This window comes from Halorussus limi, assembly GCF_023238205.1.
GTDB classification, from domain to species: Archaea; Halobacteriota; Halobacteria; order Halobacteriales; family Haladaptataceae; genus Halorussus; species Halorussus limi.
Genome location: NZ_CP096659.1, coordinates 551,141 through 660,789, shown reverse-complemented (window position 1 = coordinate 660,789; position 109,649 = coordinate 551,141). Strand labels below are relative to the sequence as shown.

General features: G+C 68.0%; 116 protein-coding genes (2 of these 116 running past the window's edge). 62 read left to right on the top strand and 54 right to left on the bottom strand.

What is annotated here, in order from left to right:
* Both M0R89_RS03480 and M0R89_RS03475 read right to left on the bottom strand, forming a co-directional pair.
* Positions 1-443, bottom strand: the 5' portion of a protein-coding gene (locus M0R89_RS03480; protein ID WP_248651180.1) for a hypothetical protein. The gene continues 82 nt to the left of window position 1, outside the view; 443 of the gene's 525 nt are visible here — the first part of the coding sequence; it begins with the start codon at positions 441-443; the stop codon falls past the left edge of the window.
* A 4-nt stretch (positions 444-447) separates the two neighbouring features.
* Positions 448-828, bottom strand: a complete 381-nt coding sequence (locus M0R89_RS03475; protein ID WP_248651179.1) for a DUF7971 family protein — start codon at positions 826-828, stop codon at positions 448-450.
* Positions 829-1,075: 247 nt separating this feature from the next.
* On the opposite strand from M0R89_RS03475, the gene M0R89_RS03470 reads away from it, so the two are divergent.
* Together M0R89_RS03470 and M0R89_RS03465 are read left to right on the top strand one after the other, a co-directional pair.
* On the top strand, positions 1,076-1,540 hold the full coding sequence (locus M0R89_RS03470) for a MoaD/ThiS family protein (protein ID WP_248651178.1): 465 nt from the start codon (positions 1,076-1,078) through the stop codon (positions 1,538-1,540).
* Position 1,541: 1 nt separating this feature from the next.
* Positions 1,542-2,753 carry a hypothetical protein gene (locus M0R89_RS03465; protein ID WP_248651177.1) on the top strand — a complete coding sequence of 404 codons (1,212 nt, stop codon included), beginning with the start codon at positions 1,542-1,544 and terminating at the stop codon, positions 2,751-2,753.
* Between the two features lie 17 nt (positions 2,754-2,770).
* Here the strand turns inward: M0R89_RS03465 and M0R89_RS03460 are convergent, their stop codons facing one another.
* The 4 genes from M0R89_RS03460 to tgtA all read right to left on the bottom strand — a co-directional run bounded on the left by M0R89_RS03460 (position 2,771) and on the right by tgtA (position 7,894).
* Complete coding sequence (locus M0R89_RS03460; protein ID WP_248651176.1) at positions 2,771-3,604, bottom strand: GNAT family N-acetyltransferase; 834 nt, start codon at positions 3,602-3,604, stop codon at positions 2,771-2,773.
* 181 nt (positions 3,605-3,785) lie between these two features.
* Positions 3,786-5,537: an archaeosine synthase subunit alpha gene (arcS, locus tag M0R89_RS03455; protein ID WP_248651175.1), complete on the bottom strand. Its 1,752-nt coding sequence runs from the start codon at positions 5,535-5,537 to the stop codon at positions 3,786-3,788.
* Between the two features lie 45 nt (positions 5,538-5,582).
* The gene (locus M0R89_RS03450) at positions 5,583-6,278 is read right to left on the bottom strand and encodes a helix-turn-helix domain-containing protein (RefSeq protein WP_248651174.1); all 696 of its coding nucleotides are present in this window, start codon (positions 6,276-6,278) and stop codon (positions 5,583-5,585) included.
* Positions 6,279-6,418: 140 nt separating this feature from the next.
* A complete protein-coding gene (gene tgtA, locus M0R89_RS03445) occupies positions 6,419-7,894 on the bottom strand; it encodes a tRNA guanosine(15) transglycosylase TgtA (protein WP_248651173.1) in 1,476 nt (491 codons plus the stop codon).
* A gap of 151 nt (positions 7,895-8,045) precedes the next feature.
* Between tgtA and M0R89_RS03440 the strand changes: the two genes are divergently transcribed.
* Entirely contained in the window at positions 8,046-8,960 is a 915-nt protein-coding gene (locus M0R89_RS03440) for a CPBP family intramembrane glutamic endopeptidase (RefSeq protein WP_248651172.1), read from the top strand.
* 16 nt (positions 8,961-8,976) lie between these two features.
* Here M0R89_RS03440 and M0R89_RS03435 read toward each other — a convergent pair whose 3' ends face one another.
* Positions 8,977-9,585 (bottom strand): NUDIX hydrolase, encoded by a 609-nt coding sequence (locus M0R89_RS03435; RefSeq protein ID WP_248651171.1) that lies wholly within the window; start codon positions 9,583-9,585, stop codon positions 8,977-8,979.
* A gap of 264 nt (positions 9,586-9,849) precedes the next feature.
* On the opposite strand from M0R89_RS03435, the gene M0R89_RS03430 reads away from it, so the two are divergent.
* The 12 genes from M0R89_RS03430 to M0R89_RS03375 all read left to right on the top strand — a co-directional run bounded on the left by M0R89_RS03430 (position 9,850) and on the right by M0R89_RS03375 (position 20,068).
* Positions 9,850-11,181, top strand: coding sequence for an extracellular solute-binding protein (locus M0R89_RS03430; protein ID WP_248651170.1), 1,332 nt, complete (start codon positions 9,850-9,852; stop codon positions 11,179-11,181).
* Between the two features lie 31 nt (positions 11,182-11,212).
* Positions 11,213-12,136, top strand: a complete 924-nt coding sequence (locus M0R89_RS03425; protein ID WP_248651169.1) for a carbohydrate ABC transporter permease — start codon at positions 11,213-11,215, stop codon at positions 12,134-12,136.
* Complete coding sequence (locus M0R89_RS03420) at positions 12,133-13,053, top strand: carbohydrate ABC transporter permease (protein ID WP_248651168.1); 921 nt, start codon at positions 12,133-12,135, stop codon at positions 13,051-13,053. The genes M0R89_RS03425 and M0R89_RS03420 overlap by 4 nt, the downstream gene beginning before the upstream one ends.
* Positions 13,054-13,086: 33 nt before the next feature.
* Positions 13,087-14,229 carry an ABC transporter ATP-binding protein gene (locus M0R89_RS03415; protein ID WP_248651167.1) on the top strand — a complete coding sequence of 381 codons (1,143 nt, stop codon included), beginning with the start codon at positions 13,087-13,089 and terminating at the stop codon, positions 14,227-14,229.
* Positions 14,226-14,411: a hypothetical protein gene (locus M0R89_RS03410; RefSeq protein ID WP_248651166.1), complete on the top strand. Its 186-nt coding sequence runs from the start codon at positions 14,226-14,228 to the stop codon at positions 14,409-14,411. Before M0R89_RS03415 ends, M0R89_RS03410 begins: the two co-directional genes overlap by 4 nt.
* 68 nt (positions 14,412-14,479) lie before the next feature.
* Positions 14,480-15,247: an HTH-type transcriptional regulator GlpR gene (glpR, locus tag M0R89_RS03405; RefSeq protein ID WP_248651165.1), complete on the top strand. Its 768-nt coding sequence runs from the start codon at positions 14,480-14,482 to the stop codon at positions 15,245-15,247.
* Complete coding sequence (gene pfkB / locus M0R89_RS03400) at positions 15,244-16,152, top strand: 1-phosphofructokinase (RefSeq protein ID WP_248651164.1); 909 nt, start codon at positions 15,244-15,246, stop codon at positions 16,150-16,152. Before glpR ends, pfkB begins: the two co-directional genes overlap by 4 nt.
* A gap of 74 nt (positions 16,153-16,226) precedes the next feature.
* Positions 16,227-17,327: a PTS fructose transporter subunit IIC gene (locus M0R89_RS03395; protein WP_248651163.1), complete on the top strand. Its 1,101-nt coding sequence runs from the start codon at positions 16,227-16,229 to the stop codon at positions 17,325-17,327.
* A gap of 5 nt (positions 17,328-17,332) precedes the next feature.
* Positions 17,333-17,788, top strand: coding sequence for a PTS sugar transporter subunit IIA (locus M0R89_RS03390; RefSeq protein WP_248651162.1), 456 nt, complete (start codon positions 17,333-17,335; stop codon positions 17,786-17,788).
* Positions 17,785-18,048: an HPr family phosphocarrier protein gene (locus M0R89_RS03385; protein ID WP_248651161.1), complete on the top strand. Its 264-nt coding sequence runs from the start codon at positions 17,785-17,787 to the stop codon at positions 18,046-18,048. Before M0R89_RS03390 ends, M0R89_RS03385 begins: the two co-directional genes overlap by 4 nt.
* Complete coding sequence (locus M0R89_RS03380) at positions 18,045-19,676, top strand: putative PEP-binding protein (protein WP_248651160.1); 1,632 nt, start codon at positions 18,045-18,047, stop codon at positions 19,674-19,676. The genes M0R89_RS03385 and M0R89_RS03380 overlap by 4 nt, the downstream gene beginning before the upstream one ends.
* Complete coding sequence (locus M0R89_RS03375; protein ID WP_248651159.1) at positions 19,673-20,068, top strand: PTS fructose transporter subunit IIB; 396 nt, start codon at positions 19,673-19,675, stop codon at positions 20,066-20,068. Before M0R89_RS03380 ends, M0R89_RS03375 begins: the two co-directional genes overlap by 4 nt.
* Before the next feature lie 850 nt (positions 20,069-20,918).
* Here M0R89_RS03375 and M0R89_RS03370 read toward each other — a convergent pair.
* Complete coding sequence (locus M0R89_RS03370; RefSeq protein ID WP_248651158.1) at positions 20,919-21,326, bottom strand: SPW repeat protein; 408 nt, start codon at positions 21,324-21,326, stop codon at positions 20,919-20,921.
* Positions 21,327-21,444: 118 nt separating this feature from the next.
* Between M0R89_RS03370 and M0R89_RS03365 the strand changes: the two genes are divergently transcribed.
* Positions 21,445-22,008, top strand: a complete 564-nt coding sequence (locus M0R89_RS03365) for a DUF7553 family protein (protein WP_248651157.1) — start codon at positions 21,445-21,447, stop codon at positions 22,006-22,008.
* On the opposite strand, the gene M0R89_RS03360 is transcribed toward M0R89_RS03365, so the two are convergent.
* Positions 21,978-22,964 carry a hypothetical protein gene (locus M0R89_RS03360; protein WP_248651156.1) on the bottom strand — a complete coding sequence of 329 codons (987 nt, stop codon included), beginning with the start codon at positions 22,962-22,964 and terminating at the stop codon, positions 21,978-21,980. The two genes, M0R89_RS03365 and M0R89_RS03360, sit on opposite strands and share 31 nt — an antisense overlap.
* Before the next feature lie 97 nt (positions 22,965-23,061).
* On the opposite strand from M0R89_RS03360, the gene M0R89_RS03355 reads away from it, so the two are divergent.
* On the top strand, positions 23,062-23,868 hold the full coding sequence (locus tag M0R89_RS03355; RefSeq protein WP_248651155.1) for a DUF63 family protein: 807 nt from the start codon (positions 23,062-23,064) through the stop codon (positions 23,866-23,868).
* Between the two features lie 193 nt (positions 23,869-24,061).
* Positions 24,062-24,970, top strand: a complete 909-nt coding sequence (locus tag M0R89_RS03350) for an ATP-dependent ribose-1-phosphate kinase (protein WP_248651154.1) — start codon at positions 24,062-24,064, stop codon at positions 24,968-24,970.
* On the opposite strand, the gene M0R89_RS03345 is transcribed toward M0R89_RS03350, so the two are convergent.
* Positions 24,967-25,500, bottom strand: a complete 534-nt coding sequence (locus M0R89_RS03345; RefSeq protein ID WP_248651153.1) for a DUF7509 family protein — start codon at positions 25,498-25,500, stop codon at positions 24,967-24,969. The two genes, M0R89_RS03350 and M0R89_RS03345, sit on opposite strands and share 4 nt — an antisense overlap.
* A 166-nt stretch (positions 25,501-25,666) precedes the next feature.
* Between M0R89_RS03345 and M0R89_RS03340 the strand changes: the two genes are divergently transcribed.
* The 4 genes from M0R89_RS03340 (at position 25,667) to M0R89_RS03325 (ending at position 30,410) form a co-directional block, all read left to right on the top strand.
* Entirely contained in the window at positions 25,667-26,038 is a 372-nt protein-coding gene (locus M0R89_RS03340; protein WP_248651152.1) for an ArsR/SmtB family transcription factor, read from the top strand.
* A gap of 68 nt (positions 26,039-26,106) precedes the next feature.
* A complete protein-coding gene (locus M0R89_RS03335) occupies positions 26,107-26,838 on the top strand; it encodes a guanosine phosphorylase (RefSeq protein WP_248651151.1) in 732 nt (243 codons plus the stop codon).
* Positions 26,839-26,917: 79 nt separating this feature from the next.
* Complete coding sequence (locus M0R89_RS03330; RefSeq protein WP_248651150.1) at positions 26,918-28,423, top strand: HPP family protein; 1,506 nt, start codon at positions 26,918-26,920, stop codon at positions 28,421-28,423.
* Positions 28,424-28,559: 136 nt separating this feature from the next.
* Positions 28,560-30,410 (top strand): alkaline phosphatase PhoX, encoded by a 1,851-nt coding sequence (locus M0R89_RS03325; RefSeq protein ID WP_248651149.1) that lies wholly within the window; start codon positions 28,560-28,562, stop codon positions 30,408-30,410.
* 164 nt (positions 30,411-30,574) lie between these two features.
* On the opposite strand, the gene M0R89_RS03320 is transcribed toward M0R89_RS03325, so the two are convergent.
* The 3 genes from M0R89_RS03320 to M0R89_RS03310 form a co-directional block, all read right to left on the bottom strand.
* Positions 30,575-31,615, bottom strand: a complete 1,041-nt coding sequence (locus tag M0R89_RS03320) for an FAD-binding oxidoreductase (protein WP_248651148.1) — start codon at positions 31,613-31,615, stop codon at positions 30,575-30,577.
* Between the two features lie 97 nt (positions 31,616-31,712).
* Positions 31,713-33,086 (bottom strand): TIGR00341 family protein, encoded by a 1,374-nt coding sequence (locus tag M0R89_RS03315; RefSeq protein ID WP_248651147.1) that lies wholly within the window; start codon positions 33,084-33,086, stop codon positions 31,713-31,715.
* A gap of 115 nt (positions 33,087-33,201) precedes the next feature.
* A complete protein-coding gene (locus tag M0R89_RS03310) occupies positions 33,202-34,368 on the bottom strand; it encodes an NAD-binding protein (protein ID WP_248651146.1) in 1,167 nt (388 codons plus the stop codon).
* A 125-nt stretch (positions 34,369-34,493) separates the two neighbouring features.
* Between M0R89_RS03310 and M0R89_RS03305 the strand changes: the two genes are divergently transcribed.
* The 4 genes from M0R89_RS03305 to M0R89_RS03290 all read left to right on the top strand — a co-directional run bounded on the left by M0R89_RS03305 (position 34,494) and on the right by M0R89_RS03290 (position 38,805).
* A complete protein-coding gene (locus M0R89_RS03305) occupies positions 34,494-35,750 on the top strand; it encodes a potassium channel family protein (protein WP_248651145.1) in 1,257 nt (418 codons plus the stop codon).
* Complete coding sequence (locus tag M0R89_RS03300; protein WP_248651144.1) at positions 35,747-36,961, top strand: TrkA C-terminal domain-containing protein; 1,215 nt, start codon at positions 35,747-35,749, stop codon at positions 36,959-36,961. Before M0R89_RS03305 ends, M0R89_RS03300 begins: the two co-directional genes overlap by 4 nt.
* Before the next feature lie 221 nt (positions 36,962-37,182).
* On the top strand, positions 37,183-37,458 hold the full coding sequence (locus tag M0R89_RS03295) for a ubiquitin-like small modifier protein 1 (protein WP_248652311.1): 276 nt from the start codon (positions 37,183-37,185) through the stop codon (positions 37,456-37,458).
* A gap of 150 nt (positions 37,459-37,608) precedes the next feature.
* Positions 37,609-38,805: a DUF7972 family membrane protein gene (locus tag M0R89_RS03290; protein WP_248651143.1), complete on the top strand. Its 1,197-nt coding sequence runs from the start codon at positions 37,609-37,611 to the stop codon at positions 38,803-38,805.
* 9 nt (positions 38,806-38,814) lie between these two features.
* Here the strand turns inward: M0R89_RS03290 and M0R89_RS03285 are convergent, their stop codons facing one another.
* Positions 38,815-39,741: a GNAT family N-acetyltransferase gene (locus tag M0R89_RS03285; RefSeq protein ID WP_248651142.1), complete on the bottom strand. Its 927-nt coding sequence runs from the start codon at positions 39,739-39,741 to the stop codon at positions 38,815-38,817.
* A 1-nt stretch (position 39,742) separates the two neighbouring features.
* Positions 39,743-40,990: a Glu-tRNA(Gln) amidotransferase subunit GatD gene (gene gatD, locus M0R89_RS03280; protein ID WP_248651141.1), complete on the bottom strand. Its 1,248-nt coding sequence runs from the start codon at positions 40,988-40,990 to the stop codon at positions 39,743-39,745.
* A 213-nt stretch (positions 40,991-41,203) separates the two neighbouring features.
* Here gatD and M0R89_RS03275 point away from each other — a divergent pair, with 213 nt between their 5' ends.
* Positions 41,204-41,695: a DUF8526 domain-containing protein gene (locus M0R89_RS03275; protein WP_248651140.1), complete on the top strand. Its 492-nt coding sequence runs from the start codon at positions 41,204-41,206 to the stop codon at positions 41,693-41,695.
* A gap of 108 nt (positions 41,696-41,803) precedes the next feature.
* On the opposite strand, the gene M0R89_RS03270 is transcribed toward M0R89_RS03275, so the two are convergent.
* The 3 genes from M0R89_RS03270 to M0R89_RS03260 form a co-directional block, all read right to left on the bottom strand.
* On the bottom strand, positions 41,804-42,598 hold the full coding sequence (locus M0R89_RS03270; protein ID WP_248651139.1) for an ArsR/SmtB family transcription factor: 795 nt from the start codon (positions 42,596-42,598) through the stop codon (positions 41,804-41,806).
* Positions 42,599-42,714: 116 nt separating this feature from the next.
* Complete coding sequence (locus tag M0R89_RS03265) at positions 42,715-43,785, bottom strand: DUF7096 domain-containing protein (RefSeq protein ID WP_248651138.1); 1,071 nt, start codon at positions 43,783-43,785, stop codon at positions 42,715-42,717.
* Positions 43,786-43,900: 115 nt separating this feature from the next.
* On the bottom strand, positions 43,901-44,548 hold the full coding sequence (locus M0R89_RS03260) for a DUF1405 domain-containing protein (protein WP_248651137.1): 648 nt from the start codon (positions 44,546-44,548) through the stop codon (positions 43,901-43,903).
* A 220-nt stretch (positions 44,549-44,768) separates the two neighbouring features.
* On the opposite strand from M0R89_RS03260, the gene M0R89_RS03255 reads away from it, so the two are divergent.
* Both M0R89_RS03255 and M0R89_RS03250 read left to right on the top strand, forming a co-directional pair.
* Positions 44,769-45,125, top strand: coding sequence for a DUF5802 family protein (locus M0R89_RS03255; protein ID WP_248651136.1), 357 nt, complete (start codon positions 44,769-44,771; stop codon positions 45,123-45,125).
* A gap of 56 nt (positions 45,126-45,181) precedes the next feature.
* Positions 45,182-45,457 carry a hypothetical protein gene (locus M0R89_RS03250; protein WP_248651135.1) on the top strand — a complete coding sequence of 92 codons (276 nt, stop codon included), beginning with the start codon at positions 45,182-45,184 and terminating at the stop codon, positions 45,455-45,457.
* A gap of 28 nt (positions 45,458-45,485) precedes the next feature.
* Here M0R89_RS03250 and carB read toward each other — a convergent pair whose 3' ends face one another.
* Entirely contained in the window at positions 45,486-48,770 is a 3,285-nt protein-coding gene (carB, locus tag M0R89_RS03245; RefSeq protein ID WP_248651134.1) for a carbamoyl-phosphate synthase large subunit, read from the bottom strand.
* A gap of 396 nt (positions 48,771-49,166) precedes the next feature.
* On the opposite strand from carB, the gene M0R89_RS03240 reads away from it, so the two are divergent.
* Positions 49,167-49,754, top strand: a complete 588-nt coding sequence (locus tag M0R89_RS03240) for an NUDIX hydrolase (RefSeq protein WP_248651133.1) — start codon at positions 49,167-49,169, stop codon at positions 49,752-49,754.
* Between the two features lie 85 nt (positions 49,755-49,839).
* A complete protein-coding gene (locus M0R89_RS03235; protein ID WP_248651132.1) occupies positions 49,840-50,220 on the top strand; it encodes an Ig-like domain-containing protein in 381 nt (126 codons plus the stop codon).
* Positions 50,221-50,254: 34 nt separating this feature from the next.
* Here M0R89_RS03235 and M0R89_RS03230 read toward each other — a convergent pair whose 3' ends face one another.
* The 5 genes from M0R89_RS03230 to M0R89_RS03210 form a co-directional block, all read right to left on the bottom strand.
* The gene (locus M0R89_RS03230) at positions 50,255-50,893 is read right to left on the bottom strand and encodes a MogA/MoaB family molybdenum cofactor biosynthesis protein (RefSeq protein WP_248651131.1); all 639 of its coding nucleotides are present in this window, start codon (positions 50,891-50,893) and stop codon (positions 50,255-50,257) included.
* A gap of 201 nt (positions 50,894-51,094) precedes the next feature.
* On the bottom strand, positions 51,095-51,418 hold the full coding sequence (locus tag M0R89_RS03225) for a DUF7977 family protein (protein ID WP_248651130.1): 324 nt from the start codon (positions 51,416-51,418) through the stop codon (positions 51,095-51,097).
* Positions 51,415-52,461: a zinc-binding dehydrogenase gene (locus tag M0R89_RS03220; RefSeq protein WP_248651129.1), complete on the bottom strand. Its 1,047-nt coding sequence runs from the start codon at positions 52,459-52,461 to the stop codon at positions 51,415-51,417. Before M0R89_RS03220 ends, M0R89_RS03225 begins: the two co-directional genes overlap by 4 nt.
* Positions 52,462-52,519: 58 nt before the next feature.
* On the bottom strand, positions 52,520-52,972 hold the full coding sequence (locus tag M0R89_RS03215) for a desampylase (RefSeq protein ID WP_248651128.1): 453 nt from the start codon (positions 52,970-52,972) through the stop codon (positions 52,520-52,522).
* 90 nt (positions 52,973-53,062) lie between these two features.
* Positions 53,063-54,103 carry a DUF7972 family membrane protein gene (locus M0R89_RS03210; RefSeq protein ID WP_248652310.1) on the bottom strand — a complete coding sequence of 347 codons (1,041 nt, stop codon included), beginning with the start codon at positions 54,101-54,103 and terminating at the stop codon, positions 53,063-53,065.
* A gap of 140 nt (positions 54,104-54,243) precedes the next feature.
* On the opposite strand from M0R89_RS03210, the gene M0R89_RS03205 reads away from it, so the two are divergent.
* Positions 54,244-55,650 (top strand): hypothetical protein, encoded by a 1,407-nt coding sequence (locus M0R89_RS03205; protein ID WP_248651127.1) that lies wholly within the window; start codon positions 54,244-54,246, stop codon positions 55,648-55,650.
* On the opposite strand, the gene M0R89_RS03200 is transcribed toward M0R89_RS03205, so the two are convergent.
* The gene (locus M0R89_RS03200) at positions 55,647-56,471 is read right to left on the bottom strand and encodes a PspA/IM30 family protein (protein ID WP_248651126.1); all 825 of its coding nucleotides are present in this window, start codon (positions 56,469-56,471) and stop codon (positions 55,647-55,649) included. The genes M0R89_RS03205 and M0R89_RS03200 overlap by 4 nt on opposite strands.
* Before the next feature lie 182 nt (positions 56,472-56,653).
* Here M0R89_RS03200 and M0R89_RS03195 point away from each other — a divergent pair, with 182 nt between their 5' ends.
* Positions 56,654-57,268 (top strand): alpha/beta hydrolase, encoded by a 615-nt coding sequence (locus M0R89_RS03195; protein ID WP_248651125.1) that lies wholly within the window; start codon positions 56,654-56,656, stop codon positions 57,266-57,268.
* A 116-nt stretch (positions 57,269-57,384) separates the two neighbouring features.
* Here the strand turns inward: M0R89_RS03195 and M0R89_RS03190 are convergent, their stop codons facing one another.
* On the bottom strand, positions 57,385-58,500 hold the full coding sequence (locus M0R89_RS03190; protein ID WP_248651124.1) for a S1C family serine protease: 1,116 nt from the start codon (positions 58,498-58,500) through the stop codon (positions 57,385-57,387).
* Positions 58,501-58,753: 253 nt separating this feature from the next.
* On the opposite strand from M0R89_RS03190, the gene pyrG reads away from it, so the two are divergent.
* The 3 genes from pyrG to M0R89_RS03175 are packed head-to-tail and all read left to right on the top strand — an operon-like array spanning position 58,754 to position 61,681.
* Positions 58,754-60,442 carry a CTP synthase gene (gene pyrG, locus M0R89_RS03185; protein WP_248651123.1) on the top strand — a complete coding sequence of 563 codons (1,689 nt, stop codon included), beginning with the start codon at positions 58,754-58,756 and terminating at the stop codon, positions 60,440-60,442.
* The gene (gene guaA, locus M0R89_RS03180; protein WP_248651122.1) at positions 60,442-61,359 is read left to right on the top strand and encodes a glutamine-hydrolyzing GMP synthase; all 918 of its coding nucleotides are present in this window, start codon (positions 60,442-60,444) and stop codon (positions 61,357-61,359) included. Before pyrG ends, guaA begins: the two co-directional genes overlap by 1 nt.
* 1 nt (position 61,360) lies before the next feature.
* A complete protein-coding gene (locus M0R89_RS03175; protein ID WP_248651121.1) occupies positions 61,361-61,681 on the top strand; it encodes a DUF7126 family protein in 321 nt (106 codons plus the stop codon).
* 10 nt (positions 61,682-61,691) lie between these two features.
* On the opposite strand, the gene M0R89_RS03170 is transcribed toward M0R89_RS03175, so the two are convergent.
* Genes M0R89_RS03170 through M0R89_RS03160 form a run of 3 tightly spaced genes read right to left on the bottom strand, consistent with a single transcriptional unit; the run spans position 61,692 to position 64,276 of the window.
* Positions 61,692-62,315, bottom strand: coding sequence for a class I SAM-dependent methyltransferase (locus M0R89_RS03170; RefSeq protein ID WP_248651120.1), 624 nt, complete (start codon positions 62,313-62,315; stop codon positions 61,692-61,694).
* Positions 62,312-63,532 carry a sensor histidine kinase gene (locus M0R89_RS23535; protein WP_248651119.1) on the bottom strand — a complete coding sequence of 407 codons (1,221 nt, stop codon included), beginning with the start codon at positions 63,530-63,532 and terminating at the stop codon, positions 62,312-62,314. Before M0R89_RS23535 ends, M0R89_RS03170 begins: the two co-directional genes overlap by 4 nt.
* 48 nt (positions 63,533-63,580) lie before the next feature.
* Positions 63,581-64,276, bottom strand: a complete 696-nt coding sequence (locus M0R89_RS03160; RefSeq protein ID WP_248651118.1) for an MBL fold metallo-hydrolase — start codon at positions 64,274-64,276, stop codon at positions 63,581-63,583.
* Between the two features lie 136 nt (positions 64,277-64,412).
* On the opposite strand from M0R89_RS03160, the gene M0R89_RS03155 reads away from it, so the two are divergent.
* The 3 genes from M0R89_RS03155 (at position 64,413) to M0R89_RS03145 (ending at position 66,442) form a co-directional block, all read left to right on the top strand.
* Complete coding sequence (locus M0R89_RS03155) at positions 64,413-64,631, top strand: DUF8142 family protein (protein WP_248651117.1); 219 nt, start codon at positions 64,413-64,415, stop codon at positions 64,629-64,631.
* 575 nt (positions 64,632-65,206) lie between these two features.
* Positions 65,207-65,524, top strand: coding sequence for a cupin domain-containing protein (locus M0R89_RS03150; protein WP_248651116.1), 318 nt, complete (start codon positions 65,207-65,209; stop codon positions 65,522-65,524).
* Positions 65,525-65,983: 459 nt separating this feature from the next.
* Positions 65,984-66,442 (top strand): phosphate-starvation-inducible PsiE family protein, encoded by a 459-nt coding sequence (locus tag M0R89_RS03145; RefSeq protein ID WP_248651115.1) that lies wholly within the window; start codon positions 65,984-65,986, stop codon positions 66,440-66,442.
* Between the two features lie 112 nt (positions 66,443-66,554).
* On the opposite strand, the gene M0R89_RS03140 is transcribed toward M0R89_RS03145, so the two are convergent.
* Both M0R89_RS03140 and ppc read right to left on the bottom strand, forming a co-directional pair.
* Positions 66,555-67,187, bottom strand: coding sequence for a hypothetical protein (locus M0R89_RS03140; RefSeq protein WP_248651114.1), 633 nt, complete (start codon positions 67,185-67,187; stop codon positions 66,555-66,557).
* Positions 67,188-67,305: 118 nt separating this feature from the next.
* A complete protein-coding gene (gene ppc, locus M0R89_RS03135; RefSeq protein WP_248651113.1) occupies positions 67,306-69,999 on the bottom strand; it encodes a phosphoenolpyruvate carboxylase in 2,694 nt (897 codons plus the stop codon).
* Positions 70,000-70,236: 237 nt separating this feature from the next.
* Here ppc and M0R89_RS03130 point away from each other — a divergent pair, with 237 nt between their 5' ends.
* Positions 70,237-70,620 carry a DCC1-like thiol-disulfide oxidoreductase family protein gene (locus M0R89_RS03130; RefSeq protein ID WP_248651112.1) on the top strand — a complete coding sequence of 128 codons (384 nt, stop codon included), beginning with the start codon at positions 70,237-70,239 and terminating at the stop codon, positions 70,618-70,620.
* A gap of 19 nt (positions 70,621-70,639) precedes the next feature.
* Here M0R89_RS03130 and M0R89_RS03125 read toward each other — a convergent pair whose 3' ends face one another.
* The 4 genes from M0R89_RS03125 to M0R89_RS03110 all read right to left on the bottom strand — a co-directional run bounded on the left by M0R89_RS03125 (position 70,640) and on the right by M0R89_RS03110 (position 73,223).
* Positions 70,640-70,969 (bottom strand): transcription factor S, encoded by a 330-nt coding sequence (locus M0R89_RS03125; protein ID WP_248651111.1) that lies wholly within the window; start codon positions 70,967-70,969, stop codon positions 70,640-70,642.
* A 94-nt stretch (positions 70,970-71,063) separates the two neighbouring features.
* Positions 71,064-71,579 (bottom strand): DedA family protein, encoded by a 516-nt coding sequence (locus tag M0R89_RS03120; RefSeq protein ID WP_248651110.1) that lies wholly within the window; start codon positions 71,577-71,579, stop codon positions 71,064-71,066.
* A gap of 37 nt (positions 71,580-71,616) precedes the next feature.
* On the bottom strand, positions 71,617-72,321 hold the full coding sequence (locus tag M0R89_RS03115) for a DUF8135 domain-containing protein (protein ID WP_248651109.1): 705 nt from the start codon (positions 72,319-72,321) through the stop codon (positions 71,617-71,619).
* The gene (locus tag M0R89_RS03110) at positions 72,318-73,223 is read right to left on the bottom strand and encodes a hypothetical protein (protein ID WP_248651108.1); all 906 of its coding nucleotides are present in this window, start codon (positions 73,221-73,223) and stop codon (positions 72,318-72,320) included. Before M0R89_RS03110 ends, M0R89_RS03115 begins: the two co-directional genes overlap by 4 nt.
* A 192-nt stretch (positions 73,224-73,415) precedes the next feature.
* Here M0R89_RS03110 and M0R89_RS03105 point away from each other — a divergent pair, with 192 nt between their 5' ends.
* Positions 73,416-74,123, top strand: a complete 708-nt coding sequence (locus tag M0R89_RS03105) for an HAD family hydrolase (RefSeq protein ID WP_248651107.1) — start codon at positions 73,416-73,418, stop codon at positions 74,121-74,123.
* Here the strand turns inward: M0R89_RS03105 and M0R89_RS03100 are convergent, their stop codons facing one another.
* The 6 genes from M0R89_RS03100 to M0R89_RS03075 all read right to left on the bottom strand — a co-directional run bounded on the left by M0R89_RS03100 (position 74,124) and on the right by M0R89_RS03075 (position 79,836).
* Complete coding sequence (locus M0R89_RS03100) at positions 74,124-74,474, bottom strand: hypothetical protein (RefSeq protein WP_248651106.1); 351 nt, start codon at positions 74,472-74,474, stop codon at positions 74,124-74,126.
* A 43-nt stretch (positions 74,475-74,517) separates the two neighbouring features.
* The gene (locus M0R89_RS03095) at positions 74,518-74,838 is read right to left on the bottom strand and encodes a hypothetical protein (protein WP_248651105.1); all 321 of its coding nucleotides are present in this window, start codon (positions 74,836-74,838) and stop codon (positions 74,518-74,520) included.
* Position 74,839: 1 nt separating this feature from the next.
* A complete protein-coding gene (locus M0R89_RS03090) occupies positions 74,840-76,480 on the bottom strand; it encodes a GTPBP1 family GTP-binding protein (protein ID WP_248651104.1) in 1,641 nt (546 codons plus the stop codon).
* A gap of 124 nt (positions 76,481-76,604) precedes the next feature.
* Positions 76,605-77,624: a restriction endonuclease gene (locus M0R89_RS03085; RefSeq protein WP_248651103.1), complete on the bottom strand. Its 1,020-nt coding sequence runs from the start codon at positions 77,622-77,624 to the stop codon at positions 76,605-76,607.
* A gap of 65 nt (positions 77,625-77,689) precedes the next feature.
* On the bottom strand, positions 77,690-79,147 hold the full coding sequence (locus M0R89_RS03080) for a BGTF surface domain-containing protein (protein WP_248651102.1): 1,458 nt from the start codon (positions 79,145-79,147) through the stop codon (positions 77,690-77,692).
* 134 nt (positions 79,148-79,281) lie between these two features.
* Positions 79,282-79,836 (bottom strand): J domain-containing protein, encoded by a 555-nt coding sequence (locus tag M0R89_RS03075; RefSeq protein ID WP_248651101.1) that lies wholly within the window; start codon positions 79,834-79,836, stop codon positions 79,282-79,284.
* Positions 79,837-80,057: 221 nt separating this feature from the next.
* On the opposite strand from M0R89_RS03075, the gene M0R89_RS03070 reads away from it, so the two are divergent.
* From M0R89_RS03070 to M0R89_RS03055, 4 genes are all read left to right on the top strand, one after another.
* Entirely contained in the window at positions 80,058-81,818 is a 1,761-nt protein-coding gene (locus M0R89_RS03070; protein ID WP_248651100.1) for a thioredoxin domain-containing protein, read from the top strand.
* A 161-nt stretch (positions 81,819-81,979) separates the two neighbouring features.
* On the top strand, positions 81,980-82,399 hold the full coding sequence (locus tag M0R89_RS03065; protein WP_497007464.1) for a DUF2178 domain-containing protein: 420 nt from the start codon (positions 81,980-81,982) through the stop codon (positions 82,397-82,399).
* Positions 82,396-82,608, top strand: coding sequence for a helix-turn-helix transcriptional regulator (locus M0R89_RS03060; RefSeq protein ID WP_248651098.1), 213 nt, complete (start codon positions 82,396-82,398; stop codon positions 82,606-82,608). The genes M0R89_RS03065 and M0R89_RS03060 overlap by 4 nt, the downstream gene beginning before the upstream one ends.
* A gap of 109 nt (positions 82,609-82,717) precedes the next feature.
* Positions 82,718-83,530 carry a TrmB family transcriptional regulator gene (locus M0R89_RS03055; RefSeq protein WP_248651097.1) on the top strand — a complete coding sequence of 271 codons (813 nt, stop codon included), beginning with the start codon at positions 82,718-82,720 and terminating at the stop codon, positions 83,528-83,530.
* Between the two features lie 88 nt (positions 83,531-83,618).
* Here the strand turns inward: M0R89_RS03055 and M0R89_RS03050 are convergent, their stop codons facing one another.
* Positions 83,619-85,982, bottom strand: coding sequence for an amino acid permease (locus M0R89_RS03050; RefSeq protein ID WP_248651096.1), 2,364 nt, complete (start codon positions 85,980-85,982; stop codon positions 83,619-83,621).
* 434 nt (positions 85,983-86,416) lie between these two features.
* On the opposite strand from M0R89_RS03050, the gene M0R89_RS03045 reads away from it, so the two are divergent.
* From M0R89_RS03045 to M0R89_RS03030, 4 genes are all read left to right on the top strand, one after another.
* A complete protein-coding gene (locus tag M0R89_RS03045; RefSeq protein WP_248651095.1) occupies positions 86,417-87,124 on the top strand; it encodes a hypothetical protein in 708 nt (235 codons plus the stop codon).
* Positions 87,125-87,211: 87 nt separating this feature from the next.
* Positions 87,212-87,994 (top strand): hypothetical protein, encoded by a 783-nt coding sequence (locus tag M0R89_RS03040; RefSeq protein WP_248651094.1) that lies wholly within the window; start codon positions 87,212-87,214, stop codon positions 87,992-87,994.
* A 258-nt stretch (positions 87,995-88,252) separates the two neighbouring features.
* Positions 88,253-89,596, top strand: a complete 1,344-nt coding sequence (trkA, locus tag M0R89_RS03035; RefSeq protein WP_248651093.1) for a Trk system potassium transporter TrkA — start codon at positions 88,253-88,255, stop codon at positions 89,594-89,596.
* A gap of 99 nt (positions 89,597-89,695) precedes the next feature.
* Positions 89,696-91,225: a TrkH family potassium uptake protein gene (locus M0R89_RS03030; protein WP_248651092.1), complete on the top strand. Its 1,530-nt coding sequence runs from the start codon at positions 89,696-89,698 to the stop codon at positions 91,223-91,225.
* A gap of 88 nt (positions 91,226-91,313) precedes the next feature.
* On the opposite strand, the gene M0R89_RS03025 is transcribed toward M0R89_RS03030, so the two are convergent.
* Both M0R89_RS03025 and M0R89_RS03020 read right to left on the bottom strand, forming a co-directional pair.
* Entirely contained in the window at positions 91,314-91,970 is a 657-nt protein-coding gene (locus tag M0R89_RS03025; RefSeq protein ID WP_248651091.1) for a helix-turn-helix domain-containing protein, read from the bottom strand.
* A gap of 137 nt (positions 91,971-92,107) precedes the next feature.
* On the bottom strand, positions 92,108-92,758 hold the full coding sequence (locus tag M0R89_RS03020; protein ID WP_248651090.1) for a helix-turn-helix domain-containing protein: 651 nt from the start codon (positions 92,756-92,758) through the stop codon (positions 92,108-92,110).
* Between the two features lie 94 nt (positions 92,759-92,852).
* Between M0R89_RS03020 and M0R89_RS03015 the strand changes: the two genes are divergently transcribed.
* Complete coding sequence (locus M0R89_RS03015) at positions 92,853-93,083, top strand: Lrp/AsnC ligand binding domain-containing protein (protein ID WP_248651089.1); 231 nt, start codon at positions 92,853-92,855, stop codon at positions 93,081-93,083.
* A gap of 30 nt (positions 93,084-93,113) precedes the next feature.
* Here M0R89_RS03015 and M0R89_RS03010 read toward each other — a convergent pair whose 3' ends face one another.
* Together M0R89_RS03010 and M0R89_RS03005 are read right to left on the bottom strand one after the other, a co-directional pair.
* The gene (locus tag M0R89_RS03010; protein ID WP_248651088.1) at positions 93,114-93,515 is read right to left on the bottom strand and encodes a hypothetical protein; all 402 of its coding nucleotides are present in this window, start codon (positions 93,513-93,515) and stop codon (positions 93,114-93,116) included.
* A 45-nt stretch (positions 93,516-93,560) separates the two neighbouring features.
* Positions 93,561-94,028, bottom strand: a complete 468-nt coding sequence (locus M0R89_RS03005) for a DUF7975 family protein (RefSeq protein ID WP_248651087.1) — start codon at positions 94,026-94,028, stop codon at positions 93,561-93,563.
* 216 nt (positions 94,029-94,244) lie between these two features.
* Between M0R89_RS03005 and M0R89_RS03000 the strand changes: the two genes are divergently transcribed.
* Together M0R89_RS03000 and M0R89_RS02995 are read left to right on the top strand one after the other, a co-directional pair.
* The gene (locus tag M0R89_RS03000) at positions 94,245-95,648 is read left to right on the top strand and encodes an NAD(P)/FAD-dependent oxidoreductase (RefSeq protein WP_248651086.1); all 1,404 of its coding nucleotides are present in this window, start codon (positions 94,245-94,247) and stop codon (positions 95,646-95,648) included.
* Between the two features lie 181 nt (positions 95,649-95,829).
* The gene (locus M0R89_RS02995) at positions 95,830-96,594 is read left to right on the top strand and encodes a hypothetical protein (protein WP_248651085.1); all 765 of its coding nucleotides are present in this window, start codon (positions 95,830-95,832) and stop codon (positions 96,592-96,594) included.
* Positions 96,595-96,696: 102 nt separating this feature from the next.
* On the opposite strand, the gene M0R89_RS02990 is transcribed toward M0R89_RS02995, so the two are convergent.
* The gene (locus M0R89_RS02990; RefSeq protein ID WP_248651084.1) at positions 96,697-97,290 is read right to left on the bottom strand and encodes a DUF6149 family protein; all 594 of its coding nucleotides are present in this window, start codon (positions 97,288-97,290) and stop codon (positions 96,697-96,699) included.
* Positions 97,291-97,395: 105 nt separating this feature from the next.
* On the opposite strand from M0R89_RS02990, the gene M0R89_RS02985 reads away from it, so the two are divergent.
* Positions 97,396-98,637, top strand: a complete 1,242-nt coding sequence (locus tag M0R89_RS02985) for an NAD(P)/FAD-dependent oxidoreductase (protein WP_248651083.1) — start codon at positions 97,396-97,398, stop codon at positions 98,635-98,637.
* 43 nt (positions 98,638-98,680) lie between these two features.
* Here the strand turns inward: M0R89_RS02985 and M0R89_RS02980 are convergent, their stop codons facing one another.
* Positions 98,681-98,965, bottom strand: a complete 285-nt coding sequence (locus tag M0R89_RS02980) for a hypothetical protein (protein WP_248651082.1) — start codon at positions 98,963-98,965, stop codon at positions 98,681-98,683.
* A gap of 106 nt (positions 98,966-99,071) precedes the next feature.
* On the opposite strand from M0R89_RS02980, the gene M0R89_RS02975 reads away from it, so the two are divergent.
* From M0R89_RS02975 to M0R89_RS02960, 4 genes are all read left to right on the top strand, one after another.
* Positions 99,072-99,308 (top strand): DUF7120 family protein, encoded by a 237-nt coding sequence (locus M0R89_RS02975; protein ID WP_248651081.1) that lies wholly within the window; start codon positions 99,072-99,074, stop codon positions 99,306-99,308.
* Positions 99,309-99,488: 180 nt separating this feature from the next.
* Entirely contained in the window at positions 99,489-99,731 is a 243-nt protein-coding gene (locus M0R89_RS02970) for a DUF7979 domain-containing protein (RefSeq protein WP_248651080.1), read from the top strand.
* A 126-nt stretch (positions 99,732-99,857) separates the two neighbouring features.
* Positions 99,858-100,271, top strand: coding sequence for a DUF7124 domain-containing protein (locus tag M0R89_RS02965; protein ID WP_248651079.1), 414 nt, complete (start codon positions 99,858-99,860; stop codon positions 100,269-100,271).
* A 120-nt stretch (positions 100,272-100,391) separates the two neighbouring features.
* A complete protein-coding gene (locus tag M0R89_RS02960; protein WP_248651078.1) occupies positions 100,392-100,925 on the top strand; it encodes a DUF5815 family protein in 534 nt (177 codons plus the stop codon).
* Between the two features lie 18 nt (positions 100,926-100,943).
* Here the strand turns inward: M0R89_RS02960 and M0R89_RS02955 are convergent, their stop codons facing one another.
* Positions 100,944-101,291, bottom strand: coding sequence for a hypothetical protein (locus M0R89_RS02955; RefSeq protein WP_248651077.1), 348 nt, complete (start codon positions 101,289-101,291; stop codon positions 100,944-100,946).
* A gap of 141 nt (positions 101,292-101,432) precedes the next feature.
* Between M0R89_RS02955 and M0R89_RS02950 the strand changes: the two genes are divergently transcribed.
* Positions 101,433-101,654: a hypothetical protein gene (locus M0R89_RS02950; RefSeq protein ID WP_248651076.1), complete on the top strand. Its 222-nt coding sequence runs from the start codon at positions 101,433-101,435 to the stop codon at positions 101,652-101,654.
* Between the two features lie 29 nt (positions 101,655-101,683).
* On the opposite strand, the gene M0R89_RS02945 is transcribed toward M0R89_RS02950, so the two are convergent.
* Entirely contained in the window at positions 101,684-102,697 is a 1,014-nt protein-coding gene (locus M0R89_RS02945) for a diacylglycerol/lipid kinase family protein (RefSeq protein WP_248651075.1), read from the bottom strand.
* 55 nt (positions 102,698-102,752) lie between these two features.
* On the opposite strand from M0R89_RS02945, the gene M0R89_RS02940 reads away from it, so the two are divergent.
* Positions 102,753-103,475, top strand: a complete 723-nt coding sequence (locus M0R89_RS02940) for a CehA/McbA family metallohydrolase (RefSeq protein ID WP_248651074.1) — start codon at positions 102,753-102,755, stop codon at positions 103,473-103,475.
* Between the two features lie 129 nt (positions 103,476-103,604).
* Here the strand turns inward: M0R89_RS02940 and M0R89_RS02935 are convergent, their stop codons facing one another.
* Positions 103,605-104,018, bottom strand: a complete 414-nt coding sequence (locus M0R89_RS02935; RefSeq protein WP_248651073.1) for an Lrp/AsnC family transcriptional regulator — start codon at positions 104,016-104,018, stop codon at positions 103,605-103,607.
* Between the two features lie 102 nt (positions 104,019-104,120).
* Here M0R89_RS02935 and carA point away from each other — a divergent pair, with 102 nt between their 5' ends.
* Complete coding sequence (carA, locus tag M0R89_RS02930; RefSeq protein ID WP_248651072.1) at positions 104,121-105,191, top strand: glutamine-hydrolyzing carbamoyl-phosphate synthase small subunit; 1,071 nt, start codon at positions 104,121-104,123, stop codon at positions 105,189-105,191.
* Between the two features lie 78 nt (positions 105,192-105,269).
* Positions 105,270-105,533 carry a hypothetical protein gene (locus M0R89_RS02925; RefSeq protein ID WP_248651071.1) on the top strand — a complete coding sequence of 88 codons (264 nt, stop codon included), beginning with the start codon at positions 105,270-105,272 and terminating at the stop codon, positions 105,531-105,533.
* A 25-nt stretch (positions 105,534-105,558) separates the two neighbouring features.
* On the opposite strand, the gene M0R89_RS02920 is transcribed toward M0R89_RS02925, so the two are convergent.
* The gene (locus M0R89_RS02920) at positions 105,559-106,569 is read right to left on the bottom strand and encodes a metallophosphoesterase family protein (protein ID WP_248651070.1); all 1,011 of its coding nucleotides are present in this window, start codon (positions 106,567-106,569) and stop codon (positions 105,559-105,561) included.
* A gap of 304 nt (positions 106,570-106,873) precedes the next feature.
* Between M0R89_RS02920 and M0R89_RS02915 the strand changes: the two genes are divergently transcribed.
* Positions 106,874-107,782 carry a Vms1/Ankzf1 family peptidyl-tRNA hydrolase gene (locus M0R89_RS02915; protein WP_248651069.1) on the top strand — a complete coding sequence of 303 codons (909 nt, stop codon included), beginning with the start codon at positions 106,874-106,876 and terminating at the stop codon, positions 107,780-107,782.
* A gap of 116 nt (positions 107,783-107,898) precedes the next feature.
* On the opposite strand, the gene M0R89_RS02910 is transcribed toward M0R89_RS02915, so the two are convergent.
* Positions 107,899-109,329 carry a dihydrolipoyl dehydrogenase family protein gene (locus M0R89_RS02910; protein ID WP_248651068.1) on the bottom strand — a complete coding sequence of 477 codons (1,431 nt, stop codon included), beginning with the start codon at positions 109,327-109,329 and terminating at the stop codon, positions 107,899-107,901.
* A gap of 213 nt (positions 109,330-109,542) precedes the next feature.
* Positions 109,543-109,649: the 3' end of a preprotein translocase subunit SecY gene (gene secY / locus M0R89_RS02905; RefSeq protein WP_248651067.1), read on the bottom strand. Its footprint extends 1,366 nt past the window's final position; 107 of the gene's 1,473 nt are visible here — the last part of the coding sequence; the start codon falls outside the window, past its right edge; its stop codon occupies positions 109,543-109,545.

Here is a 109,649-nt window from a genome sequence, read left to right as displayed (position 1 = left end):
CCGACCGAGCCGGCGAGCGTGCCGAGGGCCGCCCCGGCCGCCGTGGTCCCGACCAGCGCGAGCGGAACCGAGACGTCTCCGAGGACCGCCGCCACCGCGTCGGGTGCGAGCAGGAGCGCGGTGGCGTCCGCGCCGAGCGTCGCGGCGGCCACCGCCGCGGCGCCGTGGCGCGCGCCGGAGTCCCGGCCCGCTCCGCCGAGATACCCCGCGACGGACGCGCCGAGCGGAACCGCCAGTAGCGTCGCCGCCGCGAACGCGGTCACGACGGCGTCGGGGACGCCCACGGCGAACGCGAACGCGGGGGCGACCTGCGGAGCGAGCGCGAGGACCGCACCGGCCGCGACCGCGCCGCCGTCGAGCCAGCGGTCGCTGTGTTGGCGGGCTTTCGCCCGTCGGACGCGAGCGAGCGCGTCGGCGTCGTCGTCGGTCATGGCGTCGTTCACCGTTCTATCGTCCCGGCCGGATGCCGTCGCTCACGAGGCGCGCGTGGCGCTCGCGGTCGATGCGCTCGCCGAGGTCCTCGTGATCGTAGAGCTGTCGCATCAGCGACCCCATCAGGTCGCGCCACGCCATCGCGTAGATGGGCGACTGACCCCACGCCCGGAGTTCGGCCACGAAGTCGTCGTACTGCTCCCACCGGTCCTCGAAGCGTTCGAGCGCGTCCACGACCGCGCCGGCGGCGGCCTCGTCGTCCTCCTCGGCGACGACCCGGTTGAGCCGCTTCTCCCACCCTTCGACCGCTCGATGCATGTCGCGGGCGGCGTCCTCGCCGTCGGCGGGGAGCGACTCGGTGATGGCGTCGGGAACTGTCAGCGAAATCTCGTCCATGTCCGGGCTTTTGCCTTCGCGGCTGAAATAGCTACGGTCGGTGAGAGGTCTTGTCGGGCGTGGTTCGGTGGTCGGCGCACTCGGTGTCGGTCGTGCAGCGGGCGCGGTACACGCGTCGCAGGGAACTATGAATCTATGTTTCCGGTGCCTAAATACGGCTTAGAGACAGCTATAGATTCTTCACCCGCCGAGTCGAACGAACATGTTCGTACCGAGTTATTCCGCGCCAGAGCGCGTAGTCTCGCCCATGCAGAGCGACGCACGGACCGCCGAGACGACCGGCGAGGGGAACGAACCCGCGGAGCAGACCACCGACGAACGCGAGACTACCGCCGCGACTCCCGACGAACGCGAGACCACGGTCGAGGTCCGATGTACCGGCCACGTCAGAACCGCTATCGGGGAGTCGAGACTGGAGTACACCTTCGAGGGGGCCACGCTCCGGGCGTTCCTCGACGCCTTCTTCGCCGAGTACGACGTGAAGGACCTGCTCCTCGCCGAGACGGAGGACGAGGCGACCACCCGCGGGTGGGCCGACCCGCCCGAGGACCTGCCCGGCACGTGGCGCAAGAACCCCGAGGGCGAGCAGACTCGGACCTACGCCCGCGTGCTGGTCGACGGCCAGTTCAACGAACACCTCGCCGGACTCGACACTCGCCTGCGAGACGGCGACCGAGTCGGCCTGCTCTACCCGTTCATCTTCTGTTGCTGACATGGGTGCGGGCGTCGTCACGCGGTGGTCGCGGCGGTTCGTCGCCGCGAGCGCCGTCTTCCTCGTCGCGTGGCAGGTCGGTGCGCTCGCCGACGGTCTCGGGGCCGCGAGCGCCGTCGCCGTCCCGCGCCGGACCCGGGTCGTCCTCGCCGTCTACGGGTTCGTCCTCCACGCCGTCTTCGGGAAGGCCTACTCGCTGGTCCCGTCGTACTTCGACCGGTCGCTCGCGCCCGTTCGCGCGCCAGCGGTCCACTTCCCGCTGACCGTCCTCGGCGCGATGGGTCTCGCGGCCGCGCCCCTCGCCGGCGTCCCGGAACTCGCCGGCACGCTCGGCGCACTCTCGTGGAGCGCGGGCGTGACGGTCTTCGTCGCCGCGCTCGCGTGGACCGTTCGCGACAACCCGACCGGCCGCGAGACCGGCACCGGCGGCGCCAACGCCCACCGCCGCGGGGTCGACCGCCTCGCCAACGCCTTCGTTCCGGTCGTCCTCGCGTACCTCGCCGTCGGAAGCTACGCCACGCTCGCGAGCTATCTCGGACTCCCCGGCTTCGAGACGCTGGCCGCGGCCCGGACCGCCCACCTGCTCGCGGCGGGCGTCGCGGCGCTCCTGATATTCGCGGTCGGGTTTCGGCTCTTCCCCCGCTTTCTGGTCGCCTCGCCGCCCCGACCGCTGGTCGGCGTCGTCCTCGCCGCGGGCGCGGTCGGTCCCGCGGTCCTCGCCGCGGGTCTCTACCGGGAACCGCTCTTTCGCGCCGGGGCCGCCCTCGAAGCGCTCGCCGTGGTCGGGTTCGCGCTGGCCTACGCGCTCCTGTTCGCGCGCTCGGAGCGCCGCCGGGTCGGCTTCTACGCCGTCCTCTCGGGGGCCGCGGCGGGCGTCTGCGGCGTCTCGCTCGGTCTCGGCTTCGCGTTCGCTAGTCTCGCGGCCTCTCCGGCGCTGACAGCGGTCCACCTCCGACTCAACGTCCTCGGCTTTCTGGGGCTCACCGTCGTCGGCGCGACCTACCAGTTCTACCCGCCGACGGTCGGGCGCTTTCCGGGCGCCTCGGACCGGTCGGCGCTCGCGTCGGTCGCGCTCCTCGCGGTCGGCCTGCTGGCGGAACTGGGCGGCGCGCTCGCGGACTCACCGCCCGCCGTTCTCGCGGGTCGGACGAGCGCGCTCGCCGGAGCGCTCGTCTTCGCGGGTCTCGTCCTCGGCGTCTTCGCCGAGCGGTAGCCCGCCGCCCGGTCGCGCTACTCGGCGTCGAGTCGCTTCGCCATCTGGACCTCGTCCACGAGTTTGCCCTCGACCTCGTAGTGGTCGTCGCGGGTCGCCTCGCGCTCCCAGCCGTGTTCGTCGAGCATGTCGAGGGCCGCCTCGTTGGTCGCCGGGAGGCTCTGATACACCTTGATGCAGTCCTGCTCGGCGGCCCACGCGATGCCGCGTTCGAGGAGCGTCCCGCCGATGCCCCGCTCGCGGTACTCGGGCGTGACCCCGACCGTGAGTTCGGCGGTGTGGCTCCGGGCCGGAAGTTCGAACCCCTGAACGTGGACCCAGCCGACGATTTCGCCGTTCTCGGACCGTCCGCCGGCGTCCTCCGACCCGCCCTCGGGTCGCGTCTCGGCCACGAAGAACATCCGCGACTCGCGCTCGTTGAGTCGAATCAGCGCGCCGTCCCGCTCTATGGCGTCGGCGACGCTCTCGTCCACGACGATGGCTCCCTCGTCGGCCACCGCTCGGATTCGGTCGGCGATCGCCTCGCGGTCGTCCTCGTCGGCGGGCCGAATCACGTACTCGAACTCGTCGGTCTCGTGGGTCTCTGACTCCACGTCGGGCGAGACGTAGAGTCGACCGTCTCGCTCGGTCAGCGGACCCGAGTCGAGCAGGTCGTCGATGTACTCGTTCGACTCCGCGACCGAGAGTCGGGCCGCCGACTCGGTCCCCGACCGCGGCGGCTTGGCCCCGTCGGTCTCCTCGACTCGGACCTCGTCGCGGACCTCCTCGCGGGTGGCCGACCCGTGGCGTTCGACGTACCGGTAGATGCGACTCGCCACGTCGGTCTCGAACTCCAGTTGCGGTGTCGCCATATCGGTCTCCGGTACGCCGCCGACCACCATGATTATTGAGTCGGTAAGCGGGCGTATGTAGCGGATACGCGCGAGAATTTATCCGCAAGCGAGTGAAAATCGTACCGAACTGTCGGTGTACGAACCGTCTCTCTGGGCGTTCGAAACGCCGTCCGGGCGACCGGTCTCGGACAGGTCTCGCCTACTTCTCCTCGACGTGCCGGACGGTGGTGGCGATACCGCGCGTGCTCTCGGCCATCTCCGGGCCGGACATCTCGGCGCGGCCGATTGCGAACGCCTTCGGTCCCTCGATTACTACCTCGTCGCCGACGCGCACGTCGTCGTCGGCGTCCACGACGCCCGGCGCGAGGACGCTCCCGTGGGGCGCGAAACTGTCGATTTCGACGCGCTTGGTCGGGGCGTCCGACTCGACCCACCGGCGAGCGCCCGCGAGGGTAAACGACAGGACGCCGTACTGGGGCACCATCGCGGCCAACTGCTCGCCCTCGGAGTCGTGGACCCGGAGCTTCGGATAGCGGGCCTCGGTCCGAATCTCGTCGAACAGGGCGTCGCCCGCGCCCGCCCCGAACTGGTAGTCGGCGATGGCCCGGACCGTGTTGTGCTGGCGCTCGCGCTTGCCGTACTTGAGTTCGCCGTCGAGCGTCCGCATCAGGTTGCCCAGCGATTCGGTCGTCGTGGGGTGGTCGGAGACGGTGTACTCGAAGTCCATGCCGAGTTCCGCCTCGACTCGCTCGCACACGTCCCGATACCCTTCCGGCGGGACGTGGGCGATGACGCGGGGGTAGTCGTTTCGCTCCAAGTAGCGCCGCAGGACTTCGGCGACGAACTGCTTCTCGTCCTCGGACCACCGGCCCGTCACCACCGAGTCGTAGTGCTGGGCGGGGTAGGTCAGTTCGAGTTCCTGCGGGACGACGCCGATGGGCGAGGTCATCGACACCGTGTGGCCCCGGAACTGGATGGCGTCGTGGAACTGGCCGTGGCTCTGGGACTCGCTGTAGGGCTTGGCGGCCGAGCAGGGCACCAGCACCAGCGGGTTGTCGAACCGACTCTCGTAGCGGGTCGTCACCCGGTCGGCGAACCGCTTGATTTCGACGCGCTGGAGGGTGTCCTCAGTCGCCGCCGAGAGTTCGGTGTCCCGGATGAGCGGCGTGCGCTGTTCGAGGTACGACCACTGCTGGTCGAACTCCCGGAACGCCGCGGTCAGCCACTGGTCGTGGCGGGCCTGTCCCTCGATGTAGTCGCGGAGTCGGCCCGCCCGGATGCGCTCGCGGACGATTCCGAGTTCGGCCCGGAGGGCGTTCTCGTTGTGGGCGGCGCAGTCCTCGCGCGTGAACTCCGAGACCGGTTTCTGACAGGCCGGGCAGGCGCAGGGGAGTTCCGAGAGGTCCTCGAGGAAGTGGCGTCCCTCGCTGGTCAGGTACTCGCCCTGCGTGCCCGCGACCACCGCGCGGTCGGCGTCCACCAAATCAACGCCAGCGTAGACCAGCGTGGCGACGTTCGCCGGCGTGGCGACGCCGGGCAGGTAGAGCGCGCTGTCGGCCGGGACGGACTCGCGGGTCTCGACGATAGCCTCTCTGAACCCGGCACCGTGGCCGACGAACCCCTGCGCGCCCGAGACGACGTAGGCGTCCGCGCCGTAGTCGTCGGCGGTCTCCGGCGCGACCACTGCGGCGCTCGGGTAGTCCACGTCGGGGTACTCGACCGCGAACGAGTCCATAACCTCCTCGTCGGTTCCGCTCGGGAACCCGCGGTGGGGCAGAATCGTGAGTTCGTCGTCGCTCCCCTCCGGAACCTCCCGGTCGGCGGTCCAGAGGCTTCCGGCGTCCGCGAGAAAGTCGTCCGCGATGGCGGGCGTCGTCACGGGGTCCGCGAGGCGCAACTCGGCGATTCGCGCCGGGCCGTCGCGCTCGTGGACCTCGAAGTAGTCGGTCATACCTCCGGTTCGGGGGCCGAGGGGCAACTATCTTGCGAGACGGACCTACTCCCCGTCGGGGTCGTTCTCACCGGTCTCATCGCCGTGGACCGCGTCCACGGTCAGCGCGTTGGCGACGAGGTTGCCGTGGCCGCGGCGAAGTCGCTCCGAGAGCGCCTGATGGGAGATGTCGAGTCGCTCGGCGAGGTCGCGCGCGGAGGCCCCGCGGGGCACCTCGTAGTAGCCGGTTTCGAGCGCGGTCGTGACCGCCTCGTACTGTTCGGCCGTCAGGCCGTGCCGGCCGCCACCGTCGTCCCGGCCTTCGAGTTCGTGTATCTGCTCGACGTCGGCCCGGAGTTCGCGCTCCCGACAGAACTCGTGGGTCTGGGAGACCGCCGCCCTGTCCGAGAACAGGATGCGGAGGTGCCACCGGTCGTCGCGGCCGCGGGCCTTCAGCACCGCGGCCCCGTGTTCGGTCATCGAGTGGAGCAGGACCTCGACCGACTCGACCCACTCCATCTGGTAGAACCGGCCGTCCGGCAGGTCGGTGAGTCGCCGCTCGTTCTCGACCGACGGGTCGTCGGCGAGCGCGTCCTCGAACGCGTCCAAGTCCTCGCCCGCGGCCCACACGAACGGCATCACCCGCCCCTCGTCGTGAGCGACGACGCGCTCGGCCTCGACCGCCACGTCGGGGACGCGCGGGAGCGTCTCCCGGAGCGCGAACTCCTCGGCCGGAATCGCCAGTTGCGCGATGGTGCTCATGCGATGGCGTACCACGAACGCACGGATAGTGCTTGTAGCCGATTGCTTGCCAGTGACGGGACCGCGTGGCGATTCGGTCCGCTCGCGCCGAAGACGCTATTCACCCGACGTGAAGTGTACGGGAAAATGGAGTCCGATGTTCACTCCGCGAGGTCCGCCACGTCCACGCCCTCGGGCACCAGCGCCAGCGCGCTCTCGGGCCAGTCGTGGTGGGCCAGCGTGAACTCCGTCTCGGGGTTCGACGCCGCGAGGCGGGCGACGCCCTCGGCGGCCGACCGGTAGCCCTCGGCGTCCATGCGCTCGGGAACCTCCGCGGTCAGCGGGTAGGTCTCCGAGAGGTGACGGGGGAACGGCCCGAACGGGGCGACGACCCGCCACGACTCGTCGTAGCGGTCGCTCGGCCCGCCCTCCGTGAGCAGGACCCGGTCGCCGGCGTCGAGACTCAGCCGTTCCAGTCGGTCCTGATGGCGGACGACCTCGGGCCGCCGGGCGCTCTCGCCCGAGAGGTAGAAGAAGGCTCCTTTCGACACCGAGTCCTCGCGCTCCAGTTGCTCGGCGTGGGAGACCAGCGCCCGGTAGCCGTCGAGCATCGCGGGGTGGGCGCGGGCGCGGGTCTCGACCAGTTCGAGCAGGTTCCCCGACCGCAGGGCCTGCTTGACGGTCCGAATCTCGCGGAACGTGACGTGGAGGTTGTGTTCGGCCAGCAGTTCCTCGCGCTCGCGGTCGTCGAGGCGCCGCAGTTCCGCCGGGGTGTGGTCGGCGCAGACCGGACACGAGCAGGGGAAGTAGTCGAGGTCGTCGAGTTGTTCGGTGCCCCGGACCGTCAGGTAGCGGTCGTCGCGGGCGTAGAGAGCGTACGCCGCCGAGTCGAACAGGTCGCACCCCATCGCGACCGCCAGCGCGAACATCATCGGGTGGCCCGCGCCGAAGAGGTGGACCGGCGCGTCCGCGCCGAGGCCGCGCTTCGCTCCGGCGACCACGTCCACCATCTCGGCGTATCGGTAGTCGTTCATCAGGGGGACCACGGCACCGACCGGGAACACGTCCAAGTCGGAGGCCTCGGCGTGGCGACCCGCCGCCTCCCGCAGGTCGGGGTAGGTCGAACCCTGCACGGGCGCGTTGACGAGCATCTCGCCGACCTCGACCCCTTCGGCGACTTCGAGGCGCTCTTGGGTGGTCGCCAACTCGTCTTCGGCCTGCTCGCGGGGCACGTCCGGCGGCGTCGGGATGTCCACTGGCGTCCCGATGTCGCTCCCCACCTCGTGCTGGAATTGAAGGATTTCGGGCGTTGTCACGTCGATTTCGCCGTACTCGGCCAACTGGAACGACCCCGAGTCGGTCATGATGGCCCCGTCGAAGTCGAGCACGTCGTGGAGGCCCCGGTCCAGCGCCGCCTCGCGGTAGTCGTCGCTCCCGTAGAAGATGTAGGAGTTCGTGATGAGAATCTCCGCGCCGAACTCGGATTCGAGTCGGGAGGGCTCGACGGTCCGAACGTGGGGGTTGATGACGGGCAGGAGCGCCGGCGTCTCGACGGTGACGCCCGCGCGGGGGACGTCCAGTTCCCCGATGCGACCGAGTCCGTCTTGGTCGCGTATCTCGAAGTGGTCTCTGGTCATTGCGGTGGGATAGCCGGACAGCGGGGGTAAGGATTGCGTTCTCCTCCGGTTTCGGAGCGACCGGTTTTTCCACGGACGTTCCACTTCCGCTCGGACGCTTCGCCGACACAGGTCGAACAACGTATATGAGTCATGAATGATACGTACCGGTATGCCGAGTCGAACGCTCACCTTCCGCGGGGGAGCGCGGACGGCTATCGGGTTCGTCGTCGCGTTCGCGCTAGTCCTGACGGGAGCGATGCCGGTAAAGCGGGCCGTGTCCGACGCGTCGGGTCCGGTCACGCTTGCGTTCCGGGTCTCCGTGTTCGTCGTACTGGCGGGAATCGCTCTGGTCGCACTCCGGCGGGAGGACGTCGAAATCGCCGACCTCGGACTGTCGTCGCGCCACCTCCCTCCGGCAGTCGTCGCCTTCGGCGGCGTGTGGGTGGCGCTGAACCTCCTCGGCGTCGGAGCGGCCGCGGTTACCGGTAACCCGTGGGGTCTCGGCCTCCTCCGGGAGACCACGCCCGTTCTCGTCGCGGGTCTTCCGGCACCGCGAGTGACGACGCTGCTCTTTTTCTTCCTCGCCGTCGGGATGGTCGAGGAGTTCGCGATGCGGGGATACTTCCAGACGAAAGTCGTCGCGCTACTCGGCGACGACACCCGGACTCGCGTCGCACTCGGAATCCTGACCGCGAGCCTCGTGTTCGGCCTCGGACACGTTCCGAGCGCGCTGGTTGCCGGCGCGTCCGTGCGAGGAACTCTCTCGGCCGTGGCGCTGAGCGCGGCCTCGGGAGTCGCGTTCGGGGTGCTCTACGAGACCACGCGGAACCTCTACTTCGTGGGTTTCCTGCACGGACTCGGCGACACGTGGCCGCTCGTCGTCGATTGGATGGATTGGTCGGGGAGCGCGCTCGGCGCGTTTCTGTTCGGTATCGCGGTCGTCTACTTCGGAGCGGCGTTGGTCTATCGCTACTGGGCGCTCGACACCGACCTGACGCCGGCGATTCGGCGCCGGGAGTCGAGTCGTTCCGCCGCCACCGGGAGTGCGGTCCCGAGGGAGACTCCGAAGTCGGAGTCCGAGTAACGCCCCGAAACAGCCGCTACTCCTCCGCGGTTCCGAACGCCTCGTAGTACAGCAACCCGAGCGTGGTCCGACCGTCCCGCGTTTCGCGCTCGGCGATATGTTCGCGCAACTCCTCGACGGTCGTGGTATCGACCCGAATCGACTCGTTGTGGTCGAGTTCCTGTTCGGCGGTCGGCGTACACCCGCGGGCCACGAAGAAGTGGAGCAGCGCGTTGGCGATGCCGTTCGCGGGTTCGACGCTGGTCAGGAACTCCACGCGGTCGGCCTCGTGGCCGGTCTCTTCCCGGAGTTCCCGGCGGGCCGCGGCCGCGCGGTCCTCGTCTTCCGGTTCCATCCCGCCGACCGGGAGGCTTCGGTTCACTCGCCGGACGGCCTGTCGCCACTCCTCGATGACGACCACGTCGCCGTCGGGCGTGAACGGGAGGACGACGACGCTCGGGGACTCGTCGAGGTAGTCGAACTCTGTCTCGGTGCCGTCGGGGAGGCGGACCGCCTCGTTTCGCACGTCGAACCCGGGACAGGAGTACGCCACCGCCGAGTCGAGCGTCTCCCACGCGAGGGGGTCTGCCGGGTCGTCGTCGGTCGGTGGAGCGTCGTCGTCGGTCGATGGAGCGTCGTCGGACATGCGCGGGCGTTCGCTGGCGGAGCGGAAAAACCCGACCGTTCGCGCACGATGCGCCGGTCGTCCTCGGGGCGCGACCGTTTGGTCTTGCTCTCGTCCGATGTTCGTTTCTGTTTGTTTCTCCCGAGCACCGTCGACTCTCCCGGACTCTCCGCGGATTCGTCCGCGTATCCGGTCAACTCCGAACCCTTGGGTGATTGATACTGACTGAAGATGACTGCTTTTGCGGAAATTTTAAGTTACCACTGGGTATGTTTATGAATGTCCATGGAAGACAACCGTTCACGGACGAGACGACGCTTCATCACCGCCGCCGGTGCGACCGGCGTCGCCGCGCTCGCGGGCTGTAGCGGCAACAACGACTCGAACGCGACGACGACCGACGGCTCCGGCGGCACGACCGTCGGCACCACCATGTCCGGTGGCGAGATGGCCGACAAAATCGTGTTCTACAATTCCGGCGGACTGAGTTCCGACCCCGGGACCAAGAAGAACATCCAGCGGTTCCAGGACGAGACCGGCATCAAGGTCGAAGTCAACGAGGTCCCGTGGAGCAACCTCAAGACGAGCCTCACGACCAACTGGCGCAACCAGAGCAGCCAGATAGACGCGTTCAACGGGCCGACGTGGTGGCTCGCCGACTTCGTGAACGCGGGCTGGATCGAACCGCTCGGCCTCCCGGACGCTCACATGAACAAGTTCCCCGAGAGCCTCCGGAGCCTCGTCACCTTCGACGGCAAGACGTACATGGCTCCCCAACTCGGCAAGTGGGGCACCTACCTCTACGACAAGAAAGTGCTGTCTCAGGCGGGCTACGACGCGCCGCCGGACACGTGGGACGACGTCCTGAAGATGGGTTCGGACCTCGGCTCGGGCAACCGGTCGGCGTTCGGGTTCACGTGGGCGAACAAGGACGTGTTCATGTTCAAGCAGTTCCTCTATCAGGCGGGGAGCCAGCTGTTCGACGACAGCAACAAGCCGACGTTCGTCGAGACCGGCAAGAAGGTGTTCAACGACTTCCTCCTCCCGCTGCGCGAGCAGGGTCTCATCCCCGACGGGACCTCCAGCATGGGCGAGGGCGGCGTCGGCGACACGTTCATCGCCGGGAACCTCGCCACCGTCGAGTCGTGGACGCCGCTCGGTTCCCGCGTGCTGGGGTCCGAGGGCTGGGACGAGAGCCGCCTCGGGAGCGCCAAGCCCCCGAAGGGTCCGTCCTCGCGCGCCACGTTCCAAGACGCGAACGGCGTCGCGGTGTCGGCGTTCTCGAAGCGCAAGAAGGCCGCCAAGAAGTTCGCGAAGTTCATGTCCACGACCGAGTCGTCCAAGACGGACATGCTCGTCGAGGGCAACCCGTCGGTGGTTCCCGAGGTGTACGAGTCCTCCGAAGTGAAGGAGAAGTACCCCGCCGACCTCGTCGAGGACATGAAGTTCAACCTCGAAAACGCCAAGAGCGAGACCTACCTCGCTCAGCCGCAGGTTGACAACTTCCTCTCGAACCAGATCACCCCGGCGCTGCTCGGCGACAAGGACCCCGAGAAGGCGCTCAAGACGGCACGCGACAACATCGTCGGACTCTACCAGGACATCGGCGTCCTGTGAACGCGTCCACCCGTTTTCCTCATACGACACGATGACTGAATCACAACACTCCCTACGACGACGGCTGGACAAGCTGTTCGTCCCGCTCACGGTCGGGCCGACGCTACTGTGGATAGCCGGCATCATCGTCTATCCGACGGCGAAGCTCCTGTGGTCGAGTCTGTTCTTCACGAACCCCATCACGGGCGCCAAGGAGTTCGTCGGACTCCGGAACTTCCGACGGCTCCTGCTGGGCGACGGCGGGTCGCTTCTGAACCCCAACTTCGTTTCGTTCACGTGGCATACCATCGTCTACGTGGGGTTCAGCGTCTCCATCTCGTTCCTGCTCGGACTGGGCGTCGCGCTCCTGTTGAACAAGGACCTGAAGGGTCGCGGCTGGCTTCGCACGGCGGTCATCGTGCCGTGGATTCTGCCGTACGTGATGAGCGGGCTGATGTGGCGCTGGATGTTTCAGGCCCAGTACGGAGCCATCAACGGCGTCCTGATGCAGACCGGTCTCATCGGCAACAAGATTGCGTTCCTGTCGGACGGGACGCTGGCGATGATGGCGCTGATAATCGCGGACGTCTGGGTGTTCACCCCGTTCATCATCATCATCCTGCTCGCCGGCCTCCAGAACGTGCCCGAGCAGTTGTACGACGCCGCGGAGGTCGACGGCGCGAGCCGATGGTCGCGCTTTTGGAACGTCACGTATCCGTTCCTCAAACCCTCCATCCTCGTCGCGCTCACCATCCGCATCATCTTCGACATCCGCGCCCTCGACCTCGTCTGGGTCATGACTCAGGGCGGACCGGGCACGGAGACCGAAGTCTGGGCGTCGTGGCTCTACCGCACGGCACAGGTGTTCAACAAGCCCGGTGAAGGCGCGGCGCTCGGCGTCGTGATGCTGGCGGTCACGTTCGGCATCGTGGCCGTGCTGTACAAGATATTCGGCGAAACCCCCTACGAATCATGAGTACCGAAACGTCTCGATTCGGCCGATTGACGGACAGTCTCGGCCTCGACACGGACAACGAGTGGCCGAGCGTGGTGCGCGAGCGACTGGTGTCGTACGGTCTGCTCGGGTTGTACGTCTTCGTGGTGTGGTTCCCCATCTACTACATCCTCATCACGAGCTTCAAACCCACCTCGGACGTTCTCTCGCTCCCGATAACGTTCTTCCCGCACGACGCGACGATTCAGAACTACGTGGACATCTTCAACAACCGACCGTTCGAGATGTACACGCTCAACAGCCTGATAGTGGCCAGCACCACCACGGTCATCGTGGTGACGCTCGGGACGCTGTCGGGCTACACGTTCTCGCGCTACGACTTCATGGGCAACAAGGCGCTGCTGCTTAGCATCATCGCGGCGCGCATGATTCCGCCCATCGCGCTCATCGTCCCGTTCTTCCAGATAATGTCTCAGCCGCCGCTCATCGGCGGCATCACGGGAAGCCTCTACGACACCAGAATCGCGCTCATCCTGACGTACACGTTCTTCAACCTGCCGTTCGCGGTGTGGATAATGAAGAACTACTTCGACGGCGTGCCCGAGAGCTTAGACGAACAGGCCAAGGTCGACGGCTGTTCGACGTGGGAGGGGTTCGTGAAAATCATCCTCCCCGTCGCCAAGCCGGGCATCGCCGCGACGGCGATTCTGGCGTTCATCTTCTCGTGGAACGAGTTCGTCTTCGCGCTCGTCCTCACCTCGTCCGAACAGGCCCAGACGCTCCCCATCGCGGTGAGCCTGTTCGTCGCCGACGACTTCGTGGACTGGGCGCACCTCGCGGCCGGCGGGATGATAGCGGCCCTGCCGGGCATCCTGTTCGGCCTGTTCTTCCAGCGGTACATCGTCAGCGGACTGACTCAAGGAGCTGTCAAAGAATGATTTCGGAACACATGGCGGACGACGGTGGTATCGATGGCTGAAGTAACGCTCGAGGAACTGGTCAAGGAGTTCGACGACGTGGTCGCGGTCGACGGCGTCTCGCTCGACATCCCGGACGAGAGTTTCACGGTCCTCGTCGGACCGTCGGGATGCGGGAAGACGACGACGCTCCGACTCGTCGCGGGCCTCGAACGCGCCACCGACGGGACCATCGAAATCGGTGGCGAAGTCGTCAACGACAAGCGGGCCTACGAGCGGGACATCGCGATGGTGTTCCAGAACTACGCGCTCTACCCGCACAAGTCGGTCGAGGAGAACATGCGGTTCGGCCTCGAACAGCAGGGCACCGACGAGGAGATAATCGAAGAGCGGGTGGCCGACGCGGCGCAACTCCTCCAGATAGAGGAGTTGCTCGACCGTCGCCCCTCGGAACTCTCGGGCGGTCAGCAACAGCGGGTGGCGCTCGGCCGAGCAATCGTCCGGGACCCCGACGTGTTCCTGATGGACGAACCGCTCTCCAATCTGGACGCCAAGTTGCGCGTCCAGATGCGGGCGGAACTCAACAAACTCCACGACGAACTCGACACCACCACGGTGTACGTCACCCACGACCAAGTCGAGGCGATGACGCTCGGCGACCAGATCGCGGTGATGGACGCCGGCGAGATTCAGCAGGTCGGACCGCCAACGTTCGTCTACGAGAACCCCCGGAACATGTTCGTCGCCGACTTCCTCGGCAGTCCCTCGATGAACTTCCTCGAAGGCGACCTGCGCCGGGACGACGGCGAGTTCCTGCTCGACATCGGTCCCGTCGAACACGAGGTGCCCGCCGGGTACCACGACGCCCTCGAGGGCTACGACGGGGAACGCGTCGTCCTCGGCGTCCGGCCGGAGGACGTGACGCTCCGGCCCGACGGCATCCCCGTGACGGTCAACGTCGTGGAACCGCAGGGCGAGAAGACCGTCCTCGAACTCGCGCTGGGCGACGAGACCATCAAGGCCTCGGTCGACCCCGGCGTCGCCGTCGAGTCGGACGACCGCGTGAGCGTCGAGTTCGACCGGGAGTCGGTCCACTACTTCGACGCGGCGACCGGCGAGTGCCTGAACTTCACGTCCGAGGACGAACCGGCGGTCGACTCCGATTCGACCGCAATCGCGGGCGGAAGCGAAGCGTGACCCTCGGGAACGTGAGCGCGGCCCTCGAAAACGTGAGCGCGACCACCGCGGTGCTGTCGGCGCTCGGCGGGGTCCTGACCGCCATCGCCGCGGCGAACTACGCGCTGGGCGTCTACGGCGGCGCGACCGTCGCCGGAATCGGCGGCGTCGTCTCGTTCGCGTTCGTCCTGCTGGTCGAGTGACCGACGCGACCGAGCGAAAACAAAAAGGGTCCCGAACACCTCCACGCGGATAGCGAACACGCCCACGCATGCTTCCAGCCGAACGCAAACGAGAGATACGCGACACCGTGACCGAGCGAGACGGCTGTTCCGTCTCCGAACTCGCCGAGATGCTCGACGTGTCGAAGGCGACCATCCGGCGGGACCTCCGCGACCTCGAAGACGAGGGTCTCGTCGAGCGGTCGCACGGTGGCGCGCTCCCGGTCAGGACCGTCGCCAGCGAGCAGTCCTACAGTCAGCGCGGCGTCCAGAATCTGGACGCCAAGCGCGCCATCGCCTCGCGCGCGCGCCGGGAGTTCCACGACGACCAAGTGGTCTTTTTCGACTCGGGGACGACGACGATGGAGGTCGCCAAGCAGGCGCCCGGCGACGTGGGATTCATCGCGGCGACGAACTCGCCCATGCTCGCGCTGGAGTTCGCCGACAACGGCCGCGACGTGAAACTGACCGGCGGGACGCTCCGCCAGCAGACCCGGGCGCTCGTGGGACCGACCGGCGAGTCGTTTCTGGAGCGGACGAACTTCGACCAGGTGTTCCTCGGGACGAACGCCGTCGACCCCGACGCCGGTCTCACGACGCCCAACGAGGCCGAGGCCCGGATGAAGCAGTTGATGTGCGAGAAGTCCCAGCGCGTCGTGCTGGTGGCCGACGAGACGAAGTTCGGGCGCAAGAGCTTCGTCCAGTTCGCCGACATCGAGACGGTCGACTTAGTCATCACCGACGCCGAACTCGACGGGGAGATGCGCGAGGCGTTCGACGCGGCGTCGGTGGACGTGGTCGACGGGGTACGCGAATGATACTGACGGTCACGCTGAACCCCGCCGTCGACCACACCATCAAACTCGACGGCCCGCTGGAAGCCGACGAGGTGAACCGGACGACCCTCGACCAGTACGACGCCGGGGGAAAGGGCATCAACGTCTCGAAGTACCTCGACGCCTTGGACGTCGAGACCGTGACGAGCGGCCTCCTCGGCGGACTCTTCGGCGAGTTCGTGGAGCGCCAACTCTCCCGGACGAAGGTGCCCCACGACTTCGTGGAGATGTCGGGGTGTACCCGACTCAACACGACGATACTCTCCGAAGACGGCGAGTACAAGATAAACCAGTCGGGCCACCCCGTGAAGCGCCGGAGCGAGCGGGCCGTCCTCGAGAAGATAGCGGACTACGACCCCGAGGTGGTGGTCGTCGCGGGGAGCCTCCCGCCCGGACTCGGTCCCGCGACCATCGACCGAATCGCGGACGCGGGCGAGTGGGACACCGTCGTGGACGTCGGAGGCGGACTGCTCGACCGCCTCGAAGTCCCTTACGCGTGCTGTAAGCCCAATCGCACCGAACTCGCGACCGCGACGGGGATGCCGACCGAGACTGTCGAGGACTGCCTCGCGGCGGCCCGCCAACTCCGGGCGGACGGCTTCCGGCGCGTGGTGGCCTCGCTCGGTCCCGACGGCGCGATTCTGGTGACCGAGGACGACGAGTTGTACGTGGAGGCCCCCGACTCCGACGTGGTCGACACGGCGGGCGCGGGCGACGCGCTCCTCGCGGGCGTGCTGAAGGCGACCGAGGACGGACTGTCGCCGGGCCAGACGCTCCGGTACGGCGTCGAGGTGGCCTCCCGCGTGGTGGAAGCGCCGGGGACCACCGTGCCGTCGCTGTCGTCGGTGGCCGAGGAGGCCCGCTCGAACCCGCTCCGGTCGCTCTGACCGCGTACGACCGAACGGAAACGAGCGAATTCAAAAACGCTTTCAACGTTCACTCGAATGTGAGGGACAGTAGCATGGACGAGGGACCGGTCGGGAAGCGGGGGACGCTTCGGTCCGTCAGGGCCGACCTGATGACGGGCGTCACCTACATGATTCCGTTCGTCACGATAGCCGGCGTCTTTCAGGCCGTCGGCTACACTCTCGGTCAGTCGACGACCATCGGGGGCGACCTCGGGACGCTCCCGTGGTACGCCGTGACCGTCGGGTCGATAGCGCTCAACGCGATGGTCCCCGTCCTCGGCGGGTTCGTCGCGTACGCCGTGGCCGACCGGCCGGGCCTCGCGCCCGGGTTCGCGCTCACGGCCATGATTCAGGACCCCCGCCTCGTCCAGACGACCGGGACGCTGTTGGGCGTGAACACCGGCGACGCGCAGGCGGGGTATCTCGGTGCGCTGGTCGTCGGTCTTCTCGCCGGGGTGGTGACGCGGCAGGCCGCGGAGTGGGACGCGCCGGCGGCGATACGGCCGCTACTTCCGGTCCTCGTCGTCCCGGTCGGCGTCACCGCGCTCCTCGCGCCGGTCGTGCTGACATTCGGCATTCCGCTCGCGCTGACGATGAACCACGTGGAGTTGCTCCTCCGCGGGGCGTCGCTGCCCGTACTCGTCCTCGTCGGCGGCACCCTCGGCGCGATGATGGCGCTCGACCTCGGCGGCCCCGTCAACAAGGTCGCGTACGTCTTCGCGGTCGGTCTCCTCCCGGAACTCCTCTTCCGACCGATGGCCGCGGTCATGGTCGCGGGAATGGTCCCGCCGCTGGGTCTCGCGGCCTCTCACCTCCTCGCGCCGAGTCGGTACTCCGACGTGGACGCCGGCCAGACGAGGGCGGCGACCATCGCGGGACTGTCGTTCGTCACCGAGGGCGCGCTCGCCTACACCACCGGGACCGCCGGTCGGTCCTCGCCCTCGTGCGTCGCCGGCGGCGCGGTCGGCGGGGCCGCGTCGATGGCGCTCGGCGTCACCATGCCGGCGCCCCACGGCGGTCTCCTCGTCGTCCCGCTGGCGAACGACCCGCTGGCATTCCTCGGGTGCATCGCGCTCGGCGCGGCGACCACCGCCGCGACCGAGACGGTTCGACGACCCAAGATTGATACACCGCGGACTCCGCAGGGCGAGTAACCGACATGCCATCCGAGGATTTCGTCGCTCCCGCGCTCGTCACGCTCGACGAACCGCCCGCCGAGCGCCGGGCCTGCATCGACTTCTTACTCGACCTCGCGGTCGACGCCGGACGAGTGACCGACCGGTCGGCGGCGCGCGACGCGCTGTTGGAGCGAGAAGCGTCGACGCCGACGGGACTCGGAAACGGCGTCGCCGTCCCGCACGCGCGGACCGACGCGGTCACCGCCCCGACCGTCGCGTTCGCGCGGTCGGACCGCGGCGTGGACTTCGATGCGCCCGACGGCGACCCCGCGACGCTGCTGTTCTGTCTGCTCGCGCCCGAAGACGCCGACGAGGACCACCTCGAAGTGCTGAGTCGACTCTCGCGGTCGCTCGCCGACCCGGCGTTCCGGACGCGACTCGCCGAGGCCGACTCGGAACGGACCGTCGTGGACGCGATTCGGGAGGCGGTCGCGTGACCGAGCGCCGCGTCACGGTCGCGCGCGAGACCGGACTCCACGCCAGACCGGCGCGGGCGGTCGCCGACGCCGCCGCCGACTTCGACGCCGACGTCGCGGTCGAGTACGACGGCGAGACCGCGCGTGCCGCCAGTCCGCTGGAACTCACTGCCCTCGGGGTCGAGTCCGGCGAATCGGTGGTCGTGCGGGCGCGGGGCGACGACGCCGACCCCGCGGTCGAGGCGGTCGTCGACGTACTGGTCGGGGAGGCCGACCCGTGACCGACCTCGACGGCGTCGGCGTCGGGACGGGCGCGGCGACCGGACCCGCGGTGTGGCTGGCGGGACCCGACGAGACGCCGGACGCCGGCCCGACCGACCGCTCGCCCGACGCGGAGCGCGACCGCTTCGAGAGCGCGCGCGCTCGGACCGTCGAGGAACTCCGCGAGGAGCGCGACCGGGCGGCCGAGGCGGTGGGGAAAGCCGCCGAGGACGTGCTGGCGACCCACGAGACGTTCCTCTTCGACCCGGCGTTCGAGGAGCGCGTCGAGGACGCCCTCGCGGACGGCGACCCGGCCGAGCGGGCGGTCGCGCGCGCGCTCGAAGACTGGATAGAGGCCTTCGAGGAGACCGGCGGCAAGACCGCCGCCCGCGCCGACGACCTGCGCGACCTCCGGGGGCGACTCCTCCGGGCGCTCCGCGGCGAACCCCGGCGCTCGGGCGAGGACCTGCCGGCGGACGCCGTGGTGCTGGCCGAGCGACTCGACCCCGGACGAGCGGTCCGCCTTGCGGCCGCCGGGGTCGCCGGCGTCGCGACCGTCGCGGGGAGTCGGACCGGCCACGCCGCGATAATCCTCCGGTCGCGCGGCGTCCCGGCCGTGGTCGGCGTCGGCGACGCGCTGAAGGCGGTCGAGCGGGGCGCTCGCGTCGGCGTGAACGCCGCCGCCGGCCGCGTCACGCTCGACCCGCGGCCCGACGACGCGAGCGCGACCGAGGCGGCCGCTCCGGACGCGGTCCGCGCGGCGTCGGGGACGCCGCTCGCGGTGACGGCGAACGTCGGGTCGGCGCGGGAGGCGGCGACCGCTCGGGAGCGCGGGGCCGACGGCGTCGGCCTGTTCCGGAGCGAGTTCCTCGCGCTCCGGTCGGACGGCGTCCCCGACGAGGACGCCCAGACCGAGGCGTACGCCGCGGCGCTCGACCGATTTCCCGACGGCGAGGTCGCGATACGCACGTTCGACTTCGGGGGCGACAAGCCGCTCCCCGGAGCGGACGGGACCGCTCCTCGCGGCGTCGCGGGGTCGCTCGCGGCCCCGGACCGCCACCGCGAGCAACTCCGGGCGCTCTGCCGGGCCGCGGCCCGCGGCGCGGGCGACCTCACCGTGGTCCTCCCGCACGTGACCCGGGTCGAGGAGGTGACGGCGGTGCGCGACCACCTCGACGCAGCGACCGACGAACTCAAGGCCGCCGGCGTTCCCCACGAGCGACCCGCGCTGGGTGCGATGGTCGAGACCCCCGCCGCCGTCGAACTCGCCCCCGAACTCGCGTCGCGGGTCGCCTCGCTCTCGCTCGGCACGAACGACCTCTCGCGACACGTCCTCGGGACGACGCGCGACGCCGACCCGTCGGTCGCGCAACCGGCCGTGGTCCGCGCCATCGACCGGGCGGTCACCGCGGCGGCCGACGCGGGAGTCCCCGTGCGGTGCTGCGGCGAAGCGGCGGCGGACCCCGAGTTCGCCGCGCTGTTGGTCGGACTCGGCGTGACCGAGTTGAGCGTCGCGCCCGACGCGGTGCCCGCGCTGAAGCGGCGACTCGACGGCGTCGACCTGCCCGCGGCCGCGACCCTCGCCGAGCGCGCGACCGCGGCGAGTACGAAGAGTGAAGTGGATTCGCTGCTCAACGAGGGCCCATGAGACTCGTCGCCGTCACCGCGTGCCCGACCGGCATCGCCCACAGTCAGATGGGCGCGGAGTCGCTGACTCGGGCCGCGACCGACGCGGGACACGACCTCGAAGTCGAGGTCCACGGCGCGATGGGCACCGAGAACGAAATCGGGGAAGACGACCTCGCGCGGGCCGACGCCGCCATCGTCGCGGCCGACGTGCGAGTCGACACCGACCGCTTCGCCGACCTCCCCACCGTCGTCGCCCCGGTCGGAACCGCGGTGTCCGACCCGGAGGGTCTGGTCGAGCGGGCCGTCGGTCTGGGGCGGGCCGGAAAGCCCGAGACCGTTCGCGTCGGCGACGACGCGGCGGACGGCGAGAGTCGAGGGCTCCTCGACGGACTCCGCCGACTACTGGATTAGGCCGGCGCGAGCGCGGACGAAGTTGCTAGTTTCTCCGTTTTATCGATTTGCGATTGCGCGATAGCGACTCGAATCCACCGGTGGACTCCAAACCGCTGATGGACTCCGTGACTCCGAACGGCGACCCTACTGTGTCGAGACGGTACGTTCCGCTCGCCGACGCAGCGTCGCACCGAGACGAGGATTCTATATAGCTTGTATGAGTTTAATTCTTCCTGATGAGTCCGTCCGGAGTCGCATCGCTCTCATTCGGGGGTTCGCAACCACGGGATGCCGTTCGACCGACCGCCGCAGTGGAGTGGCTTTACGGGTAGGTCGACGCTTCCAGTTCTCGCGCGCCGGTGTCTTCCGGTCGCCGGACGCTCGAACTCGGCGACGGCGTCCGACGGCCGTCGCGGCGACCGCAGGTCGGACTGCCGTCTCGACCCGGACCATTTCAAAGCCGAACTTCGGGGAGGCGCTACGGAAAACACCGAATTGTTCCAGTTGTCGCCCGCGACGGTTCTCCACCGTCCTCCGGACTCCGCGTCGTCCGGGGTAACCGTAGTCGATGTTCGTCGTTAGCCGGGCGTACGTGAGGTGGAAACTGTTCGATTCGTCTCGCCGACTTCCCGGCCGGTTTTGTTTCGTTTTTACAGCGATGTCCGGACCTGCTCGGAAACGATGGCCCGACGGTCGAACGGAAAATGGCGCGACGACCGCCGACACCCGTTCCAGCGACGATAGTAGGGACCGTATAAATCTCATATTGCGATATGATTTCCGGGACCTAACTGCTGTAGCTACCGCTGTGAGCGGTGCTTCCGGCCAAAACGGTGTCTGACTGACGTTCCGCAAAAACGTCGAACGATTACCGGGTCTCGGGCTCGGCAGTACGGGTCCGTCGCTCGGTCCCGCGGGACTGATACGCGTTGTAGCCCGCGAGGATGGCGACCAGCGCGCCGCTGACCACGTCGCTCCAGAACGCGCCCTCGAAGACCGTCTCGAAGATGAACGGTGCGATGACCATCCAGAGGCCGAGCAACGCGACCAGCGATGCCCCGCCGGTGTTGATACCTTCCCTGTCGTCGGCCTTGACGGCGTTGTAGCCCGCGATGATACCGATTGCGGCACCGACGATGATGTCGTTCCAGAAGTTGGCCGCCGGCGGTGCGTACAGAAACGCCGAGACGACTATCCACGCGCCGATGATGGCCGTCGCCGCCGAGATGTAGCCGCTCGCGTTGCTGTCGCCGTTCGTAGTTGTGCTTTCGCTCATGATTTCTCCCCGAATCTAGTTGGGCGTAGAACAGGATAAGCCGAACGGCTGAGCGGTGCCCGGTCGTCGGCCGGAGAACACTTCCCGGTCGCGCCCGCAGTTCCGGGGAGGGGAGACCGTGGCTTCGATACCGCCGATTATCGACATCAGAGACGACTTGCGGCGCGCACAAGACGAGGCCGACGCCGACGTGAGCGACGACTTCGAGACGGTGCGCGACCGCCTCGACGCCTTCGGCGAACGCGACCGGGCCGACCGGGAAGGCGTCGTGGACGAGATAGACAACCAACTGCTCCGGGTCGAGGAACTGCTGGACGACGAGGAGGCGACTCGCGCGGTCCGGTCCGCTCGGAACCGACTCCACATCTACCGGGAGTCGCTCGACCAGACCGACCCGAACCTCGCGGTCGTGGACTCGGGCGTCCGCCAGCACGAGGAACCCGAGGCCGACGGCGTCCTCCCGGTCGGCGAGGTGACGCTGACGGCCACGGTGGCCAACAGCGGCGACGACGCCGAGGTAGTCCCCGTCGTCGGGTTCTACGACGGGGACGGCGAGGAACTGGAGTCGGTCCGCGGTCCGGCGTTCGACTTGGAAGCGGGCACCGAGGGACAGATCGAACTGGAGGTCGACGTACCGAGCGACGCGACCCACTATGCGGTGTCGGTCGTGCGAGCGTCCTGAACGTACCGAACGTCTCGGCTCGCGCTCCCGTCGGCCCAGCTGAAGTAGTACGTCATGTCCGGGCCGTCGTCGCCGGCGTACTCGTCCGCCTCGTCGGCCATGATGGACGCGTCGGTGAACTCCCACTCCCTCGATTCTCCTGCGGGGACGAGAATCGAGATTCGTTGGACGGGCGTGTGGGCGACGGCCGGCCCGGCGCGGTTCAGTGCGGCGACGAACCGTCCCGGCACGTCGCTCTCGTTCTCCGCGGTGGCCCTAATCGTCGGCGAGTCAGAGACGGAGACCTTCTCGGGAATCTCCACCGAGACCGAGAACGACGGGTCGGGCGCGGCGAGTCGCCGCCGGACGCGCGAGTCGGGACGCCACTCTCCGCCCGGCCACGTCAGAGCGGCGTCGGCCGCGTCGGTCGAGGCAGTCGCGTCGGTCCCGTTAGCCGTATCAGTCGCACCGGTTCCGGTAGTCCCGTCGGCCGCGCCGGCCGACGCCGGGAGTTCGAACAAGAGCAGTCCCCGGCCGGAAGCCGCGTCGTAGGCCTCGGTCTGTCCGCTTCGGACTCGCCACGCCCGGAGCGGCCAGTCCATCGAGACCGGCGCGTACTCGCTGCCGGCGAACCGGAACGAGAACTCCTCGCGGGCCGGCGGCGCGCCGTCCTCGGTCGTCGCGTCGAGGAAGAGGTACTGCCCGTCGGTCGGATGGGCGGCGATAGAGTCGGGCGAGTTCATCGTCACGAGCGCGGGTTGGAGCGCGTCGAGCGCGACCGAGACGCTGGCCGTCGCCGTGGTCTCGTCGGTCGTCTCGCTCGTGGTCCGTGCGGTTCCGTTGGTCGTTTCGGTCGTCGCATCGGTCGTCCGGTTCTCGTCGGCGTCGGTCGTCGGTTCCCCGGACGACCCGGAGAGACACCCCGCGAGACCGGCGAGCGCGGTCCCGGAGCAGGCGAGGAGGGCGCGTCGTCGCATGTGCGGCGGTTTACCCGATTCCGATAAGTGTCTTCTGTCGAATCAGGCGGTAGCGCGTATCGCAAGCCTTTCGGCCTCCCACTCCGCCGTATCGGGCATGGTGCTTCCAGAGGGGTTCGCGCTCCCGCCGCTCCCGTACCTCGTCGGTCTGCTCGCGGCGGTGGCGCTGGTCGGCGGGGCGCTCGCCCGGTCGGACCCGCACGTCTCCGACCGCATCGTCCTCGCGCTCGCGCCGTGGGTCGTCGTCGGGTCGAGCCTCCACGCGCTGTTCGTCCTCGAGTGGGTGCCCGAAGCGGTCGCGCCGCTGCTGGGCACGCCCTCAGTCTACCTCTCTACCTTCGTCGTCGCCGGACTGGTCTGGCTCGCCGGGATTCACGCGACCGCGGACCCCGAGCGTCCGGTGGTCGCGGTCGGGGTGCTGGCCGCGAGCGGGGTCGTCGCCTACGCGCTCGCTCGGGGTGCCGAGAACGGACTCCGCCTGTTCTGGCCGCTGGTCGGCCTCCTGCTGGCGCTCCTGTTCGCCGGGGCGCTCTGGGCCGCGACAAGATGGTCGCGTCCGGGCGTGACCGCGGCGACCGGCGCGACCGGCGCGCTGGCGCTGTTCGGCCACTCGCTCGACGCGGTCTCGACCGCGGTGGGCGTAGACCTGCTCGGGTTCGGCGAGCGGACTCCGGTCTCGCGGGCGGTCCTCGACGTGGCGGCATCGCTCCCGACCGCCGAGACGTTCGGCGTCGGGTGGCTGTTCGTCCTCGTGAAACTCGTCATCGCGGAGGCCGTGGTAATTCTGTTCGCGGACTTCGTCCGCGAGGACCCCCGCGAGGGATTCCTGCTCCTCGGCGCGGTCGGTGCGGTCGGTCTCGGTCCGGGCGCGCACAACCTGATTCTGTTCGTGGTGACTGGGTGAGCGCGGGGTCCCGGAAGTCCCGCGACATCGACGCAGCGTCGCGAATTCGCGTGTCGTTGCGGAGTCGCGCCGACGAAGTCGCGCCGACGGTCGTTCTCAATCGCTCCGACCTATAGAACCCACCAGCGTTTTGACGGGCGGGTGCATACCGTGGCGGTATGTCGTTCGCAAATCGCCGCTACAGTCGCCAGCCATGGTCGAGGTAGTCACCGCCGGCCACGTCAACTGGGACGTGACGCTGCGGGTCGACGCCCTCCCGAACCCCGACGGCGAGGCCCGCATCGACTCTCAGCGTCGGTCGGGCGGCGGGAGCGCCGCCAACGTCGCTGTCGCGCTGGCTGGCATGGAGTTCGACGCCGGACTCGTCGGGAGCGTCGGCGACGACGAGACCGGCGAGTTCGTCCGCCGGGGGTTGCGGAACGCCGGGGTGGACTGCTCGCACCTGCTGGAGGTCGAGGCCCGCGAGACGACCACGAAGTATCTCATCGTGGACGACGACGGCGAGGTGATGGTGCTGGGCAACGAGGGCGCCAACGAGGCCGTCACGCCCGGCGACGTGGACCCCGAGTTCGTCTCTGACGCGGACCACCTCCACCTCACGAGCCAGCGACCCGACACCGCCGCGGCGCTCGCCCGGACCGCGACCGACGCCGGGGTCAGCGTGAGTTTCGACCCGGGGAGACGCCTCGCCGAACGGGATTTCGCCGAGGCGCTGGCCTACTCCGACGTCGTCTTCCTCAACGACCGCGAGGCACGGGCGCTGCTCGACAGCGACCTCGAACACCCCTCCTCGGAACTCCACGGCCGCGTGGTCGTCATCAAGCACGGCGAAGACGGCGCGCAGGTCGACACCCCGGCCGCCTCGTTCGACCATCCGGGGTTCGACGCCGAAGTCGTGGACACCACGGGCGCGGGCGACGCCTTCGCCGCCGGATTCCTCGCGGTGCTGTTGCGCGAGGGCGGCGTCCTCGGTCCGAACGCGGACTACGAGCGCGCGCTGGAGTTCGCCAACGCGTGCGGGGCCTTGGCGGCGATGGAGGAGGGCGCGCGGACCGCGCCGTCGTTCGAGGAAGTCGAGGCGTTTCTGGACGAGCGGTTTTAGGAATCGGCGTTTTCTCCGGGAGGAAACGGAAGTTCTCCGGTGTCTTCCTTGCGCACTACGTCGGCGATGAACCGCTTCGTCTCTTCGAGTAAGTCGTCTTCGTCGTCGAACGTTCGCAAGTCTACGTTCCACCGGTCGCCGACGGCAGCGATCATCGCGCTCCGAACTCCGTCTTCGTGAACGAGGAGGATGCGCTCGCGCTGGCGATCGGTCATGTCTTCGAGAACTGCGCCGACTTCGATACCGACGCCGAGATTTTTGCCGCGGTGAGGGACGACGAACAGGACGACGTTGCTGGCACGAGCGAATTCGAGGGTCTGGGTCCCGGCGTCCATCTCGTCCAGCGGGATGTCCGGGTCGGTTGCGAGGAAGGCGTTGAATCCCTCCCGCCGCAGGTCGTCGCGCACGCCTTCGAGGAAGGCGAACATCTCCTTGTTTTCACCGATGTGGGACTTGTACGGTCCCATTACGTAGACGAGAAAACGTCTATAGGAGGTCGGTTCGAGGGTGTTCAGGAGGCGGTCTCGCATTCGTATCGTCTCTAAAAGCTGCGAGAATATAAAGCCCGCCGTATTCAGTGAGTATTGACTCAGCAAGCACTAAGTATGCACCTCCTTTACTAGCATATGAAGCGCATAGTTAGTGCATACCCGACGCATCAGGTTGTCACTCCGCACCCACATATCTAGCACGACCATGGCCAAAGCAGAACGCTACGACCCTCCGAAGCTCCCCGAGGAGAGCATCCTCGAACTCGAAGACTACCTCGCCATGCAGCGAGCGGTCAGCGAGGAGACTCGTTATCGCATCGTCGCGCAACTCCTTCGGGAGGGCGAGACGAGTGCGAAGGAACTCGCCGACGCGCTCGACGTGCCTTCGAACAAACTCCACTACCACCTCGACAAGCTCGTGGAGGTCGGCGTCGTGGCCAACCGGGTCGAGAAAGAGCGCGGAGCCGACGGTCTCTACTCCTACTACGTCGCCACCTCGCTCGGCGAAGCAGTGATGGAACACGGCATCGGCGAACTCATCCGGACCGAGTGGGACGCTCGCGACCGATACGCCTGAGACGCTATCGTCCCCGTCCCGCCGACGAACCCGCACGCTTTTTCTCCCTCTCGGCAGAAGCCACGCGCATGGCGAAACAGCCCCATCTCCTCGTCGAAGAGGGCGACCTGAACGACATCGCGCTCATCCCCGGCGACCCCGGCCGGGTGGACCGCATCGCGAACCTGTGTGACGATTCAGAAGTCGTCGCCGAGAACCGCGAGTACAAGGTCGTCAACGCGACCTACGAGGGCACCGACCTCACCATCTGCTCGACCGGCATCGGCTGTCCCTCCGCCGCGATAGCGGTCGAGGAACTCCACGAGGTCGGCGTCGAGACCGTGATTCGGGTCGGCACGACCGGCGCGCTGCAGGAGGGCATCGAAATCGGGGACATGATAGTCGCCACGGGCGCGGCGAAGAACGAGGGCACGAGCAAGCGATACGAGTCGGTCGAGTACCCCGCGGTGCCCGACTACGGCGTCCTCTCGGCGCTGGTCGATTCGGCCGAGGCGAACGACGAGGACGTTCACGTCGGTCCCATCGCCAGCGACGACGCCTTCTACGCCGAGACCGACGAGTACGTCGAGGAGTGGGAGGCGGCCAACATCCTCTCGGTCGAGATGGAGGCCGCGGCGGTCTTCTCGCTGACCCGCCGGCGCGGCATGCGTGCGGGAGCCATCTGCACCGTGGACGGCAACCTCGTGGAGGGAACCCAGAAGGGCGAGACCGAGGACGACGAACTCCCAGAGAAGGCCAAGAACAACGTCGAGCGCGCGATTCGAATCACGCTCGACGCGGTCGTGGACCTCGCCGAGTAGGACGCGCCCGCTCCGTACTCGCCCTCGGTCGGGGTCCGAGCGAACAGATATTTGAGGCCCCGCGGCCGACGTGTCGGTAATGTTGGACGGTCTGCGCGCGCGATATCTCGACGCGCTCCGGCGCGTTCGTCGGTTCGAGCGCCGGGAAGTCCGGGAGTTCCGCCGGTGGATAGAACACACCGCGAATCTGATTCACCTCTCGGTCCTGCTTTTGATTCCGCTGCTCATCGCGCTCGTGACCGCCGTCTCGAACTCGGTGGACGTCCTGCCGTTCGTCCTCTTCCCGCCGCTGGCGTCGGGGACCTACACGCTGTTCGCCGACCCGGAGGGGACCTACGCCTCGCCGACGAAGTTCGTCGGCGGACTCACGACCGGCGCGCTCTGCGGAACCGTGGCCGTCTGGGTCGGCGTCCACACGATGCTCCGGGACCCGCTCGGCACGGGCGGGTTGTTCGTCTCGCCGTTCGAGGCCGCGCTGGCCATCTTCCTCACCGGCGGGGTGACGTGGGCGCTGGACTTCGAGGAACCGTCGGCGTTCTCGACGGCCCTGCTGGCGCTCATCGCGCCGGCGTTCGGCGCGCCGGAGTCCGTCGAGTCGTTCTTCATCGAGTACGTCGGGTCGGTGTTCGTCGCCAGCACCATCGTCGCCGCGGCGTTCCACGTCTGGCGCAGGCAGTTCTACGAGCGCCGGTCGCGCTACCTCTATCAGTCCACGAAGGGCGACGACCACGTCCTCGTTCCGATGGGGTCGGAGGGTGACCGACCGACCGCGATGTTCGCGGCGCGACTCGCCGCCGCCCACGACGCCGGGAAGGTGGTCTTGCTCGACGTGGTGGACGAGACGGCCGTCGAGGCGGCCGAGCGCACGATGAGCGTCCCGACCGGCGAGGCCGACACGCGACTGGTAGACCCCGAACTGGCCGCGACCGAGGACGTGGAGACCGAGGAGGTGCAGGTCGCCGACGAGTCGGCCCAGCGCCTCGAAGCCGAGGCCAGACGTATCGAGACCAAGGTCGGGGTCCCCTGCGAGGTGGTCGTAGTCGGCGAGGGACCCGACCGCTCGCGGACCGTCCTGAAGACCGCGCGCGAGGCCAACTGCGACCTCGTGGTCGCGCCCTACGAGGAGGAGAACGGCGGCCTCTCGTCGTTCGTCCGGGGCCTGTTCCGGAGCAACTTGGACGCCATCGCGTTCCGCCCGACCGACGAGTCGCGCGAGCGCTGGAAGCGCGTGCTGGTGCCGGTCCGGCGCGCGGGCGACACCGCCCACGCCATGATAGAGTTCGCCCGCCGGGTCGCGGGCAGGTCGGGCCGGGTCAGCGTCTGCACCTGCATCGACCGCGAGAACGAGCGCCGGGCGGCCGAGACGACGCTGGCGAACCTCGTCGAGGCGTTCGAGGGGTCGTTCGAGACCCGGGTCTCGCGGTCGTCCATCGAGTCGTTTCTGGGGGCCAACGACGCCTACTACGACCTGACCATCATGGGCGCGAGCACCGACCGGTCGGCGGCCTCCCGGTTCGTCTCGCCGCCGACGTTCGAGCGCATCCACGACCTCGACTGCGACGTGGCCATCGTCCACCGGGGATGAACGCGAAGCCTACCTGACAATGAATTTACCCATAATCTTCTCATCGTGTCTCAAAGCTGTCCTGCGTTCGTTGTTACGTGAGAACGCCGACACTCATCCGAAAGCCTAATCCCGCCGACCGTGGTGCGCGTTACTCATGCGCACGGGTTACGACCGACGCGACGCGGTGGCGATACTCGCGACGCTCGCGCTGGGGAGTCGGGCGAGTACCGCCGCCGCGAACGCACAGGAGGGCGGCGGGAGCGACGGAGAGGGGAGCGGGCGGGACGGCGGCGGGAGCGACGCCGAGTCGGGGTCGACGCTGAACCGACTCGCGACCACGGTCCTCGGCGCGGAGATAACCGGCCTGTTTCTGACGACCGACGGGGAACTGTTCCTCAACGTCCAGCATCCCGACGAGGACAACGTCCTGCCCTACGACGAGGGCACGGTGGGCGCGCTCGTCGGGGCCAGAATCGACGAGTTGCCGTCGGACTTCGAGAGCGTACAGGTTCCGGACAGTCGAATCGAAAGCGAGCGCGTCCGGACCGCTGTCGGGAGCTATCAGCCGTTGATGAACGGCGGCGACCGGGTTCCCAACTCCGGCGACGGGTTCGGCGTGGTCTACTCCGCGGCGGGCGAACCGATGACCGACGGGATGTGGCCCGACTTCAACGGCTTCGTCCGCGACGGCGACCGGGCGGGCTACCTGTTCACCAACTGGGAGCGGTCGCCCGGACTCGTGACCCGGATGCGGGTCGAGCGCCGGGGCCGACCCGGGGCCGCCGCGTGGCAGGTCACCGACGCGATGAACGTGGACTTCCGACCCGTCGAGGGGACGTGGACCAACTGCTTCGGCACCGTCTCGCCGTGGGGCACGCCGCTGTCCTCCGAGGAGTACGAACCGCCCGCCGACGTGTGGTACGACCCCGAGCAGGAGACCTACGGCAACGGCGACGGCCGGATGGCCGAGTATCTCGGCTACTGGGGGAACCCGTATCGGTACGGCTACGTCGTCGAGATAACCGAACCGAAGTCGAGCGACCCGACGCCCGAAAAGCGGTTCGCCATGGGCCGGTTCTCCCACGAGAACGCGGTGGTGATGCCCGACCGGAAGACCGCCTACATGAGCGACGACGGGACCGGGACGGTCCTGTTCAAGTTCGTGGCGGACTCGGCGGGCGACCTCTCGTCGGGCACGCTGTACGCCGCCAGAGCCAAGCCCGGTCGGGGTAACGACCCCGCGAACGTCGCCTTCGACCTCGAATGGGTGGAGTTGGCCCACGGCGACGAGGCCGAAATCGAGTCGTGGATAGCCGAGTACGACGGACAGGACGAGAGCAAAGACGCCGACTACATCACCGACAAACAGGTCCAGCAGTGGGCGAACGGAAACGCCGACGACGACCGGGTCGCCTTCCTCGAATCCCGGAAGGCCGCGGCCGCGAAGGGCGCGACCGACGAGTTCCGGAAGATGGAGGGCATCACCGTCAAGTTCCCGCAGGCGGGCCGAGCGGAACCCGGCGACTACCTCTACGTCGCGATGTCGGAGGTCAACGAGACGATGGCCGACGACGAGGGCACTATCCAGTTGCGGGGCAACGACTACGGCGCGGTCTACCGCATGGAACTCGACGATAGCTTCGACGTGAGCCGAATGGAACCGGTCGTGACCGGCGGCCCGAACGCCAACATCTGCGGCGGGTGTCCCTACGACGCCCGCCCGGACTCAGCCAGCACGGTCTGTCGGGACTGCGCGTTCAATCCGACCCGCGAGGACGACGAGGGCGAGCAAGCGGCGGAAGGGCCGGACTCGGGCGCGGCCCTGTTCGGGACCGCCCCGATGCAGGGACAGGTCGACCCCGAGAACGCCATCGCCAACCCGGACAACCTGCTCGTGACCGGCGAGGGCCGGGTCGTCGTCGGCGAGGACAGCGAGTTCCACGAGAACAACATGGTGTGGCTCTACGACCCCGGCGAGGGGGAGCGAACGGGCGGTGGCTCGTAGGGTCGTCTAATCGCCGCCCTCGTCCAGCGGTTCTCTCGACGAGCGCCATCGTCGCCGACGCCCTCGGGCGACTGACCCGGGCGGAATCACCAGACGGAACCGCACCTAAGCGGGGTCGGCCGGTACGCACCAGGCGACGTCGGACTCGGCCTCTCGGAGTACGCTTATCCGAACCCTTCGGACTCGATTCGGGACTCCGGAACGCCGAGTCGTTCGACGGCCTCCACGAGGCCGTGAACCATCGCGTTGATACCGCACGCGTACACCTCGGCGTTCGCCGGGTCGATACGGGCCTTGACGCCGGACCGCGGACGCGACCGAAGCCAACGTTCGAGTCGCTCGCCCATCCCGGTGGTCACGGCCGCCGAGTCGGTGTGCTTGAGCAACGCGTGCTGGACGTAGTCCGTCTCGCCGTCCCACTCCGAGAGGACGGGTTCGCGGCTCAGACACGGCACGAAGTGGAATTTCTCCCGTTTCCGGTGGAGTTCGCGGAACGCCTCTCGGTACGGGAGGTCGTCCTCCCACGCCGCTCCGAGGAACAGCCAGACGTCCCGTGTCTCGCCCGCGTGCTCGTCGCGGCCAGTCTCGAAGACGTGGTCTATCATGCTCTTGAACGGTGCGACTCCCGTTCCGGTGGCGAGAAACACCATGTCCCGCGGGGAGTTGTCCTGGAGGACCAGTTCGCCGTACGGGCCGCGTACCGTCAGTTCGTCGCCGACGGCCAGTTCCTCGCAGAGTCGCGGAGAGAGTCGCCCGCCCGGAACGCGCCGGACGCAGATTTCGAGTTCGTCTTCCGCGGGTGCACTCGCTAACGAGTACGCCCGCGACGTGCCGCCGTACCGGAGACCGACGTACTGGCCGGCGAGGAAATCGACGTCCTCCTCCGTTCGGAATCGAACGCTGGTGAGCATCGGCTCGGGTCGCTCGACCCGCTCCGCGAGCGTCGCGATGCGCCGGGCGAGCGCCGGGTGGCCGTCGCGGCCGAGTCGGGCGGACAGCCGCCGGCAGTCGTCGGGGCCCTCGACCGGACCGTACTCGGGAGCGACGCCGCGCTCCTCGAGCCACCGGGTGACCGCGTCGGTGACCTCCGACCGCCGGTTCCTGTCCATCTTGGTGACCTCCGTGACGCGCGCAGAACGGGTGACGAGGGGGAGGTCGGCGATGGCGTCGTGCTGGGACTCGTGTTCTCGTACCGGTGCGACCATATCCAACGCCGGAATCGGAGTTGGAAATACGTGGCGATAGTCCCACTCGCGTCGCGTCCGCCGGACCGCGCTCCGGTTCGCTCCGCCGCCCGCTGGGCTACGCGACTCCTGCAGTCAGGTGGCGGCCGTCGAGGCCGGGCGCGGTGACCGTCGGCGAGTTCGGCCGCGCGAACTCGGCCGTCGACGACGAGCGAGACGGTCGCGCCGTCGAGACCTCCCCGTTCTCACGGAGCACGACGACCGTCACGTCCTGCTCCGTCCGAGTTCGGATTCGCTCTCGGAGGGCGGCCGCCGTCCTCGTCGAACCGCCGACGGTCCGAACCGTCACCGTGGTGGGGTGGCGGAGGAAGAGCTCCATCCGGTACGACACGTCGGTCGAGAGGACGCGAGCGTCCGTCTCGGACGTTATCTCGGCGACAGTCCGTTCGAATTCCGTGTTCTCCGAGACGTTGATGGTCGTGACGACGAGCACCGACGAGAGTACGAGGACGGCGGCGACGAGCAGGGCCGCGCGCCGAGCGACCGCTCGCCGGGCCGACTGCTCGGCGAACCAGTGTTCCGGCCGGTAGCCCTGGAACCAGAGCGTCCCGAGGCTCGCGACGTTGATCGACAGGACGTTGATGAGGACGAGGACTCCGGCGCTCACGGCGGCGGTCAGGTCGCCGTAGGCGATTCCGAGACCGACGGTCGCCGCCGGCGGGATGAGGGCGACGGCGATGGCGACCCCGACCAGCGCGACGCTCGTCGTGGACGTGAGCGATATCGCACCTGCCACGCCCGCGCCGAGCGCGACCACGAGAGCGAGTGCGCCCGGATTGATGCGTTCGGCGACCTGCTCGACGAGGTGGAGGTCGGCGTGGGGCATCACCGTCGCGCGGAGAAGGCCAGCGAACGCGGCGGCGCTCGCGACTGCGATGAGCAGGCCGACGAACTGCGCTTTCACGCTCGTCCGGAAGAGGTCGTCGTCGTCGAGGATACTCCCGACGCTCGCAGCTATGGCCGGACCGATGAGCGGGGCGATAACCATGGAGCCGACGACCACGGCGGCGCTGTTCATCAGCAGACCGGCCGTGGCGATAATCACGCTCACGACCGTGAAGACGACGTAGTTCGGCGTTATCGGCGCGACCGCCGCGGCCCGAGCGCGGAGTTCCTCCCGTGCAATTCGACCGTCGGTCTCCTCGACGGCGCTCCCGTTGGTCGGTCCGTCGTGTTGCTGGCGCTCGAACCGGTCGGACAGCACCGTTTCGAGTTTACCGACGGTCACGTACCCCTCCCGCTCGATGCCTATCGCTCGAAGCTCGTCCACAAGGGCCTCCACGTCTTCGGGTCCCGCCGGGACGAACACGAGCGCCGCGTAGTCGCGCCCCGACGTCTCGTCGGTGAGGAAGTAGTCGACCTCGTTGTCCGACAGCACTCGCTCGACGCCGTCGCGCTTGCCGACGGGTACGACTATCTGGAGGAGCCGCATGTCTGGGGGTTCCGCGCCGGCCTGAATAACCTTGGGAAACCCGGCGTGGAACCGCCGCTCGGCGGGGTCGAGACGGGAGCCTCGACGGACCGGTCGTGTTCGCGGCCTCGCGGACTCACTGCTTCGGCGACTCGCCCGAGAGTCGGTCGGCGATGCTCTCCATGCCGTCGCTCCCGAGCGCCGAGCGCACCAGCAGGTGGCCGCCGATGGTGGTCGGACTGATGACCGAGTCCGCGCCCGCCCGCCGGAGTTTGTCGACGTTCTCGCGGTCGGTCGCGGCCGCGACGATGCGCACGTCGGGGTTCAACTGCCGGGCGGTCAGTACCGCCAGCGCGTCCTCGGCGTCGTTGTTCGTCGCGGCGACGACCGCGCGGGCCTCGTCGATGCCGACCCGCCGGAGCGGTTCCTCGTCGCTGGGGTCGGCCTTGAGGACCTTGAACCCCCTGTCGCCGAGTTCGGTCGCGCGCTGTGGTTCGGGCGTGACGACCACGAACTCGCTGTGTCCGTCGAGTTCGTTCAGGATGGGTTCGGTCAGGTCGCCGTAGCCGAGGACGATAACGTGGTTTTCGAGGAGTTCGAGTTGTGCTTCAGTCATTCTTCCGAGTGCCGAGGCGAGGCGTGCTTCGATTGCGGGTCCGAGCAGCGAGGCGAGCGCGATGGCGAAACTCGCGGTGCCGAGGACGACCACCGTCATGCCGAACAGCCGACCGGTCTGGGTGGTCGGCGTGAGGTCGCCGTACCCGACGGTGCTGGACGTGACGAGCGTGTAGTAGAACGCGTCCAGCGGCGTGTTCACGTTCTGGAAGTGGTCGGAGAGCGCGTACGTTCCCGCGGTCCCGTACATCTGCACGCCCGCGAGCGCCGCGAGCGCCGCCAGTTGCGAGGTCGTCAGGTCGGCCTCGCGGTCGAACCGGTGGCGGCTCTGCAGGATAGCCGGAAGCGACGCGAGCGAGGCGACCACCAGCGGCAGGGAGTAGGGACTCGACTGGACCAACCCCTGCACCGCGGTCAGCGGGAGCAGGAGAATCGACGAGTACCACGCGGCCCGGAGACCCCGGCGCATCCCGAACGCGCTGGCGAGCATCAGAAAGCCGGTCAGCGTGCCGGTGAACCCGGCGGTCTCTTGGGCCCACGTGGGAATGCTGCCGCCGAAGAGGTTCTGGGTCGAGGCCGCGGTGAAGCCGATGCTGGAGACGCCGGTGGCTATCGACAGCAGCGCGACCGCGAACGTCAGCGACACGGTGACGCGGACGCCGACCCGTCTCCGCCACGACACCTCCATGCCCGTACCTGTCGCCGTCTTCGTCAATAAACCGTCGGTCGTCCGCGGTCGCGAGCGGAGTGACGTACCCGTCCGTGCGCGTCGGTAGTTCTTTAGGGGTCGTGTGTCTCGCCGAAAGCATACGCATGGCTCTCGGTCCCGCACTGCTCGTCGACCTCCTCGTCGGTCTCTACATCGGGATTCTCGCGTCGGTCGTGCCCGCGCTGGTCGCGTGGTCGCTCGGCTTCACGTTCAAGTACTTCACCGGCGTCACGATTCCCGGGTTCGGTGTGCTGGTGTTCGGCATCGCCATCGCCGGGATTCAGGGCGGCCTCCTCGGCCTGCTCGACCCCCAGTTCGTCACCTCGCCGACCGCGCTGGTGTCGGCGCTGGTCGTGATGATGGCGACCCTCTACGCCCACGCGCAGGGCGACCGGATGGGCGCGGAGTTCCCCCGGCGACTCACGCTCCGGGGCCTCCGCGAGCGCGGCCTGTCGGCCGACGCCGTCGAGCGGGTCGGCCGGTTCGGCCAGATTCGCGTCCGTCCGGCGGGCGAGGTCGGCGACGTGGAGGGGTACCCGCCGCTCCCCGACGACCTCCGGGCGACGATTCGGAACGGCGAGTGGACGTTCCCCGCCGACCTGCCGCTCTCGGAACTGGAGACGCGGCTGGCCGACCGACTCCGGACCGACTACGACCTCGCGGAGGTGACGGTCGGCATCGACTCGCGCGGTCGGGCCACCGTCAGCGCGGCCCCGCCGGTCGGCGCGCTCTCGCGGCGGGTCCCGGCGGGCCAGCGCGCGGTGTCGGTCGAGGCGCTGGTGCCGACCGGACTGGCCCGCAAGGACGAGGTGGCGCTCTCGACGCCCGAGGGCGACGTGACCGGCACGGTCCTGAGCGCCCGGTCGGGGACGGACGGGTCGACGCCGGTCGGCGGCGGGTCGGAGGCCGAACCGCCGGCGGACTCCGGACGGGCCGCCGACGCTGACGACCCGCCCGCCCGCCCGACCGCGAGCAGGTCGGCGGGGCAGGCGACCGGCGGCGACGGTCGGGTGACCGTCGCGGTCCCGCGGCGCGACGCAGAGACCCTGCTGGGCACCGAGTCGGCCCAGATTCGGGTCCGCGCCCGCGGCACCCGCCGGGAGTTCGAACTCCTCTCGCTGCTGCGTCGGGACGGCAAGCGAATCCGGCGGGTCGAACTCGGGAGCGGCGGTCCGCTCGACGGCGCGACGCTCGGCGCGGCGGCCCTGCGCGAGACCCACGGCGTGGCGCTGCTCGCGCTCCGGCGCGGCGGCGAGTGGACGGTCGCGCCCCGCGGTACGACCGGTCTCGCGGGCGGCGACCTCCTCTACGTCGTCGGCGACCGCGGCGCGCTCGACCGGTTCGCGGAGGTGGCCGGATGAGCCTCCTCGCGGCGGTCGAGCGCCCGGCGGTGGCGGTCGCGCGCGTCGTCGGCCTCGCGGTCCTCTCGGGCGTCGTCGCCACCGGCGTCGGGGCGCTCTACCGGACGTACGCCCGAGAGGAGATTCCCGAGGGCCTCGCGGTGCTGGTCGGTCTGGGCGTCGTCGGCGGGTGGCTCAACACCACGACCGCGCTCCGGCAGTTCCTCGGCACCGGCGAGACCGTGCCGCCGCCGGACGTCGTGGCGGTCAACGTCACCGCGTTCGTCCTCGGCGCTGGCGCGGCGGCGGTCGGCGCGCGGTCGGGGTCGCGGGTCATCGCCGACGCCTTCTCGCTGGCCGGAGAGGGCGACGTGGGCCGACTCGTCCGGTCGGTCGGCCGGTTCGTCACGGTCGAACTCCCGGCGGAAATCGACGACATCGACGGCTACGAACCGCTCGACGCCGAGACCGTCGATACGCTGAGCGGGGCGACGCTGCGCTTCCCCAGAGGGCTGACGGTCGCCGAACTCCGCGAGCGCCTCGTCGCGCGACTCCGCGACGACTACGGCGTCGGCCACGTGGACGCGGAAATCGCCGACGACGGCACCGTCGAGTACCTCGCGGCGGGCGGTCGCGCGGTCGGTCTCGGCCCGACGCTCGCGCCGGGGACGGTCGCCGTCGCGGTCCGGGCCGACCCGGCGTTCAGCGCGAGCGCGGGCGACCTCGTGCAGGTCTGGCGGCGCGGGGAGTCGTCGGGAGACGACCCGGCGGACGAGGCCGCCGACGCCGGTCCCCCCGAGCGGGTCGCCACCGCGGAACTCCGGGCGACGGTCGGCGACGCCGCCACGCTGGCGCTCGACGCCGACGCGGCCGCCGACCTCGACCTCGACGCGGAGTACCGACTGGTCACGCTCCCGTCGGAACCCCGCGCCGACCGGGAGTTCTCCGCGCACCTCCGGGCGGCCGACGAGACGGTCGGTGCGGTCACGCTGGCGGCCGACAGTCCGCTGGTCGGCGCGCCGGTCGGGAGTCTCGACGCGACGGTGGTCGCGGTCCGCGACGCCCACGGCGTCGAGACGATTCCGGGCGACGACCGCCTGCTCGCGCCCGACGACACCCTCTACGTGGTCGCCCGGCCCGACCGCCTCCGGAAGGTCGAGGCCGCGGCGAGCGCCGACGGCGGGACTGCCGCCCGCGCGGACGGTTCGACGACTGCTCCTCGGCAGGAGTAGCCCGTCGAGACAGGAATATATTTCTTAAACGTGTATTTGCGTTTCTTTGACGCGGGCATATATTTCTACACCTGTCTCGACTCGTTACCTCGACCCGCCACCTCGACTCGCTATCTCGACTCGTTACCTCGGTGCGCCCCTTTCGGGGCGCTCCCCCGCCACACCTGCTCCCGGCCCGCGAGAGCGATGGAACAAAGGCCGCCCGCGACCAACTCGCGGGCATGGAGTGGAAGCTGTTCGCGGACCTCGCCGAAATCGCCGGCGGGAAGGAGGTCGAGGTCGAGACCGAACCCGGCGAGACCGTCGGCGCGGCGCTCGCCGCGCTGGTCGCCGAACGTCCCGGCCTCGAAGACCGCATCTACGACGACGAGGGCGACCTGCGCGACCACATCAACGTCCTCCGGAACGGAACGAACGTCGACGCCGAGGCGGGACTCGACACCGAACTCGACCCGGGCGACGAACTCGCGCTCTTCCCGCCGGTCAGCGGCGGATAGCGCCCGCCGCTCGCTTCCTCCGCCACCCGCCCCGGTACGCACCGCTTTCTGCTCGCGCCCTTCTTCACAGACGCCGCTTGCGCGCCGGTACGGGCCGCCTCACGGACCTGCCGGAAGGCCTTAACCGCGCCTGACCGTACCCTGGTGGGAATGGGAAACGGGGATTCGAACGGACACTCGCTCGACGATTACTCGAACGGGCACTCGCTCGACGATTTGATTCCGGGCGACCGCGAACCGCCGAGTTCGCCGTTCCGGCGGGTCAGACAGTGGGTACTCCTCCGGGGCAGACGCATGTGGGTCGCGACGGCGCTGCTGCTGGGCGTGCTGACCGTGTTGCTCGGCGGGTCGGTCATTAGACCGCTCGACCTCCGGACGCTGCTGAAGGACACCAACACGGTCCAGACGCTGTTCAGCGCGCTGTTGAGCGGGTCCATCCTGCTGGTCTCCATCGTGGTCTCCATCAACTCCATCGTCCTCTCCGAGGAGATAACCGACATCGAGACCCAGCGCGAGCGCATCGACGCCTCGGTCCGGTTCCGGGGCCAGATAGAGGAGTTCATCGAGTCGAACGTGAGTCCGGCCCAACCGGCCGAGTTCCTGCGGACCATCCTCAAGGTCATCGACCGGCAGGCCGAGGGCATCGCGGCCATCGCCGAGGACGGCGACAGCGACAAGTTCGCAGAGGAGTCCAAGATATTCTCCGAGGAGGTCTCCAAGGAGGCCGAGCACGCAGGCGAAACCCTCTCGGGTGCGAACTTCGGGTCGTTCAAGGTCCTGCTCGCCGGCCTGAACTACGACTACTCGTGGCAACTCCACGTCGCTCGGCGATTCAAGAGCAAGTACGGTCACTGTCTGAGCGACGACCAACAGCAGGCCATCGACGACCTCGTGGAGACGCTGAAGGTGTTCGCCACCGGCCGGGAGTACTTCAAGTCGCTGTACTACAAGCGGGAGTTCTCCCGACTCTCGGCCCGCCTGCTCTACGTCTCGCTCCCCACCATCGTCTACACCTCCTACGTCCTGCTCGCGCTCGACGCCGGCCTCTTCCCCGAGGTGGAACTGTACAACATCACGCCGCTGGTCGCGTTCGTCTCGTTCTCCTACACCATCGCGCTCGCGCCGTACCTCGTGCTGACGTCGTACGTCCTCCGGGCGATGACGGTGACGCTGCAGACGCTGGCGTCCGGACCGTTCGTCCTGCGCCAGAGCGACGAACTCGACGAGTTCGACTGGGAGGACGACGACGTGACGGTGTCGGGCGCCAACCTGCCGACCCACGAGGACGACAGCGACCAGTCTACCGACGAGAAATCCACTGACGAGAAACCCGCGGCCGACGACTGAAACGGCGCCTCAGGCCGTCAGGTCGGCACCGAGAACGAAGTCCGGTTCGTCGGAGACTTCGACCCGACAGAACGCGGCGTCGCTGACGAACCGGGGCGTCTCGGGAATCAGCACCCGAGTCCGGTCGGCCCCGCGGTCGGCGGCGTCGCGCGCTATCGCGTCGAACAGCGCGCCCGCGCTCTCGGCGTCGGCCCACGCGCCGACGCCGTACTCGGCCCACTGCTCCGACTCGGGCGTCGCCTCCCCGTCGTCGGCGTCGGCGGCCGGACGCTCGTACTCCCGGACGCGGTGGGCGAAGCCCCGGGTCCCGTCGTCCTGCACGACGAACAGGCCGTCGTCGTCGGCCGCGGACCGGAGGTGGCCGCGGGTCAGTTCCGAGAGCGCCCACGTCTCCTCGTCGTCGAGCGCGAGTCCCCGGAGGCGGTCGCGGGCCTCGCTGTCGGTCCAGAACCGCCACGCCGCCGCGGGTTCGGCGGTGACCTCGGCGTCCGGGTCGGCGTCCGCGTCGGGGTCGGGGTGTGCCCACCGGAACTCCGTGACGGGGTCGTAGCCGGTCGCGCGCGACTGGCCGAGTCCAGCCACGTTCCACGAGAACACCATGTTGCGCATCACGGTCGCGCCCTGCTCGCGCGCCCACGAGAACAGGTCTTCGGTCATGCGGTTGGCGACGCCGCGTCCGCGGAACTCGGGGTTGACCCGCATCCCCTGTCCCCACGATTCCCAGTCCGAGAGCAGGACGCATTGGACGATGCCGGCGATGTCGTCGCCCGCGTCGGCGACCACGGTCCGGCGGTCGTCGCCGTCTATCCAGTCGTGGTAGACGTCCGGGATGTAGTCGCCGCCCTCGCGGGCGGGCCACGTGTTCCGCGTGAACGCCGCTATCTGTTCGTAGTCCTCGTGGCGGGCCTCACGCAGTTGAATCGTCGCGCCCGTCATCTCACTCCCACGGGACCGACCGCTCGGTGATTTCGCCCGCGATGGGGTCTCTGACGGTCGCCTCGGGGTCGTCGCCGTTGGCCAGCGACCACATCAGTTTGACCTTCGCGGTGCCGGGGAGCATGTCCTCGCCCTCCACGACGCCCGCGTCGAGCAGGTCCCGTCCGGTGTCGTACACCCGGTCGCAGACCCGGCCCTCGATGCACTGGCTGGTCATGACGACCGTAGTGCCCGAGTCGACCAACTCCGCGATGCGGTCGGTCCAGTCGGAGTGGACGTGGCCCAGACCGGTGCCTTCGAGGACGAGGCCCGCCTTGCCCTCGGCCACGTCGAGCGCCGACTCGTCCATGCCGGGGGTGAACTTCAGCAGTTCCACGTCGGACTCCAGTTCGGGCGCGATGTCGAGGTCCGCCTCGCCGCGTTCGGCGTGGTCGCGCCGGAACGTGACCTCTGGCTCGTCACCGCCGTACGCGACTTCTCCGAGGGGTTTCGCGCCGACCGTCTCGAAGGCGTCCCGGCGCGAGGTGTGGTTCTTCCGGACGCGGGTCCCGCGGTGGAGCGCGCACGCGTCGTCGCTCTCGGTCGCGTGCATGCAGACCATGACCTCCGCGGCGTCGGCCTTGGCGGCCTCGACGGCGCAGACCGCGTTCATCACGTTGTCCGAGGAGGGTCGGTCCGCGGACCGCTGGCTTCCCGTGAAGACGACCGGAACGGGCGTATCGAGCATGAACGACAGCGCCGACGCGGTGAACTGCATCGTGTCGGTGCCGTGCATCACGACCACGCCGTCCGCGCCCGCCTCTATCTCCTCGTAGACGGCCTCCGCGAGGTCCCGCCACACGTCGGGGGTCATGTTCTCGCTGAGGATGTTGGCGACGACGCGCCCGCGGTAGTTCGCTCGGCCCGCGAGGTCCGGGACCGCCCGGAGCACGTCCTCGGCGTCGAACTGCGCGGTCACCGCGCCGGTCCGGTAGTCCACCGTCGAGGCGATAGTACCCCCCGTGGAGATGAGCGAGACGGTCGGGAGGTCGGGGTCGAACTCGACCGCCGACTCCTCGTCGGTCTCGCCGGTCTCGATGTCGTACACGTCGCTCTCGAGTACGTCCACGTCGGCGTCGGCTCTGTCGATACCGACGTTGTAGCCGCCCTCCAACTTGACGACGAGGTTCTGGCTCGTCGAGGAAGGGAGCAGTACGCCCTCGTAGGTCTGGTCGGCCCGCTGGACGCGGACGCGGTCGCCGGGATTCATACTCCGGAGTACCGGCGCGCCGGACTTGAAACCATCTTTTCGGCGCGTGGGACAGTTCGGCGACGGCGCGGCGACGAGTCGGGTCTACGGGCAGGGGTTTCGAGCGGAACGTCCGACTTCCGACGCGGCGTTCCGTCCCGTCCGAGTCGAATTTTACCCGAGACTACTCGCAGTACGGAAAGACCCATTACCTCGGCCATCTCACATACCCGTATGCCCCAGCGCTCCGACCAGCGCACCCGTGACTCGTTCGCGGACGACCTCTCCGAGACCCTCCGAGACGACGCCAGCGAGCAGGAGCCACAGTCCTCGTCGTCGTTCGTACAGCGCGCCAAACGCCGCGCCGGTAGCATCTTCTCGCCTCGAATCTTCCTCGTCGCGCTCGCCCTCCTCGGCGGCGGGATGTTCGCCGGGAACGCCTTCATCCCGCTCCCGATTCTCGACAACCTCGCGGGACTCCTCGGCGTGTTCGCGGGCGCCTTCGTCCTCGGACTCGCGGTCGAACGCTCGACGATTCTCGAATCGGCCGCCGCGGGGACGGTCGCGGCCGGACTCACCGCGCTGCTCGGCAATCTCGCGCTGACCGCGTTCGGCGACGCGGGACTCCCGCTCGCGGTCTTCGGCGCGGGGACCGGCCTGCTGGCGGGCACGCTCGGCGCCTACTTCGGCGGCGACCTGCGCGACGGTCTGACCGCCGACATCTGAACCGAAACGCGCGACCGAGTTCTACATCGCCGGTTTCCGCTCCCCGGTCTGCTCCGTCCGTTCCTGCTACTCTCGCTCCCGTCCTACTCCGCCGGTTCTGTCTCCAACCTACTCCGCCAGTTCCCACTCCTCGCTCTCGTCGCGCCGCACGAACCCGCGCTCGGCCAGTTCGTTCAGCGACTCTGCCACGACGCGTTCCGGCGCCTCGACCGCTCTGCTCACGTCGCCGACGGTGGTCGCACCGCCGGCCACGGCCGCCAACACTTCGGCGAGGAGTCGGCTCTCGCCGTCGCCGTCGAGCGCGTCGCCGAGGCGGTCCTGCACGTCGGCGAGTCGGCCGTGGACCCACCGCTGGGCCAGCGAGAGTTCGCGCTGGAGCTGCTGGAGTTCGTCGAGTTCGGCCGCGAGGTCGGTGGCGCGCCCGACCGTCTCGTCCCCCGCGTCGGAGTCCGCGCCCGACTCCTCGGTTTCGTCGGTCGGGTCGTCGCCGTCGGTCGCTTCGGTGTCCGTCTCCTCCTCACCGTTCGCCTCGTCCTCGTCGTCGAGCGCCTCCTCCTCCTCGGTCGCGGCGAGTTGGACGTTGAGCGAGACGTAGCGCCACCTGCTCGCGTCGAGGTTCGTGCTCGCGGGGTAGGCGCTCTTCATCCCGAACTCGTAGGGCGAGACGCTGACCTCCAGTCGGAGGTTGCGCGAGATGCTGAAGTACTTGCGGCGCTGGTCGTCGGTCCGACTCTCGACGAGTCCGGCGTCCTCGAGTTTCCGGAGGTGGTCGATGACGGCCTTCGGACTGACGCCGAGATACTCGCTGATTTCGGTGACGTAGCAGGGCTTGCGCGAGAGCAGGCGGAGGATGCGTCTGCGGTTCTCGTTCCCCAGTATGTCGAGCAGCTCGGCGGAGTCCATTCGGTGTCGGGGCTACGCGTCGCGCGCTCAAAAGCGTGTCTTTCGTCCGGAACCCAACCGTCGGGAGAACAGTCCCAAAGCGTCAGTGAGAGACGATACTGTGGGCTCTGACCCGCTCAGACCGCTCCGAAGGCCCCGACTCCCGGGACGAACGCGGTGGAGACTCGTCCGACGATGCCGCTGGAGGCGGTGGCCGGGTCGCCCTGTGACCCCCGAGTTATCGCCGCACCGCTGGCGTCGCTCGGCGGGCCGCGGGTGCCGTTCGTCGTGGCGTTGCCGACGGCCGTGCCGTTTCCGTTGCCCGCTCCGGTGCCGTTCCCGGTGCCCGATCCGAGACCGTTTCCGTTGCCCACACCGGTCCCGTTGTCGGCGCCGGTTTCGTTGCCGGCGTCTGCGATGCCGTTACCGACGCCGTTTCCGTCACCGGCCGCGCCGTTCCCATTTCCCGGGTTGCCGTTGCCCGGCGTCGTACCGTTGGCCGCGGCGCTTCCGTTGCCCGCTCCGACGCCGTTTCCGTTACCGGCGCTCGCTCCGACGCCGTTCGGCGGTCCTCGCCGTCCGTCGCCGACGCCGGTCACGTTCTGCGCGACCGCCGCGATTTCGGGTCCGGTCAGGTTCTTCGCTTGCGTTCGGAGGCCGCCGAGCGCCTCGACGTTCGCGTTCGCTTCCGCCGCGCGCTTCGTCGTCGTGTCGATGGCGGACTGCAGCGAGTTAATCTCCCCGAGCAGGCGGCTCACCTTCGCCTTGTACGCGGTCTCGCTGAGGTTGCCCGCCTCGCGCTGAGCGACGAGTTCTCGCCGGCGCTCGCGGAGTTGAGCCAGTCGCTTACGGAGTTCGGCGGTCCGCTTCTCGACCAGTTCGACGCGGACCGACCTGTTTTCGGTGCTGTTGAACGCCGCGGACCACATGCCGGTCTCGACCGCACCGTCGACTTCGGCGGCGCTCGACTGCATGAACGACGAGATGTCCGTACCCAGCGACGAGTTGTCGGTGCTGTTGTTCGCGGTTGACGCGTCACTCACGGCGGGTATCGGTCGCGCGTCTGCGAGTCCGACTCTGTCGCCGGTCGGAGCGGCGATTTCGGGGGTCGCCTCTCCGCCGTCGTGGACCGTCGCACCGACGGGAGCGGCCGACAGCGCGCCTCCGACGACGAACAGCGCCAGCAGGACGGCTCGGTAGGGGCTCATCGGTTCGACTTTTAGGTCCCCAGCTTAAAAAGGCAGACATTCGTTCGTTCCGTTCACGGCTCGCTTTCGGCCCCTCAAAAACATCCTTAGAGTTTAAAATCGGCGTAGAAACTCTCTACGTAGGACGGGAACTCTCCGATAGACGGTCGAACGCGCGGGCCGCCGCCGCGACCGCCAGTATCGAGAGCGCGACGGTCGCCGCGGGCAACAGCAGGTCAGGGTCGTATCGGAGCGGCGGGTGGAGACCGAGCAGGTAGTCGAGGGCGTCGTTCGCCAGCAGGGCCGCGAGCGCGGTCGCCAGCGCGCCCCGCGTCGTCGCGCCGTAGTAGGGCAACAGGGCGGCCTCGGCCACGAATCCGAGGTGGGTCGCGATGATGAACCAGTAGGCCCAGAAGGCGTCGCTGTTCCACGGCGGCCCGAAGTACGCCGAGAAACCGAGGTTCAGCGAGACGAACGTCCAGAGACCGTACTTGACCAACCACGCGAACGCCAGCGTGTGGAGGTACGCGAGCGCGCGGTTCCGGGGAGCGTCGGCGGCGCGCCGGCCCAGATTCGGCAGGAGCGTGGCCAGCGAGAGCGTGACGAGGAACAGCGCGGCGGGCGAGTCGGCGTAGAACGGCCAGAGGTAGGTCGGCACCTCGGGCATCGTCTCGACGTAGAAGCGCACGCCGACGAGCATCGCCAACACGTTGACCGCGAGAAGCCACGCGAGGTTCGGGCCGTCTTCGAGAAATCGCCGCGCGACACGCTCGAAACTTCTCATACTGACAGTCCGGAACGCCAGCGTCATAGGTCTTCTCAGAACTGTCGAGGGCGGACGCGCGACGAATCCGCTCGGCGACGGTGCGCCCGCCGACGGGCGTGAGTGACACTCGACCGACAGCGACCGGTCGAAGTCGAAGGGTATTAAAACTGGTTTTGCGCTACTATATAGTTCTACCCGAAAGGTTCATCCGTGGCAACGATATACGATAGCTTGTCACATGTTCGCAGAGTTCTCCAGCGGCTACTACCTCGGGCGGCTCTACGTCGAACCGTTCGAGGGCGACCGCGCGGCCATCCGCCGCGACCAGCACGAACAGATAAACGAGCAACTGTACGCCTCCGGCGAGGGCATCGAGCGCCTCGACAGTCCGCTCGTGATGAAAGTCGACAATCAGCACGTCGCCGTCTCCGGAGAGGACGGGGTCCCGGAGGGAACGCTGGCGCTCCCCGAGGACCTCCTCGACGACACCGACATCCGGAATCCGCCGACGCTCAAAGAGGTGTTGCTGGCGAAGGCCGAGCGCGCCGACCAACTGCTCCGGTATCAGGCGGAGCTTCCCAACGTGGGAACGTGAACCTATTTTCGAACCCGAGAAAACAAATTTAACCTCGGCGGTTCCTAACTCCGGCCATGGGAAACGCTGTCCTCCAGAGCGGTAACTCATTCACGTACACGGAACTCCACGCCGCCATCCTCGGCGCGATAATCGGTGTTCTCGCCGGTTACGCCCACGGAATCGGCCGGACGACGGTGGCGGTCGGCGTCACTGCCACGTTCGTCGCGGTGGCGCTCGGACTAAAGTACACCGGCGAGATACCGGCCGCCCAGCGGACCGTCCGGCGCGAACCGTGGTACGCGCTGGCGGCCCTGCTCGCGGGCGGGGCGGCCGGTCTCGCGGTTCTCTAGCCGTCGACCGCGTCGGGACCAGCCTCGGTCACTTGCCCCACTCGCGGGTCCGCTTGGGCCGGTCGCCGACCGGTTCCACGTCGAGGGGTTCGTCCCTCGCGTCGAGGGCCTCCAGCGCGGCCGCGGCGCTCGCCTCGGTCGAGAAGTAGGTTATCTCCTCCTCGACGGCGGTCTCCAGCAGGTCGCGGTTCCGCGAGACGATGAGGTCGATGTCGCCGTCGAGGACCGCCCGCTCGGCGCGGTCGGTCCACTCGTCGGCGTCGTCCTCGAACTCCTCGGGCGTGACGACCTCGAAGTACTTGCCGAACTCCGCGGTGCTGAAGTACTCCCCGAAGTCGTCCGTGAGGTCGACCAAGGCGGTGCCGTCCTCGGGAATCGGTTTCCCGGTCGAGTCCTGCGCCTTGTCGTAGGCCTTGCCGAAGGTGTCGGCGGTGCCCATGACCTCGCCCGTCGATTTCATCTCCGGGCCGAGGCGCGGGTCGCTCCCCGGCAGGCGGTCGAAGGGCAGGACGACTTCCTTGACGCTGACCTGTTCGGGCACCTGCTCGTCGGCGTCCAACTCGGCCAGCGACTCGCCGGCCATCACCTTCGCGGCGAGTTTGGCGATGGGGACCCCCGTCGCCTTCGAGACGAAGGGGACGGTCCGCGACGAGCGCGGGTTGGCCTCCAGCACGTGTACCTCGCCGTCCTGCACCGCGAGTTGGACGTTCAGCAGGCCGACCGTGTCCAGTCCCACCGCGATGTCCTCGACGACTTCGCGGACCCGGCCGAGCGTCTCGTCGTCGAGAGCGCGGGTGGGAATCATGCAGGCCGAGTCGCCCGAGTGGACTCCGGCCGATTCGACGTGTTCCATGATGCCGCCGATGAGAACGTCCTCGCCGTCGGCCACGGCGTCCACGTCCAACTCTACCGCGTCCGCGAGGAACTCGTCCACGAGGATTGGCTTGTCGGGCGAGACCCGGACCGCCTCCTCGATGTACTCCTTCAACTCGTCGTCGTCGTACACCACGTCCATCGCGCGGCCCCCGAGGACGTAGGAGGGCCGGACGAGGACCGGGTAGCCGATGTCGTGGGCGAGTTCGAGCGCCTCCGCCTCGCTGGTCGCGGAACCGCCCTCGGGTTGGCTGATGCCCATCTCGTCCATCAGGCGGTTGAACCGGTCGCGGTCCTCCGCGAGGTCCATCGCCTCGACCGCGGTGCCCAGAATCTCGCAGTCGAGTCCGCGGCGCTCGATTTCGGCTTCGAGCGGTTCGCCGATGTCCACCGAGGTCTGGCCGCCGAACTGGACCATCACGCCGTCGGCGTTGGTGGTCTCGATGACGTCGGCGACCTCCTCGGCGGTAATCGGTTCGAAGAACAGGCCGTCGGAGGTGTCGTAGTCGGTCGAGACGGTCTCGGGGTTGTTGTTCACGACGTGGGCCTCGATGCCCTGCTCGCGGAGCGCACGGACCGCGTGGACCGAACAGTAGTCGAACTCGACGCCCTGCCCGATGCGGATGGGGCCGCCGCCGACCACGACGACGCTCTCTACGTCCCTATCGACCTGCACCTCGTTACGTCCCAGTCCCGCGCCGGGTCTGCGCGACGAGTAGTAGTACGGCGTCGAAGCCGCGAACTCGCCCGCGCAGGTGTCCACCTGCTTGAAGTCGCGGTCGGGGGCGCTCGCCTCCACGTCCTCGACCGCGACGCCTCCGCCGTCGGTCGATTTTTCCTTCCCGGCGTCTCCGACCTCGCCCTCGGCCGGGAGCCACGAGGCGTGGGTGTCGTCGAACTCCCCGCCCGCGATGGAGGTGATTTCGTGGTCGGTGAAACCGCGCTCGGCGGCGGCCTCGAAGTCGCCCGCTTGGGCGGCGACGGCGGCGTCGGCGACGTTCTGGAACCGCTCGACGTACCACTCCTTTATATCGGTCAGTTCGACGACTTCCTCGACGGTGTAGCCGCGGTCGAACGCCTCGAACATCGCGTAGGGACGGTCTGGCGACGGGGTCTGGAGGTAGTCGGTTTCGAGCGTCTCGTCGTCCACCGCGGCCCAGTCCACGTCGGGGTCGTACTCCGAGGAGCGCAGGGCTTTCAGCAGCGACTCCTCGAACGTCCGGCCGATTGCCATCGCCTCGCCGGTCGATTTCATCGCGGTGCCCAACTCGAAGTCCACGTCGCCGAACTTGTCCTTGGGCCAGCGCGGGACCTTCGTGACCACGTAGTCGATGGCCGGTTCGAAGGCCGCGGTGGTCTGGCCCGTAATCTCGTTCTCTATCTCGTGGAGGCGCTTGCCGAGTGCGACCTTCGCGGTCACGCGGGCGATGGGGTAGCCCGTCGCCTTGGAGGCGAGCGCGGAGGACCGGGAGACGCGCGGGTTGACCTCCACGACGCGGTACTCGCCGCCGGGGGTGCCGTCGTCGCGCCACGCGAACTGGATGTTACAGCCACCCTGAATCCCCAAGTCGCGGATGACTTCGAGCGCGGCGTCGCGCATCTCCTGGTGACCGTCGTCGGGGATGACCTGCGAGGGCGTCACGACCGTCGATTCGCCGGTGTGGATGCCCATCGGGTCGATGTTCTCCATGTTGCAGATGATGATACACGAGTCGCCGGCGTCGCGCATCACTTCGTACTCCAGTTCGACCCACCCGGAGATGGATTCGGTGATGAGGACTTCGCCGTTGCGCGAGAGGCGCAGACCCTTCCGGACGCGGACGAGGAGTTCGTCCATGTCTTCGACCACGCCGGACCCCGACCCGCCGAGGGTGTACGTGGTGCGGGCGATGACGGGGAGACCGCCGACTTCCTCGACGGCGGCCTCGACGCGCTCTTCGAGGTCCTCCTCGGTGATGGCCGAGACTTCTTCGTCGTTGTCCAGCGTGATGGTGGTCGAGCGCGCGACCGGTTGGCCGAGGTCGCGCATGCGCTGGCGGAAGAGGTCGCGGTCCTCGGTCGCGTAGATGGTGTCCAGCGGCGTGCCCATGATGTCCACGTCGTACTCCTCCAGGACGCCCTCCTCGGAGAGTTCGGCGGTGACGTTCAGGCCGGTCTGGCCTCCGAGGCCCGCGATGACGCCGTCGGGGTTCTCCTTCCGGATGATTTCGGCGATGGCCTCGGTCGTGATGGGTTCGATGTACACCTCGTCGGCCATCTCCGGGTCGGTCATGATGGTCGCGGGGTTGGAGTTGACCAGCACGACTCGCGCACCCTCCTCCTGCAGCGCCCGGCAGGCCTGCGCGCCGGAGTAGTCGAACTCTGCGGCCTGTCCGATCTGAATCGGTCCGCTACCGATGAGCAGAATCGTCCGTCCGTCGCCTGCGGTGTCGTCGGTCATTCGTTGGTAGTGGAAAGTTCGCTCATCGTAATAAATCCGACGATGAATTACGAGTCTCGGAATTCGATTTCGAAATTCGTATTCCCCGCGTCGGGGATTCGGATTCCGGCCTCCCGGGGCGCTGGCGCGCTTCAGACCGGGCCACTGGCCGCGCGCTCGGAGGAATTTCCGGTCGCGGATGCGGTCGGCGGCTTCGGCCACCGGAACGCTCGTCAACTTCGACAGTCGGAACGCTCGGCGATTCCGACTACCGGACCTATCGGCGAACCAACCTCAGCGAACGACCGGTGAGACGAATCGTTGGTTGGAGCGACCGCGCCAATGACATAATTACCACACTATCGGCGCGGCGAACTATCGAAGACGGTTTTAGCTATCCCCGACAAGCAGAGGCCAATGAGCGCCGACGACACGGCGGCCGACGCCACTACGTCGACTCCCGAGGACCGCCACGAGAACGCACGCCAGCACGTCGTCGCGGTAGACGCCGACGACGAGGAGCAGGAAACCGTCAACCGACTCGACGCCCACACGGGCGACGGGATTCGCCACCGAGCGTTCACTTCGCTGGTGTTCGACGGCGACGGCAACATCCTGCTGGCCCAGCGCGCGCCCGACAAGCGCCTCTGGGGGACGTGGTGGGACGGCACCGTGGCCTCCCATCCGGTGCAGGGTCAGACCCAGAAGGAGGCGACCCGCCAGCGCCTCGAAGAGGAACTGGGCATCACGCCCGACCAGTACGACGACCTGCGCGTGACCGACCGCTTCGAGTACAAGCGCTACTTCGAGAACGCGGGCGTCGAGCACGAGGTCTGTGCCGTACTGAAGGTCACGCTGGACGACCTCTCGCTCGACCCCGACGAGGAGGAGGTCGCGGGCCTGATGTGGGTGCCCTACGAGCGCCTCCACGAGCATCCCGAGTGGTACCGGCAGTTGCGACTCTGCCCGTGGTTCGAAATCGCGATGCGGCGGGACTTCGAGTAGCCGCGCACCGCATCGGGACTCCGAGACGTTCCGACCGAGCGTCCGACCACAAGGCACTTTCTCTCTCGGTAAGAGTCGTTCCGTGATGGGTCTCCGCAGGCGAACTCTCCTCCGCGGTACTGCTCTCGCGTTCGTCGGTACGGTCGCTGGCTGTACGCGACCCGGCCGGAACGACTTCAGCGTCGACGACGTGTCCGTGTCGAACGAGACGAGTTCACGGAGTACCGTCACGGTAGAAGCGCGGACGGACTCCGAGAGCGCGTTCCGAGAGACAGTGACGCTCGACGCCGACGAGAGTCGGCGTTTCGCGAACCCGCTGGCGAACGACACGTCCTACGAGATTCGCGCTCGGGTCGAGGGCGGGCCGAGCGGGGCGTACGAGTGGGGCGGCGAACACCGCGACGACAGGGGCGTCCACGTTCGAGTCTATTCGGACCGAATCGAGTTTCAGGGAATCGTCCACTGACCGCAGAAACCGCCGCTCTCGTCGCTCGCCCGACCTACTCCTCGCGACTCGCCAGTCCGGCCAGATGGTCCGCTTCCTCCACGATTATCTGCTCGACGCCGAGTCGCGCGGCGTTCTCGCTCCCGGGCAGACAGAACACGACTACGCCGTCCACGACGCCCGCCGTCGCGCGTGTGCCCACGACCTTCGTCCCGATTTCGTCGTGCGAGAGCAGGCGGAACAACTCGCCGAAGCCCGGCAGTTCCTTGTCGAAGAGCTGTTCGACCGCCTCGATGGTCACGTCGTCGGGCGTCACGCCGGTCCCGCCGGTCGTCACCACCGCGTCCACGTCGTCGCGGCCGACCAGCGCGTTCACCGACCCCTGCACGCCGTCGTAGTCGTCGTCGATGAGGTCGCGGCTCACGACCTTGTGGCCCGCGTCTTCGAGTCCCGCGACGATAGCGTCGCCCGACGGGTCGTCCGAGAGACTCCGCGAGGAGGAGACGGTCACCACCGCCGCCCCGAGGGTGTCCACGTCGTGGGCGTGGTGGTCCTCGTCAGTGGTGCGGTGGTCGTCGTCGCGACCGGTCTCGTCGGTCGGCGTCGAGTCCTCGCTCTCTCGACCGGGTTCTGTCTCGACCGACTCCTCGTCCTCGTCGTGTCGCCGCGTGTCGCGTGACTGGAAATCGACCATGTGTGATTATTTGGCAGACGGGGACTTAAATAAACGCCGACGGCGCAGTTCGTGTCAGAAGACGTTCCCGTGTTCCGGTCGCGTCCGCGCCGCCGTCGCCGCGCAGACACTCGCAACCTCGGCGAGTCCGAGAGCCGACGAGAGAACTATTTATCCGTGTCTAAGAAATGTGTAGAAGGCTCTCGGGAGCCAGAAAGAGACTTACTCCGACCGCTGGGCCGACCAGACCGCGGTCGCACCGAGCAGGAGCGCCGGAATCATCGGGAGGACGAGGTAGGCGAACCTGAACGGTCGGACCGGCGGCAGATAGAGAATCGTCGCCGGCACGACGACGAAGCAGAGGACGACGACGCCGACCAGCACCCACCCGCGCCAGTCCCACTCCTCGCGCCCGCGTTCGACCGGCGCGGCGGGGTGGGCGTCGGACTCCTCGCCGTAGCGCCCGTCGGGGTCGTCGTCGCGGTCACCGCGCTGGCTTCCGTCCTCGACGCTCCCGGGTCGGTGGGTGTAGGTGTCCTCGGTCATTCGTCGTACTCGCTGTCTGGCACGACGACGACCTTACCGAAGCCCTCGCGCTCTTCGAGCATCTCGTGGGCGCGGGCCGTCTCGCTCATCGGGAAGACCTCTCGGACGCGGGGTTCGAAGGTGCCGTCCCAGACGAGTTCCAGCACGTCGTCCACCTCGCCGGGGTTCGCCATGGTCGAACCGATGACCGAGAGTTGATTCCAGAAGATGCGGTTGAGGCCCGCACCGGGGTTCGGGCCGGTGGTCGCGCCGCAGGTGACGACCCGGCCGCCCTTGGCGAGACTCTTGATAGAGTCGGGGTAGGTCGCCTCGCCGACGTGGTCGACCACCATGTCGACCCCGCGCTTGCCGGTCAACTCCCGAATCTCGGCGGCGAAGTCCTCGTCCTCGTAGTTGATGGTGTGGTCGGCGCCGACTTCGGCCGCGTACTCCAACTTCTCCTCGGAGGACGCGGTGGCGTACACCTCGGCGCCCGCGTAGTCGGCTATCTGGACCGCGGCGTGGCCGACGCCGCCCGACGCGCCGAGGACCAGCACCGACTCGCCCGCCGTCAGGTCGCCGCGGTTGAGCAGCATCCGCCACGCGGTCTGGAAGACCAGCGGCGCGGCCGCCGCCGTCTCCCACTCGACGCCCGAGGGGACTTCGACGAGGTTGTCCTCGGGCACCGCCGCGCGTTCGCCGTGGACGCCCCGGACGTGTTCGCCGATGATGTGGTAGTTGACGCACATCGAGTACTCGCCGTCGCGGCAGTACTCGCACTTCCCGCAGTAGACGCCGGCCGAGACCGCCACGCGGTCGCCCGGTTCGAACCGGGTCACGTCCTCGCCGACTTCGAGGACGACACCCGCCGCGTCGCTCCCGGGGACGTGTGGCATGTCGAGGTCGATTCCGGGCAGTCCCCTCCGAGTCCACACGTCGAGGTGATTGAGCGCGCCTGCTTTCACGTCCACCAGTACCTCGTCGCGGTCCGGCGTCGGGTCCGGGAAGTCGCCGTAGTCGATGACGCTCCGGTCCCCGTGGTCGCTGAACTGGACGGCCTTCATACTCGACGTGACGGCTTCGCGGGGTAAAACTGTACCTCAACGCGGCCGACGACCGGCCTCACTCCTCGCCGACGACGCGTAGGTCCTCCCGCGCGAACTCGTCGCCGGACCACCGCCACGAGGTCACTTCCGGTGGGTCGGCGCCGAGCGAGACGACGAGGTACGACCGGCCGGGCCACGTCGCCAGTTCGGCGTCGGTCGCGCTCGGTTCGGCCGGCCCGCGGGGATGGGAGTGGTAGAACCCGACGACGTCGCGGCCGGTCTCCTCGATGCACTCCATCAGGTCGAGTTGCTCGCGCGGGTCGATTTCGTACCTCGTTCGCGGCGTCTCGGCGACGTTTGCGGCCGGATAGTGGCTCTCGACGCGGTGGTCCGCGTGGTCGTCGTCAGTGTCGCGGGGAGAGGATTCGCGAGTGCCCGCGAGGATACCGCAGACTTCCTCGGGCGCGCCCTCTCGCGCGCGAGCGAGGATTTCCTCGCGGACCGATTCGGGGATGCGGAGCGTCGGCACTGGTCTCGAATTGGCGCTCTCCGGGGAAAAGTGCTGGTTTCGATTCCGTCGGACCGACTCGGCGAACCCGCGACTGGACCGCCCGGTTCGCTACTCGAAGTCGAGTTCGTCGCTCCGGTCGACGTTCCGGAGGACGAACGGGCCGATGGAGAGGGTGCGCTTGGCGACCGTCGCGATGCGGAGAATGAACGACAACAGGAGCATGAACGGCACGACGGCGACTGTCGCGGCAAAACTCGTGATTAGTATGTCGTTGCTGATACCGAGGGTCGCGCCGGGAAGCGCCTTCGCGTCGTAGTAGACTATCATCGAGGCGGCCACGACCAGCGCCGGGACCGCCGAGTAGAGCATCGCCCGCGAGAGGTCCACCAGTTCCCACTGGAAGTAGAGCGTCTTGAAGTGTTCGCGGGCCGGACCGAAGAACCCCAGAACCTCCTCCAAGTCGTCGAACGCGGCCGCGGCGTCGTCGGTCAGCGCGTCTCCGTGCTCGTTGTGGAGGCGGCGCGCGACGAAAATCTTCCACGAGTAGTTGAAGTCGAGCACCGCCGACAGCAGGTCGTAGCTCCCGAACTCCGCCTCGTCCAGTTCGTCGCTGACCTCGTTGGCGTTCTCTTCGAGGGCGTCCACGTAGTTCTCGACCGCCGCCCGGAACTCCGGGTCGTCGCTGTCACTCACCGCGTCGGCGAGGTCGTTGGCCCGCGAGCAGGTCTCGTCGATGAGCGCCTGCAGGAAGGCGGACGGTTCGGGCGGACTGACCGGACTGTCGAGGGTCTGCTCGACGTCCTCGCGGAACGCCATCGCGCCCTCCATCCGGTCGCGTTGGTCGCCGACCGGCCCGAGTTCCTGCGAGAGGACCAACTGGTTCAGCGTCACGACCAGCGTGACGCCCGTGATGATGGCGGTCACGAACGCCTGAAACAGCGTCTCGGTGGGGTCGGACTGAGCGACCGACCGCTGGAGCGGCGAGGGGTCGAGGACGCCCACGACGACCAACGCGGCGAACACCCCGACGAGCAACGCGCCGGTGACAGCCCACCGGTTGGCCTCCATCAGCACCCAGAGCTTCCAACTGCTCTCGTCGGCCCGTTCGCGCATCGTGTCGCGGGGTTGGGAATCGCCGCCGTCTCCCATCGGCCTGCCGCCACTCGGTCCGTCGGCGTTCGACCCGCCGTCGCCTCCCGACGCTCCGCTCTCCGACATGTCCGTCGCCTACGCGCCCGTTACGGAAAACACCCGGGGGCCTTTTGGCGTTCCGCGCCGTGTGTGGCGGTATGCCACAGCCGACCCGGTTCGCCGTCGCGCTGGCGGTCGTGCTCGTCCTCGCGGGCGCGGCCCCAGCAGCGGGCGACCGGACTCCGAGAGCGAGCGAGGTGCGGGAACCGGACGAGGTGGCGGGACTGGACGGAGTGCCTGAGACACACGGGGTGGCGGGGACGAGCGACGCGCCGGGGGCGAACCGGACGGCGACCGACGAGACGGTCGAAATCGAGACCGAGGGGTTCGACCCCGACTACGACCCGTCGACGGTGTTGAGTCGAGTCGAGGAACTCCGCGACCTCTCGGCCACGCAGGGCATCACGCTCCACGAGTACGACGCCGACGAGGGGCCGCCCTACGACGTTCGCGACACGTTCGGAGCCATCCGGCCCGTCGGCGCGCAGGCGCTCCAGTTGTACTCGAACGCCTCGACCGAGCACAGGCAACCGCTGGGGTACACGGTCGAGCGCCAAGCCGCGGTCCACATCTATCTGCTGAACGAGTCCGACTTGGCCGAACACGGCGTCTCGCAGGAGGCGGTGCTGGCCCACGAGTTCGTCCACGCCCTCCAGTTCCAGCACGACCTGTTGACGCCCTCGCGTCGGGAGTTCCGGTCGGAGTTCGACCGGTGGACCACCGACTCGCGCCTCGTCACCACCGCTATCGTGGAGGGCGACGCGATGTGGGTGACCGAACAGTACTTCGAAAAGTACGACGACAGCGACTACTCGGTCAGCGAGTACAACCGGACGCTGGCGCGGGCCGCGTGGCCCCACAGCGTCGCGGGGACGCCCTACTACTACGGCTACGAGTACTACGAGTCGGCCGGGAGTTCGCCCGCGGACCGGTCGGCCGCCATCGAGCGACCGCCGAACTCGACCGCCGAACTCCTCCACCCCGGCGAAACGGTCGAGCGCGTCCCGCTTCCGCCCGACCCAGAGATTCCCGACGACCGGAATCTGACGCGCTACCACGCGGACAGAGTGGGCGAGTTGGTCGTCCGCCACGCGCTCCGGATGAACGGCCTGTCGTTCGCCCGCGCGGCCGACGTCGCGGACGGATGGGCCAACGACCGCATGTACTACTACGCCGCCGCGGGCGCGACGGGACCGGCGACTCACTGGGTGACGACGTGGGAATCGGAACGCGAGGCCCGCGAGTTCGCGGCCGCGTGGCGCGAGATGCTCGACGCGAACGGCGCGCGTGCGAGCAGCGAGACCGATAACAGCGACACGCTGTTCGTCCCGGCCAGCGACCACGCGCCGGGCGTGCACTACGTCGTCGAGCGAGACGGCGCGACGGTCCGCATCACGGCGGCCGAGGTGGCCGACACCGCCGAGAGTCTCGCCGACGCGGCGGGCGAATCTGCGGACGACCCGGCAAACAGTTCGGAGACGGAGTCGAACGAAACCGACGGTTAACTGCTCTCGTCGTCGTCTTTGAGTTCCTCTAACTCGGCCTCGATGTCCTCGTCGGCGGACTCGGTCTCGACCTCGGTTTCGAGGTCCGCGGGTTCGGCGTCCGACTCGCCGGCGTCGCTCGACCCCTTGCCCATCTCGGTTTTGAGGGTTTCGAGTTCGGCGTCGACCTCGCCGGAGGTCCGGACCTCTTCGAGTTCGCGGTCGAGGCTGTCCTTGTCCGAGAGCGCGTCCTCGAAGACGCCCGAGTCCTGCAACTCGTCCATCGCCTCAGAGCGGGCCTCCATGTCCTCGGTGCGCTCCTCGGCGCGTTCGATGGCGCGGCCCACGTCCTCCATCTCGTCGCCCGCGCCCGTCATGGCCTCCGAGACGCGAGTCTGGGCCTCGGCGGCCTCGTAGCGGGCCTTCATGCTCTCTTTCTTCGTGCGGAACTCCTCGATGCGGTTCTGGAGTTGGTCTTTCTTCTCGACGAGGTTGTCCTGCGTGTTCTGGAGGCTGGCGATTTGGCCTTCGAGGTCCTCTATCTGGTTCATCTTCTGCTTTTTCTTCTCCAGCGCGCGCCGGGCGAGGTCCTCGCGGTCCTGATTCACGGCCTCGCGGGCCTGTTCGTTGTGTTTCTCGACGTTCTCCTCGAGGCGGCGCTTCTGCATCTCGAGTCGCTTCTTCTGGGTCGTCAGGTCCGCGATGCCCTGCTTGACCTCCTGCAACTCGTCGCGCATCTGCTCGTAGGAGTAATCGAGAGTCTCGGAGGGGTCTTCGGCCCGATTCAGCGCGGCGTTTATCTTCGACCGGACGACGTACGACAGGCGTGAAAGCACTCCCATACCACCCTCTTTCGTGACCTGACCCTTAAAATCCTCACCTCCCCAACAGTCGTCAGACGGACGCACGCCGTTTGGGCTTCCGCTGGCCGAGCGCTGGCCGGCCGGTGGCTTTCGGAAACCGCTCTCGCTCGACTCGAACGCTAGTTGCAACCCTTATCTGAATCCTCGGACAAGAGACGCCCATGAACTCCGAGGACCTGCCGATTCCCGGCGGCCGCGACGTGCGCGCGACCCTCGACGCGCCCGACGCCGCCGACGCCGACGCGATAGCGGTCGCCTGTCCGCCCCATCCCCAACACCGGGGCCACCGCGGCGACAAGCGCCTGACCGCCGTCAGCGAGGCGCTCACCGACGCCGGAATCGCCTGCCTGCGATTCGACTACGGGGAGTGGGACGCGGGGTACGGCGAACGCGAGGACGCCCGCAACGCTCTCCGGTGGGCGCGCGACCGGTACGACCGCGTCGGTATCTTCGGGTTCAGTTTCGGGACCGCCGTCGCCGCGCTGGCGGCCTCGACCGTCGAACCGCAACCCGACGCCGTCTCGCTGCTCGCGCCCACCGCGCGTCTGGCCGAGGATTTGGACACCGTGGCCGCGCTCGACGACATCGAGGGGCCGGTACAGGTCGTCTACGGGGCGCGCGACGACACCGTCGAGTGGGAACCAGTTGTCGAGCGAGCGCGAGAGCTGGGTTGTGAGGTCGTGGAACTGAGCGCCGACCACTTCTTCGTAGGTCAGCACGAGAAGGTCGCCGACGCTGTGGGCGGGTTTCTGGGCGAACACCTCGGCGAGGCGTAGCACGCACGCCGCGCCGGGCGAGATTCAGAGCGACGCCCCGCACCGACTGCAGGAGTCGGCGTCGGGGCGGTTCGGCGACACGCAGTCCGGGCAGGACGTAGTCGAGCGAACGCGCCTCACGCGACCAGCGCGGGCCGCTCGCCGACTTTGACGGGGGCGGTTCTGACTTCACCGTCGCGGCGAATCCGGACCGACAGCGTGTCGCCGGGACTCGCTTCGAGCGCGAGATGCGCGTGGAGGTCCTTGTCGGTCTGAATCTGCGTCCCGTCGACGGCGAGGATGGCGTCGCCGCCGACCGGCACGCGGAACCCCTCGACAAGCCGCGTCCGCGTACACGGTCGGAGTTGCCCCTTCGCCGGGACCCCGGACGGAACGTCCACGACGAGGACGCCCTCGGCGGTCGGGAACTCGTTCGCTCGCGCGACCAGTTCCGTGACGGTCGTCGTCTTCGCGCCGAGGTAGGGGTGGTCGTACTCGCCGTCCGCGACCAGCGCCGGGACGACCCGTCGGACCAGCGAGGCCGAGATGGCGAACGCGATGTTGTCGCCGCCCCCGGAGTTGACGACGCCGAGGACCTTCCCCGAGAGGTTCACGAGCGGACCGCCGGAGTTGCCGGGGTTGACCGGCGCGTCGGTCTGGATGGCGTTGGGAATCAGGTAGTCGCCCACCGGACTCGGCACCTGTCGGTCCACGCCGCTGACGATGCCGGAGGTCAGCGACCCGCGGAGACCGTACGGACTCCCGACGACAGCGACGCGAGTGCCGATGGACGGTTCGGAGTCGATGAGTTCGAGCGGTGCGACGCCGTCGGGAACTTCCACCTCGATTACCGCGAGGTCGCTCCGGGGGTCGCGACCGACGACCCGGCCGACTCGCGAGAGGGTGTCGTCGAACTGGACGCTGACGCGGTCGGCCGACCCGACGACGTGGTAGTTGGTCACGAAGTGGCGGTCGTCGTAGAGGAACCCCGACCCCTGGGACCCTCGGGGCGTGCGAATCAGCGCGACCGAGTCGGAGGTCTGGCGGTAGACGCGGGTGTAGACGCTGTCGGCGTCGGCGACGGTCGTCTCCGACGCGTCTCGTGCGGGTCTGTCCGCTGGTCTCTCTGTCGTCGCTCGTTCTCCGGCGTCGGCGCTGTTCGCTGTCGGCGACGAGTCGCTCGAACACCCCGCGACACCGGCCGTCGCCGCGGCCGCGAGCGTGCCGAGGACGCGCCTGCGAGTCGGTTCCATCAGTTTGGCCTCCCACTATCCGATAAAGAAGGTTGGGATGGCGTCCGAGGCGGCGCCGGGAACCGGCGTCCGGACGCCCAGTAACGGTGGGCCAGACGACCCCGGAGACCGGCGCCCGCCGTGATTCCCGAAACCGCGGATTCCGCCGGGCCGACCGCGGCGCGCGGCCGGTCGAGCGCCGCCAATCGTGCCACCTCCTGACGCTGCTTTCTCGCTCCGAAATCGTTTTGAACAGCGGCCGCCGACACCCAGTATGCCGACAGAACCGGAAACTGATTACGACCCCTCTCTCGGGAACAAGTTCATTTTCGTCACCGGGGGCGTCATGTCGGGACTCGGCAAGGGCATCACGGCCGCCAGCACCGGCCGTCTGCTGGCCAACGCCGGGTTCGACGTGACCGCGGTCAAAATCGACCCTTACCTCAACGTCGACGCGGGGACGATGAACCCCTTCCAGCACGGCGAGGTGTACGTCCTCAAGGACGGGGGCGAGGTGGACCTCGATTTGGGGAACTACGAGCGGTTCCTCGACATCGACATGACGTTCGACCACAACGTCACCACGGGCAAGACCTACCAGCACGTCATCGAGAAGGAGCGCGCGGGCGACTACTTGGGCAAGACCGTCCAAATCATCCCGCACGTCACCGACGACATCAAGCGCCGGATTCGGGAGGCCGCCGAGGGCCACGACGTCTGCATCGTGGAGGTCGGTGGCACGGTGGGCGACATCGAGGGCATGCCGTTCCTCGAAGCCCTCCGGCAGTTCGCCCACGAGGAGGACGAGGAAGACTTCCTGCTGACTCACGTCACCCTCGTCCCCTACTCGAAGAACGGCGAACAGAAGACCAAGCCGACCCAGCACTCCGTGAAGGAACTCCGGTCTATCGGCCTCCAACCCGACATCCTCGTCGGGCGGTGTGAGGACGAACTCGCCCCCTCGACCAAGGAGAAGATTGCGCTGTTCTGCGACGTGCCGACCGACGCCGTCTTCTCGAACCCGGACGTGGAGGACATCTACCACGTCCCGCTGATGGTCGAGGAGGAAGGCCTCGACGAGTACGTGATGGACCGATTCGACCTCACCGACGACGCGCTTCCGCCCGCGGAGCGCGACAACACGTGGCGCGACCTCGTCACGCAGGACACCCACGGCGAAGTGGAAATCGCGCTGGTCGGGAAGTACGACCTCGAAGACGCCTACATGTCGGTCAACGAGGCGCTCAAGCACGCCGGACTGGAGAAGAGCGTGGACGTGAACGTCCGGTGGGTCGACTCCGAGAAGATGGCCGACGACCACGAGGAGCGCCTCCACGGCGCCGACGGCATCGTCGTGCCCGGCGGATTCGGTTCCCGCGGCACCGAGGGTAAAATCGAGGCCATCCGGTACGCCCGCGAGAACGGCGTGCCCTACCTCGGTCTCTGTCTCGGATTCCAACTCGCGGTCGTGGAGTACGCCCGGAACGTCCTCGGACTGGAGGGCGCTCACTCCGCGGAAATCGAGGAAGACACGCCCCACCCGGTCATCGACCTCCTGCCCGAGCAGTACGACCTCGAAGACCTCGGCGGGACGATGCGACTCGGCGCTCACGAGACCGACATCGAAGCGGGAACGCTGGCCGAGCAGGTCTACGGCGGCACCTCCTGCACCGAGCGCCACCGCCACCGCTACGAGGTCAACCCCGAATACTTCGACGAATTCGAGGACTCGGACCTCGTGTTCTCGGGCGAGTCGGGCAATCGGATGGAGATACTCGAACTGGAGGGCCACCCGTACTTCTTCGGCACCCAGTTCCACCCCGAGTTCCGGTCGCGGCCGACCCGCGCGAGTCCGCCGTTCGTCGGACTGCTGGACGCGGTCCTCGACCGGCGCGACGGGCGCACTGACGACGAAACGGACTCCGAAACCGACGCGAACGACCCCGAGGAGGTCGAAGTCTGATGGTCAACACCGACGAGTTCATCGACGAGAAGGTCGCAGAGATTCGCGAAGAAGTCGGGGACGCCAACGCCGTCATCGCGCTGTCTGGCGGCGTGGACTCCTCGACGGCCGCCGCGCTGGCCTACGAGGCCGTCGGCGACCAACTCACCCCCGTCTACGTCGACACCGGCCTGATGCGGAAGGGCGAGACCGACGAGATTCGCGAGACGTTCGACTACATGGACAGTCTCCGCATCGTGGACGCGAAAGAGCGGTTCCTCGACGCGCTGGCGAGCGTCACCGACCCCGAGGAGAAGCGCCACGTCATCGGCGAGCAGTTCATCCGGGAGTTCGAGACGGTCGCCGAGGAGACCGACGCCGACTATCTGGTGCAGGGGACCATCTACCCCGACCGCATCGAGAGCGAGGGCACCATCAAATCCCACCACAACGTCGGCGGCCTGCCCGACGTGGTGGACTTCGAGGGTATCGTAGAACCGATGCGCGACCTCTACAAGGACGAAGTTCGGGAGGTCGCCCGCGCACTCGACCTCGAAGAGATAATCTCCGAGCGCATGCCGTTCCCCGGTCCGGGCCTCGCGGTCCGCATCCTCGGGGAAGTCACCGACGAGAAACTGGAGGTCGCCCGCGAGGCGACCCACGTCGTCGAGGAGGAACTGGCGGAGTACGACCCGTGGCAGGCGTTCGCCGCGGTCCTCGGCAAGGCGACCGGCGTCAAGGGCGACAACCGGGTCCACGGCTACGTGGTCTCGGTGCGCTCCGTGGAAAGCCGCGACGGGATGACCGCCCGCGCCCAAGAAATCGACTGGGAGACGCTCCAGCGCATCCAGAGCCGCATCACGGGACAGAACGACAACGTCTCGCGGGTAGTGTACGACGTGACCCACAAGCCGCCCGCGACTATCGAGTACGAGTGAGATGAAGGCAATCCTCGTCGGCCCCGACCGAGACGGACTGGGCGACGCCCTCGAAGCCGAGGGCGTCGAACTGACGCGCATCGACGCGGTGGCCAACCGGCCCGCGCTCGAAGAGGCCGGCATCACCGACGCCGACACTCTCGTGCTGACCGAGACGGAGGGCGCGACCGTCATCCCGGTCGCGAAGGACCTCAACGACGACCTGCACGTGGTCGTCTACACCGAGGACGACCTGCCGGACTTCGCCCGCGGACAGGCCGACCTCATCGTGGACCCGCAACTGCTCTCGGCCGAGGCGGTGGCCGAGGAACTGGCGGCCTGAGAGCGGTTGCTCAGTCTTCTAATCGCGCCTCGATAAACGGTTTCTGCACCTCGTCGTCGGCCAGTTCGTCGACCACCAGCCACTCGTCTTCGACGGCGAACCCGGCGCGGTCTAACTGGTCTTTCGTCGCCTCGGCCCCGGCGATATCCCACCGCATCTCGACCCCGCTGTCGAGCCAATCGGGATTCTCCCCGGACCACTCCTCGACTCCTTCCGTCAGGAGGACGCGCCCGCCGGGCCGGAGGACGCGCGCGAACTCCTCGACGACCGTCGCGTGGTCGTCGAGCGGTACGTGAATCAGCGAGTGGAAACCGGTCGCGGCGTCGAACGCGTCGTCCCGAAACGGGAGTTTCGTCATGTCGCCTCGGACGAGCGGTGCGTCGGGAACGTTCTCGCTCGCCAGTCGCAACTGCTCGCCCGAGAAGTCGAGACCGACCGGGTCGCCGGCGTCGGCGAGTCGCCGGAGCACCGGCGTTCCCTGCCCGCATCCGGCGTCGAGGACGCGAGGCCGCTCCGGGAGGGTGTCCAGAAATCCCGCGAGTATCTCGACTCCGCGACCCCCTTGGGACCGCTCGGCGGCGTAGGTTTCGGCCATCTCGTCGTAGGCGCGACGGACTGCGTCTCTGTCGCTCATCGCGTCGATGGACTCGTTCGGCGAACGTAAGTTTCGGGGGCGTGTGGCTCGGCGTACCAAACTTCTCGGCTCCGACTGGCGAGCGATCCGGCTATGCGCGGTTCGACTCCCGTTCTGCGGTCTCCGCCTCGACGTTCTCGAACTCGAAGCGCGCACCGCCGCTCTCGCTCTCCGTGACCGTGCAGTCCCAGCCGTAGGTCTCGGCCAGTCGCGCCACGAAGGTGAGACCGAGACCGATGCCGTCCGCGTCCGTGGTGTACCCGGCGTCGAAGACGGTCCCGCGCTCGTCGGCCGGAATGCCGGGCCCGTCGTCCTCGACGTAGAAACCCGATGGGAGGTCGCCGACCCGAACGGTCACGCTCTCGTCGCCGTGTTCGACCGCGTTCCCGAACGGTCACGCTCTCGTCGCCGTGTTCGACCGCGTTCCCGAACAGGTTTTCGAGCAGGTGTCGGAGGTGAACCGGGTCCGCGCGGACGCTCCGGTCGGTCTCAACGACGAGGTTCGCCCGTCGGGCGGGTAAGTCCGCCCACGCCTCCGCGGCGATATCCCCGAGCGAGACGCGTTCACGCTCGACGCACGAATCGGTGTTCCGAGCCGTGACGAGCATAATATTTATCATCTCTTCGATGCGGTCGTGGGCGGCCTCGACCTCCGCAGCGGCGTCCTCGCCGCCCGCCGCGGCCCGCGGGAGGTATATCTGGGCGACGTTCAGCGGATTTCGGAGTTCGTGGGCGAGCATGCTGGCGAACGATTCGAGTCGGTCGTTCTGACGCTGTAGCTCGCGCTCGTGGTCCTCGGCCTCGCGGGCGCGAGAGATGGCTCTCGCCTCGTTCGCTCCGATGGCGAGACCGCCGAGATTGCCGACGGCCGCGGCGAGGACGGTCGACCAAAGCAGGTGGTTGACGTTCACGTCGGGGTCGAGCAAGAGCAGTCCCACCACCCCGAGCAACACCGCGGCCCCGCCGAGACACCACGCGACGACGCGGGGATACGCCTCCGGGCGGAGTTCGGTGTCCGGGAGACGAATCCCGCCGTAGAGGAGGACGATTCCCGGACCGCCGACCTGAACGAAGTTGAGAAGCGCCTCAGTAAGTGAGTCGCCGGCACCCACGACCGCGGCGAACCGGCCGACCGAAACGGCGACGTACAGCAGTCCGAGCGCCGATATCACGCGCCCCCAGTTCGGTCCGCCGCGGAAGTAGGGCCGGTTCACCATCACGTTTCCGGAGGTCGGGTGGCGAGTTATAGCATTCGGAGTCCGCTCCTACGTTCGGTCCGCCAACTCCCGCAGTCGCTCGCTCCCGCGGCGCATGATGGGCGTCCCGTGGCCCATCGCGGCCATCTCGAAGTCGGGCACGTCGCGGGCCAACCGCCGAACGCTCTGTGCGACCTCGTCGGTGTCGTAACTCATCGCCCACGGCGACGCTACTAGCTTCCCGTCGGTCTCGCGCACGAGATCGCCGAGAAACGCCACGCTCGGCGACTCCGCGACGTAGACCATGTGGCCCGGCGAGTGCCCCGGCGTGTGGTAAGCGGTGAAACTTCCGATTCGGTCGCCCTCCACCACCGGGCGAATCGACAGGTCCGGCACCGAGACGAGGGGGTTCGTCACGCGCTGGAGCAGGCCCTTGTGGTTGCGCACGCTCGGCTTGCGCTGGCCCGCCAGTATCTCGGCGTCGGCCCGGCCGACGTACACCGGCGCGTCGAGGCCGAGTTTCGAGAGCGCGCCGACGTGGTCCACGTCGTAGTGGGTCACGAGGACGCGGGCCACGTCCGAGACCCGATAGCCGGCCTCGTGGATGCCGTCGCGGATGTCGGCGGCGTCGCGCGGCGTTCCGGCGTCGACCAGCACGAGGTCGCCGTCGTCGTCGGCGAGGTAAGCGTTGACGCCCCCGAGGTCGAGCCACCAGACGCCCGCTTCGGTGCCGGGTTCGGCTTCGAGTTGGGTCGCAGTCGCCATATCGAGCGGTACGATACCGTACCCCAAAGCATTGTCCCCGCCGGACTCTCCGTCGGGTCGACTCCGGTCTCGCCTCCGCGGTTCGACCGCGTCGGCGAACGGACGCTTTTTGTCCGTGCGGGTTCCTCGTTCCGACATGGAGAACCGCTTCCCGTCGTCCGGGTCGATGGACCGCAAACGGGCGGCGCTGGCCGTCCTGCCGTTCCTGACGCTCGGACTGCTCGACGTCGTCCTGCTGCTCGCGTGGGGCGTCGACCCGCTCTGGGGATTCGCCATCCTCCCGCCCATCCTGTTCGTGAGCGTGCTGGCGTGGATCGCGTTCTCGACCGGATTCGTCGGCGAGCATCGCACGTAGTCGCGCCGCTCCGACGGCGTCGCCACTTTCTCGGCGGGCCCGGTCTCACTCTCCTCGACCCGCGAGTCACATCGCCGTTCTGACCGTCGTTCGAGTGCCCTGCGCTGGCGTTGAACTGTTCAAAACCGTTCACTACGGCGGTGAACGGGCCTGAACCACGTGGACGGTCCTCCCGGTTGAAGTGGGACCGACCCGTAGGAATCGATGCGGTCATTGCGACCGGCGTACTGTCGTCCCGCTCCCGACAGTGCGTTGACGACCGCAACCGCACATCCCGGCACGACGAGCGGCGACGAACACACCCGGCCGGGCCGCCCCGTCCAGCGGCCCGGTTTCCGCCAGCGCGACAGCCGACCGTTCCGCCGCCTGCTCGTCGTTCGCGACGCTCAGAGGCACACGTCCGCACCCATCGACCGCCGCACCCTTCCGGTTTCGCCCTCCACCCGGTCACACCGGCATTCGGCCACATCCAGCACGACTGCGCCACCGGACTCGGCCGCCCGCCCCGCTTTTCCGACCGTTCCGACGGACAGTCCGGACCGACTTTTAAGACCCGTCCCGCCGTCCTCCGTGGCATGGGACTCGACCGCTATTCCGACCTCGACCCGGACGAGGGGCAAGTCGTCGACGCGGAGTTGGCCGTGACCGACGACGTGCTGGTGAAGGCGTTCGCGCTCGGCCCCGGCGCGGAGCTATCGCCTCACGACCACCCCGACGCGACCAACGTCTTCCACGTCCTCGAAGGCACGGTGACCGTCGTTCAGGGTGACGACGAGGAAGCCGTCGAAGCCCCCGGCGTGGTCCTCCACGAGCGTGGGACGGTCCACGGCGCGCGCAACGAGACCGACGAGCGGGCGGTGCTGACCGCCAGTCTCTGCCCGCTCCCGTCCTGACTGGACGGGTCGAGCGGCCACAGACCGCCGACTTGACTCCGCGCGACGCCGCGGCTACCGCTGTCGGCGTGCGCCCGTCGGATTCGGCCGCAGGAACCCCTCGTTCTGGCGTCGTATTCGCTCGGCCCTCTCGGGTTAGTCGGACTGGCGGTCCCCGGCCCGACTCCGGACGACCGCGCGAAGCGTCCGGGCGGGATTGGTCCCGCCTTCGTACTTGAATCTCAGCGTCGGCGACGCCGCTCTTTGCGTCTTGAAAACATTTATACCGATTATCTAAACGCAGAGCCATTTCTAGACAATACGTAGAATCCTTAACCCTTCCTCTAGAATGCCAAGAATCGCGATTCCGGACTGGCCTGACTCGCCCGAAGGTTCGACACCGACGGCGGTCGGCGGAGCGAGCGGCCGTGCTTCGGGGGCAGAACGCACTTCCGCCGGGCCGCCGAGATACGGACACTGATGGACCGGATAGATGCTACTCGCATCACGAGTTGGCTGGAGGGGTCGGTCACGCTCCTCCAAACCGTCATCGCTGGGTTCCTTGTCGTCCTGCTCCTGCTCGGCGTGGTCAATCTCGCCATCACCATCGTCGCGTCGGTGACGACGTTCGGTGCGACCGACCCGACCGACGTGGTCTCGCTCATCAGGTCGGCCATCGACGTCGTCCTCTACCTGTTCGTCGTCGTGGAACTCTACAAGACCGTGGTGGCGTACGTCGAGACCGACAGCGTCGTCATCGCGGTGATACACGCCGGCCTCATCGCCGTCGTCCGGCAGGTGATTATATTCAAACCCGACGACTACAACCCCACCGAGGCCATCACCATCGCGGGCGTCTACGTCCTGCTACTCGCGGTCCTCCTGTTCGGGTTCTACGTGGTCCACAACGAGATAGAATCCGGGGCGGAACTGGAGTGAGTTCGGGCGGTCGTTCGCTCGGCGTATCGTGAATTTCGGTCGGGCCAACCCCCGATTGAGAATCGTTATCGCGGTCAGAATCGACCCTCGGACCGCCCGTCGGTCGCCGGAATCAGTTGCTCTCCGTGCTCTCGCCGGTGCTCACGCCGGGTCCGGTCTTGACCTCGATTCCGGGGACCTTGACGGCCTCGACGCCCAAGAGGTCGTCGGGACACTGGTGGACCCGCGAGACTATGTACGGCGTCCCCAGCGGTACCTCCGTCGGTTGCCCCTCGACGAAGATGGTGTTGCGCTCGACCAGTTGGGTCGCCCGCACGGTCGGGTTCTGACCGTAGAAACCGACCATCCGACCGGCGTTCCGCCAGTCGACGATGATTCCCTCCCAGACGTTGATGTTCTCGGGCGGCCAGTTCTCGGCGAAATTGCACTCGTCGATATCGCTCTGGTCGACGCCCTTCAACTGGTCGGGGCGCGTGTCTTTTCGGTCGGTCATGATGATTATCTTCTGGCGTATATTCCCGCCGAGTCGCTCCGGGTACGGGAATACCATGCGTCGGCCGTAGAGCGGTCGGTCTTCGCCCTCGCCGCCGTCTTGGCCGTCACCTTGGCCTAGACCGCCGCCGTCTCGGGCCGTCGCTCGGCCGGCCACGTCGCCGGCCGTCAGGTGGCCGATGCCGAACGCGCCGACCGCGCTCTTCTTCAGAAAACTGCGTCTGTCGAGGTCGAGTTCTTTCTCGTCAGTCATTTCCCCATCCCCTTGGGAGAAAGTCACCGACATCCGTAACGGTTGTTGCCGCCGCTCGACTCGACTTCTGTTCGAGTCGAACTCGTCGCCCGGCGGCCGCGGTCGGAGTCCGAGACCGCTATCCCGTGTTCTTCATCCCCGCAGCGATGCCCTTGACCGTCAGTCGGAGCGTGCGCTCTTCCTCGGGGGTCAGGTGCGACTGGGCGAGCAGTTTCGTCTGGAGCAGGTTCAGCGGGTCCACGTAGGGGTTCCGTCGCTCAAGACTCTCCTCTAACCACTCGCGGGTCAGCAGGCCGTCGCGGTCGGCGATTCGGGTCACGAGTTCGACCGCGCGCTCGTACTCGGATTCGATGCGCGGGAAGAACTGCTCGCGGCGGTCGGCGGGCGCGAGTTGGGCGTACTCGGCCGCGATGTCGAGGTCGGTCCGGGCCAGCGCCAGCGCGGCGTTGTCCACCATCGTCCGGAAGAACGGCCACTCGGCGTACATCTCGCGGAGGGTCTCGGGGTCGCCGCCCGCGTCGAGGTAGGCGTCCAACCCGGACGCCAGCGAGTACCACCCCGGCAGGATACACCGGGCCTGCGTCCACGAGAACACCCACGGAATCGCCCGCAGGTCCTCGACCGTGCGCTCGCCCGACCGCGAGGCGGGGCGCGACCCGAGGTTGAGTTCCTCGATGACCTCGATGGGGGTCGCGTCCTCGAAGTAGGAGACGAACCCCTCGGTCTCGAGCAGGTCCCGGTACGCCTCGCGGGCGGCGTCGGCGGCGGTCTCCATCGCCTCGGCCCACTCGTCGGGCACGTCCTCGACCGGTTCCCGGACGGCCTCGTGGCGCGCCCGAATCTGGGCGTTGAGCATCTGTTCGAGGTTTCGCTCGGCGATTTTGGGGTTGGCGTACTTCTCGGCGATGGCCTCGCCCTGCTCGGTGAACTTGACCTCGCCCGTCACCGTCTCGTTGGGAAGCGCGAGCAGGGCGTCGTTCATCGGACCGCCGCCCCGCGAGATGGACCCGCCCCGGCCGTGGAACAGGCGGAGTCGCACGTCGTAGTCGTCGCAGATTTCCGCGAGGCGCTTCTGGTTGCGGTAGAGGCTCCAGTTGGCCGCGAGGAAGCCGTTCTCCTTGTTGGAGTCGGAGTAACCGAGCATGATTTCCTGGGTTCCGTCGCGTGCCTCCACGGCGGCCGAGTAGGCCTCGTTCTCGAACAGCGTGCCCATGATGCGCCGAGCGCCCGAGAGCGCCGACTCGGTTTCGAGCAGGGGAACCACGTCGAGGCCCGAGTAGCCCGGCAGGTCCACGATTCCGGCCTGGTCGGCGAGGAAGAGGACTTCGAGGACGTGGCTCGGTTCGTCGGTCATGCTGATGCAGTAGGTGTCGATGGCCTCGACGCCGTACTCGTCCTGCCAGTCGGCGGTCCGGTCGAAGAGCGTGAGGACGCGCTCGGTGGTGTCCGAGAGGTCGTCGGTCGCTTCGAGGTCCACGACGGGGTCGTCCTGAAGGATGGCCTCGGTCAGCGTCTCCACGCGTTCGTCCTCGTCCATCTCCTCGTAGTCGATACCCTCACGGGCCAGCGCCTCCGCGACCGCCGCGGTGTGGTTCTGCTGGTGGTCGCGCAGGTCGAGACTCGCCAGCGAGAGGCCGAAGGTGGCGACCCGCCGCCGGAACGGGTCGACCTTGTCCTCGGCGATGACCTCCGCGCCGTTGGCGCGCAGGCTCGCTGCGATGGCGTCCACGTCGGCCAGCAGTTCGTCGGCGTCGTCGTAGCCGCCGGGCCGCACGTCGCCGACTCGGTCGAGGCGCTCGCGCATCAGCTTCAGCTTCTGGCGGTAGGGTTCGTCGGGGTAGCGCTCTCGGGCCTCCTCGGCGACGCCGGGCAGGCGCTCGAGGTCGGCTTCGAGGCGCTCGCGCAGGTCGTCGCCGACCGCGACGCTCCGGTCGTCTTGGCTCAGAACGCCCGAGAGGCGCTTGCACTCCTCGCGGTAGCGCGAGACCACGACCTCGCGCTGGCGTTCGAGCGTCTCGGCGGTCACGTCGGGCGTGACGTAGGGGTTGCCGTCCCGGTCGCTCCCGGCCCACGACCGGAACTCGAAGAGTTTCGGCACGTCGAGACCGTCGAACTCCTCGCCGAGCGCGCGCTCCAGTTCGTCGTAGGCCTCGCCGACCACGTCGAACAGCGTGTTCTCGAGGTACCACTGGACGTTGAGCGCCTCGTCGGTGACTTCGGGCCTGCGCTCGCGGACCTGCGGGGTCTGCCAGAGGCTGGTCACTTCGGCTTCGAGGTCGCGCTCGACGGCCTCCTGCTCGCGGTCGGTCAGTCTGCGCTCGTCCAGCGTCTCGATGTCCTCGGCGACCGCCCGGAGTTTCGCCTTCACCGTCTTCCGGCGGGCCTCGGTCGGGTGGGCGGTGAACGTCGGTTCGACCAGCACGTCGTCCAGAACCCGCTGGACCTCCTCGGCGTCGGCGTCCTCGGCGGCCAACCGCTCGGCGGCCTCGGCCACGCTGTCGGCGAGCGGGCCGTCTTGGGACCCCTCGCGGACGGCCCGGACGCGTTCGCGCTCCTCGGCGAGGTTGATGAGTTCGAAGTAGGTCGCGAACGCGCGGGCCACGACGCCGGCGCGCTCTGGGGGCAGGTCGGCGAGGTCGGCGCGCAGGTCGTCTCGCGTGTCGGCGTCGCCCCGCCGATAGTCGATGGCCTCGGTTCGGACGGATTCGACCACCTCGAACGCCTCCGCGGAGGTCTGGGCTTCGAGTACGTCTCCGAGGAGCGCGCCGAGTTCTCGCACGTCCCGGCGCACGTCCCTGGCGTGGAGTTGCATACCACATCCTACGCGCTACGGGGGCTAAAACGTCGGGAAGGAGTGAAACTTGCCACTCGAACCCGAGTAAACAATTATCCACCTCGGCGCCGGACCCGGATAATCGGGGACACGCGCTCGCGACCCGGACCGCGACTGCCGATGTGAACAGCGACCGCCGACGCGAACCCCCGACCGCCGACGCGCCGGACGACCGATTCCAGTAGGAATTAGTTTCCGACCCCCGTTCGTCCGAATATGAGCGACGCTACTCTCGTCTTCGACGACGACTGCGGGTTCTGCACGTGGTGGGCCGACTTCTTCGAGAAGCGGTCGGACTTCGAAATCGTCGGCTTCTCGGAACTCACCGACGACCAGCGCGAGCGCCTGCCCGACGACCACGAGGAGTGTTCGCACCTGCTGGCCGACGGCGAGGTCTACTCCTGCGGCGAGTCGCTGGAGCAGGCGCTCGTCCGGTCGAACGTCGGCGAGGACCTCCGCCCGCTGGTCCGGTTCCTCGGGAACTTCGAGGACTACGAGGCGTTCCGCGAGACCGCCTACCGGGAGGTCGCCGACCGCCGGGGCGAGTTGGGCCAAATCCTCTCGAAGACGCCGCCCGCGCGGCGCGACCAGAGGGAGTAGTAGGGCCGAAACGAGTCCGTTAGCTGTACTCGCGCCAGCGGTGGCCGCACTCCTGACACTTGAAGAAGCGCGTCGGCGGTTCGTCGGCCGAACCGGTCTGCTTGATGGTGTACCACGCCTCGTCGTGGCCGCACTCGTCACAAATCACGTCGTCGGCGGTCGGTTTCCCCTCGAAGTTGGCGTCCTCGGTGGTCTCGATGACCTCGTCGCCGCTCTGCTCCTCGGTCGAGACGAACTCGGCGGCCACCTCCTCGTCCTTCTCGGTCGTATCCTGACACTCGTCGTTCGTACAGACCATCTTCGACCCCATCGACTTCATCATGGAGCCGCATTCGTCGCAGAATTGCATGCTCGGAGGTAACTGACGGGTACTGATAAGCGCCACGCTCGCCGCGTGAGAGACGGCGAACGGCGAATCGAGTCCGAGCGGTCCGGCGCTTCTCCTAGGCGACACCGGTCAGGTGGACTCCGGTCTCGACGGCCGCGGCCACGACCACGGCGAAGGCGAGCGCGCCCGCCGCCGAGTAGAGCGTGAACTTCCGGCGACCCATCCCCGCGAGACCGGCGGGGACCGAGACCACCGACCGGAGGACCGGGAGCAGGCGGCCCCAGAGGACCGAACTCTCGCCCCACCGGCGGAACCACCCGGTGGTGCGCTCCAGTCGATCCTCCGAGACGCGGAGCCATCCTCCGCGGGCGGCGAGCGCCGAGCGCCCTCGCTCGCCGAAGACGTGGTACGCGAACAGGCTCCCGGCGGTCGTGCCGACGACCACCGACGCGACGAACAGCGCGAACGTCGCGGGACCGCCGACGAGCAGGGCCGCCGCGCCCGGCACGACCACCTCGCTCGGCAGGAGCGGGAACAGCAGCGACGCCTCCAGAAACGTGAACAACGCGACCGCGAAGTAGCCGTACTGCTCGACTACTCGGAGCGCCGTCTCGCCGAGGTTCTGGAACACGGTCGTAGTTGGCGCTCCGATTGGATAGTTCGGTCGGCTAGGAGTCGGCGGCGTGCGGTTCCCCGTCGCGGTCGTCCGGGGCGTCGCCGCCCCCTGCGGTGCCGTCGCCGTCGGGAGCGTCGCCGCCTCCGACGGCGATACTGCCGATGTCCTCCTCGCCGTCCACCACCATCGGACAGCCAGCGACCCGGAAGTGGTCGGTGTCGGGCATCGCCAGAATCTCGGTGCCGTCGCGTGTGCAGGTCAGTTCCGGCGGGTCGCCGACGTGCGGACACCCGTGGCAGGTCGCCTTCGGAATCGTCCGCACGTCGCGGTCGGTCGAGGCCCCCGCGTCGGCGGCCTGCTCGGACGGGACCGCGACCGTCGTCCCGTCCTCGTCGGCGGCCAACTGCTCCCAGAGTCGCTCGCCGTCGAGGTCGCCCACCTCGACCGATTCGAAGGCGTCGGCGTCGTCGCGCGACCGGTTCCGTCGCTCGTCCACCGCCGCGGCCACGTCGGCCAGCGGACCCTCCCGCTCCGAGCGGTCCGCGCGGTCTGCGCGTTCGTCGTCCGGCACTCGGGTCGCGCGCTCGCCGGTCCGGCCGCGGACCTCCGCGGCGAGGTCCCCGAGCGGTTCGTCCCGGTCGCGTCGGTCGGCGTCGGCCCCGTCCTCTGGACCGGCCGCGGGGCGGTCGCCGCGCTCCCGGTCGTCCTTTGGTCGGCCGTTGCGGTCTCCGTCGCGCCCGTCGCGGTCGTCGCTCATCCGTCGTCCTCCGAGAGGATGTCGTCCAACGCCGCGCCGACGTCCGGTTCGTCGGCGTCCGTCACGCTCCCGAGGTCCCAGTCGGCGCGCTCGCCCTCCAGCGCGGGCGGGTCGCCGACGACGAGTTTGGCCGACCCGAACAGTCCCTGCTTTGGTTCGACGTCGTTGAAGGTGCTCGCGCAGTGGGGACACTTGGGTTCGGCGAGCAGTCCGACGTGGACCGTCTCGCGGCAGTGGCCGCAGTTCGCGCTCTCGACGCCCCGGCGGTTGGCGAGGTGTGCGAGTTCGTCGGCCGCCGCGCGGGCGGCGTGGCGCGCGGTCAGCGTTCGGGTCTGGTCGCGCAACTCCACGGTGATCTCCGCGAGCGTGGCGAGTCTGTCCTGAATGTCGTCGGTCGCGTCCGTCAGGTACTCCAGCACGTCCTCGTAGTTCTCGAACCCGGTCTCGACCCGGTCGTCGAGTTCCGACACGCTCTCGGAGAGCGCGTCGAGTTCGTCGGCGAGTCTGTCGGCGCGGTCGGCCACGCCCTCGGTTCGCTCGCGCAGGTCCGGGTGGTCGTGGTCGGCGGGCGCTTTCCCGTCGGCCTCGCGCTTGACCTGCACCACCCGGTCGCGCACGTCCTGAATCTTCTCGTCGAAGTCGTCCTCGGCGTCGGCGAGGTCGGTCTCGACCTCGGCGAGTTGGGTCTCGAACTCCTCGCGGGTCGCCGACAGGCGCTCGCCGAACTCCCGGCGGAGCGCCTCGAACGCCTCGGCGTCGGCCGCGCCCTCGGGGGCGTCGCCGCTCCGGAGGCGTGCGAGCAACTCGTCGCGGCCCACGCCCAACTCCTCGGCCTTCGCGTCGAGCCACCCCTCCAGCGAGTCGTCCGCTCCCGACGGCTCGCCGACATCTTCGCCTGCCATTCGGTCGGAATTCTCACAGCCTCAACTTAATGCTTGGCCTCCCGCACGACAAACGTTCCGCCGCTGACACCCCGGGACGGGTCGCAATCGGTCGAATCGACGCGACCCCGGCGCGCGGTCCGTTTCGTCTCGACGCGACCCTCGCGCGACCGACACAATTTTTCCCTCCGCGGTTCACGGCGCTATCGAGAAATGCCCGACAGTGCGCTCGCAGACGCGGACGCCGTCCTGTTCGACCTCGACGGGACGCTCGTGGAGTACGAACGCTCGCCCGGCCGACTGCTCGACGTCGCCTTCGAGTCGGCGGGCGTCGACTCGTTCTTCGAGGTCGGCGAGTACTTCGACCGGTTCGACGACCACCTCGCGCCCGGCGTCTCCATCGCGGAGGGCCGGTCGAACTGCTTCGCCGAAATCGCCGCGGACCGGGGTTACGAACCCGAGCGCGGCCGGAGGGTCGCCGAGGCCTTCCGCTCGGAGCGGGACCACTCCAGAGTCGAACTCCTCCCCGGCGCGACCGAGGCGCTGGACGCGCTCGCGGCCGACCACGCCCTCGGCGTCGTGACGAACGGTCCGCCGGAGATGCAGACCGCGAAACTGGAGTCGGCCGGTCTCGCCGGACACTTCGAGGCGGTCGTCTTCGCGGGCCACGACGCGGCGGCCAAACCCGACCCCGAACCGTTCGAGGTCGCGCTGGCGGAGTTGGGCGTCGAGAGCGGCCGCGCGGTCCACGTCGGCAACTCCCTGTCGTCGGACGTGGCGGGTGCCCACGCCGCGGGCCTGCGGTCGGTCTGGGTGCCCGCAGAGGGCGAGGGGACCGCGGACCCGGACCCGGAACCCCACCACTCGCTGTCGTCGCTGGACTCGCTCGCGGACACCGGAGCGTTGCCGTGGCGGCGGTGATTACCCCGACCGAGCGTCGAGCGCGAGGGCGACGAGCATCGCCGCGCCCGCCGCGACCAACAGCAGGTCGAACCAGTCGGGCGAGGCCGCGTACTCTGCTAACCCGAAGACGACCATCCCGCCGAAGAACGCCGCCTGCCAGCGCGGCGTGTCGGTCACGTCGAGGAAGACGCCGACCGCGAGCGCCCCGGTGACGTAGAGACTGCCCGCGACCGTCGTCAACGAGTCGGAGTCGCCGGACCACACGGTTCCCACCGCGGCCGCCAGCGAGACCAGAAAGAGCAGGCTGACGAAAATTCTCGCGACGAGCGTCACGTCGAATCGCGTTCGGGAGGGCGAGGGTCGGGTCACAGAGAGTCCTGCGAAGGCCAGTCGGAAAAGAGTTAGTAGCTCGTCATCTGAGGTCCAGCAGATTCGCGGCTACCATCACGACGCCCAACACCGCGAGCAGTAGCGAGAACAGGTCGCCAGTGGTGGCGTACTCGTAACCGCCCCAGAGCGCGACGCCGCCGAAGAACGCCACCTGCCAGCCCCGGGCGTCCATCGCGTCCCGGAAGACGCCACCGAACAGGAGCGCGGTCAGGTAGACCGCGAACGCCGCCGAGACGACGCCCCCGCCGGTCCGGACCGCGACGACGAGTCCGAGGGAGCTGAGGACGAACAGCGCGGCCACGAACGCCTTCGTGGCGAGGTCGACGAGTCGGTCTCGGTCCACCCTACTCGTCGCCCTCGCCGGGGTTCACGTCGGTGACGGTGCCGACGCCCTTGCTCTGACCCTCGCGGAAGACGAACCGCTGGCCCTCCTCCACGAGGTAGGGCCGGAACTTGAACCGAATCCGGGTCGACCCCGAGTCGCCCGGCAGGAGTTGGCCGCCCTCCGGGTGGAACGTCGCGGCCTCGCTCACGGTTTCGAGGTGGACGACCGGTTCGTAGCCGTCGTCGATGCGGGTCGGGTGGTTGAGGACGACCACCTCCGCCTCGAACTCCCTGACCGGTTCGGGGTCGGCGTCGGCCGGGAGCAGGACCATCCCGCGCTCGATGTCCTCCTCGCGGACGCCCTTCAGCGCGATGCCGACGATGCGGCCCGCCTTGGCCTCGTCCACCCGGTGGTAGTGCATCTCGATGGACCGGACTTCGACCTCGCGGAACGCCCCGTCGGCCATCGGTCCGAGCAGGAGTTCGTCGCCGGCCTCGACTTCGCCGGACATGATGGTGCCCGAGGCGACCGCGCCGACCCCCGTCACCGAGTACGTCCGGTCGATGTACATGCGGAAGGGCCCGGCCTGCGCGGTCGTCTTCGGGAGTCGCTCGAACAGTTCGTCGAGGTCGTCGAGACCGTCCATCGTGACCGCGCTGGTCGTCAGGACCGGGACGACGTTCTCGCTTATCTCCTCGACCGCGGCGTCGACCCCGTGGCGGTCCACCAGCAGGGGCGTCTTGTCCACGTCGCGGAGCAGGCGCTCGACCTCGCGTTCGACTTCGGCGACGCGCTCCTCGGTCACGGCGTCGGTCTTCGTGATGGCGACGACGGTCGGGAGTTCGGTCGCCAGCAGGACGCCCAGATGCTCGCGGGTCGTCTTCGTAGGGCCGTCGTCGGCGGCCACGGTCAGCAGGCCGTAGTCGAGTTTCTGGCCCACCAGCCCCCGAATCGTGGTCCGGAGCCACGGTTCGTGGCCCACGGTGTCCACGAACGAGACGAGTTTGTCCGACTCCTCGACCACTCGCGCCCGGTCGGTCTTGCGGTGGGGGTTGTCCATCCGGACCGGCCCCTCGCCGTCGAAGCCGTAGACGGCGTACGAGAGGTCCGCGGAGAGGCCCCGCTCGACCTCGTGGGGTTGCACGTCGAGGAAGCCCCGCGTACCGCCCTCGCCGTCGTCGGATTGTCCGGTGACGAGCGACCCGACCAGCGTGGACTTGCCGTGGTCGACGTGGCCGGCGGTCCCGACCACGATGTGTTCGCTGTCGGTGTCGAGCATCGCGCCCTCTCGAATCGTGGCGACGCCGACGAGACCCTCGGCCTCTCCCTCCGTGGTGACGGTGCCGTCGGTGATGCCCCACGTCTGTACGTCCTCGATGTGCGCACCGGCCTCCTCGGCAAGTAGGCTCAGTACGTCCATCGACTCCGAGAAGTCGTCGTGGTCGATTCCCGCGATGCCGCCGTCGTCGGTCACGCCCACGACGTACGTCGCTTCGCCGTCGCCCGAGAGGACCCGGTGGCGGAGTTGGGCCGCCAGACTCTCCATCCGGCCGTCGGCGAGGTGCAGTTCTCTGGTCAGTCGCTCTTTGAACTCGACGCTGCCGCCCTCCTGTTCGCCGCGGTCGAGGGCCCGTTGCAACGCGGCCCGGTTAGGGCACATACACCCGGATTAGGGCGGAATCATCAAAAGCCTTGCCCGGGTTCGTACGGCTACGTTTCTCACGTTATCGGCCGAATTTACCGGCCTCAGGATTGGTTCGTTTTCCGGAACGGGTGAAAAGTATCTATCGCTGGCTGACGTTCACCGCCAGCTTCGAATCGCGCGTGAATTCGACGGCGACGGTGCCCTCGGTCGCGTTCTGGTCGTAGATTAGCGTCCCCGAGGACCCCTCCGGCACGGTGAACACCATCCAACCGGTGTAGTAGTTGCCGGGCGACATCTCGAGGCCCATGAGTCCGTCGTGCTCGGCGAGCGGTTGGTGGCTGTAAGTCTCCCCGTTAGTCCGGAACTTAAACGACTTCTTCGTCAGGTTCACCGTGCCCTGTCCGGTGTTCTCGAACTGCATGGAGACGAGGACGAACTGCTTGCCCTGCGGCGCGGGGTAGACCTTGCCGTCGCCCTCGTCGGGGTCGATGGTGTCGGTGACGCGGGCGTTCCACGTGACGCTCAGCGTCGTCGTACTGTTCGCAGGCGAGACCGACTCGGCGGAGACCGGTCCGCCGCCGCCGAGGAACGGAATCGAGACGCCCGACAGGACGCCCACGGCCAATAGGGCGACCACGACCACGACCAGTATCGCGGGTTTCACCGGGACCGACGCGCCGCCGAACGCGCCCGAGAGTTTCGACCCCGCTCGGTCGCCGACCGCTCGCAACTGGTCCAGCGGGGAGTCGCCGCCGTCGTCGCTCGCGGCGTCGGCGCTCGAACCGCCGTCGCCGTACTCCTCGGCGAGGTCGGTCCACTCCTTCTGCTTGAGGATTCGGGCGACGCCTTCGCCGTCGAGGAGTTCGACGCCCGACCCCTGCGAGACCTTCTCGGCGTGGTCCGAGATGGTTCCCGCGGTGACGATGGCCGACTCCGAGACCTCGTACTGCTGGCAGAGCGTGGCGAACTGCTGTACCTGCTGGCCGCCGATTTCGCCGTCGGGGATGGCCCACAGCAGGCCCTCCTCGCCGCCGTTCGGTCGTTGTACCGCGACGAAGGTCCTGCCGTCGTCGTTCTTGACCTGCGTCTGCCAGCCTTGGCGCTCCCAGAGGGCCGCAACGAACTGCCCGAACTCCGACTGGTCCATTCCCTGCAACATGTTTTCACCGCGGGGGAACCGTGTTCGACCTCATATCCTCAGCCCCCGTATAAAAAACATCGCACCTACCTCCGACGGGCGGCCACCGCGCCGCCCGCCAACAGTGCGACGAGTCCGGCGACCGGGCCGAATCCGGGGACCGGGACGAGACCGCCGCCTCCGTCGGTCCCGTCACCGTCGTCGCTTCCGTTCTTGCTCGCCCGTTGAGTCAGCGGTTTCGGGGTGCCGTCGACGGGGACCTGCGTCAGGCCCGCCGCGGTCGTCTCGGTCGTGGTGGTCGTCTCGGTCGTAGTGGTCGGCGGTGCGGTGGTCGTCTCGGTCGTGACGGTGGTCGTGGTGTCCGGCGTCTCCGTGGTAGTCGTCGTCACCGCGATGGCGACCTGCCCGGGAATCTGTTTGTCCTCCAGTCGAATCTGGAAGTCCCGGCCGGGTTCGATGTCAGAGAAGTCGAACGTCGTCGAGAACGTCCGCTTCTTCGAGACGGTCAGCGTCTCGAACATGTTGAACGGCGGGATGTCGGTGTCGCGCGCCGAGAGGTTGATGGTCGCGCCGGGCGTCAGGGTCGTGGTCCCGCGAAGCGTCGTCTTCCCCTCCACCACGACCGTTTTCCCCGGGCCGTTGCGCTGCAGTTCGAATCGCCGCTCGACGACCGCGATTTCGGTCGAGACGTTCTGGTGCGTCCCGGTGAGCGGACTCTCTTTCGGGACGACGAAATCGACCCGATACCGCTGGCCCGGTTCGATACCGTGGTCGCCGGTGTCCACCGCGAGGGAGAACCCTTCCTCGTTCTCGAAGGTGATGGCGTCTTTCGCCGAGAGGGTGAACTCGTTTCTGTCCTCGTTTAGCGGCGGGTTCAGTTGCGTGAACTCGACTCGCATGAGTCCGGTGTTCGAGGGGGCCGCGGCGAGTGCGCCCTTGACGCCGGTGGCGTTGACGCGGACGAGCACCCAGTCGTCGTGGGCGACGGTTCCCCGCGGCGGGACGAAGTGCTTCCGAATGCCGTCTTTCGACTGGAACTGCTTCTCGGCGACTGCCCCCGGAGCGATGCGGGTGGTGACGCCGTAACTCCCGCGCTTCTCGAGGACCAGCGCACCGACGCCGACCTCGTTGCCGTCCTTGGTGACGTTCAGCGTGTACGTGCTGGCGGCGAGCGCCTTGTCCAGATCAGACAGTCCGAGGTCCACCACTTTCCCGCCCGAGACGGCGGCCCGCATCTCTGCGGGCGTCTCGGCCACTCCGGCCGCGTACGTGTTCAACTCGATGGTGTTGGTTCCGCCGCCGACCCGAATCTTCAGCCAGAACGCGTTCGACGGCGACCCGACGTTGACGATTCCGCCCCCGTTGGTTTTGACCGTAATCTTCGCCACGTCGCCGCGCTCCTCGTGGACGACGCTCGGTGAGAACGAGGCGCTCGACGCGGCGGCCGTACCGACCGCGCTCGGTCCGAGGGCCGGGGCGACGCTGGCGGCGAGCAGGACCGCGACGAGGGCGACCACGCGATACTGCGGGGGGTTCGCTGACATGGCGGAGCGAAAGTTAGCGACGTGTTATGACCCATCCGTAATAAATCCGATTGGTGAGAGTCGCGGCTCGCCGTCGCGGGGTTTCGGTCTCTCTCGCGCTCGTTTTCTCGGGCGTTCTTCCTGACGGACGCGGTTCAGTTCCGGTCGTTCAGCACTTCGTAGGCCTCCTTCACGCGCTTGAACTCGTCTTCGTCACCGGACTCGCGGTCCGGGTGAACCGACTTGACCTTCTGGCGGTAGGCCCGTTTGACCTCGTCGGCGTCGGCGTCCGCGTCGAGGCCGAGAACGCGATAGGCCTCCGCCGGGGTGGGTCCGGCGTTGCCGACCGTCTGGGCGCGCCGTCCGCCGCGTGCGCCGCGCCCGGTCGCCTCCCTGCGAGCGCGTCGTCCGCGGGACTCCCGGGCGCCGACCCCGCCGTCGAAGCCGCGGCGGCCGGAGAAGGAGTCGCGCGGCCCGGCACCGAACCCGCCGGTCTCGGACTCCACGCGCCGATAGCTCCCGGCCCGACCGGTCTCGACCCGGTCCCGAAGCCGACCGCTGGCGTGGTACCACACGAGGTAGGCGGACGCCGCGAACGGCACGGCGACGGCGAGCAGCGCGGGCGTGTAGACGAACGCCAGCACAAATTCGAGCGCGGCGATGCCCGCGAGGACCGCCGCCAACCCGAACAGGAGCCGGTCTTGCTGCACGCGTCCTTCTTCGTGACCCGGCATTGTAAGCGTCTCGCTCGTCTCGAATCGCGGGGTTCCGGTTCGCGGCCTGCTCCCGGTCTCGTCGGTTTCCTCGGCGGGCGAGCGGCGAGCGAGGAGCGGTGAGCGGCGCCAAACGGACGCCGAGCGGCCGGGAACAATCGTCACACAACGCCGACATAGCAAGACCCATCCCGACCCGTTCCCAACTTCGACGCATAATGAACGAAAGCGCCGAGGAGACCAAAGTCGAGTGGCGCGAATGGGGCGAGGCCGCCTTCGAGGAGGCCCGAGAGACCGACACGCCGGTCCTGCTCTCGCTGTCGGCCACGTGGTGTTCGTGGTGTCACGAGATGGACCGCGAGGCGTACAGCAACCCGATGGTCGCCGCGAACGTCAACGACTCGTTCGTACCGGTTCGCGTGGACATCGACCGCCAGCCACGGGTTCGCGAGCGGTACAACATGGGCGGGTTCCCCTCGACCGTCTTCTGCACGCCCGACGGCGACCTGCTCACGGGCGCGACCTACCTCGGCACCGACGGGATGCGACAGGTGGTCCAGCGCGTCCGGGACCTCTGGAGTCACAAGGGCGAAGACGCCGCGCGCGTCCCCCGGAGTCTCCGGGATGACCCGCCCGCCGGGGAACTCTCGCCCGAAATCGAGCGCCTCGTCGCGGGCCAGTTGGGCGACAAGTTCGACGACCAGTTCGGCGGGTGGGGCGACAGCGAGAAGTTCCCGCTCCCCCGGACCGTCGAGTTCGCGCTCAAGCGCGAACGCGAGCAGGCGCTCGGGACGCTCCAAGCGGTCAGCCAGTACCTCGGCGACGACTACGACGGCGGCTTCTTCCGGTTCGCTGAGGGGCGCGACTGGACCGAGGTCCACCACGAGAAACTGCTCTCGACCAACGCCGCGCTGGTCCGGGCGTTCGCCAACGCGTACCTCTACACCGGCGACGACGACTACCGCGACCCCGCCGAGCGCGCTATCGAGTACCTGACCACGACCCTGTGGAACGGGGACGCTTTCGCCGGGAGTCAGGCCCCAGGCGACTCGCCGGACGCGCCCGAGAGCGACTCGCCGAGCGTCGGCGAGACAGAGGGCGAACCCGAAGCGGTCGCCGACACCACCGACGCGGACTCCGCGGAGACCGACGACCCCGACTACTACGGCCTCGCGCCGAGCGACCGCGAGGCGGCCGACGCGCCCGCGGTGGACCCGACCGCGTTCGCCGACTGGAACGCGATGGCGGCCGACGCGCTCCTGACCTACCACGCCTACACGGACGACGAGCGCGCCCGGAACTACGCCGAACGCGCCCTCGACTACGTCCTGACCGAACTGGTCGAGGACGGCGAAATCGCACACTTCGACGACGGCGAGACGGACGACGAGAGCGAGTCCGGCCTGCTCGCCGACCACGCCCACCTGCTGGGCGCGCTCACGACCGCCCGGCAGGTCACGGGCGACGAGCGGTACCTCGCTGCTGCCCGCGAGGTGGCCGACTACGCGCTGGACGAGTTGCGCGACGAGGAGTCCACCGCCTTCGTCGACGGTCCCCGCGAGGGGCCCGGCCTGCTCGACCGGTCGATGCGCCCGCTCGACCACAACGCCGAAATCGCGGACGCGCTGACCGACCTCGCGCTCCTCACCGGCGAGGACCGCTACCGGGAGGCCGCCGAGGGCGCCGTCTCGGCGTTCGCCGACGCGGCCGACCGCTTCGGCGTGCAGGTCGCGTCCTACGCCACCGCCGCGGCGCGACTCTGCCGGGACCCGCTCGTCATCGAAGTCGCCGACGACGCCGGGTCGGACCTCCACCGCGCCGCGATGCGAATCGCCGACCACGAGAAGGTCGTGATTCCCGGCGCGGAGCGCGAGGGGGTAGACGCCGGGAGCGCCACAGTCGTCGTGGACGGCGAGCGCTCGGACCCGGTGACGACGCCCGAGGAACTGAGCGAGCGCGTGGCCGAACTGACCGAGTAACCGTCCCCCAATCTGGCTTTTCTCTCGGTCTCAGACGGTAAAGGCCGTTAGCGACCCGATTCCCGACCAGAGATAGATTTAAGTACGTGTGTAAAGTCTCCTTTACTGTAAAGCGTGCTTTACGACAGGCGAGATTTACACCGAAGACGAACTCAGAACCCATGACACAAAATCGTACACCAGACCGGAATCCACTCGCGAAGCAACGCAAGTACCGTCGACTGATGTTTGGCGTCTTCTTCGGCGGCGTCGCCGTCGCGTTCCTGCTGAGGGAGGTACTGGGCTACCCGCTGGTCAGCGAAGTCGTCTACTGGGCCGCCGTCCTCGGGTTCTTCGCCGTCCTGTTCGGTTCCTCGGTGACGCTGTTCGACGAGCGCGACAGGGCGCTCGAAGAGCGGGCGAGCAGGTGGACGCTCACGATACTCGCACCCGTATTAGCGATTACCGCGTCGGTGGGCCGACTCCTCCCGCGGGTCAGCGACTACGCCCTCCCGGACGCGGTATGGCCCGCTCTCTACGGCTTCATCGGCGTCTACGTGCTGTTCGCGGTCGTCTACGGCGTCCTTCGCTATCGCTCATGAAGAACGAGATTCGAGACCGTCGGGACGCCGAAGGCATCAGTCAGGCCGACCTCGCGGCGGCGGTCGGGGTGACGCGCCAGACGATAAACGCCATCGAGCGCGAGCGTTACGACCCCTCCATCGAACTCGCGTTCAAGTTGGCCGACCACTTCGACTGCCGCATCGAAGACCTGTTCGACCCGGATTTGAACGGTGACGGCGCGGAGTGACGCGCTGGCCCACCGGCTGACGTTCCGCCGACAGAGTAGTTTTCGCGCTCGACTTGTTTCAACTTGCAACAGTCCGAGAGTTTATAGGGGGTGAGCGTCTGGCCCCTACATGGCGAGTCTACGAGACCTCGGCCTCTCGGAGTACGAGGCGCGGGCCTACCGGGCGCTGTTGGACGCCGGACCGACCACCGCGAAAGAGTTGTCGCGCGCGAGCGAGGTACCGATGGGTCGCATCTACGACGTGCTGAGCAGTCTGGAGACCCACAACCTCGCGCGCTCTCAGAGCGCGAGTCGCCCCAAGAAGTACGTCGCGGTCGAACCTGAGACCGCGCTGAACCGACTGCTGGACGACAAACTCGCCGAACTCGAAGAGCAGGCCAACCAGTACGAGGAGATAGTCGACGAGTTGACCGAGGAACTCGACGCCGGCGAACCGGTCGAAGAAGGGTTCTGGACCGCCGCGGTCGGGGCCGAGGAGTCGACCGACCTGCTGGTCGAACGCCTCGACGCCGCCGACGAACAGATTGTGATGGTCGCAGGCGACTCGTCGGCCCAGTTCGACATCGGCGACGTGGGCGAACTCGTGTCTCAACACCTCGAAGCGGCGCTCGACCGGGGCGTCGAGATTTCGCTGCTCATGACGCCCGACCTCGTGGAGACGCTCCCGCCGAGCGTGGGCCAGCGGTACACCGAGACTCTCTCGGACCACCCGAAGTTCGAGGTCCGGACCGCGGAGGGGCTTCAGGGAACCTTCAACCTCATCGACGACGTGGAGGTCTGCATCGAGGTGGCCAACCCCCTGAATCCGGGCGAGGCGTTCGCCATGATAGACATGAAGGACCCCGAGTTCGCGGCGGGCGTCCGCGAGACGTTCGCTCCTCGATGGGAGGCCGCCGAACCGCTCTCGTTCGGAAGTTCTTGAGTGTTCGCGAGGTGCGAGGCTCGCTCTTCGTTCTTTACGATTTTCCCATAGCGAACGACAGTGACGGCTTCGGCACCGAAACCGACGCTCAGAACACCTTTCGAACGTACCGGCTCACGGGGAACAGCGCCTCGCTGAGGCGGTCCCTGAGGCCCGTCGGTTTCGCGTAGACGACCACGGGAACGCCGAGGTCGTTCGCGCGCTCGATGACTCGGTCCGGGGTCGAACCGAGGACCCACCGCTTGAGCAGGCGGGTGCGCGACGCGCCGATGAAGAGAGGTCCGCCGTTCTCGGCGGCCGTGTCGACCAGTCCCTCCGCCACGGTGTCGGCTTCGACCTCGTGGCTCTCGATGGACAGGTCTGCGGCGAACGCGTCGAGGGTGCGCTGGGCGTCCTCGGGCGTGCCTCCGGCGCCCGCGGGGGTCACGTTGACGACGTGAATCGCGGTCCCCGCTTCGCCGAACGCGCCGACCAGCGCGACCATCGAATCGTGGTGCGGGCCGCCGCCCGCGCCGATGGTGATGGTCTCCAGTCGGTCGAGGTCCTCGGCCTCGAATCCCTGCGTGAACAGTACGTCGCAGGGCGCGTCGTACTCGACCGTCTCGGTGACCTCGTAGTGGTCCTCGGGGTAACCCATCAGGATGAGGTCGGCGTCGTCGTTGCGCGCGGTCTGGTTGATGTCGAAGCCGATGTCCCGCGAGATGTGGCCCTCGACGGTGTACTCGGTGTCCACGTCAACGTCTTCGAGGCGCTCGACCAGTCGTTCGGCGCGCTTCTCGGCGTCCTCTTGGACCATCTCGTAGGGCGTCTGGTCCGGGATGTGGGTGACGTTGACGACTTGCAGAATCGGGTTCTCGGCGGCGGCGTTGGCGAGCGTCGCCGCGAGTTTCACGTGGACGGGTGCGCGGTTGATGCGAGCGACCGGGACGAGAATCCGGAAGCGGTCGTCGGCGTCGGCGGCCGATGCGCTCGCTGACGATGCATCGCCGGTCTCGCTCGCCTCGTCCGTCGCTTCCGCCCCCGTCGGTGCCCCCGGCCGGTTCATCGCCTCGCCGCCGCTCGTTCGGACCGGCTGTTGGCGCGCCACGGCCTCCTTGGTGAGTTCCTCCACGTCCGGCGCGCCGCCCCACGCGAGGTACGCGCCGACGAGGACGACTTCGACGGCGACGCCGATGGCGATGCCCAGCGGCGGCAGATTCGTGATGAGCGCGAGGTTGGCGACGACGCCCAGAATCGGGACCCACGGCGAGAACGGGACCTCCAGCGGCCGGTTCATGTCGGGGAACCGCCGTCGAGAGACGATGAGCGCGACGTTGACGACCGCGAGCGGGCCGAGAAGGTTGAGGTTGGCGAACCCGGTCAGCGCGTCGAGTCCGAGGTGGAGAAATCCGACGCCGCCCTCCGCGGGGAACAGCGACATGAACACGAGGACGAGCAGCGAGATGGTGGCCGTCACCGCGGTCACGCTCCAGAACGGCGTGCCGTACTCGGGGTGGATGCGGTTGAACCGCCGGGGCGCCTGTCCCTGCCGGCCCATCAGCGACCCGATGCCAGAGGCCGCCAGAATCGAGGCGTTCGACGCGCTCACCATGCTGAAGACGGCTCCGGCGACGATGAGCCACTTGCCGAAACTCCCGAGGAAGGCGGCCGCGACCTTCCCCATCGCGGTCTCGCCCTGCCGGGCGACGACCTCCGCCGGAATCGGCGAGTTGACCATGGCCACGATGACGAAGATGTAGAGGACGGTGACGGTGAGGATGCTCGCCCCGATAGCCTTCGGGACGACCCGGCGGGGTTCGATTATCTCGCCCGCGCTGGCCGCGATGGCCGAGAAGCCGAAGAAGGTGATGAACGCCACCGCCGCGATGGAGACGATGCCGCCGACGTTCGTCTTGAACTCGGTGGCGAAGGTGCCGACCGCCGCCGTCGGCCCCTCGAAGGCGAACGCGCCGCCGATGAACACGAGCAGGACCGCGACCTTCGCGGCGGTCACGAGGACCTGAAACGTCCCGCTCTCCTCGGTCCCCTGCGCGTTGAGGTAGCCCAGCAGGACGGCGGTCGTGATGGCCACGGTCCCGTGGGGAATCGGGATTCCGTGCGGGATGATGAACTGGTGGAACCACTCGCCCATCGTGGCCAGATAGAACGCGGTGGTCGCGCAGTACCCCATGAACAGCGACGCGCCGACCGCGAACAGCAACCGGTCGTCGTCGAACGTCCGCGACGAGAAGAGGTAGCCCCCGCCGTTCTCGGAGTAGATGGACGCGAACTCGGAGTACGACGCGGCGGTGATGCCCGCGATGACCGCCGCGAGGACGAACGAGATGACCGCACTGCTCCCCACCACCGCGACCGCGGTCCCGGACAGCGAGAAGATGCCCGCGGCTATCATCGTCCCCAACCCCAGCGCGAACGCGACCCGGAAACCCAAAGTACGAGTGTGCTCCGCCATGTGTCGCTCTCTTACGTCGATACCCCGTGAGTGCTAACGAACCTGTTGGCCTAGCGTCGGGATTCGGTCGGTAGACGACACCGGAAAGCGGATGTCGCACCGGGCTTCACCTCCGAAACGGTCAGCCGTCTTTGTGTATTTTCGCCGCCGCTTCCCCCGAATCGGCGGCTACACGTGCGTCGCCAACGTCTTCGACACGGACTTGACTTAGCGTCGCTCCCCGGGCCGCCCGACAGCGACGGAAATCGACCGACCGGGACGGAAATTGAACGTGTCGCGCGGACCATCTCGACTTGATTCCCGAAACGGCGGGTTTCTCGCGCGAACTTCGGTGAATCTGGGTTAACTCGCCCGCAAGGCGACCGAATCCGACTTGAGGAGCGTCCGGGTTGATACCGGTCGCGCTCCAGAGATTGGACCGGGGTGTGCGAGCAATGACCAACCGACCGAGCGGCGGAGAACCGACGCCCGAGCAGGGCGGAGAATCGACCTCCGAGAGGGACGGACAACCGACGCCGGAGCGAGACGGCGACCGACGGACGGCCTCGGCCGGGAGCCTCGACCGTCGGACGCTGTTGAAGGGGACGGCGGCCGCGGGCCTCGCGGGTGCCGGGGTCGCCGGGATCGCGGGCGCGACCGGGTGGCGCGAAATCACCTTCTGCGCGGCGGGCGAGGAGACGTTCTCCTACGAGGTCAGCGTCAGCGGCCGAGTGAAGCGCGGCGGGACCTACGAGACCGACGACTGGGACGAACTCGTGGACGGGAACACCGGTCGCGGTGCGGTGAGCGACGGCCGGTGCGACAGTTGGCTGTTCACCGGCGACCCGACCGACCTGCAACTCGACGGGCCGGGGAAGGTGTTCGTGGACGGCGAACTCTTCGAGGACACGACGGGAGACGAGCCGAAACTGCCGAACACCGTCACGATTCGAGCGCGGGGCGAGACGGTCGAGTACAAGTTCCGCGTGAGCGGCCGCGTCGAGAAGGGCGACCTCGCGGACGAGAGCGACGACATCGACGGCAACGCAGTTCGGGGCGCGGTCGGCGGCGAGGCGCGCGACGACTTCCGGTACTCGGGGTCGCTCGCGTTCGACCGCGCCGACGGGCCGCTCGAAGTGACGCTTCACCTCGGCGGTGACTGAGACCGTGACTCGGAGTCGCTGTTCGCCGCCGGACCGACGGGAGAATCGGGAAGTAGACATAAACCGGTGGGCGTCGTGTCAGTCGTCATGAACCGGGAGCGACGGGCGGTCCTCCGATGGACGGCCGCCGCGGCGGTGGGTGCGGTCGGGAGCGGGGCGGTCGTCGAGAGCGGGGCGGCCGAGGGCAGCGAATCGAACGCGCGAGGCGCGAACGACGCGACTCCGGCGGTCGAGGCGGCGCTCCAGCAGGTGAACACGGAGCTTCCGCCGGGGGTCACGCTGTTCGACCTCAACGGCGACGGGTCGTACACCGCGACGGTCGAGAGCGGGTCGGCCGTGGGGGACGACTCTCATCCGAACCCGATTCACGTCACGTCGAGCGGTAACTCGACGGTCGATTACGCGGCGTCGATAGTCGCGCCGAGCGCCGAACCGACGCTGGGGAGTCTGAGCGGCCTCCGCTACGACTACTACGAGGGTCCGAACAACGTCAACCCGGACGAGTCGAGCGGCGGCCTCGCGCCCGACGAGACGTTTCTGGTGGTCGAGAACGCCGACGGGCGACACGGGATGTACCTGACGAGCGACGACGGGAGCGACCCGCCGAGCGAGTCGTGGCGGACCTTCGACGTGGCCGCCCGTCTCGCGGGCGGCAACTGGTTCGAGTACACCGACCTCGAATCGGGCTACGACGGCCGGAACTTCGGCGACGTGGTCGCGCGCTTCGGCGCGGACGCCCGCCTCGTCCGAGTCGGCGTCGGCCACGGCGACGCCGTGAACCCGGCGACGCTGGACGTGTACTACGACAATCTCGTGGTGAACGGCGAGACGCTTCGGCTTCCGACCTCGGTCGCCAAGCGGGTCGCGTAGACGGGCCAAGGCGAGCGAGCGGGGTCTCGCAGTCGGTCCCTCGGGTGACGCTCCGGACCGTCTCGACCGGACCACACCGCAGGCGATTGCCGATACACAACTACATGTTTCTAATACCGATAAAGAGATACGCGAAATGTTTCCGTAGCTGTCTCGCCGCCCGTGCGACTCGCCCGGAATCTGCCGGCACACGTCTCCGAATGAAAATAGTGATACGGTGGGCCTCGTAAAAACGGGCAAGAATGAGGGAGGCTACTGATGCACGTCATCATCATCGGCGCGGGTGAGGTCGGTTCCTCCATCGCGGCGAGTCTGGCGGACGCTCACGAGGTCGTCGTCGTGGACGTAGACGGCGAGCGAGTGGACGCGCTGACCTACTCGCTCGACGTTCTCGCCATCGAGGGCGACGGCACCTCGCTCGCCACTCTTCGGGAGGCGGGCGTCGAACGGGCCGACATGATAATCGCTAGCACGAACGACGACGAGACGAATCTGGTCGCCTGCGGGACGGCCAAGACCGTCGACGACCCGTTCACCATCGCGCGGGTCAAGAACGTCGACTACCTCGAAACGTGGCAGCACGCCGAGAACCGGCAGGCGTTCGGCGTCGACTTCATGGTCTGTACGAACCTGCTGACCGCCGAGGACATCGTTCGCGTCATCGGCCTCCCCGCGGCCCGCGACGTGGACCCGTTCGCGGGCGGTCGGGTCCAGATGGCGGAGTTCGAGGTCGGCACGGAGAGTCCGCTCGCCGACCAGACGGTCCGAGAGGCCGACCGGTTCGACTCGCTGACGTTCGCCGCTCTCATCCGGAACGGCGACGTGGAGATTCCGGGCGGCGAGACGGTCATCAGGGCCGACGACAAGGTCGTCGTCATCGGGAGTCCGGGGAGCGTGCAGGCGTTCGCCCGCGAAATCGCGCCCGGCGAGACGCCCTCCCGGAACGAGGACTTGGTCATCATCGGCGGGAGCGAAATCGGCTACCACACCGCCAGACTCCTCGAAGAGCGGGGTCTCCACCCGCGACTCGTCGAGCAGGACCCCGAGCGCGCTCGGACCCTCGCCGAGGAGTTGCCCGACACGGTCGTCATGGAGAACGACCCGACCGACGCCGAGTTCCTCGCGCGCGAACACGTCGACGAGGCCGACGCCGTCGTCGCGGCCCTCGACAGCGACGAGCGGAACCTGCTGGTCTCGGTGCTGGCCAAGCAACTCGGCGCGCGCCGGACCGTCGCGGTGGTCGAGAGCGGCGAGTACGTGGACGTCTTCGAGACGGTCGGCGTGGACGTGGGCGTCAACCCCCGGGAGGTCACCGCCGAGGAGATAACCCGGTTCACGCGCGAACTCCACACCGAGAACGTCGCGCTCATCGAGAACGACAGGGCGGAGGTCCTCGAAGTCGAGGTGGACGCCGACTCGATTCTGGTCGGCCGACCCATCAGCGAGGCGGTCGCCGACCTGCCCGAGGAGTTCGTCGTCGGGGCCATCACCCGCGACGAGGAGTTCGTCGTTCCGCGGGGCGACACCGTCATCGAACCGGGCGACCACGTCGTGGCGTTCGTCGGCCGAGACGCGCTCGAAGTAGTCTCCGAACGGCTATGATGGGGGCGCGGGCGTAGCCATGGCGCGACGAGCGAGTCGGCGACGGGTCGAGCGACGCCGAATCGAGCCACGACGGGTCGAACGGCAGGTGGGTCGTCGATGAACCTGCGCGTCGATTGGCGGGCGAGTACCAGCCTCGTCGGCACCGTCGTCAAGTGGCTGGCGGTGGCGATGGCGTTCCCGTTCGCGCTGGCGGTCTTCTACGGCGACGGCGTGACGACGTTCGCCGCGTCGATGGCGCTGGCGGTCGGGGTCGGTTGGGGTCTCGAACGGTTGGACGACGACCCCGACCTCGGGGCCCGCGAGGGGTTCCTGATGGTCGCGCTGACGTGGCTCGCGGTGTCGATAATCGGGGCCGCGCCCTACGTCATCGCGGGCGAGGGAACGGTCGGCCAACCGGTCAACGCCCTGTTCGAGTCGATGAGCGGCTTCACGACCACGGGAGCGACCGTCATGGGGAACATCGGCTTCGAGAAGCACTCGCGGGCGCTAATGATGTGGCGCCAGCAGACCCAGTGGCTCGGCGGCATGGGTATCGTCGTGCTGGCGGTCGCCATCCTGCCGGAACTCACGGTCGGCGGCGCGCAACTGATGGACGCCGAGGCTCCCGGGCCGGGCATCACGAAGCTCACGCCCCGCATCGCCGAGACCGCCCGGGCGCTCTGGAAGCTGTACATCGCCATCACCGCGCTCGAAGTCGTCCTGCTGTTCGGTCTCCACCTCTCGGGGGTCGCACCGAACATGACCCCGTACCAGGCGGTCGCCCACGGACTGACGACGATGCCGACCGGCGGGTTCTCCCCGGCCGCCCGGAGCATCGAATACTTCTCGGCGGCCGTCCAGTGGCTCATCATCCCGTTCATGGTCGCGGCGGGCACCAACTTCGCGCTGTTCTGGCACGCGTTCAACGGCGAAATCGAGGCGTTCGGCGAGGACAACGAGTTCCGGTTCTACGTCGGCGTGCTGGCGGTCTTCTCCGCGATAGTCGCAGTTCTGCTGTTCACCGGCGAAGGGATGGCCGAGACGCCGACTATCGGCCCGCTCGCCGGCAATCTGGAGAAGTCGGTCCGCCACGCGGTGTTTCAGGTCGTCTCGCTCGTCACCACGACGGGGTACGCCAGCATGGACTTCAACACGTGGGGAAGTCCGGCCCAGTACGTGCTGTTCGTCATCCTGTTCGTCGGCGGGTCGGCGGGGTCGACCGGCGGGGCGGTCAAAATCGTGCGCTGGCTGGTCATCCTCCGGTCGGTCAAGCGCGAACTGTTCACCACGGTCCACCCCGAGGCGGTCCGGCCGGTCCGACTCGGCGGCCGGGCGCTTGACGAGCGCGCGGTCCGGGGCATCTACGCGTTCACCCTGCTGTACCTGCTCATCTTCTTCGCCGCCACGATGCTGGTCTACTTCGACGCGGCCCGCGTCGGACTCGACTTAGTCGCGCTCGACGCGATGAGCGCGGTCGCGGCGACCCTCGGCAACGTCGGACCGGGGTTCGGAATCGTCGGTCCGATGAACAGCTACATCCCGTTCCCGTCGACGACGAAGCTATTCATGGTGTTCCTGATGTGGATCGGGCGACTCGAAATCCTGCCGGTGCTGGTCCTGCTGACCCCGGCGTACTGGCGGTCCTGAACCCCCGCGTCGGCGCTCCTCGAATCGCCCGCACGTCTCGGTGCCGCTCGACTCCGTTTCGTTCGTCTCAGTCTTGCTCGACTGGGTTTCACTCGCTCCGCTCGCCGAACAGGTCCGCGACCAGCAGTTCGTGACCCCGGCGGAGTCGCTCGGAGACCGCCTGCCGAGAGATGCCGAGGCGCTCGCCGACGCGCCGGAGGTCCACCGCTCGCGGAATCTCGTAGTAGCCCATGTCGAACGCGGCGTCGAGCGCCCGTCGCTGTTTGTCGGTCAATCCGGTGTCCACCGTCGGGGCGTCGTTCGACCCGTACAGGCGCGTAATCGTCGCGTCGAACTCGCTGGTGAACTCGTCGTCGAACGCCTCGGCCACGTCGTCGCTGTCCGCGAACCGCAACTGCATGCGCCAGACGCCGTCTTCGGCGGTCGCGCGGAGTATCGTGCCGCCGCGCTCGAATATCGTGTCGGCGAACCGGCAGATGGGCTCCTCGAACCGGAGTTCGAGGAGTTCGGCGTCGCCGTCCCCGCCGAGTCGGTGGACCTCCGTGACGGTCGAGTCCTCCCGGAGCAGGTCGGCGGGACGGTCGTCCTCGACCCCCGAAATCCACGCGGACACGGTGTCGCGTCCGTCGGGGCCGCCGACCGTCTGCTCCAACTGGACCGTGGCGTCCGGCGCGCGCTCGAAGGTCTCGGCCAGCGCGAGCGTCGACGCCGGAACCTCGATTTCGAATGCGGTGACTACCCCCATCGTTCCGTAGACACACCCACCCGTGTCGGGCGACCCCTCGTCGTAACTACGCGTCGTTCCTGTGGCGGCGCTCTCATCGCCCCGGTAGTTGACAGAACGCCGGTGTAAGGGCACGGCATTAATATTAATGCAACCTATTAGCGGGACCGGTCGCGGCCGTCGATTAACAGCGTGTTTCGGACCAGCGCGTCGTGCGCGCGCCGGAGTCGCTGGGAGACCGAGTTCGCCGAGATGTCGAGTTCGTCGGCGATGTCCTCGGCCGTCGCCCCGCGCGGGACGGAGAAGTACCCCAGTTCCGAGGCCACCACCAGCGTCTCGCGCTGGTGGGGCGTCAGGCCGAACTCGCCCTGTCTGGGTTCCTCGGGCCGGTACTTCCGGTGGAGTTCGAAGTTCGACTCGAAGTGGTCGCGGAACGACGAGAGGTGTTGCTCGTCGGAGAACCGGAGTTTGAGGAACCACTCGCGGTCCGCGACCGCCTCTTGAACGATGGCGTGGCGGTCCACCATCGAGTCCACCAGCGACTGGACGGGGTCGGCCCACTCTATCATGAACAACGCGCCCCCGTCGAGTCGGTCGAGCGTCGCCACGTCGGCGACCGTCTCGTCGTCGGCCAGCGCCGACTCGAACGCGTCGAGGTCGCCGCCCGACGCCCACACGAACGGCATCACCCACTCCCTGCTGTGGGTCGCGAGGCGTTCGACTTCGATTCGAATCTCCGGAACCGCCGCGAGCGCGTCTGCGAGTGCGAAATCGTCGGCCGGAACCGAGAACTCCGCGACGAGACTCATGGGTCCGAGTTCCACCTCCCGACGGAAACCTCGTGTGGCAGGCGCCCCTCGCCGCCGGCACCAACGCTTTCGTGGCGGTCGTCGTATCCGGGGTATGGTTCGCGCGTACACCGCCATCATCACGGGGACGGGAGCGTCGGAGGACGTGGTCGGGGAAATTCGGGACCTGTCGGGCGTCACGGAGGCCCACATCGTCGCCGGGGACTTCGACGTCATCGCCGAAATCGAGGCCGAGACGGTTCGGGACTTGCAGAAGATAGTCACCGCGGGGATACACGAAGTCGAGAGCGTGGGGACGACCCGGACGTACATCCAGATGGACTGAGAAGCGTCGACCGGCGCGTCGAGCGACCGCTCAGGCGTCGAGCGAGATGAACGACACGTCGCGCTCGGACATGTACTCCCGGAAGTCGTCCACGACCGTCGGCAGAACGGGGAGGATGCCGCGCTTGAAGGCGGCGACCACCACCTCGTCGTCCACGAACCCGGTGAACAGAATCTTCGTGTCGGCGACCTTGATTATCTGGTTGACGTTGTCGGCACCCATCAGTTGCTCGTAGCTCTCGCTGGCCACGAGTTCGAGGAGTTCGGACTCGACCTCGCGCTGGCGGCGGTCCGTCCAGTCGAGGTCGTCGCGGAGGTGGAGGACTTCGACCTCGTCGCGGTCACCGTCGTCGGGGTCCGTGCGGGCGAAGTATCGGAGTCTCTCGCCCGCATGGTTTAGCGTAATCGCGCACATGTCCTCGGCGATACTCATTGGTGACTAAAGACCGACCTTGAAAAATAAAGCTGTTGGAGGGGCCTACACCGCAGTGACCCACGCCCGGAACGATTCGGGTCGGTCGTACACCTCGCGAAAGACGCGCTCGACGCACTGAGCCACCCGGTTGGGGTCGGCCAGCGCGGACACCCGGACGTTGACGCCCTCGGCCTCCTCCGGGCGGGTGAGGTCGTCTATCTTGAACGCCGGGAACTCCCCGAGCAGCGACTTGAGGTCGTCCAACTCGTCGTCGGTGCAGTCGAGGTTGAGCGTTCCGTCGCCGAACTGAATCCACGGCGGGGCCTGTTCGGCGTCGTCGCCGGTTTCGGGGTCGGCGTCGTCGCTCCCGGTTTCCGCGCTGTCGGTCGCTCCGTCCTCGTCGTCCGCCCCGGACGCGTCGGCGTCGGCCTCGAACGTGACGAACGGGCTCGCGCGCTCGCGGTGGGCGACAATGCCGTCCGCGAACAGTTTCTGGCGCTCCTCGGCGGCCGCGGCGTCGAATCGAGTCATACGCCGGGGTACGAGACGGGGCGGAAAAAGGGTGCCTGAACGTGGCCGGGCGGTAGTTGCGGGCGGGAGCGGATGTTCGCGTCCGCGTTGGTTTCTGTGGGAGTAGTCCGACTCCGAGGAACGGTTGTGGTTTCCGAAACGGGCGGGACGTGTCCATCGACCGACAATCCGGCGGCTTCAACAAGACCTTTGCCGGGTCGCGGCGAAAGGAGTGGTATGAAAGGTGTCGTCGGAGGGGGAATCGCGGGGCTCGCGACCGCCTACCGCCTCCAGCAGCACGGCCACGACGTGCAGGTATTCGAAGCCAGCGATCAGGTCGGCGGTCTCGCGGCGGTCTACGAGACCGCGGGCGACCCCATCGAGAAGTTCTACCACCACCTCTCGGCGACCGAGGAGACCATCGTGGACCTCATCGAGGAGTTGGGGTTGGAAGACGACCTGCAGTGGCCCATCGGGAAGAACGCCTACTACACCGACGGGACGGTGTATCCCATGGACAAGCCGTGGGAGATTCTGGCGTTCCCACCCCTGAGCGTCTACGACAAGTTCCGACTCGGGATGCTCACGCTCGACGTGGACGTGCGCGGCGGCATCCCGAAGTTCGACACGTACGAGAGCCTCGAGAAGTTCGACGACCAGTCGGTCGAGGAGTTCGCCGTCGACCACACGACTCGGAACGTCTACGAGAACTTCTTCGACCCGCTGCTCGATGGGAAGTTCGGCGACCGCAAGCACGACGTGAGCGCGGCGTGGCTGCTCGGCCGCATCAAGTTCCGCGGCGAGCGCGACATTCTGAAGGGCGAACCGCTCGGGTACCTCGAAGGCGGGTTCGGCCGCCTGCTCGACGCGCTGGTCGAAGCGGTCGGCGAGGAGAACATCACGACGAACGCCCGCGTGACCGACCTCGACCTCGACGACGGCGAGGTCAGCGAGATGACCGTCGCCGTCGAAGACCCCGGAACCGCCGCTGCGGAGGGCAAAGCCGCCGAAGCCGACGGCGGCGTCGAGACGGCCGCGACCGGCACCGCTACCGAGACGCACGAAGTGGACGACGTGGTGGTCGCGGCGATGCCGAACGTCCTCGAAGACCTCTGCGGCTACGAATGCGATATCGACTTCCAAGGCGCGGTCTGCGCGCTCGTGACGATGGACGAGCAACTGACCGACACCTACTGGCTCAACATCGGCGACGAAGCGCCGTTCGGCGCACTCGTAGAACACACCAACTACATGCCGCCCGAGAACTACGGCGGCGACCACCTGCTGTACGTCGCCAGCTACATTCAGGACTACGAGGAGGACCTCTGGCAGATGGACGAAGACGAGGTTCGGGACCTCTGGCTCGGCCACGTCGAGGAGATGTTCCCCGAGTGGGACCGCTCGCACGTGACGGAGTTCCGACTCGCGAAGAACCCCCGCGCGGCACCCATCTACGAGCGGGGCTACCTCGACATGGTGATTCCCTACGACCTCTCCGAAGAGGTCGCGGACGGACTCTACTACGCCGGGATGGCGAGTCGCGCCCAGTACCCCGAGCGAAGTCTGAACGGCGGCATCGTCGCGGGCTACGAGTGCGCGGACCGAATCGCGGGCCGAAAGCGGGTCGTCAGTCCGGAGTAGGTCCCGACCGGTGCCCCGCCGGCGGACGGAGTCGTTCGGAGGTAAACGGTCCTGCGGGCCGGCGGGGTCGGCGACTGGCGCGAACGTTCCAAGCGGAATCGGCCGAGAAGAACCGCCACGCCGCCGGAATGGCCCAGAATACTTTTCCGCGATTTTCACGTATCGTTACCCGGGGAGAACAATGAGCCGCATTCTATCACAGGAGACCCAAGAAGGGGGAGCGAAACGAACCGACAGTCGCCGAAGTAGTTCGTTGATGGAGGCGTTCGAGGTGATGATGGAGGAGTCGGAGTCCGGAGGCTCGTCCGGGTCCGAGGGCGTCGTTCGGCCGTTCCTGCTCGTGGACCTCCGCGCAGTCTTCGATTGGGCGAGGAGGGGCCGCGGCGGGATGCCCAGCGCCGTCGAGAGCGCCGCCGAGCAGACGCTCAAATCGGCGACGAAAGACGCGATGAAGAAGGGCGTCGGAGACAGCAGTAGCGGACGCATCGAAAGCGGTCGAGGGAGCAGCGGACGCGCCGAGGGTCGCGGAGGCGGCGGAAGCGGACGCGGCGCCCTCACGAAGCTGTTCCTCGTCGGCGCGGTCGTGGGACTCGGCTACGTGCTGCGAAAGCGCTCCGGGTCGGTCGGCGAGGCCGTCGACAAAGCGACCGACCGCGCCCGAGAGGTCGCCGAAGAGACCGAGATGCGCTCGGGCGAAGTCGCCCAGCGGACCGAGTCGGCCACCGGTGAGGCGGCCGACCGGATTCAGGAGACCGGCGAGGCGGTCACCGACCAGGCCGCCGACCGAGTGCGTGAAGGCGGGGAGATGGCGGCCGACCGCGTCCAAGAGGGCGGAGAGATGGCCTCCGAGGAAATCGAAGAGGCCGCCGACACCGCGGAGGAGGCCGAGGAGAAGGCCGAAGACAAAGTGGACGAGGCGTCGAGCGACGACGAGAGCGAGCAGTGACGACCCGCTCGCGGTAATCGAGACGAGACCGTCCCGTCGCCGTAATCGACGCGAAGCCGATTTTTCCGGATTCACCGAACGTCGCGGAACGAGTAGCTACCGCTACGCTTCGGCGTCCTCGTCACTGACGCCGGGCGCGTCCGTCACGCTCACGTCCGCGGGTTCGTCCTGACCGCCGACGTGGACGTTGCCCTCCTCGTCTTCGACGTACACGTCGTCGGCGAACCCGCCCTCGGCGTAGGGGTGTTCGGGTTCATCCAACTTCTCGGGCGTCGAGGGCGCGTCCGGGATGCCGCCCGCCGGCGCGAACTCTCCGAGCGGGTCTTCGATGGCGATGCCGTGGCGCTCGAAGAACTCCCGGTAGCGGTCGTAGTGGTCGTCGAGTTCGTCGCTCGGGAACTCCATCATCTCGGTCCAGCCGTGGTTGTAGAAGTCGAAGTTGGCCTGAATGTGGGTGATTTCGCGGGCCTCGGCCTCGGGCGCGCCCTGCTGGAGCGCCGCGAGGTAGGTGTCCATCGTCGCGTCGAAGAAGGCGTCGAGGCGCTCCTCGCGGTCGTCGCGGTGGGTCTCGTCGGCCTTCTCGAGGAAGATGCGCGTGTGGAGGTCCACGAGCTTCGACTTCACGAGGTCGGAGACGACCGGGAGTTCCAGCGCCTTCCGCGAAGCGAAGTGGCGGACGTTCTGGTTTATCTTCATCGTGCGGCGGTTGGGACGCGACGCCCAAAAGTTCGTCTGTTCGTGAGCCTCTCGCACGATTTGGAGATAGCAACCCACTTTAACCCCGAAGATGAAGATTCGGCCATGAGCGAGTCGTACGTGATAATCGGTGACGGGATTGCGGGTAGTTCCGCTGCGGAGACCATCCGCGAGGAGGACCCGGAAGCCGACGTATCCGTCATCACAGACGAAGGTGAGGCGCTGTACAACCGCATCCTCATCAAAGAATTCGCCAAAGGAAAACTCCCCGAAGCGCCCATCTCCATCCACGAAGAGGACTGGTACGCCGAGCGGGACATCGACCTCGAACTCAACACGTTCGTGACGAGCGTGGACCCCGACGCTCACGAGGTCCACACCCACGACAGCGGCACGTTCGAGTACGACAAACTGCTGGTCGCGACGGGCGGGACGCCGACTCAGCTTCCGGTGGACAACAGCGACGCCGAGGGCATCCACCACTTCTGGACGTTCCAGGACGCCCGGAAGATTCAGGAACACGCCGACGAGGCCGACACCGGCGTCGTCGTCGGCGCGGGCCTGCTGGGCATCGACCTCGCGGCGGTCTGTGCCGCCCAAGAGGTCGACGCCAAGTACATCATGCGGGGCAACCGCTGGTGGCGCTACGGCCTGAGTCTCGACGGCGCGGAGATCATCCACGACGCCCTTGAAGAGAAGGGCGTCGAACCGGTCCTCGAAAGCGGCGTCGAGGGCTTCGAGACCGACGACGACGGTCACGTCGTCTCGACCATCGACGCCAACGGCGAGGAGTACGACAGCGACTTCGTGGGCGTCGCCATCGGCCTCAACTTCAACACCGAGTACCTCCAGGGCGCGGGCATCGAGGAGGACAGCGGCATCGTCGTGGACGAGTACATGCAGACCAGCGTCGAGGACATCTACGCGGCCGGTGACATCACCCGGTACTACGACACCATCCTCGACGAGTACGCCCAGAACGGGTCGTGGGGCAGCGCGAAAGAGCAGGGCCAAGTCGCCGCGAAGAACATGGTCGCAGACGGCGAGGAGGAGGCGTTCCGCTGGGTGTCGTCGTACTCCATCACCCACTTCGACTTCCCGTTCCTCAGCTTCGGCTTCCCGACGCTGGGCGACGACGAGTGCGAGCGCAAGTACAGCGACACCGAGTGGCGGCGACTCGCCTTCAAAGACGGCAAACTCATCGGCGGCGTCCTCATCGGCGACATCGCTCCGCAGGGCCGCTACAAGGACCTCATCCGGCAGGAGGCCGAAGTCGCCGACCAGAAGGAGATTCTGCTGGAGAAGGACTTCGACCCCGAAGAGCTGGCGATTGCGCAGGAACAGTAACCCCGACCGACGGGGTCCGAACGCCGCTACCGAGCGAGGGCGCTCACCGCGCGAACCACGAGTCGGCCGGAATCGAGATTCCGTTTTCGTCGCAGATGTCTCGGCCGAGCGACCGCACCGACTGTTCTTGGGGCAGGGTCTCGGACTTCCGAACTGACCGTTTCAGATCCTCGGCGAGTCGGTCGACCGCCGACTCGCCGCCGAGAGCGCGCATCGCCTCGAACGCCTCGCGGTACTCGTGGTCCTCCGGCGCGGACCCGGTTCTCTCGTCGAGTTTCTCGTCGGCGAGCGCCGCGAGTTCACGGAGATGGGTGTCTACGCTGGCCATGTCCCGAGTGTCGGTTTCGACGCCCAAAGCATTGGTCGCCGCTGGGTATCGGAAGAGACGGGACAGTCCCCAACGTTGTTGTAGGTGGAACCGTTACCCGACGTACATGCCCCAACTCGAAATCTCCCTGTCGGACGACGTGGACATGCAGATCGACCAGTTGGTCACTCAGGAGGAGTTCGTGGACCGCCAAGAGGCCCTCGAAGAGATTCTCTCGCTCGGTATCAAGGAGTACCAGACCACGATGGAGAGCGACACCCGCGACGAGATGGAGTTCGCCGACGAGATGATGGAGACCACCGAGCGCTCGCTCGGCGACGAGGACGAAGGCTACCGCTTCTGAACCCCGTTCGCGAGTCGCCAACCGCCGCGACGTCCCACCGCCGCCGGACGCCGCCGCACCGTTTCCGTCCGATTTCCTTTTCCACCTGCTACGCGCCCGGAATATCTACCGCGCCGACCTGTAAGTTCCGACCACCAGAAAGTTTAACATACCCCAAGGTATATGGTACCGTATAGCACAATGGCCTCGAACACGATTTCCGGAACCGAGAGCGACGGACGCACCGTCCGCGTCCGCCCCGCGACGACTCTGCCGGCGAGCGCGCCGGTTCGTCACTTCGACGAACTGTCCGAGGAGGTCCAGCAGTTGCTCGCCGACCACCGCGACGGCGGTTCTGTCGCGGTCACGCCCGAAGTCGCTTCGGAGTTAGCCGACGAACCGTCCGTCGTGTTCTCGGAGTATCTGCGGGTCGAACTCGTCTGATTGGTTTCTCGGGTCCGGGTGCGACTACCACGGAGCGACGCGTCGACCCGGACTCGCCCGCCGAGTCTCCCCAACGGGTGACTCCGTACCGAAGCCGTTTTGCCCGCCACGGGCCGAGAAGGAGGTATGAACGGAAGCGGCGAGATGACCCTCGCCTTCGAACTCTCGGCGCTGGAGGAGTTGGCGGAACCCGGCGCGGTGTTCGACGACGCTCGCAGGTGGAGCAAGTACGTCGGCGTGGTCTCGGACAAGCCCACCTACGTCGTGACCAACTTCACCCGGAAGAACCGCATCCGACAGGACTTCTTCTCCGGCCCGAAGGGGAAAGGCGAGAGCCTCGAAAGCGTCCGCGAGCAGTTCGACACCGACCGTCACGTCTTCGTGGGCACGACCGACGACGACCGTACCCTCGCCGAGGACCACGAGTGGGAGTTCCTCGACGTGACCGAGGCCGCCGAGGCCGCCGAGTGGCAACTGGCCGAGGAAGTCGAAGAGGAAGACGAGTCGAGCGAGGAAGACCAGCGCGACGACTGGCCCTGAACGCCGGCGCGTCTCGACCGCCACCTCCGGTGACCGGTCGGCGTCCCGTCCCGAGTGACTCGATTCGACTTCTCCGACCGAGTCGCGGTCTTTAAACGCCCGAAACTCCAAGCGAGTCGCATGGCAGAACCGCGCGTTCCGGGCGGTCGGGGTGCCGAAATCGACCTCCCGTGCGGCGAGTCGGTCCACGTCCACGACCTCGACATGGGCATGCGCGAGTACGAGTGCGACTGCGGGAGTACCCACGCCGTCGTGACCGACGTGCATCCGCCCTCCCGGTTCGTCCCGGAGTTCCTCGTGAACGTCCTCCGGGCGACCATCGACACCGACGACGACCTCGGCGAGTTCGGCACCGCCCACATCATGGGCGTCGTGCTGGAGGAGTTCCCCGACGAAGTCGCCAGCGAGAACGTCGAAGAGGACCAAGACGTGGGCTACGCACTGGTCTGGGTGACCGACTTCGACTCGCGGCAACTCCACGAAATCGTGGTCGAACTCCTCGTGGAACTGATGGAACACGCCGTCAGCCACGCAGAGGACGACGACGCGATGGCCCAGTTCGAGGACGACATGCTCGATTTCGACATCGAGGAGTTCGTCGAGCAGTACCGCCGCGAACGGGACTTCTCCGGGCCCCACGACCAAGCGGTGTAGGATTATTCTCGCAGTAGCTCAGGAGAGCGCGATGGCTATCAGTGCGCCGACGCTCGACAGACAGAGACCGGCGACGTAGGCCAGCGCGACCGACCCCCAATCGACCGAGCGGCCGCGCTGGGTCGGCGAGCCGTCCTGCTCGGCGTACTCCAGCGTCTCGCCCATGCCGTCGCCGCCGTCGCCTTCCGGGGACGGACCTGCTCCTTCCGGGGCCGGACTCGTCCCGGCCTCCCCGAACAGCGCGGCCAGCAGGAGTCCTGCCGCGAAAAAGAGGAAGACGGCGACGCCCGCACCGCCGACCGCGACGAGTGCCGCGACCGTCAGCCCCGCCCCGGACACCGCGAGCAGCGTCGCTTTACGTGTCATGTGTGTTTCATTCCGGCTCCGCGGTATAGGTTTTGGGCCGATTCGGAGGACTCGGAGCGATTTGGGCCGACTTCGGGAGAGCGTCAGACGCTCGTCTGACTGAGCGTTAAGTGACAGCATCCCACACGAAAGAACATACACATGGCCCAGCGTGCGAGGGAGTACGACCTCATTCGGACCGTCCTCGCCGAGGCTGACGCCGACCAGCCGTTGACCGCGCGCGAAATCCTCCGGTTGCTCGAAGCCCGCGGCGAGTCGTTCGAGAGCGCCCACCGCGTCGCTACCGTCCTCGGTCGGCGCGCCCGCCGCGGCGACGTGACCGTCATCCGGTCGTCGCCGTACCGGTATCGACTCGAAACCTGACTCCGAGCGGCCCGCTCGGCCGACCTGACTCACTCGGGGTCGGGGTCGTAGCTCTCGCCGACCGGAATCTCCAGCGACCGTTCTCCCGTCTCCATCGTCAGCGCCTCGTACTCGGCGGTCTCGCCGTCGAAACTGAACCCGACCGGTTCGTCGCGGCGCACGTCCACCCGCAACTCCGAGGCGCGAACGTTCGTGACGTGTTCGGTCTCGTCGCCGAACAGGCGGTGGACCGCGGCCTCCTGAAGCAGGTTCGACGGTGGCGTGCGCTCGATGATGGTCACTTCGAGCAGACCGTCCTCGCAGTTGGCCTGCGAGCGCCCCTCGGCGGGGAACCGGCGGGCGTTGCCCACGAGGACCATCACCGCTTCGCCCGACCACGTCCGCTCGGCGTCAGGGCAGGCCGCCTCGACCGCCAGCGGGAGCGCGTCGAACTCCCGGACCGTCCGGAGACCGGTGACGACGTAGGCCAGCATCCCGAGTCGGTCCTTCAACTCCGGCGAGGTCGAGGCGCTGGCCTCCGCGGTCAGGCCCGCGATGCAGGAGTTCAAGAAGAGTTCAGAGCCCTCCCGGTCCGCCGCGTCCTCCTCGGCGGTCGCCACGTCGATGCGCCGACGCTCGCCGTTCGCGAGGACCTCGAAGGCGTGTTCGACGCCCTCGATGCCGAGGTTCCCCGCGAAGTTGTTGCCCGTCCCGGTCGGGACGACGCCGAACGTCACCGCGTCGAAGGCGTCGGCGGCGGCGAGACCGCGGGCCACCTCGTTCACCGTCCCGTCGCCGCCCGCCGCGGCCACGAGGTCGGCCCCGGCCTCGGCCGCGAGTCGACCGAACTCGACGGCCTCGCCGCTCGCCCGGGATTCTATCACCGTGAACCCGGCCCGGTCGGCCAGCGTCCGGACGCGCTCGCGGTGGTCTCCGTTTCCGCTGACCGGATTGAGAACGAGTATCCGGTCGCCGGGTACGCCGCCGTCGGCGACGAGTCGGTCGCCCGAGACGGCGTTTTCCCCCACGCTCCCGCCCGCGAGCGCCCCCCGAATATCGGCCATACGACACGTTGTTCGGGGCAGAAAGCCAAAGGTCTACCGGCTATTACGTTTCCGCGTGTACGCAGTCGATTTGCACGCCCACACGCGATTCTTCCACGGGCACGGGCGGGTCGCGGAGCACTACGACCCGCTGGGGGTCCGACTGTTGGCGGGGGCCGCGCGGATGCGGGGACTCGACGGAGTGGCGCTGACCAACCACGACTACTATCGCTCGTTCGACCTCGGCGACGGACCGGACTCGACCGGACCGTTCGCGGCGACGATTCCCGGCATCGAGGTCACGACGACCCACGGTCACGTCCTCGTGGTCGGCCCGGACCCGCCGACCCGGACCGAACCGGGCGACCTCTCGCCCGAGGAGGCGGTCGAACTCGCCCACGACCGCGGGTGCGCGGCCATCGTCGCCCATCCGTACCGCAACAGCACCGTCCGGGAGGTGGAGGCGGACTTCGACGCCATCGAGGTCAACGGCAAACACCCCCGGACCGAGGAGTGGGTCCGGGAACTCGCCGACCGCCACGACCTGCCGCTGGTCGGCGGGAGCGACGCCCACTACCCCGTCGAGGTCGGACGGGCCTACACCGAAATCGAGGCCGACGAACTCACGCCCGAGTCGGTCGTCGCGGCCATCCGCGAGGGTCGGGTCAGGCCCCGGGTCCACCGCGGTCCGTTCAATCGCGCGCTCCGGACGCTCTACCGGCGGGTCCACGAGGAGAAGGGAGGACTCCAGAACCCCGAGTGGCTGGAGACGCCGGGCGTCGGCGAACCGCCGAAGTGACGCGTCGGCGAGGCGGGGTCCGCCGACGGGCCGCGCGCGGAGAACTCCGACGTTCGAAACCTCGGGTCCGAGGTTCCGTTTCGACCGGATTCGTTTTTCGTAATCGGAGTCGGCGGACCTGCCGAAGCGTCACCCCAGTTTCTCGTCGAGAATCAGTCGCGTCTTCGTGTTCACGACCTCCTCCAACTCGCGGGCTCTCGTTATCAGTTGATTCACGCTCTGGGTGTCGGCGGCGTCCACGACCAGCACGATGTCCTCCTCGCCCGAGACCTGCCAGACGAAGTCCACCTGCTCCCAGTCGGCTACTCGCTCGCCGAGGTCCGAGGTGTTGACGTCCACCGCCACGTCGAGTTCTATCATCGCCTTCACGTTGCCGGTCTGGGTGGCGATGGTGAACCGCTCGATGACGCCGTCGTCGGTCATGCGCTCGACGCGGTTGCGCACCGTTCCCTCCGAGGTACCCACCTCTTCGGCGATCTCCGTGTACGGTTTTCGAGCGTCTCGGCGGAGGATGCTCAGGATTTCGCGGTCGAGTTCGTCCATGGAGATGCGACAGTAGACGCGGACCTCACTTGATGATTACGAAATTCGTAATCTCACTACGAAAGCAAGGTTTATACGGCCGGGTTTCGTATGAATCTCGTAATGTCGGCCGCATACGTCGCACTGGAAGGCGGCAGCGTCGTGGAGGCGCGCTGTCGCGCTCCGGGCACGTCCCACGGCGAACTGGTATTCACGACCGCGTACACCGGGTACGAAGAGAGCCTGACCGACCCCTCCTACGAGGAGCAGGTACTCACGTTCTCCTACCCCCTCATCGGCAACTACGGCGTCCGAGAGGAGCGCTTCGAGGACGAGCGAGTCCACCCGCGCGCGGTCGTCGCGCGAGAACTCACCGACGACGTCGCCTCGTGGCTCGAAAGCGAGGGCGTCCCCGCGGTGGACAAACTCGACACGCGCGACCTCGTCGGCCAGATTCGAGAGGGCGGCGCGATGAAGTGCGGCATCTCGGCCGGACCCGACGCCTCGCCCGAGAAGGCGAAGGACGCGCTCGCGGACTGTCCGGGGATGAGCGACCACACGGACATTGGCGCGCAGGTCAGCGTCTCGAGCCAGACGACCTACGAGGGCGGCGACGGCCCGGATGTCGCGCTCGTCGACTGCGGCGCGAAGGGGTCCATCGTGGAGTCGCTGCTCGAACGCGACGCGACGGTCCACGTCCTGCCCTACGACGTGACGCCGGCCGAAGTCGCCGACCTCGACCCCGACGTCCTGTTCGTCTCCAACGGTCCCGGCGACCCCGCGAACTTCGAAGCCGCCGAGGCGCTGGTCTCGGAGTTCGTCGGCGAGGTTCCGCTGGCGGGCATCTGTCTCGGCCAACAGATAGTCGCCCGCGCGCTCGGCGGCACCACCGAGAAGATGGCGTTCGGCCACCGCGGGGTCAACCAACCCGTCCGGGACCTCCGGAGCGACAAGGTCGTCATGACCACTCAGAACCACGGCTACACCGTCGCCGAACCCGGCCCGGAACTCGACGTGACGCAGGTCAACGTCAACGACGACACCGCCGAGGGACTGGAGAGCGACGACCTGCAGGTCCTGACCCGCCAGTACCACCCCGAGGCGAACCCCGGCCCGCACGACACGCTCGGTTTCTTCGACGACGTGGTGGAGATGGCCGGCGAGCAGAGCCGAACTCCCGTCACGGCCGACTGACGGCCGATAGCCTCCGACGGTTCTCCCGCGGCCTCTTTTCGCCGAGTTTACATTCGCGGGGGTGGAGTGGTCGGAACGATGGTGATGGTCCTCGAACTATTGTTCGGATTCGTCGTCCTCGTCGCCGCCTCCTACGTCGGCACGACGATGGCGCTCCGCGGGTTCTTCGGACGCGAGCGATACGACGGCGGGGTCGCTGGCGGGAATCGTCCGCCCGAGAACGGCGACGCGTGGGGGACGGACGACGCACTGGGGACTGACGGCGCGCAGCGAACCGACGACGCGCGAGGAGACGACGTGCCGAGGACCGGCGACGTATCGGACGACGAGAAGAGGGACTGACTCGAACGGTGGCCTGTTTTGCGGCTTACCGCTCGTCCACCAGCGGCAGGTCCGCGAGTTGGCTCTCGACCGTCGCGGCGATGTCGGCGCTCCGGTCGGAGCGACCGACAGCGAGGTCGTGGGCCTCCGCGACGCCCTCGGGGTCGGCGACCGGGACTAGTCGGAGCGTCGTTCCCTCGGGTCCGACCTCCGCGAGGACGTACGCCTGCGGGAACGACGAGAGGGCGGGGCAGACGAGTCCTCGGATGTCTCCCGAGATGGCCGCGGGCAGGTGGACGTGTCCCGAGAGGTGGAGGGCGTCGTGGTCGGCGAGGACGTCCACGAACGCGGGCGCGTCGCCGACCGGCGGGTGGGGCGCGTAGTGGCCGTCGGCGAGGTGGGATTCGAGACCCGGCGGGTTGTGGTGCGAGACCACGAGCGCGGCGTCGGTCTCGGGGAGCGTCGATTCGAGCCACGCGAGTTGGTCCTCGGAGATAGCGCCGTCGTGGGTCGCGTCGAGTTCGCCGTCGGGCGCGGACGCTGAGTTCAGGCCCAGCACGTCTACACCGCCGAGTTCGGTCCGGTAGGGGAACGAGTGGGGCGCGAAGCGCGCTTCGAACTCGCTCACGGGCGGGGTGTCGTGGTCGTCGAACGCCTTCGGCACGTCGTGGTTGCCCGGCACCGCGACGAAGGGCGCGTCGAGGCCGGCCAGCACGTCGGCGGCGGCGTCGAAGTCCTCGGGGCGGCCGTCCTCGGTCAGGTCGCCCGCGACGACGACGCCGTCCACTCCGCGGGCGTTGGCGTCGGCGACCGCGGCCCGGAGGCGGGCCTCGGTCCGGTGGAAGGCCTTCCACGTCCCCTCCTTCGCGGTCGAGAGGTGCGGGTCGGAGAACACCGCCAGCGTGGTTCGGGTCGCCGCGCGCGGTGCGGCGAACCGCGCGAGCGTGGCCGGTTCTGCACGGGAACTCAGTTCGGCCCACTCGGCGTCGATGTGGTCGGAACCGGTCGGTTCAGGCGCGGCGGGTCGAAGCTTTCGGACTCCACTTCCCTCTGTCATTGGTCGAACGTACCCGCCTGAGGCTGATAAGCGTAGCGCAGGAAGTATATATTTAACACCCTAAACTATATAGATTGGTGGCGGAGGAACGGGCGACAGGGCGGCCGCGCGTCGCGTCCGGGCCGGGCGAATATCTATGTGCGGCCGCGGTTCGAGCGAGTCGAAGGCGAGCGGACGACTCGGCATCGTAGAGAAATGCGAAAGAAACCCACAGTGGCGTCTAGGAAATGAAATTCGTTCCAAAGACCGCTACGCGACACCCAAGCAGAAGCTACAAGGCGTCTCCGGCCACTTGTCACGGCGAATGCTCGACCAGCTGCTCGGTCGCGCGGAGTTGAAAGAGCGCATCGCCGACCTCGAAGACGAGAAGCGCCACCTCGAACGCCAGTTGGAGGCCGAACAGGAGCGGCGGTCCGAGGCCGCGACCGCCCGCCAAGAGGCCGAACAGCGGGTCAACCGGCTGGAGGACCGCATCGAGGAGTTAGAAGACCGGGTCGAGCGCACCGAGTCCGACGAGGCCGGCCTCGAGTTCCGCGGGGTCGAGACCGTCCGGGGCGACCGCCTCGCCGAGGTCCTGTCGCGGCTCGAATCCGTCGAGACCGACCCCGAGGGCGCGCTGACCGCGATGGTCGGCGACGGGGACGCCGGACTGCCCGACGAGGTCGAGGACGCGTTCGGCGACCGGGCCGGACTGGTCGCCCGCGCGCGGCCCTGCCTCGCGGTCACCGACGACGCGGGCCTCGTGAGCGCGGCGCTCGTCCCGCCGGTCGCGCCCGACACCTTCGCCGAGTGGAGCGACGGCTTCCGAATCGACCGCGAGTGGTTCCTGCCGACCGGCGAGTTCGCGCTCGCGCTGGTCCGGTCGGACCTGTTCGCGGTCGGCACCTACGACGGCCGCGACCGAGTCGCCTTCGAGGGGTTCGAGAGCGACGTGAAGGGCGACCACTCGAAGGGCGGCTTCTCGCAGGGCCGGTTCGAGCGCCGCCGCGACGCCCAGATAGACGAACACCTCGAGAAGTGCGAGGCCGCCATCGACGCGGCGCTGGCCGAGTCGTCGGCCGACCGCCTCTTCGTCGTCGGCCAGCGCACGCTCCTCGGGGAGTTCGAGGACCGCGCCGACGCGACGAGCGCGGTGGACGCGACCGGCGACCCGGAGGACGCCCTATCGGACGCCTTCCGGGAGTTCTGGACGGCGCGTCTCCACCGAATATAGGCGGTCGTTCGTCGGTTCGGCGTCCGCTCGGGGGACCGCCGAGGCCGCGGGTGAATCGGGGCCGCGAACTGGGACAGCGACAGCAGGAGGTAGAACCCGCCGTACACCGCCGGGCCTCAGATGCCGGTCGGCGGGTGGCCTCGGACCTCCCGGAACGCGCCCTGCACGACCTCCGAGAGCGCCGGGTGGACGTGGATGGTCTCGGCCACGTCGTCGGCGTCGGCCCCCGCAGCGACTGCGGTGGCGACCTCGTGAATCAGCATCGAGGCGTGAGGGCCGACGATGTGGAATCCCAGAATCTCGCCGTCCGGGGCCGTGACGGCCTTGGCGAACCCGCCCGTTTCGAGCGCCGACCCGAGCGCGGTCCGGTCGTACTCGAAGGTCCCCACCTCGTAGTCGTCGCGGTCGAGTTCGTCCTCGGTCTTCCCCAGACTGCCCACCTGCGGCGACCCGAATATGGCGTGGGCCATGCCGGGGTACTCGACCTGCGCGCTCTCTCCCCGGACAGCGTTGCGGACCGCGTACTCCGCCTCCTTGTCGCCCGAGTGCTTGAACATGTAATTGCCCGCGATGTCCCCGATTGCCCACACTCCGTCCACCGAGGTTTCGAGGTGTTCGTCGGTCTCCACGAACCCCTTCTCGTCGGTGTCGATGCCCGCGGCCGCGACGTTCCACGCGTCCGAGTTCGGCCGGCGACCGGTCGCGACCAGTATCTCGTCGCCGCGGACCGCTATCTCCTCGCCGTCCTCGGACTCAGCGCGGACGACTCTCGCACCCTCACCCGCTTCGGTCCCGTCTTCGGCCAGTTCGGTCACCTCGTAGCCGGTGTGGACCTCGTGTCGCTCGGCGTAGGCGTCGGTCAGGAACTCGGCTATCTCGGGGTCCTCGCGGTCCACCAGCACGTCGCCGTGACCGACGACGACCACCTCGGTCCCCATCGCGTCGAAGAAGTGGCTCATCTCGGCCGCGATGTACCCGCCGCCCACCACGACGAGGCGGTCGGGGCGCTCCCGGAGGCGGAGCGCGTCGGCGCTCGTCAGGAAGTCCACCTCGTCGGTGCCGTCGATGGAGTCGGGAACCGTCGGTCGGGAACCGCCGGCGAGGACGATTCGCTCGCTGGTGAGTTCTGCGGAGTCGCCGTCGTCGCAGTCACCGACCGCGACGCCGTCCGTCGAGTCCACCTCGACGGTTCGCTCGCCGACGAACCGACCTTCGGTCTGATAGAACGCGATGTTCTCGTTCTCGCGGGCGTCCTCGGCCTTCGCCTCGGCCGCCGCGGTTATCTTCTCGGTCACGTCGTCCACGATGTCGGCGAACGCGACGCTCTCGACGCTGGCCTCTACGCCCAGCGCGTCGGCCCGCCGGACTGTCTCGACTACGTCCGCTCGGTGGATGAGCTTCTTCGACGGGTTACAGCCGCGGTTCAGGCAAGTACCGCCGAGTTTGTCGCGCTCGACCAGCGCCACGTCCAACCCCTCCTCGGCCGCGGCCGACGCCACGACGTTGCCGGTCCCCCCGCCGAGGACGATGATATCGAATTCGGGCATGAAGTCGTAGACGGCCGCGAGCGCAAAAGAAGCTCTTGCCCCCGCGTCCGTCGAACGGTCCGGCGCGTTTCGGCTCCCGTCGGCCTACGTCCGGTCAACGGACGGGAGATGGCTTCGACTACCGAGGGAGCGTGCGCTCGTGGGACGTTCCGGTCACGTAGCGAGCGAAAACAGAATCGACGACGAGAAGACGGCGACGAGGTTTCGTACGGTCTATCCGCCGAACATCTCGCGCATCATCGGGTGCATCTCCATCAACTGCTCTTCGGCGATCTCCTCGTATAGCTTGTACGTGATGGAGACTGTCAGCAGCAGGCCGG

Coding starts and splice junctions, on each gene's coding strand:
- M0R89_RS03090 (WP_248651104.1), bottom strand. CDS start 76,480: ATGTGCCCTAACCGGGCCGCGTTGCAACGGGCCCTCGACCGCGGCGAA.
- M0R89_RS03320 (WP_248651148.1), bottom strand. CDS start 31,615: ATGGTCGCACCGGTACGAGAACACGAGTCCCAGCACGACGCCATCGCC.
- carA (WP_248651072.1), top strand. CDS start 104,121: ATGTCGGCCGCATACGTCGCACTGGAAGGCGGCAGCGTCGTGGAGGCG.
- M0R89_RS03290 (WP_248651143.1), top strand. CDS start 37,609: ATGGGAAACGGGGATTCGAACGGACACTCGCTCGACGATTACTCGAAC.
- M0R89_RS03155 (WP_248651117.1), top strand. CDS start 64,413: ATGGAGAACCGCTTCCCGTCGTCCGGGTCGATGGACCGCAAACGGGCG.
- M0R89_RS03150 (WP_248651116.1), top strand. CDS start 65,207: ATGGGACTCGACCGCTATTCCGACCTCGACCCGGACGAGGGGCAAGTC.
- M0R89_RS03140 (WP_248651114.1), bottom strand. CDS start 67,187: ATGACTGACGAGAAAGAACTCGACCTCGACAGACGCAGTTTTCTGAAG.
- M0R89_RS03395 (WP_248651163.1), top strand. CDS start 16,227: ATGGACGAGGGACCGGTCGGGAAGCGGGGGACGCTTCGGTCCGTCAGG.
- ppc (WP_248651113.1), bottom strand. CDS start 69,999: ATGCAACTCCACGCCAGGGACGTGCGCCGGGACGTGCGAGAACTCGGC.
- M0R89_RS03375 (WP_248651159.1), top strand. CDS start 19,673: ATGAGACTCGTCGCCGTCACCGCGTGCCCGACCGGCATCGCCCACAGT.
- M0R89_RS03065 (WP_497007464.1), top strand. CDS start 81,980: ATGACACAAAATCGTACACCAGACCGGAATCCACTCGCGAAGCAACGC.
- M0R89_RS03345 (WP_248651153.1), bottom strand. CDS start 25,500: ATGCGAGACCGCCTCCTGAACACCCTCGAACCGACCTCCTATAGACGT.
- M0R89_RS03420 (WP_248651168.1), top strand. CDS start 12,133: ATGAGTACCGAAACGTCTCGATTCGGCCGATTGACGGACAGTCTCGGC.
- M0R89_RS03325 (WP_248651149.1), top strand. CDS start 28,560: ATGCGCACGGGTTACGACCGACGCGACGCGGTGGCGATACTCGCGACG.
- tgtA (WP_248651173.1), bottom strand. CDS start 7,894: ATGACCAGAGACCACTTCGAGATACGCGACCAAGACGGACTCGGTCGC.
- M0R89_RS03105 (WP_248651107.1), top strand. CDS start 73,416: ATGCCCGACAGTGCGCTCGCAGACGCGGACGCCGTCCTGTTCGACCTC.
- M0R89_RS03160 (WP_248651118.1), bottom strand. CDS start 64,276: ATGGCGACTGCGACCCAACTCGAAGCCGAACCCGGCACCGAAGCGGGC.
- M0R89_RS02935 (WP_248651073.1), bottom strand. CDS start 104,018: ATGGACGAACTCGACCGCGAAATCCTGAGCATCCTCCGCCGAGACGCT.
- M0R89_RS02925 (WP_248651071.1), top strand. CDS start 105,270: ATGGTGATGGTCCTCGAACTATTGTTCGGATTCGTCGTCCTCGTCGCC.
- M0R89_RS03200 (WP_248651126.1), bottom strand. CDS start 56,471: ATGGGAGTGCTTTCACGCCTGTCGTACGTCGTCCGGTCGAAGATAAAC.
- M0R89_RS03010 (WP_248651088.1), bottom strand. CDS start 93,515: ATGAGTATCGCCGAGGACATGTGCGCGATTACGCTAAACCATGCGGGC.
- M0R89_RS03115 (WP_248651109.1), bottom strand. CDS start 72,321: ATGAGCGACGACCGCGACGGGCGCGACGGAGACCGCAACGGCCGACCA.
- M0R89_RS03275 (WP_248651140.1), top strand. CDS start 41,204: ATGCCCCAGCGCTCCGACCAGCGCACCCGTGACTCGTTCGCGGACGAC.
- M0R89_RS03025 (WP_248651091.1), bottom strand. CDS start 91,970: ATGGGGGTAGTCACCGCATTCGAAATCGAGGTTCCGGCGTCGACGCTC.
- M0R89_RS03460 (WP_248651176.1), bottom strand. CDS start 3,604: ATGGCGACACCGCAACTGGAGTTCGAGACCGACGTGGCGAGTCGCATC.
- M0R89_RS03205 (WP_248651127.1), top strand. CDS start 54,244: ATGCCACAGCCGACCCGGTTCGCCGTCGCGCTGGCGGTCGTGCTCGTC.
- M0R89_RS03175 (WP_248651121.1), top strand. CDS start 61,361: ATGAAGGCAATCCTCGTCGGCCCCGACCGAGACGGACTGGGCGACGCC.
- M0R89_RS03235 (WP_248651132.1), top strand. CDS start 49,840: ATGGGTCTCCGCAGGCGAACTCTCCTCCGCGGTACTGCTCTCGCGTTC.
- M0R89_RS03000 (WP_248651086.1), top strand. CDS start 94,245: ATGAAAGGTGTCGTCGGAGGGGGAATCGCGGGGCTCGCGACCGCCTAC.
- M0R89_RS03055 (WP_248651097.1), top strand. CDS start 82,718: ATGGCGAGTCTACGAGACCTCGGCCTCTCGGAGTACGAGGCGCGGGCC.
- M0R89_RS03240 (WP_248651133.1), top strand. CDS start 49,167: ATGAGCGCCGACGACACGGCGGCCGACGCCACTACGTCGACTCCCGAG.
- M0R89_RS02980 (WP_248651082.1), bottom strand. CDS start 98,965: ATGGCCAGCGTAGACACCCATCTCCGTGAACTCGCGGCGCTCGCCGAC.
- M0R89_RS03470 (WP_248651178.1), top strand. CDS start 1,076: ATGCAGAGCGACGCACGGACCGCCGAGACGACCGGCGAGGGGAACGAA.
- M0R89_RS03050 (WP_248651096.1), bottom strand. CDS start 85,982: ATGGCGGAGCACACTCGTACTTTGGGTTTCCGGGTCGCGTTCGCGCTG.
- M0R89_RS03390 (WP_248651162.1), top strand. CDS start 17,333: ATGCCATCCGAGGATTTCGTCGCTCCCGCGCTCGTCACGCTCGACGAA.
- M0R89_RS03045 (WP_248651095.1), top strand. CDS start 86,417: ATGACCAACCGACCGAGCGGCGGAGAACCGACGCCCGAGCAGGGCGGA.
- M0R89_RS02955 (WP_248651077.1), bottom strand. CDS start 101,291: ATGACACGTAAAGCGACGCTGCTCGCGGTGTCCGGGGCGGGGCTGACG.
- M0R89_RS02960 (WP_248651078.1), top strand. CDS start 100,392: ATGGCAGAACCGCGCGTTCCGGGCGGTCGGGGTGCCGAAATCGACCTC.
- M0R89_RS03195 (WP_248651125.1), top strand. CDS start 56,654: ATGAACTCCGAGGACCTGCCGATTCCCGGCGGCCGCGACGTGCGCGCG.
- M0R89_RS03335 (WP_248651151.1), top strand. CDS start 26,107: ATGGCGAAACAGCCCCATCTCCTCGTCGAAGAGGGCGACCTGAACGAC.
- M0R89_RS02990 (WP_248651084.1), bottom strand. CDS start 97,290: ATGAAGATAAACCAGAACGTCCGCCACTTCGCTTCGCGGAAGGCGCTG.
- M0R89_RS03355 (WP_248651155.1), top strand. CDS start 23,062: ATGGTGCTTCCAGAGGGGTTCGCGCTCCCGCCGCTCCCGTACCTCGTC.
- M0R89_RS02950 (WP_248651076.1), top strand. CDS start 101,433: ATGGCCCAGCGTGCGAGGGAGTACGACCTCATTCGGACCGTCCTCGCC.
- M0R89_RS03060 (WP_248651098.1), top strand. CDS start 82,396: ATGAAGAACGAGATTCGAGACCGTCGGGACGCCGAAGGCATCAGTCAG.
- M0R89_RS03220 (WP_248651129.1), bottom strand. CDS start 52,461: ATGAAGGCCGTCCAGTTCAGCGACCACGGGGACCGGAGCGTCATCGAC.
- M0R89_RS03170 (WP_248651120.1), bottom strand. CDS start 62,315: ATGAGCGACAGAGACGCAGTCCGTCGCGCCTACGACGAGATGGCCGAA.
- M0R89_RS03015 (WP_248651089.1), top strand. CDS start 92,853: ATGGTTCGCGCGTACACCGCCATCATCACGGGGACGGGAGCGTCGGAG.
- M0R89_RS03110 (WP_248651108.1), bottom strand. CDS start 73,223: ATGGCAGGCGAAGATGTCGGCGAGCCGTCGGGAGCGGACGACTCGCTG.
- arcS (WP_248651175.1), bottom strand. CDS start 5,537: ATGACCGACTACTTCGAGGTCCACGAGCGCGACGGCCCGGCGCGAATC.
- M0R89_RS02985 (WP_248651083.1), top strand. CDS start 97,396: ATGAGCGAGTCGTACGTGATAATCGGTGACGGGATTGCGGGTAGTTCC.
- M0R89_RS03475 (WP_248651179.1), bottom strand. CDS start 828: ATGGACGAGATTTCGCTGACAGTTCCCGACGCCATCACCGAGTCGCTC.
- M0R89_RS03370 (WP_248651158.1), bottom strand. CDS start 21,326: ATGAGCGAAAGCACAACTACGAACGGCGACAGCAACGCGAGCGGCTAC.
- M0R89_RS02975 (WP_248651081.1), top strand. CDS start 99,072: ATGCCCCAACTCGAAATCTCCCTGTCGGACGACGTGGACATGCAGATC.
- M0R89_RS03310 (WP_248651146.1), bottom strand. CDS start 34,368: ATGGAGGTGTCGTGGCGGAGACGGGTCGGCGTCCGCGTCACCGTGTCG.
- M0R89_RS03250 (WP_248651135.1), top strand. CDS start 45,182: ATGGGAAACGCTGTCCTCCAGAGCGGTAACTCATTCACGTACACGGAA.
- M0R89_RS03145 (WP_248651115.1), top strand. CDS start 65,984: ATGGACCGGATAGATGCTACTCGCATCACGAGTTGGCTGGAGGGGTCG.
- pyrG (WP_248651123.1), top strand. CDS start 58,754: ATGCCGACAGAACCGGAAACTGATTACGACCCCTCTCTCGGGAACAAG.
- M0R89_RS03040 (WP_248651094.1), top strand. CDS start 87,212: ATGAACCGGGAGCGACGGGCGGTCCTCCGATGGACGGCCGCCGCGGCG.
- M0R89_RS03080 (WP_248651102.1), bottom strand. CDS start 79,147: ATGTCAGCGAACCCCCCGCAGTATCGCGTGGTCGCCCTCGTCGCGGTC.
- M0R89_RS03225 (WP_248651130.1), bottom strand. CDS start 51,418: ATGACCGAGGACACCTACACCCACCGACCCGGGAGCGTCGAGGACGGA.
- M0R89_RS03230 (WP_248651131.1), bottom strand. CDS start 50,893: ATGGTCGATTTCCAGTCACGCGACACGCGGCGACACGACGAGGACGAG.
- M0R89_RS03415 (WP_248651167.1), top strand. CDS start 13,087: ATGGCTGAAGTAACGCTCGAGGAACTGGTCAAGGAGTTCGACGACGTG.
- M0R89_RS03360 (WP_248651156.1), bottom strand. CDS start 22,964: ATGCGACGACGCGCCCTCCTCGCCTGCTCCGGGACCGCGCTCGCCGGT.
- M0R89_RS02910 (WP_248651068.1), bottom strand. CDS start 109,329: ATGCCCGAATTCGATATCATCGTCCTCGGCGGGGGGACCGGCAACGTC.
- M0R89_RS03070 (WP_248651100.1), top strand. CDS start 80,058: ATGAACGAAAGCGCCGAGGAGACCAAAGTCGAGTGGCGCGAATGGGGC.
- M0R89_RS03440 (WP_248651172.1), top strand. CDS start 8,046: ATGCCGAGTCGAACGCTCACCTTCCGCGGGGGAGCGCGGACGGCTATC.
- glpR (WP_248651165.1), top strand. CDS start 14,480: ATGCTTCCAGCCGAACGCAAACGAGAGATACGCGACACCGTGACCGAG.
- M0R89_RS03315 (WP_248651147.1), bottom strand. CDS start 33,086: ATGCGGCTCCTCCAGATAGTCGTACCCGTCGGCAAGCGCGACGGCGTC.
- M0R89_RS03340 (WP_248651152.1), top strand. CDS start 25,667: ATGGCCAAAGCAGAACGCTACGACCCTCCGAAGCTCCCCGAGGAGAGC.
- M0R89_RS03450 (WP_248651174.1), bottom strand. CDS start 6,278: ATGAGCACCATCGCGCAACTGGCGATTCCGGCCGAGGAGTTCGCGCTC.
- M0R89_RS02965 (WP_248651079.1), top strand. CDS start 99,858: ATGAACGGAAGCGGCGAGATGACCCTCGCCTTCGAACTCTCGGCGCTG.
- M0R89_RS23535 (WP_248651119.1), bottom strand. CDS start 63,532: ATGGTGAACCGGCCCTACTTCCGCGGCGGACCGAACTGGGGGCGCGTG.
- M0R89_RS03260 (WP_248651137.1), bottom strand. CDS start 44,548: ATGAGAAGTTTCGAGCGTGTCGCGCGGCGATTTCTCGAAGACGGCCCG.
- M0R89_RS03030 (WP_248651092.1), top strand. CDS start 89,696: ATGAACCTGCGCGTCGATTGGCGGGCGAGTACCAGCCTCGTCGGCACC.
- M0R89_RS03430 (WP_248651170.1), top strand. CDS start 9,850: ATGGAAGACAACCGTTCACGGACGAGACGACGCTTCATCACCGCCGCC.
- carB (WP_248651134.1), bottom strand. CDS start 48,770: ATGACCGACGACACCGCAGGCGACGGACGGACGATTCTGCTCATCGGT.
- M0R89_RS03285 (WP_248651142.1), bottom strand. CDS start 39,741: ATGACGGGCGCGACGATTCAACTGCGTGAGGCCCGCCACGAGGACTAC.
- M0R89_RS03425 (WP_248651169.1), top strand. CDS start 11,213: ATGACTGAATCACAACACTCCCTACGACGACGGCTGGACAAGCTGTTC.
- M0R89_RS03265 (WP_248651138.1), bottom strand. CDS start 43,785: ATGAGCCCCTACCGAGCCGTCCTGCTGGCGCTGTTCGTCGTCGGAGGC.
- M0R89_RS03255 (WP_248651136.1), top strand. CDS start 44,769: ATGTTCGCAGAGTTCTCCAGCGGCTACTACCTCGGGCGGCTCTACGTC.
- M0R89_RS03190 (WP_248651124.1), bottom strand. CDS start 58,500: ATGGAACCGACTCGCAGGCGCGTCCTCGGCACGCTCGCGGCCGCGGCG.
- trkA (WP_248651093.1), top strand. CDS start 88,253: ATGCACGTCATCATCATCGGCGCGGGTGAGGTCGGTTCCTCCATCGCG.
- M0R89_RS02945 (WP_248651075.1), bottom strand. CDS start 102,697: ATGGCCGATATTCGGGGGGCGCTCGCGGGCGGGAGCGTGGGGGAAAAC.
- guaA (WP_248651122.1), top strand. CDS start 60,442: ATGGTCAACACCGACGAGTTCATCGACGAGAAGGTCGCAGAGATTCGC.
- M0R89_RS03125 (WP_248651111.1), bottom strand. CDS start 70,969: ATGCAATTCTGCGACGAATGCGGCTCCATGATGAAGTCGATGGGGTCG.
- M0R89_RS03020 (WP_248651090.1), bottom strand. CDS start 92,758: ATGAGTCTCGTCGCGGAGTTCTCGGTTCCGGCCGACGATTTCGCACTC.
- M0R89_RS02915 (WP_248651069.1), top strand. CDS start 106,874: ATGCTCGACCAGCTGCTCGGTCGCGCGGAGTTGAAAGAGCGCATCGCC.
- M0R89_RS03130 (WP_248651112.1), top strand. CDS start 70,237: ATGAGCGACGCTACTCTCGTCTTCGACGACGACTGCGGGTTCTGCACG.
- M0R89_RS03085 (WP_248651103.1), bottom strand. CDS start 77,624: ATGTTGCAGGGAATGGACCAGTCGGAGTTCGGGCAGTTCGTTGCGGCC.
- M0R89_RS03465 (WP_248651177.1), top strand. CDS start 1,542: ATGGGTGCGGGCGTCGTCACGCGGTGGTCGCGGCGGTTCGTCGCCGCG.
- M0R89_RS03300 (WP_248651144.1), top strand. CDS start 35,747: ATGAGCCTCCTCGCGGCGGTCGAGCGCCCGGCGGTGGCGGTCGCGCGC.
- M0R89_RS03210 (WP_248652310.1), bottom strand. CDS start 54,103: ATGGGAGACGGCGGCGATTCCCAACCCCGCGACACGATGCGCGAACGG.
- M0R89_RS03295 (WP_248652311.1), top strand. CDS start 37,183: ATGGAGTGGAAGCTGTTCGCGGACCTCGCCGAAATCGCCGGCGGGAAG.
- gatD (WP_248651141.1), bottom strand. CDS start 40,990: ATGAATCCCGGCGACCGCGTCCGCGTCCAGCGGGCCGACCAGACCTAC.
- M0R89_RS02970 (WP_248651080.1), top strand. CDS start 99,489: ATGGCCTCGAACACGATTTCCGGAACCGAGAGCGACGGACGCACCGTC.
- pfkB (WP_248651164.1), top strand. CDS start 15,244: ATGATACTGACGGTCACGCTGAACCCCGCCGTCGACCACACCATCAAA.
- M0R89_RS03305 (WP_248651145.1), top strand. CDS start 34,494: ATGGCTCTCGGTCCCGCACTGCTCGTCGACCTCCTCGTCGGTCTCTAC.
- M0R89_RS03270 (WP_248651139.1), bottom strand. CDS start 42,598: ATGGACTCCGCCGAGCTGCTCGACATACTGGGGAACGAGAACCGCAGA.
- M0R89_RS03435 (WP_248651171.1), bottom strand. CDS start 9,585: ATGTCCGACGACGCTCCATCGACCGACGACGACGCTCCACCGACCGAC.
- M0R89_RS03350 (WP_248651154.1), top strand. CDS start 24,062: ATGGTCGAGGTAGTCACCGCCGGCCACGTCAACTGGGACGTGACGCTG.
- M0R89_RS03330 (WP_248651150.1), top strand. CDS start 26,918: ATGTTGGACGGTCTGCGCGCGCGATATCTCGACGCGCTCCGGCGCGTT.
- M0R89_RS02920 (WP_248651070.1), bottom strand. CDS start 106,569: ATGACAGAGGGAAGTGGAGTCCGAAAGCTTCGACCCGCCGCGCCTGAA.
- M0R89_RS03005 (WP_248651087.1), bottom strand. CDS start 94,028: ATGACTCGATTCGACGCCGCGGCCGCCGAGGAGCGCCAGAAACTGTTC.
- M0R89_RS02995 (WP_248651085.1), top strand. CDS start 95,830: ATGAGCCGCATTCTATCACAGGAGACCCAAGAAGGGGGAGCGAAACGA.